The organism is Pseudomonas sp. LBUM1640 (assembly GCF_059716225.1).
The window spans coordinates 689,545-804,887 of sequence record NZ_CP166816.1 but is presented as its reverse complement, the minus strand read 5'-3'; the positions used below and the strand labels follow the sequence as shown (position 1 = coordinate 804,887).

The 115,343-nt window shown below is 61.1% G+C and carries 94 protein-coding genes, 2 tRNA genes and 2 rRNA genes (2 of these 98 only partly in view); 60 read left to right on the top strand and 38 right to left on the bottom strand.

Features of this window, described 5'->3' with window-relative positions:
- The 6 genes from ACA065_RS03450 to aptA form a co-directional block, all read right to left on the bottom strand.
- Nucleotides 1-1,363: ribosomal RNA gene (locus ACA065_RS03450) — 23S ribosomal RNA — on the bottom strand; it reaches 1,529 nt to the left of the window's first position.
- A 238-nt stretch (nt 1,364-1,601) separates the two neighbouring features.
- A tRNA-Ala gene (locus ACA065_RS03445) sits at nt 1,602-1,677 on the bottom strand.
- 10 nt (nt 1,678-1,687) lie between these two features.
- Nucleotides 1,688-1,764: transfer RNA gene (locus ACA065_RS03440), tRNA-Ile, on the bottom strand.
- Nucleotides 1,765-1,886: 122 nt separating this feature from the next.
- Nucleotides 1,887-3,423, bottom strand: a 16S ribosomal RNA gene (locus tag ACA065_RS03435).
- The 16S and 23S rRNA genes sit together here with 2 tRNA genes alongside, the layout of an rRNA operon.
- Nucleotides 3,424-4,051: 628 nt before the next feature.
- Entirely contained in the window at nt 4,052-5,545 is a 1,494-nt protein-coding gene (locus ACA065_RS03430) for a CoA-acylating methylmalonate-semialdehyde dehydrogenase (protein ID WP_497693322.1), read from the bottom strand.
- A 39-nt stretch (nt 5,546-5,584) separates the two neighbouring features.
- The gene (aptA, locus tag ACA065_RS03425) at nt 5,585-6,934 is read right to left on the bottom strand and encodes an omega-aminotransferase AptA (protein ID WP_053254186.1); all 1,350 of its coding nucleotides are present in this window, start codon (nt 6,932-6,934) and stop codon (nt 5,585-5,587) included.
- A 125-nt stretch (nt 6,935-7,059) separates the two neighbouring features.
- On the opposite strand from aptA, the gene ACA065_RS03420 reads away from it, so the two are divergent.
- From ACA065_RS03420 to ACA065_RS03395, 6 genes are all read left to right on the top strand, one after another.
- The gene (locus ACA065_RS03420) at nt 7,060-7,980 is read left to right on the top strand and encodes a LysR family transcriptional regulator (RefSeq protein ID WP_176999469.1); all 921 of its coding nucleotides are present in this window, start codon (nt 7,060-7,062) and stop codon (nt 7,978-7,980) included.
- 88 nt (nt 7,981-8,068) lie between these two features.
- On the top strand, nt 8,069-9,463 hold the full coding sequence (locus ACA065_RS03415; RefSeq protein ID WP_497693321.1) for a uracil-xanthine permease family protein: 1,395 nt from the start codon (nt 8,069-8,071) through the stop codon (nt 9,461-9,463).
- A gap of 87 nt (nt 9,464-9,550) precedes the next feature.
- Nucleotides 9,551-10,210 carry a TetR/AcrR family transcriptional regulator gene (locus ACA065_RS03410; RefSeq protein WP_159954003.1) on the top strand — a complete coding sequence of 220 codons (660 nt, stop codon included), beginning with the start codon at nt 9,551-9,553 and terminating at the stop codon, nt 10,208-10,210.
- A 12-nt stretch (nt 10,211-10,222) separates the two neighbouring features.
- On the top strand, nt 10,223-10,804 hold the full coding sequence (locus ACA065_RS03405; protein WP_497693320.1) for an IMPACT family protein: 582 nt from the start codon (nt 10,223-10,225) through the stop codon (nt 10,802-10,804).
- Nucleotides 10,805-10,860: 56 nt separating this feature from the next.
- On the top strand, nt 10,861-11,547 hold the full coding sequence (locus ACA065_RS03400; protein WP_497693319.1) for an SDR family oxidoreductase: 687 nt from the start codon (nt 10,861-10,863) through the stop codon (nt 11,545-11,547).
- A 270-nt stretch (nt 11,548-11,817) separates the two neighbouring features.
- A complete protein-coding gene (locus tag ACA065_RS03395) occupies nt 11,818-13,176 on the top strand; it encodes an 8-oxoguanine deaminase (RefSeq protein WP_497693318.1) in 1,359 nt (452 codons plus the stop codon).
- A gap of 138 nt (nt 13,177-13,314) precedes the next feature.
- Here ACA065_RS03395 and ACA065_RS03390 read toward each other — a convergent pair whose 3' ends face one another.
- A complete protein-coding gene (locus ACA065_RS03390; protein WP_497693317.1) occupies nt 13,315-14,406 on the bottom strand; it encodes a calcium:cation antiporter in 1,092 nt (363 codons plus the stop codon).
- A gap of 193 nt (nt 14,407-14,599) precedes the next feature.
- Between ACA065_RS03390 and ACA065_RS03385 the strand changes: the two genes are divergently transcribed.
- Nucleotides 14,600-15,553 carry an adenosine deaminase gene (locus ACA065_RS03385; protein WP_017134717.1) on the top strand — a complete coding sequence of 318 codons (954 nt, stop codon included), beginning with the start codon at nt 14,600-14,602 and terminating at the stop codon, nt 15,551-15,553.
- 136 nt (nt 15,554-15,689) lie between these two features.
- Here the strand turns inward: ACA065_RS03385 and ACA065_RS03380 are convergent, their stop codons facing one another.
- The 3 genes from ACA065_RS03380 to vimR all read right to left on the bottom strand — a co-directional run bounded on the left by ACA065_RS03380 (nt 15,690) and on the right by vimR (nt 18,915).
- On the bottom strand, nt 15,690-17,060 hold the full coding sequence (locus tag ACA065_RS03380; protein ID WP_497693316.1) for an MFS transporter: 1,371 nt from the start codon (nt 17,058-17,060) through the stop codon (nt 15,690-15,692).
- 104 nt (nt 17,061-17,164) lie between these two features.
- On the bottom strand, nt 17,165-17,851 hold the full coding sequence (locus ACA065_RS03375; RefSeq protein WP_497693315.1) for an ArsR/SmtB family transcription factor: 687 nt from the start codon (nt 17,849-17,851) through the stop codon (nt 17,165-17,167).
- Nucleotides 17,852-17,985: 134 nt separating this feature from the next.
- On the bottom strand, nt 17,986-18,915 hold the full coding sequence (gene vimR, locus ACA065_RS03370) for a transcription regulator VimR (RefSeq protein WP_497693314.1): 930 nt from the start codon (nt 18,913-18,915) through the stop codon (nt 17,986-17,988).
- A gap of 118 nt (nt 18,916-19,033) precedes the next feature.
- Here vimR and ACA065_RS03365 point away from each other — a divergent pair, with 118 nt between their 5' ends.
- The 3 genes from ACA065_RS03365 (at nt 19,034) to ACA065_RS03355 (ending at nt 20,851) form a co-directional block, all read left to right on the top strand.
- The gene (locus ACA065_RS03365) at nt 19,034-19,327 is read left to right on the top strand and encodes a putative quinol monooxygenase (RefSeq protein ID WP_497693313.1); all 294 of its coding nucleotides are present in this window, start codon (nt 19,034-19,036) and stop codon (nt 19,325-19,327) included.
- 183 nt (nt 19,328-19,510) lie between these two features.
- Nucleotides 19,511-20,524: a zinc-binding alcohol dehydrogenase family protein gene (locus ACA065_RS03360; protein WP_497693312.1), complete on the top strand. Its 1,014-nt coding sequence runs from the start codon at nt 19,511-19,513 to the stop codon at nt 20,522-20,524.
- A gap of 144 nt (nt 20,525-20,668) precedes the next feature.
- Nucleotides 20,669-20,851 carry a hypothetical protein gene (locus ACA065_RS03355; RefSeq protein WP_017134711.1) on the top strand — a complete coding sequence of 61 codons (183 nt, stop codon included), beginning with the start codon at nt 20,669-20,671 and terminating at the stop codon, nt 20,849-20,851.
- Between the two features lie 8 nt (nt 20,852-20,859).
- Here the strand turns inward: ACA065_RS03355 and ACA065_RS03350 are convergent, their stop codons facing one another.
- The gene (locus ACA065_RS03350) at nt 20,860-22,053 is read right to left on the bottom strand and encodes a multidrug effflux MFS transporter (protein WP_497693311.1); all 1,194 of its coding nucleotides are present in this window, start codon (nt 22,051-22,053) and stop codon (nt 20,860-20,862) included.
- An 87-nt stretch (nt 22,054-22,140) separates the two neighbouring features.
- A complete protein-coding gene (locus tag ACA065_RS03345; RefSeq protein WP_497693310.1) occupies nt 22,141-22,338 on the bottom strand; it encodes a heavy-metal-associated domain-containing protein in 198 nt (65 codons plus the stop codon).
- A 147-nt stretch (nt 22,339-22,485) separates the two neighbouring features.
- On the opposite strand from ACA065_RS03345, the gene ACA065_RS03340 reads away from it, so the two are divergent.
- From ACA065_RS03340 to cueR, 3 genes are all read left to right on the top strand, one after another.
- Complete coding sequence (locus ACA065_RS03340; RefSeq protein ID WP_497693309.1) at nt 22,486-22,866, top strand: hypothetical protein; 381 nt, start codon at nt 22,486-22,488, stop codon at nt 22,864-22,866.
- A 66-nt stretch (nt 22,867-22,932) separates the two neighbouring features.
- Nucleotides 22,933-25,134, top strand: coding sequence for a heavy metal translocating P-type ATPase (locus ACA065_RS03335; protein ID WP_497693308.1), 2,202 nt, complete (start codon nt 22,933-22,935; stop codon nt 25,132-25,134).
- Nucleotides 25,131-25,532 carry a Cu(I)-responsive transcriptional regulator gene (cueR, locus tag ACA065_RS03330; protein ID WP_017134706.1) on the top strand — a complete coding sequence of 134 codons (402 nt, stop codon included), beginning with the start codon at nt 25,131-25,133 and terminating at the stop codon, nt 25,530-25,532. Before ACA065_RS03335 ends, cueR begins: the two co-directional genes overlap by 4 nt.
- A gap of 123 nt (nt 25,533-25,655) precedes the next feature.
- On the opposite strand, the gene ACA065_RS03325 is transcribed toward cueR, so the two are convergent.
- Nucleotides 25,656-26,555: a PA4780 family RIO1-like protein kinase gene (locus ACA065_RS03325; protein ID WP_497693307.1), complete on the bottom strand. Its 900-nt coding sequence runs from the start codon at nt 26,553-26,555 to the stop codon at nt 25,656-25,658.
- A 135-nt stretch (nt 26,556-26,690) separates the two neighbouring features.
- Nucleotides 26,691-27,968, bottom strand: a complete 1,278-nt coding sequence (locus ACA065_RS03320; protein WP_497693306.1) for an acetyl-CoA C-acetyltransferase — start codon at nt 27,966-27,968, stop codon at nt 26,691-26,693.
- A 113-nt stretch (nt 27,969-28,081) separates the two neighbouring features.
- On the opposite strand from ACA065_RS03320, the gene ACA065_RS03315 reads away from it, so the two are divergent.
- The 4 genes from ACA065_RS03315 to ACA065_RS03300 all read left to right on the top strand — a co-directional run bounded on the left by ACA065_RS03315 (nt 28,082) and on the right by ACA065_RS03300 (nt 34,097).
- Nucleotides 28,082-29,425, top strand: coding sequence for a 3-oxoacyl-ACP reductase (locus ACA065_RS03315; protein ID WP_497693305.1), 1,344 nt, complete (start codon nt 28,082-28,084; stop codon nt 29,423-29,425).
- Between the two features lie 2 nt (nt 29,426-29,427).
- Nucleotides 29,428-30,276: a MaoC family dehydratase gene (locus ACA065_RS03310; protein ID WP_497693304.1), complete on the top strand. Its 849-nt coding sequence runs from the start codon at nt 29,428-29,430 to the stop codon at nt 30,274-30,276.
- A 300-nt stretch (nt 30,277-30,576) separates the two neighbouring features.
- On the top strand, nt 30,577-32,226 hold the full coding sequence (locus ACA065_RS03305) for a collagen-like triple helix repeat-containing protein (protein WP_497693303.1): 1,650 nt from the start codon (nt 30,577-30,579) through the stop codon (nt 32,224-32,226).
- Between the two features lie 188 nt (nt 32,227-32,414).
- Nucleotides 32,415-34,097 (top strand): ShlB/FhaC/HecB family hemolysin secretion/activation protein, encoded by a 1,683-nt coding sequence (locus ACA065_RS03300; RefSeq protein WP_497693302.1) that lies wholly within the window; start codon nt 32,415-32,417, stop codon nt 34,095-34,097.
- 167 nt (nt 34,098-34,264) lie between these two features.
- Here the strand turns inward: ACA065_RS03300 and ACA065_RS03295 are convergent, their stop codons facing one another.
- The 3 genes from ACA065_RS03295 to ACA065_RS03285 form a co-directional block, all read right to left on the bottom strand.
- Nucleotides 34,265-34,672, bottom strand: a complete 408-nt coding sequence (locus tag ACA065_RS03295) for a response regulator (RefSeq protein ID WP_448653114.1) — start codon at nt 34,670-34,672, stop codon at nt 34,265-34,267.
- Nucleotides 34,673-34,733: 61 nt separating this feature from the next.
- Nucleotides 34,734-34,928 (bottom strand): Flp family type IVb pilin, encoded by a 195-nt coding sequence (locus ACA065_RS03290; RefSeq protein WP_497693301.1) that lies wholly within the window; start codon nt 34,926-34,928, stop codon nt 34,734-34,736.
- 67 nt (nt 34,929-34,995) lie between these two features.
- Nucleotides 34,996-35,190 (bottom strand): Flp family type IVb pilin, encoded by a 195-nt coding sequence (locus ACA065_RS03285; RefSeq protein WP_497693300.1) that lies wholly within the window; start codon nt 35,188-35,190, stop codon nt 34,996-34,998.
- A gap of 332 nt (nt 35,191-35,522) precedes the next feature.
- On the opposite strand from ACA065_RS03285, the gene cpaB reads away from it, so the two are divergent.
- Genes cpaB through ACA065_RS03245 form a run of 8 tightly spaced genes read left to right on the top strand, consistent with a single transcriptional unit; the run spans nt 35,523 to nt 42,935 of the window.
- Nucleotides 35,523-36,449 carry a Flp pilus assembly protein CpaB gene (gene cpaB / locus ACA065_RS03280; protein ID WP_497693299.1) on the top strand — a complete coding sequence of 309 codons (927 nt, stop codon included), beginning with the start codon at nt 35,523-35,525 and terminating at the stop codon, nt 36,447-36,449.
- 15 nt (nt 36,450-36,464) lie between these two features.
- Nucleotides 36,465-37,685: a type II and III secretion system protein family protein gene (locus ACA065_RS03275; RefSeq protein ID WP_497693298.1), complete on the top strand. Its 1,221-nt coding sequence runs from the start codon at nt 36,465-36,467 to the stop codon at nt 37,683-37,685.
- Complete coding sequence (locus ACA065_RS03270; RefSeq protein ID WP_497693297.1) at nt 37,682-38,875, top strand: CpaE/TadZ family protein; 1,194 nt, start codon at nt 37,682-37,684, stop codon at nt 38,873-38,875. Before ACA065_RS03275 ends, ACA065_RS03270 begins: the two co-directional genes overlap by 4 nt.
- Complete coding sequence (locus tag ACA065_RS03265) at nt 38,872-40,140, top strand: TadA family conjugal transfer-associated ATPase (protein ID WP_497693296.1); 1,269 nt, start codon at nt 38,872-38,874, stop codon at nt 40,138-40,140. The genes ACA065_RS03270 and ACA065_RS03265 overlap by 4 nt, the downstream gene beginning before the upstream one ends.
- Before the next feature lie 13 nt (nt 40,141-40,153).
- Nucleotides 40,154-41,035 carry a type II secretion system F family protein gene (locus ACA065_RS03260; RefSeq protein WP_497693295.1) on the top strand — a complete coding sequence of 294 codons (882 nt, stop codon included), beginning with the start codon at nt 40,154-40,156 and terminating at the stop codon, nt 41,033-41,035.
- 1 nt (nt 41,036) lies between these two features.
- Nucleotides 41,037-41,930 (top strand): type II secretion system F family protein, encoded by an 894-nt coding sequence (locus ACA065_RS03255; protein WP_497693294.1) that lies wholly within the window; start codon nt 41,037-41,039, stop codon nt 41,928-41,930.
- A 10-nt stretch (nt 41,931-41,940) separates the two neighbouring features.
- Nucleotides 41,941-42,663, top strand: a complete 723-nt coding sequence (locus ACA065_RS03250) for a tetratricopeptide repeat protein (RefSeq protein ID WP_497693293.1) — start codon at nt 41,941-41,943, stop codon at nt 42,661-42,663.
- A 2-nt stretch (nt 42,664-42,665) separates the two neighbouring features.
- Nucleotides 42,666-42,935 carry a DUF3613 domain-containing protein gene (locus tag ACA065_RS03245; RefSeq protein ID WP_497693292.1) on the top strand — a complete coding sequence of 90 codons (270 nt, stop codon included), beginning with the start codon at nt 42,666-42,668 and terminating at the stop codon, nt 42,933-42,935.
- Between the two features lie 129 nt (nt 42,936-43,064).
- Here ACA065_RS03245 and ACA065_RS03240 read toward each other — a convergent pair whose 3' ends face one another.
- Both ACA065_RS03240 and ACA065_RS03235 read right to left on the bottom strand, forming a co-directional pair.
- Nucleotides 43,065-43,847: a response regulator transcription factor gene (locus tag ACA065_RS03240; RefSeq protein ID WP_497693291.1), complete on the bottom strand. Its 783-nt coding sequence runs from the start codon at nt 43,845-43,847 to the stop codon at nt 43,065-43,067.
- Nucleotides 43,848-43,973: 126 nt separating this feature from the next.
- On the bottom strand, nt 43,974-44,447 hold the full coding sequence (locus tag ACA065_RS03235; RefSeq protein ID WP_497693290.1) for a prepilin peptidase: 474 nt from the start codon (nt 44,445-44,447) through the stop codon (nt 43,974-43,976).
- A 72-nt stretch (nt 44,448-44,519) separates the two neighbouring features.
- Between ACA065_RS03235 and ACA065_RS03230 the strand changes: the two genes are divergently transcribed.
- Both ACA065_RS03230 and ACA065_RS03225 read left to right on the top strand, forming a co-directional pair.
- A complete protein-coding gene (locus tag ACA065_RS03230) occupies nt 44,520-44,957 on the top strand; it encodes a TadE/TadG family type IV pilus assembly protein (protein WP_497693289.1) in 438 nt (145 codons plus the stop codon).
- Nucleotides 44,954-47,686, top strand: coding sequence for an ATP-binding protein (locus ACA065_RS03225; protein WP_497693288.1), 2,733 nt, complete (start codon nt 44,954-44,956; stop codon nt 47,684-47,686). The genes ACA065_RS03230 and ACA065_RS03225 overlap by 4 nt, the downstream gene beginning before the upstream one ends.
- Here ACA065_RS03225 and ACA065_RS03220 read toward each other — a convergent pair.
- From ACA065_RS03220 to pbpC, 6 genes are all read right to left on the bottom strand, one after another.
- Nucleotides 47,683-49,665 (bottom strand): pilus assembly protein TadG-related protein, encoded by a 1,983-nt coding sequence (locus tag ACA065_RS03220; protein WP_497693287.1) that lies wholly within the window; start codon nt 49,663-49,665, stop codon nt 47,683-47,685. The genes ACA065_RS03225 and ACA065_RS03220 overlap by 4 nt on opposite strands.
- A 257-nt stretch (nt 49,666-49,922) precedes the next feature.
- Entirely contained in the window at nt 49,923-50,480 is a 558-nt protein-coding gene (locus ACA065_RS03215) for a DUF4136 domain-containing protein (RefSeq protein ID WP_497693286.1), read from the bottom strand.
- 45 nt (nt 50,481-50,525) lie between these two features.
- Entirely contained in the window at nt 50,526-51,128 is a 603-nt protein-coding gene (locus ACA065_RS03210; protein WP_497693285.1) for a DUF4136 domain-containing protein, read from the bottom strand.
- A gap of 24 nt (nt 51,129-51,152) precedes the next feature.
- Nucleotides 51,153-51,902, bottom strand: a complete 750-nt coding sequence (locus ACA065_RS03205; RefSeq protein WP_497693284.1) for a methyltransferase — start codon at nt 51,900-51,902, stop codon at nt 51,153-51,155.
- Nucleotides 51,895-52,203, bottom strand: coding sequence for a MazG-like family protein (locus ACA065_RS03200; RefSeq protein WP_497693283.1), 309 nt, complete (start codon nt 52,201-52,203; stop codon nt 51,895-51,897). Before ACA065_RS03200 ends, ACA065_RS03205 begins: the two co-directional genes overlap by 8 nt.
- A 232-nt stretch (nt 52,204-52,435) precedes the next feature.
- A complete protein-coding gene (gene pbpC, locus ACA065_RS03195; RefSeq protein ID WP_497695292.1) occupies nt 52,436-54,727 on the bottom strand; it encodes a peptidoglycan glycosyltransferase PbpC in 2,292 nt (763 codons plus the stop codon).
- A gap of 211 nt (nt 54,728-54,938) precedes the next feature.
- Between pbpC and ACA065_RS03190 the strand changes: the two genes are divergently transcribed.
- Nucleotides 54,939-55,229 (top strand): hypothetical protein, encoded by a 291-nt coding sequence (locus ACA065_RS03190; RefSeq protein WP_448653133.1) that lies wholly within the window; start codon nt 54,939-54,941, stop codon nt 55,227-55,229.
- Between the two features lie 76 nt (nt 55,230-55,305).
- Here the strand turns inward: ACA065_RS03190 and ACA065_RS03185 are convergent, their stop codons facing one another.
- Nucleotides 55,306-60,201 carry an alpha-2-macroglobulin family protein gene (locus tag ACA065_RS03185; protein ID WP_497693282.1) on the bottom strand — a complete coding sequence of 1,632 codons (4,896 nt, stop codon included), beginning with the start codon at nt 60,199-60,201 and terminating at the stop codon, nt 55,306-55,308.
- A 298-nt stretch (nt 60,202-60,499) separates the two neighbouring features.
- On the opposite strand from ACA065_RS03185, the gene ACA065_RS03180 reads away from it, so the two are divergent.
- On the top strand, nt 60,500-61,837 hold the full coding sequence (locus ACA065_RS03180; protein ID WP_497693281.1) for an MATE family efflux transporter: 1,338 nt from the start codon (nt 60,500-60,502) through the stop codon (nt 61,835-61,837).
- Here ACA065_RS03180 and ACA065_RS03175 read toward each other — a convergent pair.
- From ACA065_RS03175 to ACA065_RS03155, 5 genes are all read right to left on the bottom strand, one after another.
- On the bottom strand, nt 61,782-62,675 hold the full coding sequence (locus ACA065_RS03175) for an alpha/beta hydrolase (RefSeq protein WP_497693280.1): 894 nt from the start codon (nt 62,673-62,675) through the stop codon (nt 61,782-61,784). The genes ACA065_RS03180 and ACA065_RS03175 overlap by 56 nt on opposite strands.
- A gap of 163 nt (nt 62,676-62,838) precedes the next feature.
- Nucleotides 62,839-64,752, bottom strand: a complete 1,914-nt coding sequence (gene speA, locus ACA065_RS03170; RefSeq protein ID WP_497693279.1) for an arginine decarboxylase — start codon at nt 64,750-64,752, stop codon at nt 62,839-62,841.
- Between the two features lie 143 nt (nt 64,753-64,895).
- Nucleotides 64,896-65,267, bottom strand: a complete 372-nt coding sequence (locus ACA065_RS03165) for a translation initiation factor Sui1 (protein ID WP_497693278.1) — start codon at nt 65,265-65,267, stop codon at nt 64,896-64,898.
- A 182-nt stretch (nt 65,268-65,449) separates the two neighbouring features.
- Complete coding sequence (locus ACA065_RS03160; protein ID WP_497693277.1) at nt 65,450-65,986, bottom strand: NUDIX hydrolase; 537 nt, start codon at nt 65,984-65,986, stop codon at nt 65,450-65,452.
- 3 nt (nt 65,987-65,989) lie between these two features.
- On the bottom strand, nt 65,990-67,057 hold the full coding sequence (locus tag ACA065_RS03155; protein ID WP_497693276.1) for a DUF2333 family protein: 1,068 nt from the start codon (nt 67,055-67,057) through the stop codon (nt 65,990-65,992).
- A 298-nt stretch (nt 67,058-67,355) separates the two neighbouring features.
- Here ACA065_RS03155 and ACA065_RS03150 point away from each other — a divergent pair, with 298 nt between their 5' ends.
- The 13 genes from ACA065_RS03150 (at nt 67,356) to ACA065_RS03090 (ending at nt 84,380) form a co-directional block, all read left to right on the top strand.
- Nucleotides 67,356-69,026: a diguanylate cyclase gene (locus ACA065_RS03150; protein ID WP_497693275.1), complete on the top strand. Its 1,671-nt coding sequence runs from the start codon at nt 67,356-67,358 to the stop codon at nt 69,024-69,026.
- A gap of 1,466 nt (nt 69,027-70,492) precedes the next feature.
- Entirely contained in the window at nt 70,493-71,041 is a 549-nt protein-coding gene (locus ACA065_RS03145; protein WP_497695291.1) for a methyl-accepting chemotaxis protein, read from the top strand.
- Nucleotides 71,042-71,338: 297 nt separating this feature from the next.
- On the top strand, nt 71,339-71,794 hold the full coding sequence (gene aroQ, locus ACA065_RS03140) for a type II 3-dehydroquinate dehydratase (RefSeq protein ID WP_497693274.1): 456 nt from the start codon (nt 71,339-71,341) through the stop codon (nt 71,792-71,794).
- 24 nt (nt 71,795-71,818) lie between these two features.
- Nucleotides 71,819-72,280, top strand: a complete 462-nt coding sequence (accB, locus tag ACA065_RS03135; protein WP_034117521.1) for an acetyl-CoA carboxylase biotin carboxyl carrier protein — start codon at nt 71,819-71,821, stop codon at nt 72,278-72,280.
- Nucleotides 72,281-72,297: 17 nt separating this feature from the next.
- On the top strand, nt 72,298-73,659 hold the full coding sequence (accC, locus tag ACA065_RS03130) for an acetyl-CoA carboxylase biotin carboxylase subunit (protein ID WP_497693273.1): 1,362 nt from the start codon (nt 72,298-72,300) through the stop codon (nt 73,657-73,659).
- A gap of 281 nt (nt 73,660-73,940) precedes the next feature.
- Nucleotides 73,941-74,819, top strand: a complete 879-nt coding sequence (gene prmA, locus ACA065_RS03125; RefSeq protein WP_497693272.1) for a 50S ribosomal protein L11 methyltransferase — start codon at nt 73,941-73,943, stop codon at nt 74,817-74,819.
- A 30-nt stretch (nt 74,820-74,849) separates the two neighbouring features.
- On the top strand, nt 74,850-76,103 hold the full coding sequence (locus ACA065_RS03120) for a DUF3426 domain-containing protein (protein WP_497693271.1): 1,254 nt from the start codon (nt 74,850-74,852) through the stop codon (nt 76,101-76,103).
- Nucleotides 76,104-76,288: 185 nt separating this feature from the next.
- A complete protein-coding gene (gene dusB / locus ACA065_RS03115) occupies nt 76,289-77,302 on the top strand; it encodes a tRNA dihydrouridine synthase DusB (RefSeq protein WP_497693270.1) in 1,014 nt (337 codons plus the stop codon).
- Nucleotides 77,299-77,619: a DNA-binding transcriptional regulator Fis gene (gene fis / locus ACA065_RS03110; RefSeq protein WP_003221275.1), complete on the top strand. Its 321-nt coding sequence runs from the start codon at nt 77,299-77,301 to the stop codon at nt 77,617-77,619. The genes dusB and fis overlap by 4 nt, the downstream gene beginning before the upstream one ends.
- An 81-nt stretch (nt 77,620-77,700) precedes the next feature.
- Nucleotides 77,701-79,308 (top strand): bifunctional phosphoribosylaminoimidazolecarboxamide formyltransferase/IMP cyclohydrolase, encoded by a 1,608-nt coding sequence (purH, locus tag ACA065_RS03105; protein ID WP_497693269.1) that lies wholly within the window; start codon nt 77,701-77,703, stop codon nt 79,306-79,308.
- Between the two features lie 130 nt (nt 79,309-79,438).
- Entirely contained in the window at nt 79,439-80,731 is a 1,293-nt protein-coding gene (purD, locus tag ACA065_RS03100) for a phosphoribosylamine--glycine ligase (protein WP_497693268.1), read from the top strand.
- 117 nt (nt 80,732-80,848) lie between these two features.
- A complete protein-coding gene (locus ACA065_RS03095; RefSeq protein ID WP_497693267.1) occupies nt 80,849-83,620 on the top strand; it encodes a hybrid sensor histidine kinase/response regulator in 2,772 nt (923 codons plus the stop codon).
- Between the two features lie 163 nt (nt 83,621-83,783).
- Entirely contained in the window at nt 83,784-84,380 is a 597-nt protein-coding gene (locus ACA065_RS03090) for a MarC family protein (RefSeq protein ID WP_003217330.1), read from the top strand.
- On the opposite strand, the gene ACA065_RS03085 is transcribed toward ACA065_RS03090, so the two are convergent.
- From ACA065_RS03085 to cobG, 5 genes are all read right to left on the bottom strand, one after another.
- Nucleotides 84,377-85,156: a hypothetical protein gene (locus ACA065_RS03085; protein ID WP_497693266.1), complete on the bottom strand. Its 780-nt coding sequence runs from the start codon at nt 85,154-85,156 to the stop codon at nt 84,377-84,379. The two genes, ACA065_RS03090 and ACA065_RS03085, sit on opposite strands and share 4 nt — an antisense overlap.
- 238 nt (nt 85,157-85,394) lie before the next feature.
- Nucleotides 85,395-87,032 carry a precorrin-3B C(17)-methyltransferase gene (gene cobJ / locus ACA065_RS03080; protein WP_497693265.1) on the bottom strand — a complete coding sequence of 546 codons (1,638 nt, stop codon included), beginning with the start codon at nt 87,030-87,032 and terminating at the stop codon, nt 85,395-85,397.
- Nucleotides 87,032-87,763 carry a precorrin-2 C(20)-methyltransferase gene (locus ACA065_RS03075; protein ID WP_497693264.1) on the bottom strand — a complete coding sequence of 244 codons (732 nt, stop codon included), beginning with the start codon at nt 87,761-87,763 and terminating at the stop codon, nt 87,032-87,034. Before ACA065_RS03075 ends, cobJ begins: the two co-directional genes overlap by 1 nt.
- On the bottom strand, nt 87,763-88,389 hold the full coding sequence (locus tag ACA065_RS03070) for a precorrin-8X methylmutase (RefSeq protein WP_176997058.1): 627 nt from the start codon (nt 88,387-88,389) through the stop codon (nt 87,763-87,765). Before ACA065_RS03070 ends, ACA065_RS03075 begins: the two co-directional genes overlap by 1 nt.
- Nucleotides 88,382-89,728, bottom strand: coding sequence for a precorrin-3B synthase (gene cobG / locus ACA065_RS03065; protein ID WP_497693263.1), 1,347 nt, complete (start codon nt 89,726-89,728; stop codon nt 88,382-88,384). Before cobG ends, ACA065_RS03070 begins: the two co-directional genes overlap by 8 nt.
- Nucleotides 89,729-89,766: 38 nt before the next feature.
- Between cobG and cbiE the strand changes: the two genes are divergently transcribed.
- From cbiE to ACA065_RS03045, 4 genes are all read left to right on the top strand, one after another.
- Nucleotides 89,767-90,972 carry a precorrin-6y C5,15-methyltransferase (decarboxylating) subunit CbiE gene (cbiE, locus tag ACA065_RS03060; RefSeq protein ID WP_497693262.1) on the top strand — a complete coding sequence of 402 codons (1,206 nt, stop codon included), beginning with the start codon at nt 89,767-89,769 and terminating at the stop codon, nt 90,970-90,972.
- Nucleotides 90,969-91,694 (top strand): cobalt-precorrin-6A reductase, encoded by a 726-nt coding sequence (locus ACA065_RS03055; RefSeq protein ID WP_497693261.1) that lies wholly within the window; start codon nt 90,969-90,971, stop codon nt 91,692-91,694. Before cbiE ends, ACA065_RS03055 begins: the two co-directional genes overlap by 4 nt.
- A 127-nt stretch (nt 91,695-91,821) precedes the next feature.
- A complete protein-coding gene (locus ACA065_RS03050; protein WP_497693260.1) occupies nt 91,822-92,100 on the top strand; it encodes a hypothetical protein in 279 nt (92 codons plus the stop codon).
- Complete coding sequence (locus ACA065_RS03045) at nt 92,097-92,585, top strand: PIN domain-containing protein (RefSeq protein WP_497693259.1); 489 nt, start codon at nt 92,097-92,099, stop codon at nt 92,583-92,585. The genes ACA065_RS03050 and ACA065_RS03045 overlap by 4 nt, the downstream gene beginning before the upstream one ends.
- 55 nt (nt 92,586-92,640) lie before the next feature.
- Here the strand turns inward: ACA065_RS03045 and ACA065_RS03040 are convergent, their stop codons facing one another.
- Complete coding sequence (locus tag ACA065_RS03040; RefSeq protein ID WP_497693258.1) at nt 92,641-92,898, bottom strand: DUF6124 family protein; 258 nt, start codon at nt 92,896-92,898, stop codon at nt 92,641-92,643.
- A 586-nt stretch (nt 92,899-93,484) separates the two neighbouring features.
- Between ACA065_RS03040 and ACA065_RS03035 the strand changes: the two genes are divergently transcribed.
- From ACA065_RS03035 to ACA065_RS02995, 9 genes are all read left to right on the top strand, one after another.
- Nucleotides 93,485-93,880, top strand: a complete 396-nt coding sequence (locus tag ACA065_RS03035; protein ID WP_497693257.1) for a DUF2946 domain-containing protein — start codon at nt 93,485-93,487, stop codon at nt 93,878-93,880.
- Nucleotides 93,881-93,926: 46 nt separating this feature from the next.
- Entirely contained in the window at nt 93,927-94,409 is a 483-nt protein-coding gene (locus tag ACA065_RS03030; RefSeq protein WP_497693256.1) for a copper chaperone PCu(A)C, read from the top strand.
- A gap of 64 nt (nt 94,410-94,473) precedes the next feature.
- Complete coding sequence (locus ACA065_RS03025) at nt 94,474-94,836, top strand: DUF2946 domain-containing protein (protein WP_497695290.1); 363 nt, start codon at nt 94,474-94,476, stop codon at nt 94,834-94,836.
- A 93-nt stretch (nt 94,837-94,929) separates the two neighbouring features.
- Nucleotides 94,930-96,990: a TonB-dependent copper receptor gene (locus ACA065_RS03020; RefSeq protein ID WP_497693255.1), complete on the top strand. Its 2,061-nt coding sequence runs from the start codon at nt 94,930-94,932 to the stop codon at nt 96,988-96,990.
- 115 nt (nt 96,991-97,105) lie between these two features.
- Nucleotides 97,106-98,488, top strand: a complete 1,383-nt coding sequence (locus ACA065_RS03015) for a PepSY-associated TM helix domain-containing protein (protein ID WP_497693254.1) — start codon at nt 97,106-97,108, stop codon at nt 98,486-98,488.
- 152 nt (nt 98,489-98,640) lie between these two features.
- Complete coding sequence (locus tag ACA065_RS03010) at nt 98,641-100,749, top strand: TonB-dependent receptor (protein ID WP_497693253.1); 2,109 nt, start codon at nt 98,641-98,643, stop codon at nt 100,747-100,749.
- Nucleotides 100,750-100,930: 181 nt separating this feature from the next.
- Complete coding sequence (locus ACA065_RS03005) at nt 100,931-101,719, top strand: ABC transporter ATP-binding protein (RefSeq protein WP_497693252.1); 789 nt, start codon at nt 100,931-100,933, stop codon at nt 101,717-101,719.
- Nucleotides 101,716-102,663, top strand: a complete 948-nt coding sequence (locus ACA065_RS03000) for an ABC transporter substrate-binding protein (protein WP_497693251.1) — start codon at nt 101,716-101,718, stop codon at nt 102,661-102,663. Before ACA065_RS03005 ends, ACA065_RS03000 begins: the two co-directional genes overlap by 4 nt.
- Entirely contained in the window at nt 102,660-103,670 is a 1,011-nt protein-coding gene (locus ACA065_RS02995) for a FecCD family ABC transporter permease (protein WP_497693250.1), read from the top strand. Before ACA065_RS03000 ends, ACA065_RS02995 begins: the two co-directional genes overlap by 4 nt.
- A 2-nt stretch (nt 103,671-103,672) precedes the next feature.
- Here ACA065_RS02995 and ACA065_RS02990 read toward each other — a convergent pair whose 3' ends face one another.
- The gene (locus ACA065_RS02990) at nt 103,673-109,543 is read right to left on the bottom strand and encodes a DUF4329 domain-containing protein (protein WP_497693249.1); all 5,871 of its coding nucleotides are present in this window, start codon (nt 109,541-109,543) and stop codon (nt 103,673-103,675) included.
- 369 nt (nt 109,544-109,912) lie between these two features.
- On the opposite strand from ACA065_RS02990, the gene urtA reads away from it, so the two are divergent.
- The 5 genes from urtA to urtE all read left to right on the top strand — a co-directional run.
- Complete coding sequence (urtA, locus tag ACA065_RS02985; protein WP_497693248.1) at nt 109,913-111,178, top strand: urea ABC transporter substrate-binding protein; 1,266 nt, start codon at nt 109,913-109,915, stop codon at nt 111,176-111,178.
- 126 nt (nt 111,179-111,304) lie between these two features.
- Nucleotides 111,305-112,807 carry an urea ABC transporter permease subunit UrtB gene (gene urtB / locus ACA065_RS02980; protein WP_497693247.1) on the top strand — a complete coding sequence of 501 codons (1,503 nt, stop codon included), beginning with the start codon at nt 111,305-111,307 and terminating at the stop codon, nt 112,805-112,807.
- Complete coding sequence (gene urtC / locus ACA065_RS02975; protein WP_497693246.1) at nt 112,807-113,886, top strand: urea ABC transporter permease subunit UrtC; 1,080 nt, start codon at nt 112,807-112,809, stop codon at nt 113,884-113,886. The genes urtB and urtC overlap by 1 nt, the downstream gene beginning before the upstream one ends.
- Nucleotides 113,883-114,743: an urea ABC transporter ATP-binding protein UrtD gene (urtD, locus tag ACA065_RS02970; RefSeq protein WP_497693245.1), complete on the top strand. Its 861-nt coding sequence runs from the start codon at nt 113,883-113,885 to the stop codon at nt 114,741-114,743. The genes urtC and urtD overlap by 4 nt, the downstream gene beginning before the upstream one ends.
- Before the next feature lie 137 nt (nt 114,744-114,880).
- Nucleotides 114,881-115,343 carry the 5' portion of an urea ABC transporter ATP-binding subunit UrtE gene (gene urtE, locus ACA065_RS02965; protein WP_497693244.1) on the top strand. The gene runs 236 nt beyond the window's last position, so 463 of the gene's 699 nt are visible here — the first part of the coding sequence; its start codon is at nt 114,881-114,883; its stop codon lies beyond the right edge, outside the window.

The window sequence follows — 115,343 nt, the reverse complement described above, 5'->3', positions numbered from 1 at the left end:
ACTACGCTTTTCAGCCTCGCCTTAGGGACCGACTAACCCTGCGTCGATTAACGTTGCGCAGGAAACCTTGGTCTTTCGGCGTGGGTGTTTTTCACACCCATTGTCGTTACTCATGTCAGCATTCGCACTTCTGATACCTCCAGCAAGCTTCTCAACTCACCTTCACAGGCTTACAGAACGCTCCTCTACCGCATCACTTACGTGATACCCGTAGCTTCGGTGTATGGTTTGAGCCCCGTTACATCTTCCGCGCAGGCCGACTCGACTAGTGAGCTATTACGCTTTCTTTAAAGGGTGGCTGCTTCTAAGCCAACCTCCTAGCTGTCTAAGCCTTCCCACATCGTTTCCCACTTAACCATAACTTTGGGACCTTAGCTGACGGTCTGGGTTGTTTCCCTTTTCACGACGGACGTTAGCACCCGCCGTGTGTCTCCCATGCTCGGCACTTGTAGGTATTCGGAGTTTGCATCGGTTTGGTAAGTCGGGATGACCCCCTAGCCGAAACAGTGCTCTACCCCCTACAGTGATACATGAGGCGCTACCTAAATAGCTTTCGAGGAGAACCAGCTATCTCCGAGCTTGATTAGCCTTTCACTCCGATCCACAGGTCATCCGCTAACTTTTCAACGGTAGTCGGTTCGGTCCTCCAGTTAGTGTTACCCAACCTTCAACCTGCCCATGGATAGATCGCCCGGTTTCGGGTCTATTCCCAGCGACTAGACGCCCTATTAAGACTCGCTTTCGCTACGCCTCCCCTATTCGGTTAAGCTCGCCACTGAAAATAAGTCGCTGACCCATTATACAAAAGGTACGCAGTCACCCAACAAAGTGGGCTCCCACTGCTTGTACGCATACGGTTTCAGGATCTATTTCACTCCCCTCTCCGGGGTTCTTTTCGCCTTTCCCTCACGGTACTAGTTCACTATCGGTCAGTCAGTAGTATTTAGCCTTGGAGGATGGTCCCCCCATATTCAGACAAAGTTTCTCGTGCTCCGTCCTACTCGATTTCATGACTAAGAGATTTTCGCGTACAGGGCTATCACCCACTATGGCCGCACTTTCCAGAGCGTTCCGCTAATCTCAAAGCCACTTAAGGGCTAGTCCCCGTTCGCTCGCCACTACTAAGGGAATCTCGGTTGATTTCTTTTCCTCAGGGTACTTAGATGTTTCAGTTCCCCTGGTTCGCCTCTTACGCCTATGTATTCAGCGTAAGATAACCATCTTATGATGGCTGGGTTCCCCCATTCAGACATCTCCGGATCAAAGTCTGTTTGCCGACTCCCCGAAGCTTTTCGCAGGCTACCACGTCTTTCATCGCCTCTGACTGCCAAGGCATCCACCGTATGCGCTTCTTCACTTGACCATATAACCCCAAGCAATCTGGTTATACTGTGAAGACAACATTCGCCGAAAATTCGATAATACTCAATTACGAGTAACTCACAAATTTTACCTTAGCCTGATCCGTTACCAGTGAAAGTAACGTTCAGTCTATCTTTCTATCACATACCCAAATTTTTAAAGAACGATCTAATCAAAGACTAGAAATCAATATTCACTTCAGAATATTCATTTCTAAACTCTAACAGCAGAAGCAGTTATGGTGGAGCCAAACGGGATCGAACCGTTGACCTCCTGCGTGCAAGGCAGGCGCTCTCCCAGCTGAGCTATGGCCCCATAACAAAATTGGTGGGTCTGGGCAGATTCGAACTGCCGACCTCACCCTTATCAGGGGTGCGCTCTAACCAACTGAGCTACAGACCCAATTTCGAGCGCAACTGATTAGCTAAGAGCTATCAGCTTGGAGCTTAAAGCTGCTTCTATCGTCTTCTTCAATGAATCAAGCAATTCGTGTGGGAACTTATGGAGCAGCTGATGTCGTCGATTAAGGAGGTGATCCAGCCGCAGGTTCCCCTACGGCTACCTTGTTACGACTTCACCCCAGTCATGAATCACACCGTGGTAACCGTCCTCCCGAAGGTTAGACTAGCTACTTCTGGTGCAACCCACTCCCATGGTGTGACGGGCGGTGTGTACAAGGCCCGGGAACGTATTCACCGCGACATTCTGATTCGCGATTACTAGCGATTCCGACTTCACGCAGTCGAGTTGCAGACTGCGATCCGGACTACGATCGGTTTTGTGGGATTAGCTCCACCTCGCGGCTTGGCAACCCTCTGTACCGACCATTGTAGCACGTGTGTAGCCCAGGCCGTAAGGGCCATGATGACTTGACGTCATCCCCACCTTCCTCCGGTTTGTCACCGGCAGTCTCCTTAGAGTGCCCACCATTACGTGCTGGTAACTAAGGACAAGGGTTGCGCTCGTTACGGGACTTAACCCAACATCTCACGACACGAGCTGACGACAGCCATGCAGCACCTGTCTCAATGTTCCCGAAGGCACCAATCTATCTCTAGAAAGTTCATTGGATGTCAAGGCCTGGTAAGGTTCTTCGCGTTGCTTCGAATTAAACCACATGCTCCACCGCTTGTGCGGGCCCCCGTCAATTCATTTGAGTTTTAACCTTGCGGCCGTACTCCCCAGGCGGTCAACTTAATGCGTTAGCTGCGCCACTAAAAGCTCAAGGCTTCCAACGGCTAGTTGACATCGTTTACGGCGTGGACTACCAGGGTATCTAATCCTGTTTGCTCCCCACGCTTTCGCACCTCAGTGTCAGTATTAGTCCAGGTGGTCGCCTTCGCCACTGGTGTTCCTTCCTATATCTACGCATTTCACCGCTACACAGGAAATTCCACCACCCTCTACCATACTCTAGTCAGTCAGTTTTGAATGCAGTTCCCAGGTTGAGCCCGGGGATTTCACATCCAACTTAACAAACCACCTACGCGCGCTTTACGCCCAGTAATTCCGATTAACGCTTGCACCCTCTGTATTACCGCGGCTGCTGGCACAGAGTTAGCCGGTGCTTATTCTGTCGGTAACGTCAAAACAATCACGTATTAGGTAACTGCCCTTCCTCCCAACTTAAAGTGCTTTACAATCCGAAGACCTTCTTCACACACGCGGCATGGCTGGATCAGGCTTTCGCCCATTGTCCAATATTCCCCACTGCTGCCTCCCGTAGGAGTCTGGACCGTGTCTCAGTTCCAGTGTGACTGATCATCCTCTCAGACCAGTTACGGATCGTAGCCTTGGTGAGCCATTACCTCACCAACTAGCTAATCCGACCTAGGCTCATCTGATAGCGCAAGGCCCGAAGGTCCCCTGCTTTCTCCCGTAGGACGTATGCGGTATTAGCGTCCGTTTCCGAACGTTATCCCCCACTACCAGGCAGATTCCTAGGCATTACTCACCCGTCCGCCGCTCTCAAGAGAAGCAAGCTTCTCTCTACCGCTCGACTTGCATGTGTTAGGCCTGCCGCCAGCGTTCAATCTGAGCCATGATCAAACTCTTCAGTTCAAACATCTTTGGGTTTTTAAGAAACCCTAAACTTGGCTCAGCAATCGTTGGTTACATCTTTGATTTCTCGCGGAGTAACTTGTGATGCTGATAATCTTGTTGACTATCAGTCTGACTCCACAAGCACCCACACGAATTGCTTGATTCAGTTGTTAAAGAGCGGTTGGTTAAGATCTTTCGTCTCAACCGAGGCGCGCATTCTACAGCAGCCTCATTTGCTGTCAAGTGATTATTTTCAGAAGTTTTCGAAGATTTCTTCAACAACTTCAACCACTTGCGCTTCCGATCTCTCGTTAGCGGGAGGCGAATTCTACAGCGTTACACGCTGCTGTCAACACCTCTTTTTCTCCGCTTTCGACCGAGAGGATCGAAACGTTAATAGAGCTAAACAACACCGCTCTACCAACTCCCTCTGGGCTTCGATGAACTGAAGCAACTCGCTGTCGAATCTCGCATAACTCTTTGTTTACCAAGGAGTTTTCCGTTTCGACTGCGCCGGAAGTGGGGCGAATTATAGACTTCCAGAATCTGCCGTCAACACCTTTTTTCACATTTCTGTCATATCGGTCAAAAAGCCCCCAGAAACGCGAAAGCCGGCCCCACAGGGCCGGCTTTCAACTACAACGTCTTACAAACTCGGAAAGGCAAACTGCGACGCTTCATGGCTGGCACGCTGCGGCCAACGCTGGGTAATCGCCTTGCGGCGCGTGTAGAAACGCACCCCATCCGGCCCATAAGCATGCAAGTCACCAAACAGCGAACGTTTCCAGCCGCCAAAGCTGTGATACGCCACCGGCACCGGCAACGGAACGTTCACGCCGACCATGCCCACTTCAATCTCGTCGCAGAACAGGCGCGCCGCTTCACCGTCACGGGTAAAGATGCAGGTGCCGTTACCGTACTCGTGATCGTTGATCAGTTGCATCGCCGCTTCCAGGCTGCTCACCCGAACGACACACAGCACCGGCCCGAAGATCTCTTCTTTATAGATACGCATCTCAGGCGTCACACGGTCAAACAGGCTGCCGCCCAGGAAGAACCCCTCTTCATGGCCCGCAATACTCAACCCGCGACCATCCACCACCAGCTCAGCACCCGAAGCCACCCCGTCTTCTATATAGCCACTGACCTTATCCCGCGCCTGGCCCGTCACCAACGGCCCCATATCCAGGCCACACGAAGTGCCGGCACCAATCTTCAGCGCCTTGACCTGCGGCACCAGCTTGGCAATCAACGCATCCGCCACCTGGTCACCCACGCACACCGCCACCGAGATCGCCATGCAACGCTCACCGCAAGAACCATACGCCGCACCCATCAAGGCACTGACTGCATTGTCCAGGTCCGCATCCGGCATCAGCACCGCGTGGTTCTTCGCTCCGCCCAACGCCTGCACGCGTTTACCGCGCTTGGTCGCCTCGCAATAGATGTATTCGGCAATCGGCGTCGAACCTACAAAGCTCAACGCTTTGACTTCCGGCGCTTCGATCAGCGCATCCACCGCGCCCTTGTCGCCGTGCACCACACTCAACACGCCTTTAGGCAGACCGGCTTCCTGCAGCAATTGCGCGATCAGCAGCGTTGAACTTGGATCACGCTCCGAAGGTTTCAGGATGAAACAGTTACCGCAAACAATCGCCAGCGGGTACATCCACAACGGCACCATCGCCGGGAAGTTGAACGGGGTAATACCCGCCACTACGCCCAGCGGCTGGAAATCCGACCATGCATCAATGTTCGGCCCCACGTTACGGCTGTACTCGCCCTTGAGAATCTCCGGCGCCGAGCACGCGTACTCAACGTTCTCGATCCCGCGCTTGAGCTCACCGGCCGCATCTTCCAGCGTCTTGCCATGCTCCTCGCTGATCAACTGCGAGATACGCGCCTCGTTCTGCTCCAGCAACTGCTTGAAACGAAACATCACCTGGGCACGCTTGGCCGGTGGGGTATTACGCCAGGCCGGGAACGCCGCCTTGGCCGAGTCGATAGCGCTTTGAATGGTTTCGCGGCTGGCCAGCGGTACTTGGTGAATCACTTGGCCGGTGGACGGGTTGTACACGTCGGCAGTGCGACCGGACTCACTGACCAACTGGCCATTGATCAAATGTTGGATAAGGCTCATGCAGGGCTCCTGAAAAGTTGTTCTATATAGAAGGAGAAATCAGTCGATTTTGTTCAGCACTTCGCCGACCGCATCGAACAGACGATCCAAGTCCTGCGGCTTGCTGTTGAACGTTGGCCCGAACTGCAGGGTATCGCCGCCAAAGCGCACGTAAAACCCGGCTTTCCACAAGGCCATGCCGGCCTCAAATGGACGCACGATGGCATCACCGTCACGCGGGGCAATCTGGATCGCACCGGCCAGGCCGTAGTTACGAATGTCGATCACGTTCTTGCTGCCCTTCAAACCGTGCAGCGCATTCTCAAAGTGCGGGGCGACTTCGGCGACGCTCTGCACCAGGTTTTCCTTCTGCAACAGGTCCAACGCCGCCAGGCCTGCAGCGCAAGCAACCGGGTGCGCCGAGTAGGTGTAGCCGTGGGGGAATTCCACGGCGTACTCCGGCGTCGCCTGGTTCATGAAGGTCTGATAGATCTCGCTGCTGGCAATCACCGCGCCCATTGGGATGGCGCCGTTGGTGACTTGCTTGGCGATACACATCAGGTCCGGGGTCACACCAAAGCTGTCGGCACCGAACATCGAGCCGGTTCGGCCAAAACCGGTGATCACTTCGTCGAACACCAACAGAATGTTGTGCTGATCGCAAATCTCACGCAGACGCTTGAGGTAACCCTGTGGCGGCACCAGCACGCCAGCGGAGCCGGCCATCGGCTCGACGAATACCGCAGCGATGTTCGACGCGTCGTGCAACTCGATCAGCTTGAGCAGTTCGTCGGCCAAGGCGATACCGCCCTGCTCCGGCATGCCACGGGAAAAGGCATTGCTCGCCAGTAAGGTGTGCGGCAAGTGGTCCACATCCATCAGGCCCTGACCAAACAGCTTACGGTTACCGTTCACGCCACCCAGGCTGGTGCCGGCGATGTTCACACCGTGATAGCCCCGGGCGCGGCCGATCATTTTGGTCTTGGTGGCTTGGCCCTTCAGGCGCCAGTAGGCACGCACCATCTTCACCGCGGTATCAGCACACTCGGAGCCGGAGTCGGTGAAAAACACATGGTTCAGGTTGCCTGGGGTCAGGTCGGTAATCTTTTCCGCCAGCTGGAACGACAACGGATGACCGTATTGGAAGCCTGGGGAGTAGTCCAGGGTGCCCAACTGCTTGGATACGGCTGCCTGAATTTCCTTGCGTGTGTGCCCGGCGCCGCAGGTCCACAGGCCCGACAACGAATCGTACACCTTGCGGCCCTTGTCATCGGTCAACCAGCTGCCTTCGGCGGCCACGATCAGGCGCGGGTCACGCTGGAAGTTACGGTTGGCGGTGTAGGGCATCCAGTGCGCATCCAACTTCAGTTGGCTGGCCAGGGACGAAGGGGCGTTTTCGGGCATGTTCATCAGCAAAACCTCGCAGGGCAAAAGGCAGCGTCGGGATTGAAAAGCGTTGTTGCAGCTAAATTGCCACGGGGATAAAGTCGGTGAAATTCAACTCTTCTAACCTTCAGTCAGGCCTTCACTAAACTATGAGCAGCCGTCGACCCGACCCACTGGCCCAAGTCAGCGACTTCGATATCCGCCTGTTGCGCATCTTTCGCAGCGTGGTGGAATGCGGCGGTTTCTCGGCGGCAGAAACCGTGCTCGGCATCGGCCGCTCGGCCATCAGCCAGCAAATGAGTGACCTGGAACAGCGCCTCGGGTTAAGACTTTGCCAACGCGGACGCGCCGGTTTCTCCCTGACTGAGGAAGGCCGTGAGGTCTACCAATCGGCCTTGCAATTGTTAAGTGCCCTGGAAAGCTTTCGCACTGAGGTCAACGGCCTGCACCAGCATTTGCGCGGCGAGCTGATCATCGGCCTCACCGACAACCTCGTCACCCTGCCGCACATGCGCATTACCCACGCCTTGGCGCAGCTGAAAGAGCGCGGCCCGGACGTGCAGATACAAATCCGTATGATCGCCCCCAACGAAGTCGAGCAAGGCGTACTCGACGGGCGCCTGCACGTCGGCGTGGTGCCCCAGGCCAGCGCCTTGTCCGGCCTGGAGTACCAGCCGCTGTACAGCGAACGCTCGCTGCTTTATTGCGCGGTCGGCCACCCGTTGTTTTATGCCGACGACAAGCAACTGGACGACACCCGCATCGACAGCCAGGACGCCATCGCCCCCACTTTCCGCCTGCCCGCCGAGATCCAGGCCCACTACCAGGCACTCAACTGCACCGCCAGCGCTTCGGACCGTGAAGGCATGGCGTTCCTGATCCTCACCGGCCGCTATATCGGCTACCTGCCCGATCACTACGCCAGCCTGTGGGTGCAACAAGGCCGACTACGCGCGCTGAAACCGACTACACGGTTTTACGATTTAAGCCTCGCATCGGTCACGCGCAAAGGCCGTCGCCCTCATTTGGTGCTGGAAAGCTTTCTCGAGAGCCTGGCGGCAACGCGCTAACTCGGGCCTCTCGCCAAAAGCTGAGCAACTGGACAGTTTTTTGCAAGGAGGCAAGGACCTTGAACCGTCCGCCTCGAGTTTGCCCGCCATGCCCCCAGAATCCTCCAGCCCCAGCGACCTGATCTACGGCCTCAATGACCGACCAAAACCCCTGCCCGCCCTACTGGCCGCACTGCAACATGTGCTGGCCGCCTTCGTCGGCATCATCACGCCACCGTTGATTATCGGTTCCACCCTGGGCCTCACCGCCCATTTGCCCTACTTGATCAGCATGGCGTTGATGGTCTCCGGCGTCGGCACGTTCATTCAGGCACGTAGGCCGTTTGGCATCGGCGCCGGGATGATCTGCCTGCAAGGCACCAGCTTTGCGTTTCTCGGCGCAGTGCTGTCGGCGGGTTTCCTGGTGAAGCAACGCGGTGGCAGCCCGGAAGACATCATGGCGATGATCTTTGGCGTGTGCTTTTTCGGCGCGGCGGTGCAGATCGTGCTGAGCCGCTTTATCGGCCAGCTACGTCGAGTGATCACGCCATTAGTTACCGGGATTGTCATCACCCTGATCGGTATCAGCCTGATCAAAGTCGGCATCACCGACCTCGGTGGCGGGTTCAACGCGCCCGACTTCGGCGCGCCCATCAACCTGGCGCTGGGCGTGTTCGTGGTGCTGACCATCATTCTGCTCAACCGCTCCAACACGCCGTGGGTGCGTCTCTCGGCGATCATCATCGGCCTGGCCCTCGGCAGTCTGGCTGCCTGGTTCAGCGGCAAGCTGGTGCCCCAAGCCCTGCCTGACTTACCCTTGATTAGCGTGCCGATGCCGTTTCGCTTTGGTTTCACTTTCGACTGGAGCGCCTTCCTACCCATCGCGCTGATTTATCTGATCAGCAGTATCGAAACCGTCGGCGACCTCACTGCCAATTGCATGATTGCCCGTCAGCCCATCAGCGGCCCCTCTTATATAAGCCGACTCAAGGGCGGCGTGTTGGGCGATGGCGTGAGTTGCATGATCGCCGCCACCTTCAGCGCCTTTCCCAACACCACCTTCGCGCAGAACAACGGCGTGATTCAGCTCACCGGCGTGGCCAGTCGTTACGTCGGTTTGTACATTGGCGTGCTGCTGTTTTGCCTCGGCTTGTTTCCGCTGATCGGCGCCGTGCTGCAGCAAATCCCCAAACCGGTATTGGGCGGCGCGACCCTGGTGATGTTCGGCAGCGTGGCCGCTGCCGGTGTGCGCATCCTCGCCCAGGCGCCGCTGGACCGACGCAGCATGCTGATCATCGCCACTTCGTTCGGCGTGGGCCTGGGCATTGCCGCCCAACCCGGCCTGTTGCACTTGATGCCGGCCCTGGTGCAAAACCTGTTCGACTCAGCCATCACCAGCGGTGGCCTGACCGCTATCGTGTTGTGCCTGTTATTGCCGGAAGCCAAAGCGACCACTGCTGCCGCAAACCACACGTCGGAAAGCGACACACTGGAACCGCTTTGACGGTTTTATTGCATCGGGACTTGTCTGAGGCTTGAGGGTGGGTTATCTGTGCACACGTCGTCTCTATCGATCAGCACGGAAACCTCCATGAGCCTCGAAGTTCCTGCCCACAGCAACCACGCCGGTAAACCCGCCAGCCGTATTCGGCAAAAGAACGAACAAGCGATTCTCCAGGCTGCTGAAGATGAGTTCGCGCGCCATGGCTACAAAGGCACCAGCATGAACACCATTGCCTCGAGTGCCGGGCTGCCCAAGGCCAACTTGCATTACTACTTCACCAACAAGCTTGGCCTGTATATCGCGGTGCTGAGCAATATCCTCGAACTGTGGGACAGCACCTTCAACGCGCTGACCGCCGAGGATGACCCGGCCGTGGCCCTGACCCGCTACATCCGCACCAAGATGGAGTTTTCCCGGCGCCACCCACAGGCCTCGCGCATCTTCGCCATGGAGATCATCAGTGGCGGCGAATGCCTCACCGAATATTTCAGCCAGGATTACCGCGCCTGGTTCAGCGGCCGCGCGGCAGTGTTCCAAGCCTGGATCGACGCCGGCAAGATGGACCCCATCGACCCCGTGCACCTGATATTCCTGTTGTGGGGCAGCACTCAGCACTACGCCGACTTCGCCACCCAGATCTGCCGCGTCACCGGTCGCACCAAGCTGACCAAACAAGACATGGAAGACGCTGGCACTAACCTGATCCATATCATTCTCAAAGGCTGTGGCATCAAGCCGGCCCAATAAACGAAGCGACTTATGCCTTTCACGCTCACCGGCCTTTGCGAATTTCGTGAAGAAATACGCAAAAGCCGTTTCATCACCCTCGCGGCGCCGATCACCAGCGCGCAAGACGCCCAAGCGTTTTTCGAGCAGCACAGCGACTTCAACGCCACGCACAACTGCTGGGCCTGGAAACTGGCCGACCAGTACCGCAGCAACGACGACGGCGAACCCGGTGGCACGGCCGGGCGCCCGATTCTGGCGGCCATCGAAGCCCAAGGGTTTGACCAAGTCGCGGTGCTGGTGATTCGCTGGTACGGCGGCATCCAACTGGGCACCGGTGGCCTGGCCCGTGCCTACGGCGGCGGCGCAAACAAATGCCTGCAGAATGCCGAACGTATCGAGCTGATCAGCCGCGTACCACTGAGTTGCGCCTGCGGATTCTCCGAGTTGAACCTGGTGAAACTGCGCGTCGCCGAACTCGGCGGGTTGGTGGTGGAGGAAACCTTCACCGCCAATGGCGTGGAGCTGCAACTGGCACTGGGCGAAGCACACATCGACACCCTGCAAACCCAACTCGCCGACCTGAGCCGTGGACGCATCCTGCTGGAGCGCTGAAACTGCTAATGTTGTTCGCTCAATTCCCTGAACCGCGACGTCAAAGGAAGCCCTGCATGCCTACGCCAAAAACTGCACTGATCATCGGCGCCTCCCGCGGGCTAGGCCTTGGCCTGGTCAAGCAATTGCTCCAGGACGGCTGGGACGTGACCGCCACCGTGCGCGACCCGAACAACGCGGATGCCTTGAAAGCCTTAGGCCCGTCACACATCGAGAAGCTCGACATGGACGATCAGCAAGCCGTGATCGCCCTGAACCAGCGCCTCAAGGGCCACACTTTCGACCTGCTGTTCGTCAACGCCGGCGTCAAGGGCCCGGCCAACCAGGAACCTGGCCACGCCACCCTGGCGGAAGTCGGCCAGCTGTTTTTCACCAACGCCGTGGCGCCGATCAACCTGGCCCAGCGTTTTGTCGGGCAGATCCGTAAAGACAGCGGTGTACTGGCCTTCATGAGTTCGGTACTCGGTAGCGTGACCATTCCCGACGGTTCGGACCTGGCGCTGTACAAGGCGAGCAAGGCTGCACTCAACTCCATGACCAACAGCTTCATCACCCAACTCGGCGACCACACACTCACCGTGCTGTCGTTGCACCCGGGCTGGGTGAAGACCGATATGGGCGGTGAAAACGCGCACATTGATGTGGATACCAGCGTGCGCGGCCTGGTGGATCAAGTGAACGCCTATACCGGCAAGGGCGGCCATCACTTCATCGACTACAAAGGCGACACCATCGCCTGGTAATACCCCGGATCAACATGTGGGAGCGGGCTTGCTCGCGAAGACGTCAGCCCAGCAAACATTAATGTTGACTGACCCACCGCTTTCGCGAGCAAGCCCGCTCCCACAAGAGATCAGCGCTCAACTGAACGGCATTGGGGATGCCCCTAGCGCTAGACCAGATTCAGAACTACACGTAATCTACCGACCTCGCCTTAACCGGCGACCCTGGATCAGCAGACAGGGCAACACTGAGCTGGCAAACCTGAACCCATCATTCAGAGGAGCCGGCCAATGCCTGCGACCCGTATCTGGTTAAAAAACCCCCTCGCGATTTTCACTGCCAATGGCCTCGACGGCCGTGGCGGCCTGGTGGTGCAAGACGGTGTGATCACCGAAGTGCTGGGCTGGGGGAAAGAACCCGCCGTGCCTTGCGGGCAAGTGTTCGACGCTCGCGAACACGTGATCCTGCCCGGGTTGATCAACACCCATCACCACTTCTACCAAACCCTGACCCGCGCCTGGGCGCCGGTGGTTAATCAGCCGCTGTTTCCATGGCTGAAAACCCTGTACCCGGTATGGGCGCGGCTGACCCCGGAAAAACTCGCGCTGGCATCCAAAGTCGCCTTGGCGGAATTACTGCTCTCAGGCTGCACCACTGCGGCGGATCACCATTACCTGTTCCCCGAAGGCCTGGAAAATGCCATCGACGTGCAAGTCGACAGCGTGCGCGAACTGGGCATGCGCGCCATGCTCACTCGCGGTTCCATGAGCCTGGGCGAAGCCGATGGCGGCCTGCCGCCGCAACAGACCGTGCAACAAGGCCACGTCATCCTCGAAGACAGCCAGCGCCTGATTCGCGAATACCACCAGCATGGCGACGGCGCGCAAATCCAGATTGCCCTGGCGCCCTGCTCGCCGTTTTCGGTCACCCCGCAAATCATGCAGGCCAGCGCCGAACTCGCCAACAGCCTCGACGTGCGCCTGCACACTCACCTGGCGGAAACCCTCGACGAGGAAGACTTCTGCCTGCAGCGCTTCGGCCTGCGCACCGTCGACTACCTCGACAGCGTCGGCTGGCTCGGCCCGCGTACCTGGCTGGCCCATGGCATTCACTTCAACCCGGATGAAATCGCGCGCCTCGGCGCGGCCGGCACCGGCATCTGCCATTGCCCAAGCTCGAACATGCGCCTGGCGTCCGGTATCTGTCCGACCTTGGACCTGCTCGCTGCCGGCGCGCCGATTGGGCTTGGCGTGGATGGCTCCGCCTCCAACGACGCGTCGAACATGATCCTTGAAACCCGCCAGGCCTTGTATATCCAGCGCCTGCGTTACGGCGCCGAAAAGATCACCCCCGAAGGCGTGCTGGGTTGGGCTACAAAGGGTTCGGCGCAATTGCTCGGGCGTACGGATATTGGCGAATTGGCCGTGGGCAAACAGGCTGATCTGGCGCTGTTCAAACTCGACGAGCTGCGCTTCTCCGGCAGCCATGATCCGATTTCGGCACTGCTGCTGTGCGGTGCCGACCGTGCGGACCGGGTGATGATTGGCGGTAAATGGCGGGTGATTGACGGCCAGGTCGAAGGCCTGGATTTGAAAGGCTTGATTGCCGATCACAGCCAGGCGGCGCGGGAACTGATCAACCGGGCTTAACTGAAGAAACACCTTCGAAAATGTGGGAGCGGGCTTGCTCGCGAAGGCAGTGTGTCAGTCGATTAATAAGCTGACTGCTCCACCGCATTCGCGAGCAAGCCCGCTCCCACATGGGCTCTGTGGTGTGCCTAAATTTGGTTACAACCCAAGCAGCGACAGCATGATAAACGTCGCAAACAACACAAAATGGGTCATCCCTTCGATGGCGTTGGTTTCGCCATCGTTGAGGTTGATCGCGCTGACGATCAGCGTGATCAACACCATCACGGTTTGCACCGGCGTCATCGCCATCTGGAATGGCTGGCCGGTGTAGAGCGCCATGGCTTCCATCACCGGCACGGTCAGGATCACCGTCGACAACGACGCGCCCAGTGCGATGTTTACCACCGACTGCATGCGGTTGGCCAACGCTGCGCGCAATGCCGTCAAAATTTCAGGTGCCGCTGAAATCGCCGCGACCACAATCGCCGTGATCACTGGCGGCGCGCCTGTCCCTTCCAGGCCCAGGTCGAGGGTTTTGGACATCACCTCGGCCAGGGCGCCAATCACGATTACGCCAAACACCAAGGTGGCGATGGAGAACGCCAGGCTGATCGGCGGCTCTTGCCGTTCTTCCGGCTGTTTTTTGCGGCGTTTTTCCGGGTAGCTGTAGCTGAAGAAATAGCTGTGCGGCCCCACCTGCATGCGCAGGAACAGGGTATAGAGCACCACCATCGCGCCGATGGTGAAGGCTGAGTAAATTTTCCAGTCGGCCTCGGGGATAAATTCCGGCACCACCATCGACACCCCCATCGCCGTGAGGATCATCACGCTGTAAGTGCGGGCCGAGTCGTCGTTGTAGGACTGTTCACCATGCTTGATGCCGCCCATCAGTGCGGCCAGGCCGAGGATGCCGTTGATGTCGAGCATCACCGCCGAGTAAATCGTGTCGCGTACCAGGGTCGGCGACGGCTCGTTGCTCATCATGATCGCCAGGATCACCACTTCCACCAGCACGGCGGCGAGGGTCAGGATCATGGTGCCGTAGGGGTCGCCGACTTTTTCCGCGAGCTGCTCGGCGTGGTGGGCCACGCGCATCGAGGCCACGACGATAAAGCCGATCAGCACGATACCGGCCAGCAGCGCCACCATCTGCCCGCTGCGCAGCATCCAGTGCTCCAACGGGTAGGCGGCGATGGCGGCAATCAGCGCCAACAGCATGTATTTTTCTTGCTTGAGGGATGTGAGCATTCCGGGCCTTTTCGTGCAGCAAATCAGTCATTGATGGGGTACAGACTGCACCACGCCGCTAACGTTTCGTTACACCTTAGTTCACGCGCTGCTTGCATGAACAAAACCAATACTCTCCTGCTGGTCAGGTTTTGCCGATTATTTCGGCCATGGCCTGTAGAATGCCGCCATTGCACCTGATGAGAATGTAGACATGTACGATTGGCTCAACGCCCTGCCCAAGGCCGAATTGCACCTGCACCTGGAAGGCTCGCTGGAGCCTGAGTTGCTGTTCGCCCTGGCCGAACGCAACAAAATTGCACTGCCGTGGAACGACGTCGAAACCCTGCGCAAGGCCTACGCCTTCAACAACCTGCAAGAGTTTCTCGACTTGTATTACAAGGGCGCCGATGTGCTGCGCACCTCCCAGGATTTCTACGACCTGACCTGGGCCTACCTGCTGCGCTGCAAAGAACAGAACGTGATCCACACAGAACCGTTCTTCGACCCGCAAACCCATACCGACCGTGGTGTACCGTTCGAAGTGGTGCTTAACGGCATCGCCGCCGCGCTCAAAGACGGCGAGCAGCAACTGGGCATCACCAGCGGTTTGATCCTGAGTTTCCTGCGCCACTTGAGCGAAGCCGAAGCCGAGAAAACCCTCGACCAGGCGCTGCCGTTCCGTGACGCGTTTGTGGCCGTCGGCCTGGACAGCTCGGAAATGGGTCACCCGCCGAGCAAGTTCCAGCGCGTGTTCGACCGTGCTCGTCACGAAGGCTTCCTCACCGTGGCCCACGCCGGCGAAGAAGGCCCGCCGGAGTACATTTGGGAAGCCATCGACCTGCTGAAAATCCAGCGCATCGACCATGGCGTGCGCGCCATTGAAGACGAGCGCTTGATGCAGCGGATCATCGATGAGCAGATCCCGCTGACCGTGTGCCCGCTGTCCAACACCAAGCTGTGCGTATTCGATGACATGGCCCAACATAACATTCTCGACATGCTCGAGCGTGGTGTGAAAGTGACAGTGAATTCGGATGACCCGGCATACTTCGGCGGTTACGTCACCGAGAACTTCCACGCGCTGTACACCTCGCTGGGCATGACCCAGGACCAGGCCAAACGCCTGGCGCAGAACAGCCTGGATGCGCGGTTGGTAAAGCCATAACCCGCGCTCACTGAAGGAATGCAGGCTAAATGTGGGAGCGGGCTTGCCCGCGAATGCGGTGTTTCAGTCGACACATGTATTGACTGACACACCGCATTCGCGAGCAAGCCCGCTCCCACATTGACCTCACTGGCCTTTAGATTTCGGTCAGTTCTTCCAACGTTTTGCCCTTCGTCTCCATCCCAAACACCCACACCACCAGCGCCGCCACCGCAAAACACAGCGCGCCCAAAGCAAACACCCCGCCCTGCCCGGTTATCGGAAACACCAACCCAGTCACCAACGGCCCCAGCAATGAGCCGACCCGACCAATCGCCGAGGCAAACCCGGAACCGGTGGCCCGCGCAGAAGTGGGGTACAGCTCCGGCGTGTAGGTGTACAGCACCGCCCACATGCCAAACAGAAAGAACTGCATCAACAGCCCCGACGTAATCAGCAGCCCCACGTTGCCGCCAAACACAGCGCTCTGCCCATACAGAAACGCCATTACCCCACCGCCCAGCAACGTCACCACGCATACCGGTTTGCGCCCCCAGCGCTCCACCAGCCAGGCCGCCATCAAGAAACCGGGAATCCCGCCCAGTGAAATAATGACTGTGTAGTACACCGACTGTGTCACGGCAAAACCCGACTGCTGCAATAACGCGCTCAGCCAGGAAGTCAGCCCGTAAAACCCGAGCAACGCAAAGAACCACACGCTCCAGATCATCATCGTGCGCTGGCGATACTGTGCCGACCACAACTGCTGAAACGCCGAGAAAAACGTCCCCGGCACGCTCTCAACCCGCGGCAAGGCAATTGGCTCCGGCAAGTCGGCACGCCCCAGTGAGTCACGCACTTTTTGCTCAATGCCCTGCAACACTTTGTCTGCCGCCTCGTGCCGTCCTGCCTGCTCAAGCCAGCGCGGCGACTCCGGGATAAAAAACCGAATCGCCAAGACAAACACCGCCGGCACGGCCAACACCAAGAAGATGTCGCGCCAGCCAATCACCGGCAGCAGCAAATAAGACAGCACCCCCGCCGCCACAAAACCGAGCGGCCAGAAACCATCCATCAAGGCGATATAGCGCCCGCGCCCTTTCGCAGGGATCAACTCCGAGAGCATCGACTGCGCAATGGGGAACTCCATGCCCATGCCGATCCCCAGCAGGATGCGAAACAGTGTCAACGTCTCCACCGTCTGCGCCGTGGAACACAAGTAGCTGGCGATACCCCACAACACGATGCTCCACTGGAACACCGGTTTGCGCCCGAACCGGTCCGCCAGCATCCCGGATAAAGACGCACCGACTACCATGCCGAAAAAACTCGAACTGGCCAGCAACCCAGCCTGGGCGGTGCTCAGGCCGAACTCGGTTTTGATCGAGCCCAATAGAAACGTCATCATCGCCAGGTCCATGGAATCGAAGAAAAACGCCAGGGCGATGATGATAAAGATGACTCGGTGGTAACCGCTGATGGGCAACCGTTCCAACCGCTGCGCTGCGCTATAGCCTTGCATACCCATGCCGCACCCCCTGTGTGAAAAACCCCTCGGCGAGTGTGCGGTATCGTTTTCACCGCTAATTGCTGGATGCGACCTGACTGAAACTCTGAACGACCATTGCCCGCCTACAACGCGGCCAGACGGTTGATTTCCACAAACCCGAGGTCGGTGACCAGCAAGGCCTGGGACTCATTGACCACGCTGATCCAGCCGGACTGCAAAAACAGTTTCAGCAACCCGGCCCCCAATGCACCGCCCAGGTGCGGTTGTTGCTGACTCCAGTCAAAACAGTCGCACGCCAAGGGCGACGCCAGCGCCTGGGTAAAAATGCCCACGCCCGCCAGGTGCCGCGCTCCCGCCAGGGTGACATCGGCGCGCTGTTCATGACGGTCGATCCAGCCGGCTTCCAGCATCCGCAGGTAAAGACCTGCCGCCAACTCACCGCCCAAGTGGCCATGACACAACCGCGCGCGCCGCAATGGCGCCGGCGCCAGCAATGCCGGCGGTAAAACATCCGGCGTGCTGCGCGCGGCACTGGCCATGGTGGTACTGGCCAACGCGTCGATAGCAGCGCTGACATCGGCGGCCGCCATACGAAACACGCGCTTGCCGCGCCGGGCTTCAACCCGCAGCAATCCACCCCCAGTGAGCCGCGACAAATGTGCCACGGCCGATGCCGGCGACAACCCGGCGAGCGTCGCCAGTTCCTCTGAAGACTTGGCCGAACCGTCCATCAAGGCCCAGAGCATGGCGGTGCGCTTGGGCTCGCAGAGCAAGCTGGCGATGTGACTGATGCAAGGTGCTGCTTCCATGTATTCACTCCTTGTAAATCATTTGTCTGCTGCGGTTGGAACCGAAGTATAGGGGGCGCAAACCGCCCGTTCCGCGGCGTCTGACAGCGCGGAGAGGGACAGGATCTGAGTGAAATTTCCTGCTTTGGTGGAGGCTATTGCCCAGCGCTCAATCGCCCTGGCCATTGCGCGGTCAATACCGCACAGCGGGACACGAGCATTTCCCGCAGCAGATTGATCGGTTTGCTCAACTGCGCACGGTGGGCGCACAGCAGATTGAGCGGCGTACGTTCACCGCGCAGCTCCGGCAGGATCAAGCGCAGCCGCCCGGCCAGCACATCGGCGCTCACATCCAGCCAGGATTTGTAGGCAATGCCGACACCCGCCACCGCCCAGCGGCGGACCACATCGGCGTCGTCACTGAAACGGTCGCCACTTACCGTCAGGCTGACCTCGCGCTTGCCATCGTGAAAACTCCAGTGGTCGTGAACGCGACTGCCCAGCATGTACAGCAGGCAATTGTGCTGGGCCAGTTGTTCCAGGTGGCGGGGCTCGCCATGCCGCGCCAGGTAGCTGGGCGCGGCGCACAGCACGCGAATATTGCCTGGGGCGATGGGCAAGGCGATCAGGCTGGAGTCTTCAGGCTCGCCGTAGCGCAGGGCAATATCCACCGGCTGGCGAAACAGGTCAGCGATCCGGTCGCCCAGCAGCAGGCGGATGCTCAGTTGCGGGTATTCAAGCTGGAACTCATCCAGCCACGGCAACAACTGGTTACGCCCGAAGTCCGAAGGTGCCGACAATTGCAGCACGCCGCTGACATGGTCTTGGCCGCTGGCCAATAAGCGCCGCCCTTCGTCCAGCGAACTCAACGCGGCACGGGCATATTCCAGGAAGCCTTCGCCTTCGGCGGTCAACCGCAGGCTGCGGGTGGAGCGCGCCAGCAAACGCGTGCCCAGTTGCTGCTCGATGCGCTTCAACGCGGCGCTGGCCACCGCAGGCGACAGGTCCATAACGCGCGCCGCAGCGGACAAACTGCCCAGGTCCGCGGCCCGTACAAACAACTGCAAATCATCAAAACGCAGCATGCATTCCCGCCGATTATCAAAATTCTATTGAAACAGACTGCTGTTTTAGCGGGTTTTATCTTCCTGGGAAATAGCCAATCATCTGCCCATCCCGTTCATCACGTGTCAGGAGTTGAATATGTCTACTGCCTTTAACGTCATCGCCACGCTGATCGCCAAACCCGGCCAACACACCACCCTCGAAACCCTGCTGCGCGGCCTGCTGGAACCGACCCGTCTTGAAGCCGGTTGCGAGCAGTACGATCTGCACCAGGACCTGCAACACCCTGAGACCTTCTACATGCTCGAACGCTGGAGCGACGACGCGGCGCTGGCCGACCACGACCAGAGCGCGCATATCCAGAGTTTCCGCGCCAAGGCCGCTGATGTGATCGAACACTTCGAACTCAAGCGCCTGAAGTTTCTTGCCTGATAAACCCACTCTTCGCAAAAGCGAGCTTGTTGCGGCGAGCACGCTTGCTTGCGCTGACGTGCGAAGCGCTCCCAAACCGGTATCTACGGTCGCCAGGTTTTGGGGCCGCTTCGCAGCCCAGCGCGAGCAAGCTCCCTCGCCACAGTGGGTCTGAATCACGATTACCTGGTTACCGGAGCCTTTATGAAAGCCATTGCCTACTACAACTCACTGCCGATCACTGACGCAAACGCCCTGCAAGACATCGAACTGCCGGAACCGGTCGCAGGCCCGCGCGACCTGTTGGTGGAAGTCAAAGCCATCTCGGTCAACCCGGTGGACACCAAGGTGCGCCAGAACGTCGCCCCGGAAAATGGCGCCGCCAAGGTGTTGGGTTGGGACGTGGCCGGTGTGGTCAAGGCCGTCGGCAGCGACGTGACGCTGTTCAAGGCCGGGGACAAGGTGTTTTACGCAGGCTCCCTGGTACGCCCGGGCGGTAACAGCGAACTGCACACCGTGGATGAGCGCATCGTCGGGCATATGCCCAAGAGCCTGGGCTTTGCCGAAGCTGCCGCGCTGCCGCTGACTGCCATCACCGCCTGGGAGCTGCTGTTCGAGCGCCTGCAAGTACGTGAAGGTAAAGAAGACGAAGGCCAGAGCCTGCTGATCGTCGGCGCCGCCGGGGGTGTGGGGTCGATCCTGACCCAACTGGCCAACCAACTCACGGCGCTGAAAGTCATCGGCACCGCTTCGCGCCCGCAAACCCAGGAATGGGCCAAGGCACTCGGCGCCGACCTGGTGATCGACCATAGCCAGCCGCTGAGTGAAGCGCTGAAAAACGCCGGCCACCCACACGTGACCCACGTCGCCAGCCTGACCCAGACCGATCATCACCTGGACCAACTGGTGGAAGCCCTGGAACCGCAAGGCAAGCTGGCACTGATCGACGACCCCAAGGCGCTGGATGTGAGCAAGCTCAAGCGCAAGAGCCTGTCGTTGCACTGGGAATTCATGTACACGCGCTCGATGTTCGAAACGCCGGACATGATCGAACAGCACAACCTGCTCAACCGCGTGGCTGAACTGATCGACGCCGGCACGTTGAAAACTACAGTGGGTGAGCACTTCGGTGTGATCAACGCAGAGAACCTGCGCCGTGCCCACGCGCTGCTGGAAAGCGGCAAGGCCAAGGGCAAGATCGTGTTGGAAGGGTTCTGAAAACGTCTGTCAGTGTCGTCCTTTATTCCTGTGAGTAATGGACGACACCGCTAGTCAGAGAGTTGACCTTTGTCATATTTTTGAGCGCATTCGGGTTTATATTGGCCGCCTTTGCCACGATTCTTTTACGTGAGGAAGTCAGCAATGAAGATCCTGATAAGAGCGTTAGCAAAATCCCCAGGCAACAAATGGCAGGTCAGCCTCGACGGCGACGCGTTCACCTTCCGCAGTGAGGCCGAGGCCCGTGCCTTTGCCGACACCCTGCAAGCCCGCATTCAAGCGCCTCACCGCATTCCCCTCAGCCAGCAACGCTCCGCCGCTGGCTGATTGGCACTTCAGACCTGCGCTTGCACGGCCCTCGCCCGTTGCAGGCGCTGGGTCGACATGGCAATCGTCACGGCCAATACACCGCACACGCTGATGACCATCGCCATCGGCATCGCCGTGCCATCGTGCAACACGCCGACCAGCGACGCTGCACCCGCCGCCACGCCAAACTGAATGCAGCCCAGCAGCGCCGACGCGCTACCGGCACGCGCACCCTGGCCGCTCATGGCGCACGCCGAAGTGTTGGGCAAAATGCAGCCCAGGCTTGCGATGCAAATAAACAGTGGCACCAGCAACGGCCATAGCGCCTCGGTGCGCAAGGCGGCAATGCCCAGCAGCGACAACGCCGCCGCTACGTAGACCCATACCGTGCGCGACAGCAAAAACGCCGGGCCACGCTTGGCCAGCAACCGAGCATTGAGCTGTGCCACCAAAATAAAACCAGCGGCGTTGGAGCCGAATAGCCAGCCGTAATGCTCGGCGGGCACGCCGTACAGTTTGATAAATACGAACGGTGAACCAGCGATGTAGGCAAACATGCCGGCAATCGAAATACCGCCGGTCAAGGCGTAGCCGAGGTAAACCCGGTCGGACAACAGCGCGCCGTAGCGGCGCAGTGAACCGGACAACGGCTGGCGCGGCTGATGCGCCGGAAAGGTTTCCGGCAAACCGACTGCCACCGCGATGGCCGCCATCACGCTGAACATCGACAACGCCAGGAAGATCGACTGCCAGCCCCACACCCCGACCATCACCCCACCGGCCAACGGCGCAAGAATCGGCGCCAGGCCGGTCACCAGCATCAGTTGCGAGTAAACCTTGGCGGAGCCCACGGCATCACACTTGTCGCTGACCACCGCACGGGAAATCACCATGCCCGCACAACCGCCGAGGGCTTGCACGAAACGCGCGCCGATCAGCCAGTCCAGGGAAGGCGCATAGGCGCAGGCAAAGGACGCCAGCGTGAACAGGGTCACGCCACTGAGCAGCGGGACGCGCCGGCCAAAGCGATCCGCCAGCGGGCCGTAGATCAATTGGCCGATAGCCAGGCCGCCGAAATACACCGCCAGGGTCAGCTGAATATGTTTTTCGTCGGTGGCAAAAGCCGTGGCCATGGCTGGGAAGCCCGGCAGGTAAAAGTCGATCGCCAACGGCGCGAAAGCGCTCAAGGCGCCCAGGATCAGGATTATGCGCAGGTTCATCAGACACCCAAGTGAGTCGGCAGCCCGACAGTCTAGCTGTGCTTGGGTGTGATGAACATTACGTTAGCTCGCTAACTATCGGAAAACTTACGCGAGCTTGGCGCTGTAGCCTTCTTCGGTGATCAGGCTGATGACCTGCTCGGCAGACAGATTGCTTTCAACACCCACTTCCTTGGCCGCCAGGTTGACGGTGACACTCGCCGCCGGGTCCTGGCTCTGCACCGCCTGGGTCACCGCTCGAACGCAATGGCCGCAGGTCATTCCTTCAACACTGAATACTTGCATGACATAACTCCTTTGATGAGGTTGGGCCCAGTCTCGACCTTGCCACGATGGTAAGGTCAAGCGCCTAAAATGTCGGCCGGGCTGGTATTCAGCCGCCGCCTCGGCCAAGCTTCATGCACTTTAGATATGAACCACGGAGCATTCGCCATGCGCTGGTCGTTTTTTGCCCTTGTCGGCCTGTTGAGCTTGTCTGCCGTTGCGCCCACGGCCAGTGCCGACGAGGACTACGCGGTGCTGATTATTTCCCGCGAACGCCTGGAAGTGCCGACCAATTGCGAGATCGGCCTTTACCTCAATGACCAGCTCGCGGGCCGCCTGTTTCAGGAACAAGCGACCTCGTTCAACTTGCCGGCCGGCAAGGTGTCGCTGCGCCTGAAACTGCTGCCGGGCCAATCCCCGGGTTGCCTGCCTGGCCTGTTGGCGCCATCTGCACAGAACATGAATTTGAAGGCCGGTGACGTACGCAAGGTGCGTATCGCTCAAGGCCCGGACGGCATGTACCTCAAGAACGCTGCATTGGGTTATTAAAGGCCCTTGACCTTCCCCACAGGTCAAGGTTGATCCTAGGGGCAACGTCTCTTGGAGGGCTGCCCCATGAATGGATCTACCACGTTTGACCTGCCTATCAGCGGCATGACCTGCGCCAGCTGTGCCGGCCGTGTCGAGCGCGCGTTGGGCAAAGTGCCGGGGGTGCAAAGCGTCAGCGTCAACCTGGCCAACGAACGCGCGCACATAGAAGTGCAGGGCCAGATGGACCCCGGCATCTTGATCGCCGCGGTCGACAAGGCCGGTTACACCGCCACCCTGCCGCAAAGTGAAACCGTCACCGATGCCAATCAAGCCCAGCGCCTGCACCGCGAGCGCTGGTCGCTGCTGCTGGCAGTTTTGCTGGCGTTGCCGCTGGTGCTGCCGATGCTGGTGCAGCCCTTTGGCCTGCACTGGATGCTCCCGGCCTGGGTGCAGTTCGCCCTGGCCACGCCAGTGCAGTTCATTTTTGGCGCGCGCTTCTATATCGCCGCGTGGAAAGCCGTACGCGCCGGCGCCGGCAACATGGACCTGCTGGTGGCCATCGGCACCAGCGCCGGTTACGGCTTGAGTATCTATGAGTGGCTCACCGCACCTGCGGGCACGATGCCGCACCTGTATTTCGAAGCCTCGGCCGTGGTGATCGCCCTCGTGCTGCTGGGCAAATACCTGGAAAGCCGCGCCAAACGCCAGACTGCCAGCGCCATCCGCGCCCTTGAAGCCTTACGCCCCGAGCGGGCGATTCGCGTGCAGGATGGCCGCGAAGAAGACGTCGCGATCAACGCGCTGAAGCTCGATGACCTGGTGCTGGTCAAACCCGGCGAGCGCTTCCCGGTGGACGGTGAAGTGGTCGACGGGCAAAGCCATGCCGACGAGGCGTTAATCAGCGGCGAAAGCCTGCCGGTGCCGAAACAACCGGGCGATAAGGTCACCGGTGGCGCCATCAACGGTGAAGGCCGCCTGCTGGTGCGCACCCAGGCGCTGGGCGCCGAGAGCGTGCTGGCGCGCATCATTCGTCTGGTAGAAGACGCCCAGGCGGCCAAGGCACCGATCCAGAAACTGGTGGATAAGGTCAGCCAGGTGTTTGTGCCTGCCGTGCTGGTAATCGCCTTGATCACGCTGGTGGGCTGGTGGCTGTACGGCGCGTCGCTGGAAACCGCGATCATCAATGCCGTCGCGGTGCTGGTGATCGCTTGCCCTTGTGCGCTGGGCCTGGCCACACCCACTGCGATCATGGCCGGCACCGGCGTCGCCGCGCGTTACGGCATCTTGATCAAAGACGCCGAAGCCCTGGAGCGCGCCCATGAAGTCAGCGCCGTGGTCTTCGACAAGACTGGCACCCTCACTTCCGGCGCGCCGAAAATTGCGCATTTAGCCGCAGTGGATGGCAATGAAGCCCTGCTGCTGCAACAAGCCGGGGCACTGCAACGCGGTAGCGAACACCCGCTGGCCAAGGCGGTGCTGGATGCCTGCAGCGAGCAAGGGCTGAACGTGGCAGACGTGAGCGCCAGCCAATCGCTGACCGGGCGCGGCATTGCTGGCACACTCGATGGCCGGCAACTCGCGCTGGGCAACCGCCGTATGCTGGAAGAAAACGGTTTGAGCGCCGGTGACCTGGCCCAATCCGCCACGGCCTGGGAAGCCGAAGGCCGCACTTTGTCCTGGCTGATCGAGCAAGGCGCGCAACCGCGCGTGCTGGGGCTGTTCGCCTTTGGTGACACGCTCAAGCCCGGCGCACTGGAGGCCGTGCAACAACTCAAGGCGCAGCACATCAGCAGCCACTTGCTCACCGGCGACAATCGCGGCAGTGCTCGCGTGGTGGCCGAAGCGCTGGGGATCGACGATGTACACGCCGAAGTACTCCCGGCCGACAAAGCCGTCGCCGTCGCCGAGCTGAAAAAAACCGGCGTAGTGGCGATGGTCGGCGACGGCATCAACGACGCCCCGGCCCTGGCGGCTGCCGATATCGGCATCGCCATGGGCGGCGGCACCGACGTGGCGATGCACGCGGCGGGTATCACCCTGATGCGCGGCGACCCGCGCCTGGTGCCTGCGGCCTTGGAGATCAGCCGCAAGACCTACGCCAAAATCCGCCAGAACCTGTTCTGGGCCTTTGTGTATAACTTGATCGGCATTCCCCTGGCGGCGTTCGGCCTGCTCAACCCGGTGTTGGCGGGGGCCGCTATGGCGTTGTCCAGCGTCAGTGTGGTGAGCAATGCGTTACTGTTGAAGACTTGGAAGCCCAAGGATCTGGAGGATCAACGCCCATGAACATCGGCCAAGCCGCCCGCCAGAGCGGGCTGAGCGCGAAGATGATTCGTTACTACGAATCCATCGGCCTGCTCAAAGCGGCGCACCGCACCGACAGCGGCTACCGCGTGTACGGCAGCGACGACTTGCATACGCTGGCGTTTATCAAGCGTTCGCGGGACCTGGGGTTTTCTCTGGAAGAGGTCGGCAAGTTGCTGACCTTATGGCAAGACCGGCAGCGGGCCAGCGCGGATGTAAAAGCCTTGGCGCGCCAGCATATCGAGGAGTTGAATCAGAAAATTCTGGAGCTTGGGCAACTGCGCGATACGTTGCAGGACTTGGTGGAGCACTGCCAGGGTGATCATCGGCCGGATTGCCCGATTCTCAAGGAGTTGGCGTCGGGAAGCTGCTGCGCCTGACGCTTACGATCGTTCCCACGCTCGGGAATGCAGCCAAGGACGCTCCGCGCCCCAAAGCGTGACGCGCAGCGTAACAAGAGGTATCCCACGCGGAGCGTGGGAATGATCACTCCAGCCGTTAGATCACTGCATCCAGGGCGGCGGCGGTGGCTCGTCTGGCACTTTGCTCGGTGGCGCATCATCCGCCGCGCGAATTGCCTGCCGGCGTTCTTCATCCAGCCGTGCCGCTTCAATCTCGCGGATCACACCGCCCACATCCGCCAGTTCTTCCGGCTCATCGAACTCGCCGGTCAATGCGCTGGCCGGGTGCAAGGTGCCGGCTTCATACAACGCCCACATTTCCTTGGCGTACTTGGTCGTCTTCAACTCCGGAGCAAAGCGCCCGAAGTAGGAAGCCATGTTGCCCACATCCCGTTCCAGCATGTTGAACGCGTGGTTGTTGCCCGCCGCATCCACCGCCTGAGGCAGGTCGATAATTACCGGGCCCGTCGGCGTGAGCAGCACGTTGAACTCGGACAAGTCACCGTGCACCAAGCCGGTACACAGCATCAGCACGATCTGGGAAATCAGGAAGGCGTGGTATTCGCGCGCCTGGTCCGGGTCCAGCGTGACGTCATTCAGACGTGGCGCCGCATCGCCGTACTCGTCGGCCACCAGCTCCATCAACAGCACGCCTTCGAGGAAGTCGTACGGCTTGGGCACGCGAACGCCCGCACCAGCCAGACGGAACAATGCCGCTACTTCGGCGTTCTGCCAGGCATCTTCGGTTTCTTTCTTGCCGAATTTGGAGCCCTTGGCCATGGCCCGGGCTTGCCGGCTGTTACGGACCTTACGGCCTTCCTGGTACTCGGACGCCTGACGAAAACTTCGTTTATTCGCCTCCTTGTAAACCTTGGCGCAACGCAATTCGTTGCCGCAGCGCACCACATAAACAGCTGCTTCTTTACCACTCATGAGTGGGCGCAGCACTTCGTCGACCAGACCGTCTTCGATCAGGGGTTCAATGCGTTTAGGAGTCTTCATCAGCTTTTATTGTGGGTCCTTTATTACCAAACACGCGTATGGCACTCGTTATACGGCAATCGGCTCGCCGCGGGGAGAGGCTACCGACCTTTGGCACTTAAGAATGCATCCAATATGCCAATTTATCTGCACAATTCAGCGTTCGATAATCGCCGTTACACCCTGACCGCCAGCGGCACAGATCGAAATCAGCCCACGCCCTTTCCCGGCGGCGTCCAGCAGCTTGGCCAGGTTGGCCACAATCCGCCCGCCTGTAGCCGCAAACGGATGCCCGGCGGCCAGTGAACTGCCCTTGACGTTGAGCCGGCTGCGGTCGATGGCGCCGAGCGGCGCGTCCAGCCCCAGGCGGGTCTTGCAGTATTCGGGGTCTTCCCAGGCCTTCAGCGTGCACAAAACCTGGGCAGCGAAGGCTTCGTGGATCTCGTAGTAATCGAAGTCCTGCAGCGTCAGGCCATTGCGCGCCAGTAAGCGTGGCACCGCGTACACCGGCGCCATCAGCAGGCCTTCGGCGCCGTTGACGAAATCCACCGCCGCCGCTTCGCCATCGCGCAGGTAAGCAAGGATCGGCAAGCCGCGCTCCTGGGCCCAGGCTTCACTGCCCAGCAGCACCAGCGATGCGCCGTCGGTCAGCGGCGTGGAGTTGCCGGCGGTGAGCGTGCCCTTTTCGCTGCGCTCGAACGCAGGCTTAAGGCCGGCAAGTTTTTCCAGGGTCAGGTCGGGGCGCAGGTTGTTGTCGCGGGTCAGGCCGAGGAATGGCGTGAGCAAATCGTTGTGCCAGCCTTCGGCGTAGGACGCGGCCATTTTCTGGTGGCTTTCCAGGGCCAACTGGTCCTGCTCCGCGCGGGGAATCTGCCAGGTCTGCGCCATCAACTCACAGTGCTGGCCCATCGACAGACCGGTGCGCGGTTCGCCGTTGCGCGGCAGCTCCGGCTTCAGATGCTGGGGGCGAAGTTGTAACAGGACTTTTAATTTGTCCGCCATGGATTTGCTGCGGTTGGCTTGCAGCAGGATCTTGCGCAGGCCTTCATTCACGCCGATGGGCGCGTCAGACGTGGTGTCGACGCCACCGGCAATCCCACACTCGATCTGCCCCAGGGCAATTTTATTGGCCACCAGCAGCGCCGCTTCCAACCCGGTGCCGCAGGCCTGCTGAATATCGTAGGCCGGGGTTTGCGGTGAAAGGCGCGAGCCCAGCACGCATTCGCGGGTGAGGTTGAAGTCGCGCGAATGCTTGAGCACCGCACCGGCAGCCACCTCGCCAATGCGCAAGCCGTGCAGGTTGTAGCGTTCGATCAAGCCCTCCAGGGCAGCGGTCAACATCGCCTGGTTACTCGCCGTGGCATACGGGCCGTTGGATCGGGCGAAGGGGATGCGATTACCGCCAATGATCGCTACACGGCGCAATTGAGTCATGGAAAGCTCCCTGATAGTTGTGGGTGGAATCATCAAGCCTAGCCTAGGCTGATCGAACGACTACCGCACCGGGGTGGTCAACCGTTTGAACCCCAGCCTTCGGAGAGCGTTCCATGTCTGACCGTTATATCGACTTCGCCAACTCAAGCCTCGGCCATCGCCTGGTCGCCGCCATTGGCCTGCCGTCACCGGTACGCCTGGAACGCTGGCAGGCTGGCCGCCTGCGCCCGGTGGAAGGTGCGCTGCTGCTGGGCGGCGGCGCATTGGCGGCCAAGGTGCAGGTGTTTGCCCACAAGCTGACCGACGCGATTTACAGCTACGGCGTCGAGTCATCGACGTGGATTCCCGGCCATGGCCCCAAGCTCAAGGCGGTGGTGTTCGATGCCAGCGACTTGCAGCACACCGATCAACTCAAGCAGCTGCGAGAATTCTTTCAACCGCTGCTGAAAAATCTCGATCACAGCGCGCACCTGGTGATTCTCGGCCGAGCGCCGGAAAGTCTCAGCGACCCCTTTGCTGCCAGTGCCCAGCGCGCCCTGGAAGGTTTCAGTCGCTCCTTGGCCAAGGAGCTGCGCAATGGCGGCGTCCTGCAACTGTTGTACGTAGGCGAAGGCGCCGAAGACCAGTTGGAAGGTGCATTGCGGTTTTTCCTGTCGCCCAAGAGCGCCTACATCTCAGGCCAGGTGATTCGCCTGCAAGCCTGCGCCACGCCGGTTGAGGACTGGACGCGGCCGTTGGCCGGGCGCAAGGCGTTGGTCACCGGTGCCGCCCGTGGCATTGGCGCCTCCATCGCCGAAACCCTGGCCCGCGATGGCGCCGAGGTGATCGTGCTGGACGTGCCCCAGGCCAAGGCGGACCTCGAGGCCTTGGCCGCACGCCTGGGCGCCCGCACCGTGGTGCTGGATATTTGCGCCGAAGACGCGGCCACGCAGTTGATCGAACACCTGCCGGACGGCATCGACATCGTGGTGCACAACGCCGGCATCACGCGCGACAAGACCCTGGCCAATATGACCCCGGAATACTGGGACGCGGTGCTGGCGGTCAACCTCAACGCCCCACAGGTGCTGACCAAAGCCCTGCTCGACAGCGGCACCATGCACGACAACGGCCGCGTGGTGCTGCTGGCCTCAATCAGTGGCATCGCCGGTAATCGCGGGCAAACCAACTATGCCGCGAGCAAGGCCGGGCTGATTGGCCTCGCCCAGGCCTGGGCGCCGTTGCTGGGCGAGCGCGGGATCAGCATTAATGCCGTGGCGCCTGGTTTTATTGAAACCCAGATGACTGCGCATATTCCTTTTGCCCTGCGCGAAGCCGGGCGGCGCATGAGTTCACTGGGCCAGGGCGGCTTGCCGCAGGACGTCGCCGAGGCGGTGGCCTGGCTCGGCCAACCGGGTTCCGGCGCGGTCACTGGCCAAGCATTGCGGGTATGTGGGCAAAGCCTGCTGGGAGCGTAAGCATGGATTGGCAGACCTTAGGCAGCACCCCGTTTCTACCACCGCTGTACTGGCGCGCGGCCCTCAAACGCAAGATCACCGGCAGCACCTTGCCTGAACAAGGGTTGCGCTGCCGGGTGAGCGTCAACCCCAGGGCCGTAGCGGCCTATCGCAACGTCTGCGGCTTTGCTGACAGCCCCATCCTGCCAGCCACTTACCCGCATATCCTGGCGTTCGGCCTGCAGATGCAATTGCTGACCGCGAAAAACTTTCCGTTCCCGTTGCTGGGGCTGATTCACCTGAGTAACCGTATCCGTATTCACCGGCCACTGGGCGCCGTGAGTGAGCTGACGGTGGCCGTGCACGCGCAAAACCTCAAGCCGCACGCCAAGGGCGCAACCTTTGATGTGATCACCACGGTTGAAGATTCCCTCGGCCTGCTGTGGGAAGCCGAAAGCCAAATGCTCTGCCGGGGCGTGAAACTCGAAGGCGAGCCGACGGATAACACATTGCCCAGCCCCACGCAGGTCAACGAACTGACGCGCTGGAAAGCCCCCGCCGATATCGGCCGCCGCTATGCCCGGGTGTCCGGCGATTACAACCCGATCCATTTAAGCGCCCTGACCGCCAAGTTATTCGGCTTCCCCCAAGCCATTGCTCATGGGTTGTGGAACAAAGCGCACACCCTCGCAGCACTGGGCGAACACTTGCCCGCCGCCAATATTGAAATCGTGGTCGAGTTCAAGAAGCCGGTCCGCCTGCCCAGCGAAGTTACTTTATTGGCGAGCGCACCCGGCTCCAGTGGCGAGTTGCTGTTAAAGGGCGCCGGCGACATTGAACATATGGTGGGGACGTGGCAACCCATCGCTTAAAAACACTGATTAATTGTATATATACACCCTAAGTTATAGCGGTCCTTATCAGGTCCGCTTTTTTATTTAAGCCATTGATATAAATCAAATACATATCTTGATACATCCTCTCCCCACACCCTTGGTATTAGTCGCTAAGCGCTGCCGGGCACCCCGTATATAAATCGTTAATACCAAGTTGAGCGTTGCCAGAAAAAGTACTTGGGTCTGTTATAGCCACACGGACAAACGAATCGTTACCCCTAGAAGTAACGAGCGTTTGAAACAACCAAGGTTGTACAGGTGCAAGGGAACTCAATCATGAAAACTCAAACTCAAGTAGTGCTATGGAAAGCAAGTACCGCGCTGGCCCTGATCATGGCGATGAGCCTCGGCGGCTGCAGCAGCGGCGGTGGCGGACATCGCAGCAGTGTGGCGGCCTCTTCCCCTGACGCGGGAGCCGGAACCGGTGGCGGTACTGACGGTGGAACCGGTGGTGGCACTGGCGGCGGCACTGGTGGTGGAACCGGTGGCGGTACTGGCGGTGGAACCGGCGGCGGCACTGGCGGCGGAACCGGTGGCGGCACTGGCGGCGGCACCGGTGGTGGTACTGGCGGTGGAACCGGTGGCGGTACTGGCGGCGGTACAGGCGGAGGAACAGGTGGCGGCACTGGCTCGACCACTACGCCGCTGGTCACCGGCCAAATTGCTGGCACCTTGGGCAGCACCGTGGGCAATGTCGGGGCCGCAGTGGGCGACCTGGGTGCAACCTTGACCAACGTACCCATCGTCGGCGTAACCGCTGGCGGCCTGGTCACTGCGACCGGCAATGCGGTTACCAGCATCGGCACCGGTGTCACTTCGGGCCTGGGCTCGCTGGGCACTAACAGCAATTCGTTAGGCATAACGGTGGCAGGCGTAGGTGACGGCGTTGCCGACTTGGGCACCGGCGTATCGAACACCGGCAAAACCCTGGGGACGACCCTGGGTGGTATTCCGGTAGTCGGCGGTTTGACCGGTGGCGTAGGCACTGCAGCCGGTGGCCTGGTAGATAAAGTCGGCCAGACCGTAACCATGCTCGGTGACACCCTTAGCACCGCCAGTACCACTGGCCCGCTGGGTTCGCTGACCAATACCGTAGGCCGCAAAGTGTTGGTGCCTGTGGTTTCTCTGGTGGAAAACACCACCGGCAACCTCGGCAAGGCCACAGGCCTGGGCAACCCGGTCAATGGCCTGCTGGATAAAGTCGGCTCCACCGTTACCGGCCTCGGAGGTCAAGTGGCTGGCGCAGGCGGCACCGGCAACCCTGTCACCAGTATTGTCGGCGGTGCATTGGCTGGCGTGGGTGGCGTGCTCGACAAGTCGGGTGGCTATGTCGCACCAGCGGGCGGTGCTTCGGCGCCAGGCCTGCCTGAACTGGTCGGCGGCCTGGTCGCCAACGTGGGTAACGGCCTGAATGTCGGCAACACCAACGGCACCCTCAGTGCAGCGGGTGTTACCGGCGGCGCACTGGGCAATACGGTTGCCTCCCTCGGCCCCCTTATCGGTGGTAATGGCGTCGCCAACACCGCCGCTACCTCACCGGTGGCAGGCTTGGCCACTAACGTCGGCGCAGCTCTGAACCCTGTGACTTCCGGTGTCGCCAGCCTGACGCAAAACATCGGCACCACCACCGGCATCGGTGCACCGGTCAACGGTTTGGTGACTCAAGTCGGCGGTGCAGTCAGCGGTATCGGCGCCAACCTGACCGCGGCCAATGCCAACCCGATCACTAACACCTTGGGCACCACCGTAACGGCAGTGGGCAACACCGTGGGCTCGGTGGGTGGCTTGGTCACCGGAGGCACCAGCAGCGGTGGCGGCTTGCTCGGTGGCCTGAGCGTCGGCGCCACTGCCTCGGGCAGCGGCAGCGCAAGTACGGGTACAAGCGGCGGCCTGGGCGGTTTGTTGAACGGCCTGACCGGCAAATAATAGAATTGCACCTGGCCGATTAGACGGCCTCCCCTACAGCGCCTACGCTTGGTTGAGACGAGAGACCTTATAAGTCTCTCGTCTTTTTTATGGGGTTTGTTTCAACAAACAATGCCTGGCTCTCCCGAACCGTGTCCCAGAACCCGGCGGGCCAGAAACGCTGCTGCAGTTTGACCATGGAGTGTCCTATGCGCGTGTTGACGCCGTTGTTAGTGCTAACCCTCAGTGCCTACGTCCAGGCCGAGACCCTTCCCAGCTTCCTCAACAGCAACGACACCATTCGCAACCTGCCGGTGCCCAACCTTCCGGCCGACGCCTATCGCCCGGTCACACCCCAGACCCAAGTACCCGAAGCGCCGGCCACCCAGGGCCAGCCGTTGTTGATGGACACCAAGGTCACCATCCGCAAGCTGCAGATCGACGGTGGCACGATCTATCCGCTGGACGAGACCGCCAAGGCCTACGCGCCGTTGATTGGCCATGAGACCAACCTTGCGCAACTGATCGAAGCCACCCGCAGCATCACGCGTCGCTATCAGGATGACGGCTACCTGTTGTCCTACGCGTTCCTGCCGCAGCAGACCTTCGAAAACGGCCTGGTACGCGTGGTACTGGTAGAGGGTTACATCAAGGATTACCAACAAACCGGTGATATTGGTTCGGTGTCAGCCTACGTCGACAAACTGGCGAACAAACTGCTGGCCGAACGTCCGCTCACCCGCAAGACCTTCGAACGCTATACCACGCTCATGGGCCGTATTCCTGGCGTGACGTTGCAGGCCCAAGTGCCGCCGCCAGGCACCACCGATGGCGGCACGCACATGGTCATCCAGGCCACTCGCAAGCCCTTCACCACCAGCATGAGCCTGGTCGACAAAAACCGTGGCGGCACGCAGGCGTTGCTCACCGCCACCAGCAATTCGCAGACATCCATGGGCGAGCAGCTCAACGTCAGCGGCCTGTTCCCACCGGGCGACGACAAAGAACACTACTACCGTGTGGGCTACAGCCAGTTCATCAATGCCGAGGGCACCCAACTGGCGCTGGGCGCCGAGCGTTATCGCGCCGACCCCAGCAGCAACATCCAGCTCGACGGCGGCTTCGAACTCAAGCCGCACCAGTCAATCGACCGCTACACCATTGGCCTCAGCCACCCGCTGATTGCCTCGCCTAACGAATCGTTGACCGTGGGCACGCGCCTGTACGCGGTGGACCAAACCACCCGTTATCAACTGGTGGGCTTCCCCAACCGTTTCGACATCGAAACCAACTTGCGCGCGCTGGCGTTCGAGGGCGACTGGCGCAAGTCCGACACGCGGCAATTGCGCATTCTCAGTGCCGGTTTGTATCAGGGCATCAACGGTTTGGGCGCCACTGCTCGCAGTGATCTGGAGGGCGCAAAACCGGACTTGGACTTCTTCCGCCTGCGCCTGTCCGGCGTGCAAAGCGACAAGTTTTTCGATAACTGGCAGGGCGTGCTGTCGGGTGCATTCTACTGGAGCGATAGCACGCTGCCCGACAGTGAACGCGCGACCTTTGGCGGGCAGAACTTCGGGCGCGGCTACCCGGATGATCAGGGCTCCGGCGACAAGGGCTGGGGGGTGGCGTATGAGGTCAACTACAGCTTCAACCGTGCCGGCGATTGGGTGAAGGTCCTGCAACCCTACGTGGTGCTCGACCGCGCCAAGACCTGGTTCAACGAACTGCCGGTCAAAGGCAATGACATGTCATCGGCCGCTGTAGGCCTGCGCTTTGGCGACAACAAGTACTACAACATTGCCTTGGAAGCGGCCAAGCCGATGTCGGATATCGCGCTGGACAGTTTCAACCGGCGGCCGCGGTATACGCTGAGCTTCAGCTATCAACTCTGAGTATTGGTGGGCGCTGGCTGGTTGTGGTGGGAGGCTTGTTGTGGCGAGGGAGCTTGCTCCCGCTGGGCTGCGAAGCGGTCCTGAAAAATGGGACTGCTGCGCAGTCCAACGGGAGCAAGCGCCCTCGCCACAGGTTGAGCACTCGCCACAAGTAAGCCAAAACCCGCCTACAGGTGAGACTTTCTCAGAGGGAACAGACTGTTGAGGGTGTCGATCAACCGCACCAGGTAGATGGGCTTGCGAAACAGGTCCAGCACCTGCAGGCGCAGCATGTCGCTCACGTCATCCATCTCGGCATGACCCGACATCACGATCACCGGCAAGTGTTGGCGATCGGTGTGTTCGCGCAGGCGCTTGATCAGCGAGATGCCACTTTCCTCGGGCATGCGCAGGTCAGTGATGACCAGCGCGATGTCGGGGTTCAGGGTCAGCTCCTGCAATGCGTAGGTGACGGAGGTGGCGGTAAAACAAACGAAGCCCTCGTTCTCCAGCGACTCCGCCAGTTCTACGAGGGCATCTTCTTCGTCGTCCACCAACAGGATTTGCTGGCGAAAAGGTGCAGATGCAGCATTCATGGGTACTACCTGGCGGCGCCAATCAATAACAAAAGGTACTCAAAGAATGCCGTCTACAAGGTCACGTTGGCGTAATGGCTGTCGTGATTTTTGTAAACAACGCGCTGATCTGAGGCGACAGCGTAGTCCCTGCCGCCAGAATCACCAGCGCTACAATGGCCACCAGAATGAGGTACTCAATCGCCGTGGCGCCGTCTTTACGACGAAAGAGCAGCTGGAGTTGAACGCAAAATTTAATCAACAGATCAAGGATCATAATACTGCTCCTCTGGCGCTTCAGCGCCCGCTAAACAAGGAACTGCACAGTCAGATGCCGCCCGAACTTACGGTGGAGTCACGGCGGTGGTGATTTTAGTGAAGAACGCGGTGATCTGTGGTTTTAACGTAGTGCCAGCTGCCAGTATCACCAACGCTACAATCGCCACGAGAATGAGATATTCAATCGCCGTTGCGCCGTCTTTGCGCTGAAAAAGCAACTGCAGCTGGACGTGAATTCTAATCAACAGGTCGAGGATCATAAGTACTGCTCCTTGAGCGGCCAGGCGCCCTGGCTCGGTGCTGCACAGTAATTGCGATGTGCCATCTGAGCATTGTCAACAAACCTCACCCTCACAACTGTAAGAACGGATTAATCACAAAGTAGTGGGTGCTTTGCAGGCGCCTGAAATCCGTGATTTCAAAGGCTGCTTTCTGACGCCAGGAAGAAATCTTTCTGTCAGTAATGGCATTTCGTCCTAGCTGAACTACCTTCAAATAGCGAAATAGTTAGTCCACTGTTCATAGCAGCCGGGTTGCGTAATTGGCCTGTTCGGAAGACGGGTTGCGGTGCAACAGGAAAGGGAGAGCCGTCATGAACACGCGTCTGAGCATGGTACTGGCCGGTGTGCTTTTGGTCGGCGCGCTGTTTGCCGGTTACTGGGGGCTGGTCCTCAGCCGTGAGCCTGCTCCGGCCCCGCCGCCGCCGCCACAAACCGCTCCTGTCGATAAAGCCGTCGCCGTGGTGGAAGACCAGACCCGCCAACCTGTGGTGGTGCTGGCGCACGATGTTCCGCCCTTTGTCGCCCTGAATGCCGCTGACCTTAGCGTAGAAAAACTGCGCACCGTGCCTGCCGGCAGCATGACAAGTATTGACCAAGCCATCGGCCGCACCCCGTGGCGTGCCCTGCAGGCCGGCACCTGGCTCAACGAAGAAAGCTTCACACCCGGTGGCCCGCTGGCGCGCATGATTCGCCCGGATGAACGCGCCCTGGCCGTCGCCGTTGATGAAGTGATCGGCGCCGCCGGCCAGTTGAGTCCCGGCGACTATGTAGACGTATTGCTCTACCTGCGCCAAGACACCGCCAACCTCGAACAATCTGCCCAAGTCGTCGTCCCCGCCATGCGCCTGCTCAGCGTCGGCGATCAAATGGGCCTGACCAACGACGGCACTCCCGCCTCCCCTCCCGCGATGACCGCTGAAGAAAAAGCTCAACGCCGCGCGCCCTCTCGCACCGTGGTACTGGCGGTGCCCGAGCAACTGCTGAGCCGGTTGATGCTCGCCTCCCAGGCCGGCACCTTGCGCCTGGCCGTACGCAGCAGCGACGAACGCTTGTTGAGCCACTACTGGGCCGGTGAAAGCGATACGCCGGCCAAGCTGCAAAGCGCCAACCGCGACCTCTACCAATTCACACAATTGGCCTTCGCCCAAGCCCCGAAAAAAATCGCCCAGAGCGCGCCGCGCCGCACCGGTGTCGAGGTGATACGCGGCAACCAAGCAACCCAACAAACGCCCGACTGAACAAGGATGCTGTGCATGAGCCGACGTTTCGCACCGGTGTTCACGCTGAAAATCGCCTGTGCCCTGCTGCTGTCGAACCTGTCTGTGGGCCTGGCTGTGGCCGCCACCGGCAACTGCGCCAGCCTGGGCCAATTGCCCGCAGCCCTGTCGGTCGGCGAGGGTCTGCAACAAGAACTGCAGTCGCCGGTGGCAATCACGCGCCTGGCGATTGGCGACCCGAAAATCGCCGACGTCCACCTCAATGGCAATCGCGGTTTTCTGCTCACCGGCGTCGCTTCCGGCACCACCAGCCTGATGGTCTGGACCGCCTGCTCAGCCACACCGCGCCAGAGCATGGTGTTCGTCAAGGGCAAGGCCACGGCCGCCCTGACCAGCCTGTCACTGGCGCCAGCAGACGACCCGTCGCTGCCCAGCCAAGTGCAGACCGACATCCGCTTTGTCGAGGTCAGCCGCACCAAGCTCAAGGAAGCCAGCACCAAAATCCTGGGCATGGGCAAGAACTTTTTCCTCGGCAGCCCCAACCTGTTATTTCCCACGCCCAGCACCTTCAAGCTGCCGGTGAACGCTGACCAATTCAATATCGGCTTTGGCGGCGGGCGTGTCTCGGCGATGATCAACGCCCTGGAAAGCAGCGGTTTTGCCTACACCCTGGCGCGCCCAAGCCTGGTAGCCATGAGCGGGCAAAGTGCAACCTTTTTGGCCGGTGGCGAGATCCCGATCCCGGTGCCCAGCAGCGGCAGTGACACCATTTCCATCGAGTACAAAGAGTTCGGCATTCGCCTGACCCTGACCCCCACCGTGATCGACCGCAACCGGATTTCCCTCAAGGTCGCACCGGAAGTCAGCGAGCTGGACTACACCAACGCCTTGGTGATTCAGAGCATCCAGGTGCCGGCCCTGACCATCCGCCGTACCGACACCACGGTATCGCTCGCCGATGGTGAAAGCTTCGTAATCAGCGGCCTGATCAGCAGCAACAACACTACCAACATCAGCAAGTTTCCGGGCCTGGGTGACATCCCGATCCTGGGTGCGTTCTTTCGCGATTCCTCGGTCAACCGCCAAGACAAAGAACTGCTGATGATCGTCACCCCACACCTGGTGCAGCCGCTGGCCGCCAACGCAAAGCTGCCGTCGTTGCCCGGCGAGAACCTGCGTAACTACGACCCGAATTGGTACCGCCTGTACTTCCTGGAAAACGGCAATTTCGACCGCAGCAATGGGTTGTCCCAATGAGCGATAGCCTGAGCCAGACGTTCCTGGCAATCACCCGTAATACCACCGACCTGGAATGGCTGCAGGGCGCGCTGGCGCCGCTTGGCCAAGTGGTCAGCGCCGACAGTGGCACCCTCGACGAGCTGCTGGCGTTGGTCGACGTAACCTTCGCCAACCTGGTGTTTGTCGGCCTCGACCGCGAGCATGTGGTGGCCCAAAGCGCGTTGATCGAAGGTGCACTGGAAGCCAAGCCGATGCTGGCCATCGTCGCCCTCGGTGACGGCATGGACAACCAATTGGTATTGAATGCGATGCGCGCCGGGGCGCGGGATTTTGTTGCCTACGGTTCACGTTCCAGCGAAGTGGCCGGGCTGGTGCGCCGCTTGAGCAAACGCCTGCCGCCGGTCACGACCAACACGCAACTGGGCGGCCTCACCGTGCTGTACGGCACTCAGAGCAATGCCGACGGTGCGCTGCTCGCCAGTCACCTGGCGCTGGTCGTACAAAAGAGCGGCCAGCAAACCCTGCTGCTGGACCTGGGCCTGCCACGCGGTGACAGCCTGGCGCTGCTGGGGCTGGAGAGTTCGTTCAATTTCGGCGATGCCCTGCGCCACCTGCGGCGGCTGGACGCCACCTTGATCAACAGTGCTTTTACCTCAGCTGAAGACGGCCTGCGCATCCTCGCCTATGCCTCTAACGATGAGCCGCTGGAGCAGACCAGCGCCGCCGAGTTGTACATGCTGCTCAGCGCCTTGCGCCAGCACTTTCAGCACATTGTGGTGAACCTCGCCGGCCAGCCGGACAGCGAAGCGCTGCGCACCTTTGTCAGCCACTGCGACAAGCTGTTGTGGTGCACCGACCAAAGCGTGCTGGACTGCCGTCGCAACCTCGCGGTGCTGAACCAGTGGCGCGAAAAAGGCATGAAGCTTGAACACGCCAAGCTGTTGGTTGATCGCTATATCAAAAGCTGCGCGCCCGACTCAGAAGCCCTGGAAAGAAGCTATGGGCTGGAGGTGATCGCCGTGTTGCCACTGAGCCCGGAGGTGCGCCTGAACGCGAAAAACCAGGGGCAAACGTTGTTCGCCCTGGCGCCGCGAGAACCCCTGACTCACGGTCTGAAAACCCTCGGCGACCGCCTGGCCAAACGCTCGGAAGGCATGAAAAAACCGTCGCACAACTGGCTTGAACGCCTGCTGGGAAGTGGTAAATGAACGGCGAAAAACTCTTCGGCGCGCCCGCTCGCGGCGTCGGTGGCAACACCGACCACGATGGGCTGAAGCTGGTGCTGCATCGCTACATCATCGATGCCATCGAAGAATCCGGGAAGAACTTGCTGGAGGGTTCGAGGCCGCTGCTGGCGCAATTTGTCATCGACAAAGTCGCCGAATACATCAACCGCATGCACTTGGCGATTTCCCGCTATGAGATGGAGCGCCTGGCCGAAGAAATCGTCGACGAGCTGACCGGTTTCGGCCCGCTGGAAGTGCTGCTGCGCGACCCGTCCGTGACCGAGATTCTGGTCAACGGCCCGCACCGGGTGTTTATCGAGCGTGACGGCTTGCTGCACCAAAGTGACCTGCGGTTTATCGACGCGCACCACGTGGAGCGCGTCATGCAACGCATCCTCGCGCCGCTGGGCCGGCGCCTGGACGAGTCCTCGCCAATGGTCGATGCACGCCTGCCCGATGGCAGCCGGGTCAACGCGATCATTCCGCCGATTGCCCTGGACGGCCCGTGCCTGTCGATCCGCAAATTTCGCAAGGACATGCTCAAAAGCAGCGACTTGGTCGCCATGCAGACCATCGACCAGAACATCTTCGATTTCTTTCAGGAAGCGGTGGGCAAGCGCTGCAACATCTTGATCAGCGGCGGCACCGGCACCGGCAAAACCACCCTGCTGAATATCCTCAGCCAGTTGATCAACCCGCATGAACGCCTGGTCACTATCGAAGACGTCGCCGAACTGCAACTGGGCCACCCACACGTCGTACGCCTGGAAACCCGCCCGCCGAATGCCGAGGGCCACGGAGAGGTCAAGGCCAGCGACCTGATCCGCAACGCCCTGCGGATGCGCCCCGACCGCATTATTCTGGGCGAGATCCGTGGCGTGGAAGTGCTCGACGTGCTCACCGCGATGAACACCGGCCACGACGGTTCCATGAGTACGGTGCACGCCAACAACGCCGCCGATGCCTTGCTGCGCCTGGAAACGTTGGTGGGCTTGACTGGCCGCGTGGTGGCGGAAAAAACCCTGCGGCAAATGATCTGCGCCGCCCTGGACGTGGTGATTCAACTGACTCGACTGCCGGACGGCCGTCGCTGCGTCAGTGAAGTGGTCGAAGTGGTGGGTATCCGTGAAGACGTGTACGTGACCAACACCCTATTCCGCCATGACCGGCGTACAGGCTTCGGTTTCCTGCGCGAGGCGATCAACCCGGCCGGTGAAAAACTGCGCCGCGAACCGTTACTGCCTTGAAGGAGACGCAAGCATGACCGGGGCCATCCTGCTGCTCATCTGCCTGATCCTGATCGGCCTGTCGATTCGCTCCTTCCAGAACGGCCTGCGCCGCGCCCAGACCGAGCGCGTGCTGGGCCGCCTTGCCGAAGGCCAGCCGCAACTCGTCGAAGAGAACAGCCAATGGAGCGGCATAGAACGCATGTTCCTGCGCGCAGGCCTGGGCAAACCCAGCGACAACCTCGGTGTGTGGCTGGCAGTTTGGGCCCTGGGCGTGGTGCTGGGGTTGCTGGTTGCCGGTTGGATCGGCCTGGTGGTGATGCTGGTGTTGCCGCCCCTGCTGCTGCGCGTGTACATCGCCTGGCGCTATCAACGGCGCATCAAGCGCATGATCGAACAACTGCCGCAATTGCTCGACCACACCGTGCGTAGCCTCAAGGCCGGGCGCACCCTGGCCGACGCGGTGCTGGGCGGTATCGAGATCACCGAAGACCCGCTGCAACACGCCATGGGCCGCATCCAGCGCAATGTGCAGTTGGGCGTTAGCCTGCCGGAGTCGGCCCACGACTTTGCCGAGTTCTACGAGCGCGACGAGTTTCGCCTGTTCGCGCTGGGGTTGAAGGTGAACCACCGCTATGGCGGCAACGCCAGCGAACTGTTGGAAAACCTGATCAAGATGATCCGCGAGCGCGAGCAAGCCGCCCGCCAGTTGCGCGCCTTGACCGGCGAAACCCGGGTGACCGCCTACGTGCTCACCGCCCTGCCGATCTCGATGATCGGCTACTTTCTGGCCGTGAACCCCGCGTACCTGATGACCATGTGGAACGACGGCACCGGTCGCATCCTGTTGTTCGTGGCGCTGGTCATGCAGCTGTTGGGCTGTTTCACCTTGTGGCGCATGTTGCGGAGCGTATGAGATGGCTATTGCACTGCTGATCAGCGCTGTACTGTTCATCGCCGCCCTGGGGTTGGTGCTGGCCAACCTGATGAAACACCGGCGCGGCCAGCGCCTGGTTGCCCAACGCCTGCAGGGCCAGATGGCCCGCGAACACACGTTCGGCACGCTGATGCGGCAACTGGGCAGCAGCCCGCTCGCGCAACGCTCGGTGAGCCTGGACAACGAAACCCAGATCCTGCTCAACCGGGTCGGCTGGCGTAAAGCCAACCAGCGCTCGATGTTTGCAGCCTTCCAGGTCGGTACGCCGTTGTTGCTGTTGGTCATTACCTTGGTGGCCCAGGGGTTTCTGTTTCCTAACGCAGGCTCGCCGTGGCTGGCGCCTTTGCTGGCGCTGGGCATCGGCTATCTGTTGCCTAAGCGCATCCTCGCCAGGGCCGCCACGGCGCGCCAGCAACGCATCTCCCGCGAGGTGTCGACCTTCATTCCGCTGCTGCGCATCCTGTTCGAGTCCGGCATGGCGGTTGAACAAGCGCTGCGCGTGTTAAGCATTGAAGCGCAACGCTTGCTGCCGGCGCTGACCTTTGAATTGCGCCTGATCCTGACACGGGTCGACTCCGGCCTTGAACTGAGCGAGGAGCTGGGCAAGACCGCCCGCCTGCTGGCCGTGGATGAATTCACCGACACCTGCACCATCCTCCAGCAACTGGTTCAGCAAGGCGGCGGCGCGATGAAATCGTTGCTGTCACTCAAGCAATTGCTCGACGACCGACGCCTCACGCGCATCCAGGAGTTCGTCTCGAAGATGTCGGCAAAAATGTCGGTGGTGATGATGGTGTTTTTGTTTCCCGCCTTGCTGATCGTGCTCGGGGGGCCGGCTTTTATCGGCATCACCCGAGCCTTGAGTAACTTATGAGGAGCGCCCGATGAGAGCCTTGATAGCCGGTTTGAGCCTGTTGCTGCTGGGCGGTTGCGCCACCAATGGCCAAACCCCGTGGGGCGCGTTTACGGGCACCGGCAGCTGCCCCAAACCCAGCTCCGAGCAGGAACTGTCGTTGAACCTGGCCGATGAAATGGCCGGCGACGGCAAGCTGCACGCCAGCCTCGCCAACTTGCAAAGCTTGCCGGCCAACTTGCCCCAGGTACGCCTGCGCCAGGCCAAGGCCTATCGCCTGCTCGGGCGCAGCGAAGCCGAGCCGTTGTACCGCAGCCTGATCGGCACCTGCATGGCCGCCGAAGGCGAACACGGCCTGGGCCAAATCGCCTCGGCCAAGGGCGATAACGGACAAGCCATGGCCCACTTGCAACGCGCGGCCCGACTGGCGCCCACCGACGAAAAAATCCGCAATGACCTGGGCGTGGTGTACCTCAACCAACGGCGCCTGGAAGACGCGCGTTTCGAATTCATGACCGCCATGGAACTCAAGCAGAGCGACCCGCTGGCGGCGGTCAACCTGGTGACGCTGCTGATCTATCAGGACAACTGGAAACAGGCCGCGCAACTGGTCAGCCAGATGGGCTTGAGCCCCGAGCAAGTCACTGAAGCCCAGGCCCGCGCCGAGAAGCTCAAAGGCGCAAGCGCGCCTGTCGCCAAGGCCAAAGACCAGATTGCCACGGTCAGTGATGCTGCAAGCAACCCGAGGAATTGATGATGAAAGTGCCTTATCTCGCAAGCCTGGTAATGCTCGTGTTGCCCCTCAGCGCCATGGCCATAGAGCCCGGCCCCTCGTCGCCGCAGCAGGCGCTCACCGAGCAATGGCTGACGCTGCAGTCCACGGGCAGTGCCGCGTCCAAGACGCCACAGAAAGCCTCGGCAGCCGAGCGCGATAAGGCTCACCAGCGTTTGCTGGACAGCTACAAGTATCCGATTCCGGAGTATTTCGAGCAGAAGGTGGGGGGCAAAACTGAAGGGAGTAATTGATCTATCACTGACACACAGCAGTTCTAATGTGGGAGCGGGCTTGCTCGCGAATGCAGTGTGTCAGTCACCCAATAGGCTGGCTGATACACTGCATTCGCGAGCAAGCCCGCTCCCACATTTGTTGCAAGATCAGTGCGCCGTGACTCGCTGGCGCAAGGCGGAATTATTCGGCGACAACGCCAACGCCAGCTGCGTGCGGTTATGCATGTGTGTCAGGCGCAGCACTTGCGACACGTAGAGCTTCACGGTGTTTTCAGTGATACCCAATTCACAGGCGATTTGGTAGTTGGTCTGCCCTTTCCCCACCAGCCGGGCGACATCCAATTGGCGCGGCGACAACTGGTTGAAGATCGCCGGGATCTCCACTGGCCCGATGTCCTCGCCCGACAGTTCTGCGCCGTCCGGCCCAGGCCGGCTGCTGCGCACTTTGTCGAGGTCTTGGTACAGGTCGTTGATGGACTCGGAAAGGAACTGCAGCTTCTGGTTTAAGTTGCCCAGTTGCAGGTCCTTTTTACGCTCGTGCAACGCCGCTTCCTGGCGCTGCAAGCCTTCGAGCAATTCGTCGAGATTGATCGGCTTCTGGTAGTAGTCCGCGATCCCGGCACGCAGGGCCTTGATCACATCCTGCTTGTCGGCGCGACCGGTCAGCATGATCGCCTCAAAGGCCCGTTGCTTACCGGCGACCTTTTGCAGGGCCTGGACCAACTCGATGCCGTCCATGTCCGGCATATGCAGGTCGCACAGCACCAGGCCGATCTCGGCGTCTTCGCTGAAACGCTTCAAGGCCTGCAGGCTCGATTCACACGGGACACAGCGAAAGCCGCTGCTTTCAAGAAATTCACAGAGCTCTTCCACGATCAGCGGTTGATCATCGACAACGAGCACTTTTACTGCCGAGGTAAGCTTGTTCACGCGCTACTCCATGCATTGCAAGCCAATAGATTGACCATCCCTTTACGACACATATTCCTGTACATCTACGTATTAAACGTAGACGCACTTTCCGACTATGTACATAGCGTTAATACCCCGTGTCGACTAGTGGATCCAAAACCAGCTGACGGCAAATCCCACCAGCAGGAACGGCGCAAACGGTAGTTTTTTTGACGACTCCGGCACCAGATAGCCCATGCGCTGCTTAAGCCCATGACCCATAAGCGGAAGAAGTTTTGGCGCTATTAAAATCCACAGCACATTGGCGACCGTAGCCCCCACGAATGACCACAGCAGGTACTCGCTGTCCGAGGCCAACGCCAACGCCGCGAGCAGCTTTACATCTCCCGCGCCCAGGCGGCCCAGGGCGTAACCCGGCAAGGTCAGCAGCAGCGCCAACATAAACGCCAACAGGCCCTGCCCGGCCGATGCCCCCAGCCAGGTGCTGCCCGTCCACAGCACATACATCAACGCCAACAGGGCAGCGCCCAGCGTCAGGCGATTGGCGAGCAGCCGCTGCCGAACGTCCTGCACCGCACACAGCACCAACCACACCACTACCACTGCACCATGGATCACGTAAAAAACATCCCTTTTTGCCGATTGATTCTATGCTGATATCAAGTAGTAGCCGTTAGGGTAGACGCGGTGATGAGAACAAGCCTCCCGAAGAAGCAAAAAGGCGCGGCAGCGATTGAATTCATTGCTGTGTTCGTGATTTTTTTCGCGGTGTTTTACGGCATGGTCAGCTATAGCCTGCCGCTGCTGCTGCTGCAGTCGTTCAACCAGGCGACCGCCGAAGCCGTGCGCCTGAGTGTGGCGCTGGACCCCAACATGGCCGGCTACCCGGCCGCCGTGCAAAGCACCGCCAAAGCCGCCGTCACCAACCGCTTGGTGTGGATTCCCCCGGCGTACAACTTCAACGCCAGCCAAGTCAGCACCACGTTCGTCGGTGGCCTGCTGTCAGTGCAAATCAACTACCCCACGGCCAATCTGCATGCGGTGATGCCGTTTATTATCCTGCCCGGCATCGGCACCGTGCCGCAGTTGCCGACGACGCTGCAGGCCACTTCGAGCCTGCAGTTTTGACCTCGGGGGACAAACTCTTCGGGCGCCTGCTCGGCCGCAACAGCGCGCTGGCCGTCGACACACCGGCCCCGCCTTGCGCCGGACTGCACGTGTTGCTGGACGCGCAAGGCCGCGTGCTCGACATCAGCGGCACGCTGCGACCACAGCTGGCGCAATACGCTGATTCGCCGGCCCTGCAATCCCTGTTGTGTGCCCACAGCGCGTTGGCGGTTGAGGGCGTCCCTGCCGATTGGCAGCGCCACAGCCTCGACCTGGATTTCCAGGGTGTCGCCGGGCAAGTCCTGCAGACGCGCGGCACGATTGAAGCCCACGATAGCGGCTGGCTACTGCATGCCGTGGATATCGGCGACTTGCTCAGCGGCCGCCACCTTGCCGAGCAGCGTGAACAGAATCAGCAATTGGCCAGCCTGGTGAGTGAGCATCTGCGCGTGTGCAGCCTCAGCCGGCTGCCCGAAGTGTTAAACGAGCAGTTAGCCTGCGTGGCACAACGTTGGCGCATTCCGTGTGTAGCCCTCGCGCTGCTCGATCAGGATGATCAGGGCTGGATAATCTACAGCCAGTACGCCAACCATGACGCGCCGATGTTCTGGCACAACGGGCAGCGCCTTGGCACCTGCCTGGATAGCCTCAACGGCACCACCCCGTTGAGTTTGCAGGCGCCGTACGGGCGTGGGGACCATCCGCGTTTGCACAACGTGTTCGGCAATGCCGATGGTTTTCTGGTGCCGTATCGCGATGGCCAGGGCGTCGCCGCGTGGCTGCTGTGCGGGGCCTACAGCGGCCAACCGCAGATGCGCGACCGCGACTGGCTGAACCTCGCCGCCGCCCTCGCCGCGCCGCTGCTCAGCCGCCTGCGCGAGCAGCGCCATCATCAACAACTGGAGCGCCTGGAAGCCCTGCAAGGCCTGCTGGGCACCGGCTGGTTTGAACTGTTGCCGGCCAGTGGCGAGATCCAACTCGCGCCCCAATTGATGCGCAACCTCGGCCCGGAGCAAGCCACCACCCTACACACCCTGGACACCTGGCTGGAGCTCATCCACCCCGCCGATCGCCAGGAACTGCACAGCCGCCTGCGCGACCTGCAAACCCTCGGCAAGCCCTTGCTCGCCAGCGTGCGCCTCAACCGTGGCGACAACGCCCAGCCGCCGACCTGGTATCGCGTGCAGGGCCAAGTGCTGGGCGTGAGTGAGCAGCGACGCTGGGTCGGTTTCATGCTCGATATCAGCGACATCAAGAACCAGCAGGTACAAGCCGACGCCGCGCACGCCCGCCTGGATAACCTGATTGCCAGCTCGCCGGCGGTGATCTACGTGCAGCGCTACGTAAACGGCGCCCTGCTGCCGGTATTTTTCAGTGACAGCCTGTTGCCGCTGCTGGGCCGCACCCTTGCCGAGTGCAGCCTCGACAGCCTGGTGCAATGGGTGCATCCCGACGACCGCGACCTCTACTTCCAGCGCACGCGCCAACTGCTGCGCGAGGGCAGCGTGCGCAGTCGTTATCGTGTGCAGGATAAACAGGGCGACTACCACTGGCTGCTCGATGAAGCCAAATTGCTGCGCGATGACCTGGGTGTGCCGGTGGAAGCGATTGGCCTGTGGCTGGACGTCACCGACGCGACGCTGGCCGCGCAACAGGTCAAGGACAGCGAAGAGCGTTACCGCATCCTGGTGGAAGACTCCCCGGCGATGATCTGCCGCTACCGCCCGGACCTGACCCTGACCTTCGGCAACACGCCGTTGGCCAACTACCTGGAATGTCGGCCCGCACAGCTGCGTGGGCTGAACCTGGGCAACTGGCTGTCGGCCGAACAGCGGGAGGCGTTTGTGCAGCGCATCGGGCAACTGACGCCGGAGTTCCCGGTGAGCACCGCCGAGATCAGCCTGCAACTGCCCGGGCGCGAACATGCCTGGTGGGTGTGGTCGGACCGTGGCGTGTTCGATGAACACGGCGCGTTGGTCGAGGTGCAAGCGGTGGGCCGCGACAACACCGAAGTGCGCCGTTCCCAACAGCAACTCACGCAAAGCGCGAAAATGGCCACCCTGGGCGAAATGGCCACGGGCCTCGCCCATGAGATCAACCAACCGCTGAACGTGATGCGCATGGCCATCGTCAATGTGCTCAAGCGCCTGGGCAATGGCGACGCGCAGATCGATTACCTCACCGAAAAACTCCAACGCATCGACGCCCAGGTGCAACGGGCGGCGCGGGTGGTGGACCATATGCGCGTGTTCGGCCGCCGTTCGGAGGTCGAGCAGCAACCCTTCGACCCGGCGCAGGCGGTCGAAGGCACCTTGTCGTTGCTCAGCGAAAGCCTGCGCGGCAAAGGTGTGGACCTGCGCCTGACCCAGGCGGACATTCCCGTGCAGGTCAGAGGCTACGTCGACCAGCTCGAACAGGTGCTGATCAACCTGATGGTCAACGCTCGCGATGCCCTGCTCGGCCAGCGCGAAAAAAACCCGGAGCTGCGTCCGTGGATCGCCGTGCACACCGAACACGACAGCCGTCACGTGCGCATCTGGGTCGAGGACAACGGTGGCGGTATCGACCCACGCTTGCTCGAACGGATTTTCGAACCGTTCTTCACCACCAAACCGATTGGCGTGGGCACCGGGTTGGGCCTGTCGGTGAGCTACGGCATTGTGGAAAACATGGGCGGGCGCCTCAGCGTCAGCAATGGCGAATACGGCGCGCGGTTTTGTGTGGAACTGCCCAGGGCCACCGACGCTTAAATCACCAGGTAGGCTTCGCCGGTCTGGCCGCAGGTCAGGTTGGCGCCGACGCTCACATTCGCCAGGCTGATGCCCAGCATGTTCAGCAGGTTGTTGAGGATCGGGTTGAGCAGCGGGGCCAGCAGGTTATCCACTACGGGTGTGACGATGGCGCTGACGCCGCCGATAAGCGCGGCGACAGTAGGCGCCAACATACCCAATGGGTTGCCCCCTGAAGGTCGGAAAGCCGTGATGCTCACACCGTTCAGTGCGGTGGAAACGCCGCTTACCAGGTTGGTAGCCGGCGCCGCTGCCTGATAGGTCGGCGCGAGCCCCACATTCGGTGGTGTGGCGAACGGCGTGGTGCTGGAATACACCAAGTCCTGAGTGCTGTTGCTCCCGGCGATTTTGCTTTGCACCTGGATCGCAATACCACCCGCGCCAAACGGCACGCGGGCGTCACACGAGCCGATGCCAAGGATTTTGTGGCAGGTCTTGGTGCCAATATCGACCAGCGCCATAGGCGCCACTGACATGGGCTGCGTTGACGAAAAAGCATGGGTGATGTTGCCCACATTCAGCGAAGCCAGCGAGGTGGTGGTGTGGGCTGTCATGCTTTTAGTGCCTGCGTTGCCCGTCGGGCAGCTGTAGGCGGTGACATAGCTGCTGGCGCCCCCTGCATCCAGCACAATACTGAGCGGCAAGTTGCCTGGTAACACCAGTAGATCCAACTGCTGGCAGCCGGCACCCAGCAAGCACAAGGTCGAGTTGATCGTGGTCACCAGATTCAGGCTCAGCAGGCCGCTGAGTACCGGTGTCAGTGGGCCCACCAAGTCATTCACTGCCGTCGTCAGCCCCGACAAACTGCCGAGCACCGGCAAGCTGACCGTTACTTGGGCGCGCAACACGGCAGTCCGCACGTAAATACCATTGGGGCCTGACGGGTTGTCCACCGCCAGCGCCGGGTCGCCGATTGCCGACAACTGCGGCGGTTCGATCACTTTGATCTGAGTGGTGATGTTGGCCAGCCCGAGCACGCTCACAGGCAAGGTCGCGGAAGCCGCGCTTTGGTTACTGGACAACTGCACCACGCCTTGGATCAGCTGGAACACCTGCAGATTGGCATTCAGTGCCGCAGACGTTGTGCCGGTTTGCAATTGCAGGATTTTCCCGAGGGTTAGCGGTGTCGAGCTGATCGCGGCGATTTTCAGGCTACCCAACGCTGTCAATACATCCGCCGTCGCACCATTTTTTGTCAACACCGTGATCGCAGCCTGGACCAACTGCGAGGCCGTGACGTTGGTACTGAGCAATTGAGTGTAGTTACCAGCGGTCACGCCCAGGTTGATCGCCAATTGATCGAGGTAGCTGAGCAGGCTGATATTGGTATTGAGCAAGCCGTTCCAACCGGCGACGGTCAGGTTGACGTTGCCGCCAAGGAACGCGCTGAACAGGCCGTTCAAGAGGCTCGCACTGGCGGTATCGACGCTGGCCAAGGTGCTGTTGATGCTCAGTTGGGCCAAGGTCGCCGTGGGCTTGGCCGCCACCGCCGTGGCCGTCAACACGGTGTTGAGGCTGACCGAATTGCCGGAAAATAGTGACCAGATCCCGCCGGCCACGCTGGTGGTCACGGTTTTGCTGGCGACCACTTGGATGGCTGACGACAGCGCGGGGTTTGCGCTGAACGTGCGCTGGCCCGAAGCGCCGGTGGTGACGGAGCCACATTGGGTGACAAGCGTGTTGCCGTTACCCACCACGAAATGATTGCGCGCCACACTTTGCCCGGCAAAAGCCGCCGCACTCAGGCCCGCCAGGCAGGTGCCATTGCGGCTGACGGCCTCCAGCGCCGCGGTGTCTGCCACGCCTTGCAGCTTGCGCTTTTCCAGGTACAAGCGGCCGCTGTCGATCACCAATAAGGTAAAGGCCAATACCACCGCCAATACGCCGGCGGCCATCAAGCCAATGGCGCCGCGCTGCTTGCAATGAAATCGGGGAGACATCGAGCACTCCTGTGCCGGCGAGTCGCCGAGCGCTTACTCTCCTGGGGTGTAATTGAGTGTAGACAAGGCCTGAGGAGTGCGCTGATTCAAGGCTGTAGGAGATCCAATGTGGGAGGGGGCTTGATCGTTCCCACGCTCTGCGTGGGAATGCCGCCCCGGACGCTCCGCGTCCTGACGTTTAAACCTTGCGAGATGTGACGCGGAGCGTCCTCGGATGCGTTCCCACGCGGAGCGTGGGAACGATCATTGGGGGGGGGTTAGTGCGGGGGGTAGTTGGAGAGGATTTTGGTGACGGTGGTGCGGATGGCGTTGCTGCGGTCCTCTGGGTTCGGCGAGCTGGCCATTATTTGCTCGTCGCTGCCGCGCCACACCAGTTTGCCGTCTTTGCCGTCCAGTAAGTCGACCTGGATGGTCGCCACTTTGTAGGTGATATTGCGCGTTTCGTTGTACATCGGCGCGCCCCAGTAGCCGTTCCATGGGCCACCCCAGGCACCGCCGTAGTTGGTGGTGACTTGTTGCTGGCGGTCTTCGACGATCAGGTAGGCCTGCACGTTCAGGTCAGCCTTGGTGCCGGCCGCTGCGGGGCGCAGGCCGCGTTGGTCGAGTTGCTCGCCCACCGTCTGGCGGATGCGTTGCTCGGTGAGGTCACTTTTGATGCGTGGATCATCCGGGCGGTATTGCAGGGCCGGGTCTTTCCAAGCCCAGTTGCGGTAGGCGCCGAAGTCGCGGCTGGCGTCAAAGTCGTGGTTGACCTGATTGCTCTGGCAGCCGCCCAGCACTACAACAACAGCAAGTGCAGCAATGCGACGAAGCATGGTTTTTCTCCAAAAGACGAACTGAGCCTGAGATGAGAATAGCGGCTAACTGGGCGGATAAGCGCTCATGGCCTTCTGCATGGCCTCGCGCAACGCATCAGCCCGTTCGCTCAGGCTGCCTTGGCTGGCGGTTTCGGCGCTGGTGCTCCATACGGGCTGGCGGGTGCGGGCGTCGAACAAGCTGATGCGCGCCACCGCGACCGTCACTTCATAGGTGCGTACCACCGGCACTGTGTTGTACATGCCGTAGCCGTTGCCATAGCGGTTGTAGCCGCCGTAACCGTAGCCATAGTCGTCCTGGACCTGGCGCAAGCGTTTTTCCAGGCGCACGTCGGCGCTTACCAGCAGGTCGGGCGCACGGTTGTCATGCAAAGGGCGCAAGCCGCGCTGGTCGAGGGCGCCGCTGACCGCCTCGGCAATCTGTGCCGAATCGGCCCACGCCGTGCCCGCTGGTAGCTGTCCGTTGAGCCAGGCCCAGTTGCGGTAGGCGCCATAGTCGCGCACCGGCGCCGGGTACGCACTGGCATCAAAAGTGTTGGCCGCCTGCGCGGGCGCCGGTGGCATCGGCGCCGAGGTAGCCACGTAAGGATTGGGGCTGGAGCAGGCGCTCAAACCCACCGATAACAGGATCAAACAGAGACGACGCATTTCGACCTCCGCAGACTGGGCCGCTTAAACCGGACGGCAGATCCAGTGCAAATAACGCCCAAGTCCGGCAAAGCTTGGGTGACGACGATGAGCGAGCTCCATCTCCAACATGTCCTGTAAATCCGCGCGCGCCTGGAATTCCACCGGCATATAGTCGTGGAACACCCGCACGCCGCTTTGGCTTTCGACCTGCCAAAGCCCCTCGAGTTGCGCCGCCAACTCACGCGGGTCGAGCGGCTGTTGCGGGGTAAGGCTCTGCTTCTCGCCGGCCATGTCGTTCTTGCGCATTTTGCGGAAGTGGCCTTTGAGCAGGTTGCGGTAAATCAGCGCATCGCGGTTGTAGAACGCCAGCGACAGCCACCCACCCGGCACCGTGAGCTGGTGCAGCACCGGCAGGATCGCATGGGGTTCGGCCAGCCATTCCAGCACCGCGTGGCACAGTACCAGGTCGTAAGGCTCGGTGAGTTGGCCGAGCAGGTCTTGCCAGGGTGCATGGATAAAGGTCGCGGTCTGCCCGGCGTCGGCAAAACGCTGGCGCGCGCCTTCGAGCATCGGCTCAGCGGGCTCGGCCAGGGTGACTTGGTGGCCACGCTCGGCCAGCCACAGCGACATATGCCCCAGGCCTGCGCCGATATCCAGCACGCGCAACGGGCGGTCCGGCAGGGCTTCGACGAGGTCGGCCTGGAGCACTGCCAGGCGAATGGCGCCTTTGGCACCGCCGTAGATTTTCTCGGCGAAGCGCGTGGCCAGTTGGTCAAAATGACGGTCACTCATGGGCAAACCGCCGCTCGCTGTCGGCCAGCTTGGCGCGTACCACCTCGTTCATGTCCAGGCCCAACTCACTGCACAACAGCAGCAGGTACAGCACGATATCGCCGACTTCCTGCCCGGCGTGGGCGAGTGCGTCGGCGGGTAGCTGACGCGATTGGTCTTCGCTCAGCCATTGGAAGATTTCCACCAGCTCGGACATTTCCACGCTGGCGGCCATGGCCAGGTTTTTCGGGCTGTGGAACTGCTTCCAGTCGTTGTTATCGCGGATGCGGTGCAGGCGTTCGGTGAGGTGTTCGAGGTTCATGCGGGGGCTCCTGAAGGTGTATAGCTTCGGGGGGATCAGGCATGAAGGCAAGTGAATCCCGGCGGGGGTCCTTGAGGTTGCCTTCGGGAGCAAGCCCCCTCCCACATTTGAACGGGGTTGCAGGTCAACATGCGGGGTGTTGCTACAGGCCTCATCGCAGGCAAGCCAGCTCCCACATTGGGTAGGTGTTCGCAAATCGAAGTGTGGGAGCTGGCTTGCCTGCGATGGCCATTTAGTCGATGACGCTGAATTCGAGGCGGGCGGTTTGGCCGGCTTCGTCGAGGACGCTGAGCTGGTAGCGGCCCAGTTGTTCGAAGCTGGCGTTGATGCTGTCCTGGTTGGCGCTGTCACCCAGCGGCGCGCCGTTGAGAAACCACCAGCGTCGGCCGCTGCCGCCCAGCGCGGAGATTTTCAGGCGCAGCGCTTGCTGGCTGGCGGCGGGCAGGCGCAGTTGATCGCCTTCGCGTACACCGACGATGGACAGCGGCGATGAGGCGGCCAGCGCCGGCGGTGGGCAGTCGGGGTCAGCAACTGGGATTCGCGCTTCACGGCGCTCCACCCTGGGCAGCCAGGGTTCCAGCGGCGCCGGCCACAAGGCGATGTCTTTGGCCACGGCGCCTGGGCAATGGGCGTCGACCCGCAAGTCCTTGGCGTTGACCCACACCGTTTCCTTCAACCCCACACTCAACGGCTGATCCAACGCCTGCAAGGTCGGTGGCGTGGTGTTGTCCAGTGTCCAGGCGAAGCGCTGGCGGCGGCAATTGGGGTCACTGCGGCTCATCGGCTGGCCCAGCGGCCAGCAGATTGCCGCCACGCCGACATTGGCGGGCACCGGCTTGACGGGCGCGCTGATCCCGCGCTGGCTGTCGCGGTTGGTCAGTACGTCATGCACCTGCAACATCAACGGCGCCGCCGAGGCCAGGCCGAACTGGCCCGGCACCGGTGTGCCATCAGGTCGGCCGATCCACACGCCGATCAAGTAGCGCGGCCCCACGCCAATCGCCCAGGCATCGCGAAAGCCATAGCTGGTGCCGGTTTTCCAGGCCAGCACCGGCCGCTGCACCAGCTCGGCCCGCGGGTCGCGGTCGGGCCGTGCCTGGCCGCTGAGGATACGCCGCACAATCCAGGCGGACCCTGGCGACAGTAAAGGCCGTTCTCTAAGCGTATCGTCCGGCTGTAATCGGATAGCAGCACTCCTGCCGTCGCGGGCGAAGGCGCTGTAACCGCTGACCAAGTCTTCCAGGCGGCTGCCCGCCCCGCCCAAAATCAACGCCAGGTTCGGTTCGGCCAGCGCCGGCAATGCCAACGGCACGCCGCCGATGCGCATTTGGGCGGCAAACCGCTTTGGCCCATAGGCTTCCAGCAGCTGCACCGCCGGCAAATTCAGCGAACTGGACAGCGCCGTACTCGCCGGCACCGCGCCGCTGAAGCCCATGGAGAAGTTGCCCGGCCGGTAATCGCCATAGCGCCGCGGTACGTCCTGCAACAGCGATTCGGAGTGAATCAGCCCATCGTCCAGGGCCATGCCGTAAAGAAAGGGTTTCAAGGTAGAGCCCGGCGAACGCAGTGCGCTGATCATGTCCACGTGGCCGAAGCGTTTGGCGTCATTGATGTCCACCGAGCCGAGGTACGCGCGCACGGCCATGCTTTCTTCTTCCACCACCAGAATGGCGGCGGACGTGTGTTCCGGCAGCCGCGCGCGCCAGCCGAGCAGCAGGTCTTCAAGACGCCGTTGCAGGGTGGCGTCCAGGGTGGTGCGGATCAGCGGCGGGCTGTCGGGCCGGTTCAGGCGGCGGGCGAGCAAGGGCGCAAGGCTGGGCTCCAGGCGTGGGGCGAGCAGCAGCGGCTCTTCCAAGGCTTCATCGACCGCCGATTGCGGCCACACCTGGAACTCGGCCAGGCGGCGCAACACTTTGTCGCGGGCTTGTTGGGCACGCTGCGGGTGGCGGTCCGGGCGCAGGCGGCTCGGTGCCTGGGGCAGCACGGCGAGCAAGGCGGCTTCGGCGTGGGTCAGTTGGGCTGGAGATTTACCCAAATACGCCCAACTGGCAGCCGCCACGCCTTGCAACGTGCCACCGAATGGCGCGCGGTTCAGGTACAGATTAAGAATCTCGTCCTTGGACAAATGCCATTCCAACTGCGCGGTGCGCCACAGCTGGCGCAGCTTGCCGTGGAAGGTGCGCGAATGCGGGTCGAGCAAGCGCGCCACCTGCATCGACAAGGTGCTGCCGCCCGACACCACCCGCGCGCCGGTCAGGTTCTGCCAGGTCGCCCGCACCAACGCCAGCGGGTTCACACCGGGGTGTTCATAAAACCAGCGGTCCTCGTAGGTGAGCAGCGCATCCAGGTAATACGGCGACACCTCACGGGTTTGCACCGGATAACGCCACACACCATTAGCATCAGCAAACCGCCACAACGGCGTACCATCCTCAGCCAACACCACCCGCGCCAAATCATCCTTAGGCAAAGGCAACGGCCAAACACGATCCGCCAGCCACAACAGCGCAATCACCAACAACACAAAACCCACGCCCACGCGCAGTAAATGTGGGAGCGGGCTTGCTCGCGAAAGCGATTTGTCAGTCACCTCACTCACCTCTGCCCCACCACGCCCACAACTAATCGCAAATTCAACCCCGCAAACCTCTATGCTTCAGGGAACTAGCCACGCCCCATCGCGACAAAAGGCTCAGTGCTGGCAATTTCGTCCACTTATTCATCGAGACACACCTATGCAAGTAGACTTTTTCGGATGGCTGGGTAACACAGTTGGCTTGATCATCCACTACATCGTCGAGTTCTTCAGTGGGCTGTTCAACATGCTGTCCAATGCTGGCGGCAACTTCGTCGAAGGCATGTCCCGGTCACTGGGCATGGACACCTCGATCATCAGCATCATCACCCTGATCATCGGCCTGCTCTTCCTTTACTCGGCCGTTCGCGCCTTCATGCGCGCCTCGATCATCCTCGGCGTGATCTGGCTGATGCTCGGCCTGTGGCTCCTCAGCTGGGTAGTCCACTGACCCACAACCAACAGAGATCCCCTGTGGGAGCAGGCAAGCCAGCTCCCACATTTAGTCCCCATTCCAAGCAAAGACCTCAGCGCCCCTTAATTACCAAATCCGCCGGTGTCTCCCCCACCGCCTGCCAGTTCGGCCGGTACATCGACTCCACCTGCGGCGGCGGCACGCGGTAAGTCCCCGGCGTCACCGCCCGCGCCAGATACAACAGGTGCGTAGTGCCGTAACCATCCAGATTCATCGCCGCCACATACCGATCATCACGGAACTCCTGGTGCTTGAGCGACGCGTTCTGCATTGACTCGCGCCATTCCTTCACTTGGCTGCTGGCGTTTTCCAGGCTGGCCGCGCTTTGCGCCAGGTTCTGGTTTTCCAACTCAAGGCCAGCCGGCAACAAGTCCACCACCAAGGCATCCGGCACGCGCTGCTTGGCGCTGACGGCCAAATGCACCAGCACCAGATCACCGCTATTGAGGTTACGCAGGTTCAACGGCTGGCCGTTCATGCCCAAGTACTCACGGCGGATGCTCAGGTTGTCACCGCCCGGTGCCGGTGGCACTTGCGGGTAGCCCGAGATCGTCAGTTGCTGGTACACCGGCGCCTCGCCCTGATTACTCAAGGTCAGGTCAGAGGACAGCAACTTGCCTTCCAGCTCCAGCGTCGACTGTTGGTTGTTCAACTCATGCACACCGCCGCTGCCATCCAGCAGCACCTTCCAATCAGCCTCAGGCTGCGCAAACCCAAGACGCCCGGCCAGGAACAGCGAATTACGCTCCTGGGTCGAGAGGTACGGGCTGGCGGCCAACTGATCCGACAGCGTGAACAAACGCTCCTCGCGCTTGCCTTTGGCCAGGTCATTTTCCTCGAGCAGCGCCAGGATCATCGCTTGATCGCGCAACGGGCTGCCGTAGTCGGCCAGCCACTCATTGGCATTGCGCTGCGCCGCCAGCCCTGCGAGCAAGGCTTGATCGGCACGCGGCTGGTCGCCCATTTTTTGCAGGGCGATGGACAGCTGCACCAACGGCAAGCCGGAGCGCGCTTCGCTGCGGCGCTCGAAGATACTGCGCAACGCGCCCAATGGCGCCTGCTGACTGCGCGCCAGCACCATGCCGGCGTAGGCCTGCACAGCAAAGCGGGTGTGGTCGGCGTTGTCGCTGTAGTCCACTTCGATCAGGTTGCGCTCCTGCACATACCGCAGCAGGCGCTCGCTGGCTTTTTTCAGCGCCTCAGGCGGCACGGCAAAGCCCTGGTCGCGGGCGCGCAGCAGGAAGTCGGTGACGTAGGCGGTCAGCCAATATTCCTCTTCGCCATCAGCGCCCCACAAACCAAAGCTGCCGTTGTAGCGTTGCATACCCAGCAGGCGCTCAATGCCCAGCTCGATTTTACGTTTGCGTTCGCTGTCCGATTCGCCCTTGACGCCCAGGCGCTTGAGCAACGCAGCGTCGGCATACAGCGACGGATACAGGCCGCTGGCGGTCTGTTCCAAACAACCATAAGGGTAGGCCTTAAGCGCGTTGATCTGCGCACCAAGGTTCAGCGGCGGCCGACTCGACAGGCTCAGCAGCGCTTCACGCCCCGAAGCATCGAACTGATCCAAGCTGCCTGCCGGCAGGCTCCATGGCTGATCCTTGAGCACGGCGCGGTAATGCTTGAGCAATGCCGGGTAGGCCGGGCGTACGCCCAGGGTCCACTCGCGGCTGAACGGCGGCAGGTTTTCACCCGGCAGGTCCAGGCCATTCACAGTGACCTTGACCTTGCCCTGCCCCAAGCCGCCCCAGGCTTTCACCGGGATACGCAAGGTGGTGCGCTGGCCTTGCTTGAGTTCGACGGACTGCGCAACGCTGTTGACCAACTCAAGCTGCCCTTCGGCGCTCAGTTGCACGTCGAGCTTCTGCGCTTTGCCCGACAGGTTGGACAGGTCCAGGGCCAGGGTTGTCTGGTCACCACCGGCCAGGAAGCGCGGCGCCGACAGCTCGGCAATCAGCGGCGCGGCGATGACCGTCTTGCCTTCGACCATGCCATAACGATCATCGCTCCAGGCCTGGGCCATCAAGCGCAGTTCACCGTTGAAATCCGGGATATTGACGCTGACTTCGCCTTCGCCCTGTTCATTCAAAGTGACTGGCGCGCTCTGCAACGCAACGATGTTCACGCTGGTGTCCGGGCGTTTGCCACCCTTGGCCAGCGCCGCATCACCACCAAAAGCCAGGCTGGCCAGACGGCCCTGGCCGGCCTCGATCAACTGGCCGTAGATATCGAATTGGTCCACGCCATAGGCCTTTCGGCCGAACAAGCTGGAGTATGGGTCCGGCGTCGGGTATTCGGTGATATTGAGGATGCCCACGTCCACGGCCGCCAACAGCACATGCACCTGTTTCGGCACGCTGCCATCGGCATTCTTGGCGGCGATCTTCACCGTCAGCGGTTGTTTGGGGCGCATTTTTTCCGGCGCGCTGAGGGTCAGGCCCAGTTTGCGCTGGGTGCGATCCAGTGGCAGGTGCAGCAGGCCCACGGCACGTTTGGGGGTGATATTGGCTTTGCGCTCACCCGGGCGAATCACCAACGCACTGACGTACAGGTCATGGCGCGACCATTTCGGGTCGAGCTTCACCGCGAAGCTTTTGCCCTCGGCCGGCACATCGATTTCCTGCCACCACAGCGGCCCTTCGCTGGACTCCACCAGCAAGTAGCCCTTACCGGCCGCCGGTGGCGTGACCGTGACAGTGGCGGTATCGCCATCGCCGTACGCGGGTTTATCCAGCGCTAGCTTGACTTGGTCCGGGCGCACGGCGCCGCCTTCGGTGTTGTCCTGGGCCTGGTAACCGGCCCAGAAACGCAGGCTGCTGACCAACCCGGTTTGCGGGTCTTCGACCTCGACGCGGTACGGGCCCCACTCCACCTGGAAGCTGACCTTGGCGGTGTCGCCGGCCTTGATGTTCAGGGTCTGTTCGTCGAGGTTGAGGAACTTCTCGTTGAAGTGATAGCTCCAGCCGTCGTTCTCCGAGTAGTTCCAGTAGTAGTCGCGGCGCTCGCGCACCAGGCGCACCTTGAGGTTTTGCGCGGCGAGTTTTTGCCCATCCTGGTTGGCCACCAGCACTTCGAACTCTGCCGGGCCGTCGCCGTTGGTTTCCTTGCCGTCAAACAACCCGCGCAAGCCAGGCAGTTGCTTGGCCGGCCAGATCGGCTGCACCAGACGCCGCGTGATCGGCCGCCCGCCCGACTCTTGCAGGCTGGCTTGCACGATCAGTTGCAGCGGCGATTTGACGTCGGCCCATTTGCTTTCCAGGGTCAACTCTTCCTGGCCCTTGGCGTCGAGTACGCTTTCGTCCAGCTCGAAATCCTGGCTCAGCTCTTCTTCGGTCACAGAGCCGAATTGATAGCCCGGCAGCGATTTGACCGCTTCGCGCAGTGGGCGCACATAAACCTGCCCGCTGACGCGGTTGCCCGACGCCGGCGCACCGTAAAGGTAGCGACCATTGACGTGAATCACCGGGTTATCCGCCGGGCTCAAGGCCGTTTCGCTGCCTTTGAGTTCCAGCGCGAGGCGCTCGGGCAGGAAGTCTTCGACGAGGAATTCATACAGCTGCGGCTTGCCATCGCCCAGGTCGAACACCAATTGCCAGCGCCCGGTCGGCGCCTCACCGGCCAGTTGCAGTTGATATTGATAGAGGCCTGACGCGTCGGCATCCCACACAAACTTGCGGCTGACTTGCTCATCCGGGCGGCGTACCTCGACGCTCACCGGCTGCGGCTTGACGGCGTTGCCATCCTTGTCGCGCAGCAGGGCGTTGAGCAGCACGGTTTCGCCGGGGCGATATAAATCGCGTGGACCAAATACGAAAAATTGCAGCGGGTGCGCCGGTTGGCCGCCGATATCGAACTCGGCCAGGTCCAGCGCGGCACTGTCCAGGCGCAGCATGCTGGTTTGTTCGCCTTGTTTGGCCAACAGCACCTGGGCTTTTTTCGGCAACGGCAACTCAGCGTGGCCGCCTTTCTCGGTCTTGCCCTGGCCCAGCACACGGCCTTCGGCATCCAGCACTTCGAGATCAACGCCATCCAGCGCCTTGCCGCCTTCCAGCGCCTGGGTAAACACATCCAGGCGGTTGGCATAGCGGTGCACCGAAAGGCCGATATCACTCAGGGTGAACAGCGTGGCCGGTTGCGAATAGTTGTAGGTGCCCGAGGCGCGCATCACCGCCAGGTATACGCCCGGCTGTTGCAACTGCTTGAGGCCGGCGATTGGCAGCAACAAGGTTTCGCGGGTATTGCGCGCCGGGTTCAGGTCGAAGCGGCCGCCGTAGACCAGGTCGGCCATCGGCAGCAATTCACGGGACTCGTAACTCTGCAGACTGGTATTGCGCCCCCACTGAGCAAGAAACGACGGCAGGGATTCGGGCTTGATACGGAAGAATTCGACGTCGATCTTGTCGACGTTCAACGCAATCACCGGCAAGCCTTCAGCCAGACGCGTCGGCAGCAAGGTGCCCCGGCTGGCGAACCCAACAGTGGCTTGCAGGTCGCGGGTTTCCAGGCGCGCGCTGTATTCGGCGGCAAGCTTGTTATCGTTGACCGCCTTCACACCGGCGTCGACCGTCAGCACCAGCTTGCGCTGCGGCTCAAGGTGGCGCAGGCGCAACTCCATCAAGTTATCGGAAAGCTCCCAGGCGCCGTCGACCTTGCCGGACTTGCTGTCCACCAAGTGGAGTTTGTCGGCGAACTTCTGCTCGGGGTCCAACGGGATGGAAAAGCTCACCGACAAGGTGCTGGCCCCGTCCAACTGGACTTCGGACACATCCACCACGCTCAACTCACGGCCGGCATAACGCTGCTTGAGCGACGCCACATCCACCGCCGGCTTGGCCGGTTTCGGCGCTGCCGCCACTGTTGGAGCAGGCGGTGCAGCCGGTTTATCGGAAGAATCGCAGGCGCTCAGCAGGGCCAGCGCGCAGGCCAGGAACAGTCCTTTGTTAAGCATGGGGCACTCGTCGTGAGAGGGATCCGAGGGGTGAACTATATATCAGCCCGAGTGGGGCCGATGTGGTGCTGGTCACATTGACCGACGGAGGGTGGTTTGGTTCTTGCCCCTCGTTTATCCCAACCAAATCCCACAGCCATTGAAGATCAAAATGTGGGAGCTGGCTTGCCTGCGATAGCGGTGTGTCAGCTATCACTATTTTGACTGACAGTCCGCCATCGCAAGCAAGCCCGCTCCCACATTGGTTCTGCGGTGCAGTTGGGGCCAAGTTACAATACCGCTCCCCAAAGGAGCCTCCATGACTTCCCTGCTCACCGACTGGCGCCACCGCCCCACCCATCGCCGCGTCTGGGCGCTGGCCGCGCCGATGATCCTGTCCAACATCTCGGTGCCGCTGGTGGCCCTGGTCGACAGCATGGTCATCGGCCACCTGCCCCACGCCCACCAACTGGGTGCCGTGGCCGTCGGTGCCAGCCTGTACACCTTCCTCGCCTGGGCCATGGGCTTCCTGCGCATGGGCTCCACCGGCTTTGCCGCCCAAGCCGCCGGGCGCAATGACGGCGCCGCACTGCGGCAAATCCTGCTGCAAGGGTTGCTGTTGGCACTGGGTTTGGCAATGTTGCTGGGCACCGTCGGCATCCCGTTGAGCCACCTGGCCCTGGAGTGGATGCAGCCTTCGGCCGAACTGAATCAACTGACCCGCGATTTTTTCCACACCCGACTGTTCGGCCTGCCCGCCGCCCTGGCCAGCTATGCTTTGGTCGGCTGGTTCCTCGGCACACAAAACGCACGCGCGCCGTTGGCGATCCTGTTGACCACCAACCTGGTCAATATCGCCTTGAACCTGTGGTTCGTCCTCGGCCTGGAGTGGGGCGTGGTCGGCTCTGCGCGCGCCTCGGTCATCGCCGAATGGACCGGCGCCCTGCTCGGCTTGGCACTGACGCAAAAAGCCCTGCGCGCCTACCCCGGCCACATCGCCTGGGCCGCGTTAAAAGTGTGGGAAAGTTGGCGCCCGTTGCTGGCGGTGAACCGTGACATCTTTATCCGCAGCCTGGCGTTGCAATCGGTATTTTTCATGATCACGGTACAAGGCGCGCGCTTGGGCGACGCCACGGTCGCGGCCAACGCGCTGCTGCTCAACGGCCTGCTGCTGACCGCCCACGCCCTGGACGGTTTGGCGCACGCCGTTGAGGCCCTGTGCGGCCATGCCATTGGCGCCCATGACCGTCAGGCGTTGCGCCGCTCACTGGTGGTCGCCTGCGGCTGGTCGTTGATCGCCAGTGTCGGGTTCGCGCTGTTGTTCACCTTCGCCGGCCACCTGTTTATCGCCATGCAAACCGACATCCCCAGCGTGCGCGAAACCGCCGACATCTACCTGCCCTATCTGGCCGTGCTGCCGTTGATTGCGGTGTGGAGTTACTTGCTCGACGGCCTGTTCATCGGCGCCACCCGCGCGCGTGAAATGCGCAACGGCATGCTGCTCACCGTGGTGCTGCTGCTGCCATTCGCCTGGGCGCTGCAGCAGTACGGCAACCACGGGCTGTGGGTAACCTTCCTGCTGTTCATGGCTCTGCGCAGCCTTACTTTGTGGGCGATTGCCTGGCGCTTGAATCGGCAGAATCAGTGGCTTGGATAAAGGCCGTGACACGGTCCAGCACCGGCGCCAGCCAGCGTAAGGGTCGAGAGATAGCCGCCACCAGTGTCGCGTGGCTGGTCCTGGTGAAGTAAAACGCTTCAACCGGCACGTCCGCTGCGCGCAGTTTTTTTGCCAGCCCACCGGTATTGCGCGTGGGGTTGACCAGCGTGTCGCTCACCGACGCGATCAATAGACTCGGCGGCGCATCGTGGCTGACATGGTTGATCGGCTGGGAATCCGGTGGTGAGTCGGGAAAGAAAAACACCGGCCTCACGTCGGGGTTTTCAATCGGCAGGAAGTCATACGGCCCGGCCAGGCCGATCCAGCCTTTGAGCATCGACGGCGACAAATTCACTTCGTTGAGCCAGCGCGCATCCAGCGCCAGCATCGACGCATTGTAGGCACCGGAGCTGTGGCCCATCAGGTACAGCTGCTTGGGGTCGGCGCCGTAGTCGGCGATGTGTTGATAGGTCCAGGCGACGGCCTTGGCGTTGTCCTGCAGGAACAGTGGGTAACGCACTTGTGGGTAGAGCCGGTAATCGGCAATCACCACCACGATGCCGCGTGAGGCCAGGGCTTCGCCGACAAAACCGTAGTCGTCCTTGGCGCCGCTGTTCCAGCTGCCGCCGTAGAAGAACACCACAACCGGGGCGTTGGGCAAGGCGTTGACGGGGCGGTAGATATCGAGCGTTTGGCGCGGGTCGGCACCGTAGGCAATGGAGGAGGTTTTGGTGAAGGTGCTGGAGGGCGTGAGTGCGTTGAGCACTTTGATGGGGGAGCAGGCCGCCAGGAATGCGGCGAATGCCAGGGTGAAGGCTTGCAGCCATTTGCTCGACATCGTTCAGACCTCACACAGAAGGTACTACCAAACGAAAATCTAAATGTGGGAGCCGGGCTTGCCCGCGATGCAGGCACCGCGATCGACCAAACAGTCCGCGGTGATGCTATCGCAGGCAAGCCAGCTCCCACACAAGCCCGGCTCCACATTAAGAGCCGGGCAGTTACGAAGACAAGTACGAAGACCGCGTCAAACCAAGACGCAGCGCGTCCAGGAACTGCGTGCGCTCACTGGCACTGATCTTGGCGCTCGCGCACTTGTCACGGTAATGCGTCATCAGTTCCTCCGGCGACAAGTGCACGTAGCGCAGCATGTCTTCGATGGTGTCGTGGGTCTCGATACCGGCGCTGTACACCGAACCGTCTTCACGCTGGTAGATGTTCACCGAGTCGGTGTCACCGAACAGGTTGTGCATATCACCGAGAATCTCCTGGTAAGCGCCGACCAGGAAGATGCCCAGCAGGTAGTCTTCACCTTCGTTCAAGGCGTGCACCGGCAAGCTGGTCTCGATGCTCTGCTCGTCGACGTACTGCTTGATCTTGCCGTCGGAGTCGCAGGTCAAATCCTGCAGCACGGCGCGGCGCAGCGGCTCTTCGTTGAGACGGTGCAGCGGCAGGATCGGCAATACCTGGCCGATAGCCCAGGTGTCCGGCAGGCTCTGGAATACCGAGAAGTTGCAGATGTACTTGTCGGCGAGCTTGTCGTTGAGCTCGTCGAGCACTTGGCGGTGCGAGCGTTGACGGGCTTTGAGCGAGTCGTGCAGGCGACGGCACACGGCAAAGTAGCACTGCTCGGCCAGGGCTTTTTCGGCCAGGGTGATCTTGCCGTCAGCGTACTGGGTGGCCACGTCGCTCATGTAGTGCGTGGCGCGCCAGTAGGTTTCGGTGACCATCTCAATGTCGGTCGGGCCCAACAGGTCGACCAGCCACTGCACGGTTTCCGGCAGGTTTTCCTTGTTCTCGATCAGCGGGATTTCGTCGTTGTGTTTCTCGACGTCGGTGACTTGCACCACCAGCATGGCATGGTGGGCGGTCAGGGAACGGCCGCTTTCGGAAAAGATGTTCGGGTGCGGCAGGCTCTGCGCGTCGCAGAATTCCTTGAGCATGCCCACAACCACACCGGCGTAGTCGTCCATGTCGTAGTTGATCGAGCTGGCGTTACGCGAGTGCGTCCCGTCGTAGTCCACGCCCAGGCCACCACCGACGTCAATGTGGTCCACCGGCAGGCCGAGGTTGCGCAGTTCGCCGTAGTAACGAATGGCTTCCTTGAACCCGTGCTGGTAGTCGGCCAGGTTGGCGATCTGCGAACCCATGTGGAAGTGCAGCAGGCGGATGCCCTGGTCGAGGCCGGCGTCGCGGAAGCGCTCGACCACCGACAGCAGTTGCGCCGCCGACAAACCGAACTTGGATTTCTCGCCACCGGTGTCTGCCCATTTGCTCGACGCCAGGGACGACAAGCGCACGCGCAAGCCAACCTGTGGCTTGACCTTGAGGTTGGCCGCCTCTTCGATCACCAGCGCCACTTCGGATTCTTTCTCGATCACGATGAACACATTGTGGCCGAGCTTCTGGCCCATCAGCGCCAGGCGGATGAACTCACGGTCTTTGTAACCGTTGCACACGATGGTGCCGCCCTTCGGTGCCAGGGCCAGCACGGCCAGCAGCTCAGGCTTGGAACCGGCTTCCAGGCCGATGGACACGTCCTGGGTGGCAATGATGTTCTCGATCACCGCTTCCTGCTGGTTCACCTTGATCGGGTACAGCGCGGTGTACTTGCTCTGGTACTCCAGGCGCTCGATGTTGGCGTCGAAGGCACCGGTCAACTGGCGCACGCGGTCTTGCAGGATGTCGGGGAAGCGCACCAGCAGCGGCAAGGACAGGCCGCTTTTACGCAGCTCGTCGACTTGCTCGTACAGGTCGACAGGTGTGCTGTTCGGGCCGTTCGGACGGACTTCAACGCGACCGGCTTCATTGATCGCGAAATACCCGGCCCCCCAATGGCGAATCCCGTAAACACTGCGGCTGTCCGCAACTGTCCATTGGCTGCCATCGTCTTTGCGTGTGCGTCGTACGGACATCGAAGTCCCCTATAAATGAAGGCGAAGGCGCCGCCCCTGGTTTGAGGCTGGCGCAGTCTAAAGAATGAAAATGACGATTTGCCTGTAAGCAGGTAAGACCTCACTCGCAGGACAGAGTTTAGACACAGGTTGGGAAGAGGCTTTCAGCCGCCGGACTTCTTGGCCTTGTACCCGAGCTTGATCAGCTCGGCCAACAGCAACTCGACGTGATCGCCCTGAATCTCGATGACCCCGTCTTTCAACGCGCCACCGGTGCCACAACGTTTTTTCAGCGCAGTGGCCAATTCCTTGAGAGCGTCTTCTGCAAGCGGCGCGCCGGTGATGGTGGTCACCGTCTTGCCGCCACGGCCTTTGCTCTCGCGTCGCACGCGGGCAATACCGTCGCCTTCAGGGATCAGGGTTTGTTTGCAGATGCACGCGTCCACGGGCTGACGACAGTCCGGGCAGTGTCGACCTGCGTCGGTGGAAAATACCAGGCCACCAAGGGCGGCGAAGGATGCGGCTTTTTTGGCCACCGGCAATCCTCTTGGGAGGACAAAGACTGATCGGTGCTCGCCAGGCGCATCACCGACCGCGAAGCCCCACTCAGGCAGGGGCAGCGCTACCGAACCACAAAGGTGGTTCGGGTGAAAAGTCGCGCAGTGTAACGGCAAAAAGCCGACTTGCTAAGGGCCAAATAGCGCCAATTTATGCAACTTTAGCGACGCGAGGCCAGATAGCGCCGCAAGCCCTCTTGAGCGTCCGGGCAGTAAGGTTTTTGCTCAGCTTCCTGTAGGACAATTTCAAGGGGTAAAAAACGCGCTTCCATGACCTCTTCAGGCTGCAGGTGCAACGGGCCGTCCCAGATTGCGGAATAGGATTTGCACCAGAGCCGGCTGTCGCTCTCCTCGAAGTAGAAATGGTCATGCTCGACCAGTTTCACGCCGCGAACCCCGAGTTCTTCTTCCAGCTCACGGGCCGCCGAATCGGCGTAGCTCTCGCCGGCCGCGACCATGCCACCGGCCGCCGTGTCCCAGAAACCCGGATACAAGGCTTTGCTCAGGGTGCGCCGGTGCACACACAGCTCACCGGCTGAATTGAACAGGAAGATAAAGGTGCAACGGCCGATCAGGCCGCGCTTGCGCAGGTCGGACCTGACGAGGTGGCCGAGCAGGTTGTCCTGCTCGTCGACCCAGCAGATCAGTTCAGCATCGGAGGCCACACGGTGTGCGGCCTCCTTTTGAGTAGCGTCCATCAATCACCCCTGGTTGAGGAGCTGACGCAAATCTATAACTGCAGCGTTTGCCCGGGAAATATAGTTGGCCATGACCAACGAGTGGTTGGCGAGGATGCCAAAGCCACTGCCGTTAAGAATCATAGGGCTCCAAACCGGTTCCTGCGAGGCTTCCAGCTCACGAATGATCTGGCGCACGCTGACGGTGGCGTTTTTCTTGGCCAGTACGTCGGCAAAGTCGACTTCGATGGCGCGCAGCAAGTGGGACAAGGCCCACGCCTGGCCACGGGCTTCGTAGAACACGTTGTCGATCTGCATCCATGGCGTTTCCACCACTTCTTCATCGACTTGCGGCACTTCACCCGGCGCCAGGGCTTCGGTTTTCAGTGCGGTGTTCAGCTTGACCCGGCCAACACTGGCCGACAGGCGTTGCGACAATGAACCCAAACGGGTGGCGACATCGCCCAACCAGTTGTTCAGGTTGTCGGCACGCGCATAGAACAGCGCGCCGCGCTGGTTGGGGTCCGACAGGCGCGCTTCGTAGCGGCTCAGGGAATTGATGCCTTCCTGGTATTCCGACTCGCTGGACGGCAGCACCCAGCTCTTGTTGTCAAAGTTGAAACGCGGCTCGGCCTTGGCCAAGTCAGCGTCTTCAGCCGACTGCGACTGGGAGCGTGCGAAGTCTTTACGCAGGGCGCGGGTCAGGTCACGCACCTGCACCAGCACGCCGTATTCCCAGCTCGGCATGTTGTCCATCCACAGGCCTGGCGGGAAACGGTCATTGGAAATGTAGCCACCGGGCTTGTTCAGCAAGGTGCCGACCACGGTCTTGAGGGTTTCGACGGTGGTGTAACCCACCACCATCTGCTTGCCTTCCTTCTCGGCGGCAAGCTGGGCATTCTGCTGGACCGGGAACAGCGCCGGCTCCTCGCTCCAGTACCAACCCAGGGCGCCGGTGACCAACAGGTACAAGCCCAGCACGCTGAGCACGGCTCGGCTCATCACCAGGTTGCGAACGTAGCTACGGTTGGCCGACTTGGGCTCAGGGGCGGGGCCTTTGGCACTGCCTGCGCGGTTTTTCCAGTCCAGCATGGCGATATCCTTTCAATCACTTGAGTTCATGCACGTCATTTGTCCGGGTGCGTTCAAACACTCCGACCACAACCCTACCCCATCGTGCCCATCGGTGCGGGGCTTTTAACCAAAGTGGCGCGCCACAGATGTTCGACTATAAAGCATGCACGCTTTTTACGTAGCGCGACCACAAAGTCAAAAACTGAATACGACAGACTTGTACTTAATTGACGTATGACACTCATGGAGAAGAAAAGAGGTGCTAGCATAGAGCCATCAGTCGACCTCAGCATGCACCCTAACTAGTAGTCAGGATATGACCGAGTCAGAAGACCCCAGCCGTGAGCGTCTCAAGCACCATTTTGCCCAGCGGGTAATTCATCAGGCACGTCAAATTCTTGAGATCTGGCAACGCCTGCAACGCAGCGAATGGTCGAACACCGACTTGTCCGAGCTCAGCGAAGCCAACCTGCGCCTGCTGCGCTTTGCCGAGCGTTTCGAACAGCCGGAGCACGGTCAGCTGGCGCGGCATATTGGCGAATCGCTCAAGGCGGTCGACGAAAATCGCGGCCGCCTGAGCAGCCAGGTCATCACCGAACTCAATCGCCTGATGCAGCGCCTGTCCCGCACCGGCCTGCGCCAGGGTGATCAACTTGAGCAAACCTTCCTGCCGCCGATGCGCAAACCGATCTACGTGATGCTGGCCGATCACGACCGTGCCGAGCGCCTGGCCAAGCAGCTGGAATTCTTTGGCATGAGCGCCCAGCCACTCGACAGTGTGGCGGCGTTTCGCGCCTCCTTGGCCGAGCGCCTGCCCTCGGCGATTGTGATGGACGTGGATTTCTGCGGCCCGGGTTTAGGCCTCACGCTCGCCGCCGAAGCCCAGGAAGGCCTGGAACAAAAGCTGCCGCTGCTGTTTTTCAGCCTGCATGAAACCGACACCCCGACGCGCCTGGCCGCCGTGCGCGCCGGCGGCCAGGAGTTCCTCACCGGCACCCTCGAAGCCTCGAGCCTGCTGGAAAAAATCGAAGTGCTGACCTGCGTCGCGCAGTACGAGCCTTATAAAGTCTTGATCATCGACGACTCGCGTGCCCAGGCGCTGCACACCGAACGCCTGCTCAACAGCGCCGGCATCGTCACGCGCACCTTGATCGAGCCGATCCAGGCCATGGCCGAGCTGGCGGATTTCCAGCCGGACCTGATCATTCTCGACATGTACATGCCCGCCTGCACCGGCACCGAGCTGGCCAAGGTGATTCGCCACAACGACCGTTACGTCAGCGTGCCGATTATCTACCTGTCGGCCGAAGACGACCTGGACAAGCAGCTGGACGCCATGAGCGAAGGCGGCGACGACTTCCTCACCAAGCCGATCAAGCCGCGCCACCTGATCACCACCGTGCGCAACCGCGCCGCCCGCGCGCGCCACCTCAAGGCGCGAATGGTCCGTGACAGCCTGACCGGGCTGTACAACCACACCCACATCCTGCAACTGCTCGAAGACTGCAGCTTCCGCGCGCGCCGCGAGAACAAGCCGTTGAGCTTTGCCATGCTCGACATCGACCACTTCAAGCGGGTCAATGACAGCCACGGCCACCCCATGGGCGACCGCGTGATCAAGAGCCTGGCGCTGTTTCTCAAGCAGCGTTTGCGCAAGACCGACTACATCGGCCGCTACGGCGGTGAAGAATTCGCCATCGTGATGCCCGACACCGACCTGGAATCGGCCTGCAAGGTGCTGGACGAAATCCGCGGGCGCTTTGCCGAAATCCATTACCCGGCCCAACCGCAGGATTTGTGGTGCACCTTCAGCGCCGGGTTGGTGGAGCTGTGCGACGGTTCCGACAGCCTGATGATGGCCGCCCAGGCGGATGAGGCGCTGTACCGCGCCAAGCACGCTGGGCGTAACCGCGTGCAAGCCGCGCGCACGTCAAAGCAAAGTGCCACCTTTTCACCGGAATTCACTGATTCCGTCATAACTTTGTAATGGAAACGCAATAACTTCAGGCACTTATCTTCTGCTGTCGGTTGAAACCACGCATGCGCCTGAAGCTGCTGACCAATCTGAATACCCTTCTTCTGGTGGCCGTATGCCTGGCCCTTGGCGCGACGCTGTGGTGGTCGCAACGGGCGCTGGAACGCCCGTATTTGCTGATGGAACGCTACCTGGGCCTGTCGCAAACCTTTCAGAACCAGGCCGCGCGCAACATCGACGACTACCTGGCCAGCGGCGACGCCCTGCGCTTGAGCGGTGCCGGCCAGAGCCTGGAAAACCTCTTGCAGCATTTGGATGAATTACCGGCTGACCTTGCGCAAAACCTGCGCCCCAGCCTGGTCGACCTGGACACCTTCAGCAAAACCGAGCTGCTCGCCGCCGGCAAGCTGGCTGGCGACCCGCAAGCGTTGTTGCTGCAAGCCGAGCGCGAATTGGGCGCGAACCTGGAGCAATTGAGCCAGTACGCCATGGGCGTCAACTCACCCGACGCTGCACGTTACTTGCCGCCGCTGCTGGCCGCGGCCCAACACCTGGGCAAACTGTCCCTGGCCCGCGACAAGTTGGTGAGCAGCGGGCGCGCGGAATTGGCCGCTGATGTGGAGCGCGAAGTCGCCAGCATCCGCACCCAGGCCGACCTCTTGGCGCAGTTACCGTTGCTGGGCGTAAAGGCCAGCGCCGAAACCAGCACCGATGACTTTTCCGCGATGATGGGCCTGGAAAACAGCGAAAAAGCTGAGGTGCAGGACACCGGCGTCGACCTCAAGCGCGAACTCAACAGCCTGCTGACCCGCTACCCCGCCGAACTCAAACGCACCCGCGACCAAATCCAAACGCGCACCGCGCTGGCCGACAGCACCCACTTGAAAATCGCCGCCGTGCAACACGCCATCGCGGGCCTGGAGCCGGTGGTGCGCGCGCAACATGGCAAGATCCAGGGCGAAGTACGCCTGATGCAAGGCCTGATGATTGGCCTGATCCTGCTGATTGCGCTGCTGATCGACACCCTGCAACGGCGCCTGGCTCGCGTGTTGACCAACCTGGCACCGGCCTTGTCCACGTGGGCCGAAGGCGACTTCAGCCAGCCGATTGCCTTGGGCAAGACCAACCGTGAACTGCACGATATCGAAGCCTCGCTTAACCGTCTGCGCGCTTATTTGGTGGACCTGGTCGGCACCATTCGCGGCAATGCCGAAGAAGTTGCCGGCAGCAGCCGCGCGCTCGCCGAGCTGAGCAGCGGGCTGCACGACGGTGCCGAGCGCCAGGCAGGGGACACCGCGCAGATCCGCGACTCGCTGGGCGAACTGGAGGCGACAATCCAGCAAGTGGCCGGTGATGCCAGCCAGGCGGCCGATGCCAGCCGCAGCGCAGGCGAGGCCGTGGAACAGGGCCAGCGGGTGATCGGCCTGAGCCTGACCGGGTTGCATGCCTTGGTCGGTGAAGTGCAGCAAAACGCGCAGATGATCGAAAAACTCGCCGAGGAGTCCGCCACCATCGGCGGTGTGCTGACGGTGATTCGCGCGATTGCCGACCAGACCAACCTGCTTGCGCTGAACGCTGCCATCGAAGCCGCACGTGCCGGTGAAGCCGGGCGTGGGTTTGCCGTGGTCGCCGATGAGGTGCGCTCGCTGGCCCAACGCACCGCGGGCGCCACCGCCGAAATCCAGAGCCTGATCGCCGGCCTGCAAACCGCCGCCCACCAATCGGTGCAAGGCATGCGCGCCCAGGTCGAACACGCCGAAGCCACCGCCCAGCAAGCCCAGGCGGCGGATGGCGCGCTGGATGAAATTGTCGGGGCGATACAGACGATTTCCGAGACAGCGGTGCGCATCGCCGATGTGACTGCGCAGCAGAGTGGTGCCGTCAGCGAGATTCGCGATAACAGCGAGCGGATTCACCAGTTGGGTGAGGACAATTTGCTGCGAATCGGCCAAGGGCGTCGCCAAGGCGAACACTTGCTGGTGCTGGGTGGCCAGCTCAATACGGCCGTGCAGGCTTTCCGCGTCTGACCCCCGACCTCTGCTTTGATGGAGATCAATTGTGGGAGCTGGCTTGCCTGCGATGGCGGTATGCCTGTGCAAGATGGGCTGCCTGATCCACCGCTATCGCAGGCAAGCCAGCTCCCACATTGGATCCGCGCCGATTTCGGAGCGTATTACCCATGACCGGAATCTGAGCCACGGTCACAAATTTTGCGCAATCCTCGCTAATCGTGCTGCCTACTGCATAGAACTGGACAGTCACAAAGGCTTTGCGGCATAGTCGCCGGGTTCTGCCGTACCTCTATCAATAACAAGGAACAGCCGATGGCGACCTTACTGGTTCTTCACGGACCCAATCTGAACCTGCTTGGCACCCGCGAACCGGGCGTCTACGGGGCAGTGACCCTGGAGCAGATCAACCTGGATCTGGAACGCAGGGCACGTGAAGCCGGCCACCATTTGCTCTACCTGCAAAGCAATGCCGAGTACGAATTGATTGATCGCATCCATGCCGCGCGCAGCGAAGGCGTGGACTTTATCCTGATCAATCCCGCCGCATTTACGCACACAAGTGTTGCATTACGTGACGCGCTGCTGGCGGTGAGCATCCCATTCATCGAAGTGCATTTGTCGAACGTGCACAAACGCGAACCTTTCCGCCATCACTCTTACTTCTCCGACGTAGCGGTAGGAGTGATCTGCGGCCTTGGCGCCAGCGGTTACCGACTGGCCCTGGAGGCCGCCCTGGAACAGCTTGAACAACCGGCCAAGCGCCCCTGACCGACCCTTGGGAGTTGATGATTCATGGATATCCGTAAAGTTAAGAAACTGATCGAACTGCTGGAAGAATCCGGTATCGACGAGCTGGAAATCAAGGAAGGCGAAGAGTCCGTACGGATCAGCCGTCACAGCAAAACCCCGGCTCAACAGTTCTACGCACCGCAAATGCAAGCGCCAGCGCCGGCCGCTGCTGCTCCGGCCGCCGCACCTGCTGCCGCTGCTCCAGCCGCTCCGGCTGCGCCGGTACTGAACGGCTTCGTGGTCAAGTCGCCAATGGTCGGTACGTTCTACCGCACCCCGGCACCCACCTCGCCAGCCTTCGTTGAAGTCGGCAAGACTGTGAAAGTGGGCGACACCATCTGCATCGTTGAAGCGATGAAGATGATGAACCACATCACGGCTGAAAAAGCCGGCGTCATCGAATCCATCCTGGTAGAAAACGGTCAGCCGGTTGAGTACGACCAGCCGCTGTTCACCATCGTTTGAACCGCGGAGCGCCTTCGATGTTGAAACCTGCGAAGAAACTGCAAAAAGTCCTGATCGCCAACCGCGGCGAGATCGCGCTGCGTATCCTGCGCGCCTGTAAGGAAGAGGGCATCAAGACCGTCGCTGTTTACTCGACGGCCGATACCGAATTGATGCACGTGAAACTGGCGGACGAGAGCATTTGCATCGGCCCGCCACTGGCGACCAACTCGTACCTGAAAGTCTCCAACATCATCGCGGCCGCTGAAGTGACCGGCGCTGATGGCATCCACCCAGGCTACGGTTTCCTTGCGGAAAACGCCGATTTCGCCGAACAGGTGGAAAAATCCGGGTTTGCCTTCATTGGCCCGAAAGCCGAAACCATTCGCCTGATGGGCGACAAGGTATCGGCCAAGGACGCCATGATCGCCGCCGGTGTGCCAACCGTTCCAGGTTCCGACGGCCCGCTGCCTGAAGACGAAGAAACCGCTCTGCGCATTGGTCGCGAAGTCGGCTACCCGGTGATCATCAAGGCCGCCGGTGGCGGTGGTGGTCGCGGCATGCGCGTGGTGCACAAGGAAGAAGACCTGATCGAAGCCGCCAAGCAGACTCGCTCCGAAGCGGGCGCCTGGTTCGGCAACCCGATGGTCTACCTGGAGAAGTACCTGACCAACCCACGTCACGTGGAAGTGCAGGTGCTGTCCGACGGCCAAGGCCACGCCATCCACCTGGGCGACCGCGATTGCTCGCTGCAACGTCGTCACCAGAAGGTACTGGAAGAAGCACCGGCACCGGGCCTGGATGAAACCGCGCGCCAGGAAGTTCTGGCTCGTTGCGTCAAGGCCTGCATCGACATCAACTACCGTGGCGCCGGTACGTTCGAGTTTCTTTACGAGAACGGCCGTTTCTACTTCATCGAGATGAACACTCGTGTGCAGGTAGAGCACCCGGTGTCGGAGATGGTTACCGGTATCGACATCGTCAAGGAGATGCTCAGCATCGCCGCAGGCAATGTGTTGTCCTTCACCCAGGACGACGTGAAGATCCACGGCCACTCCCTGGAGTGCCGGATCAACGCCGAAGACCCGAAAACCTTTATCCCAAGCCCTGGCCTGGTCAAGCATTTCCATGCTCCGGGCGGCAACGGCGTTCGCGTCGATTCGCACCTGTACAGCGGCTACAAGGTTCCGTCCAACTACGACTCGCTGATCGGCAAGCTGATCACCTGGGGCGCCACCCGCGACGAGGCCATGGCCCGTATGCGTAACGCCCTGGACGAAATCGTGGTAGACGGCATCAAGACCAACATCCCGTTGCATCGGGATCTGGTTCGCGATGAAGGCTTCTGCGAAGGTGGTGTGAACATTCACTACCTGGAACACAAGCTGGCTAACCAGTAAGTGCTCCACCCAACACAGCCGCCTTCGGGCGGCTTTGTTGTTTGTGGGCCTCCGGTTTCAGGCGGATGTACACAAATCAAAATGTGGGAGCGGGCTTGCTCGCGAATGCGGTGTGTCAGTCAATGCATCTTTAACTGATCTACCGCTTTAGCGAGCAAACCCGCTCCCACATTTGGCCTGCGTTCAGTCAGCACAGTCGTCTTCTTCCCCACGCTCGCGTAAACTTGCGCCCTTTCGCAGCCCCTTCCCGCTGCACACTCATTTTTTCAAAGGTGCCCGCCATGCCTTGGCTGCAAGTCCGTCTCGCCATCAGCCCAGAACAAGCCGAAACCTACGAAGACGCTTTCCTTGAAGTGGGCGCTGTCTCGGTGACCTTTATGGACGCCGAAGACCAACCGATCTTCGAACCCGAGCTCAACACCACCCCGCTGTGGTCGCACACCCACCTGCTGGCCCTGTTCGAAGACGGCACCGATGCCGCCGCCGTGCTGGCCCATATGCAACTGCTCACCGGCAGCCCGCTGCCCGAGCACCACAGCGAAGTGATCGAAGACCAGGACTGGGAACGCAGCTGGATGGACAACTTCCAGCCGATGCGTTTCGGCCAGCGCCTGTGGATCGTGCCGAGCTGGCACGCTGCGCCTGAGCCGGACGCGGTCAACCTGCTGCTCGACCCGGGCCTGGCGTTCGGCACCGGCACCCACCCCACCACCGCACTCTGCCTGGAATGGCTCGACGGCCAGGACCTGACCGACTGCAACGTGCTGGACTTTGGCTGCGGCTCGGGGATCCTGGCAATTGCCGCCCTGCTGCTGGGCGCCAAGGAAGCCGTGGGCACCGACATCGACGTGCAAGCCCTGGAAGCCTCCCGCGATAACGCCGGACGCAACAACATCCCTGAAGGCAAATTCCCACTCTACCTGCCGGAGCAATTGCCCCAGGTGCAGGCCGATGTGCTGGTCGCCAACATCCTCGCCGGGCCGCTGGTATCGCTGGCGCCGCAGCTGTCGAGCCTGGTCAAGCCGGGCGGCCGCCTGGCGCTGTCGGGCATCCTCGCCGAGCAAGGTGAGGACGTGGCAGCGGCCTACGCCAAGGATTTCGAGCTGGACCCGATCGCCAACCGTGATGGCTGGGTACGCATCAGTGGTCGTCGGCGCTAGAATGAGCGCTTGCCTGAATCGGATGGCCGCATGACCGACAGTTTCGTCACCCAGTGCCCACATTGCCAAGCGCGCTTTCGCGTCAGCCACGCTCAATTGAACGTGGCCCGTGGCGTGGTGCGCTGCGGCTCATGCCTGCAAGTGTTCAACGCGGTGCGCCAGTTGCTGGAACAGCGCGCCAACGCGTCGGCGGCAGAACCGGAAATGCCGTCGGCCGCTGAAAAAGCCATTGAGCTCGCGCCTGAGGGGCGACGCGCCATCAGCCAGAAACAGTGGACCGCCGAAGAGCTCGACCTGGACAACCTGGACCTCGACGAAGAGCTGGCCAAGCTTGAGCGCCGCGAGATCCAGCACACTCAGCCGTTGAGCGCGGAGCGCCGGCAGGCCAGCGCTGACCGTCGGCAACCTGACGACGCGCTCAGCGCCACCCGCGGCACCGTCAAGGCCGAGGAAGAAAAATGGGCCGCCAGCCTGTTCAGCGAAACGCCCGAAGAACGCGCCCACGCACCGCAAGACCAGCCGGAACCGGCCAAGGCAGCTGCGACCAAGCAGCGCACCGAGCCTTCCATGTCGTTTCACACCGACGATCTCGACGAAGAGCCGCCACTGCGCCCCGTTCCGAACGATGACGATCTCGACCCGCCATTCACGCCTCTGGCCGCCGCTACCGACGAGCCGGGACCCGGAGAACGCCCTCAACCGCGTCGCAAGCGCCCGCGCCCCGAAGCCAGCGCTCACGACGACGTGCTCCAGGACCTGGAAGACGACCCACTGCATCTTTACGCGCAGAAACGTCCGTCCAGCTGGGGCCGCCGCCTCATTTGGATAATTCTGGTCTTGCTGGCTGCCGCGGGCCTCGCTGGCCAGTACATCGCCTACCAATTCGACGACCTGGCCCGTCAGGACGCCTATCGCCCGTGGTTCCAGCAGTTGTGCCCGACCCTGGGCTGCACCGTGCCATCACGGGTCGATATCGCACATATCAAGAGCAGTAACCTGGTGGTACGCAGCAACCCCGAGTTCGCCGGGGCGCTGGTCGTGGATGCAATCATCTATAACCGTGCCACGTTCACCCAGCCTTTCCCGCTGCTGGAGCTGCGCTTTGCCGACTTGAACGGCAACCTGATTGCCAGTCGTCGCTTCAAACCGGCCGAATACCTCAGTGGCGAGCTGGCCGGGGTGAGCGAAATGCCTTCGCAGACGCCGATCCATATCTCCCTGGATATCCTCGACCCAGGCAATAAAGCCGTGAATTACAGCCTGAGTTTTCACTCGCCCGAGTGAAGCGGCACCCACGCCGAGGTTTGACGGCAGATTATTGACTTGGCGCTGCGCAACCAAACCGGTGGCGATAAAGAAATAACTGTTCAGATTTTATCCAATTCAGCCTTTATCCAGTCATCGAGAGCGGGTATCATGCCAACCCTTTTTCGAACTCTAATGATCCGGCCCCACAACAGGGAAGTCCTATGTCGGCGGTACGCATCGGCCCATATACATTGCAAAACGGCTTGATCCTCGCCCCGATGGCGGGCGTCACCGACCAGCCCTTTCGTCAGCTGTGCAAGCGTTTGGGCGCGGGTCTAGTAGTCTCTGAAATGGTCACCAGCGACATGAGCTTGTGGAACACCCGCAAATCGCGGATGCGCATGATCCACGAAGGTGATCCCGAGCCCCGCTCGGTACAGATCGCCGGTGGGGATGCACAGATGCTGGCGGATGCGGCCCGGGCCAACGTGGAGTTGGGCGCACAGATCATCGACATCAATATGGGCTGCCCGGCCAAGAAGGTCTGCAACAAGGCCGCCGGTTCCGCGCTGTTGAAAGATGAGCAATTGGTAGCCGAGATCCTGCAGGCCGTTGTCGCCGCAGTGGATGTGCCGGTCACCCTGAAGATTCGTACCGGCTGGGACCGGGACAACAAGAACGGCCTGACGGTGGCGAAGATTGCCGAACAGGCAGGCATTACAGCGTTGGCGGTGCATGGCCGCACCCGCGCCGACCTATACACAGGTGTTGCCGAGTACGACACCATTGCCGCGATCAAGCAGGCGGTGTCGATGCCGGTCTTTGCCAATGGCGATATCGACTCAGCCGAGAAAGCCCGGCGCGTGCTGCACGCCACCGGTGCCGATGGCTTGTTGATTGGCCGGGCCGCCCAGGGGCGACCATGGATTTTTCGTGAGATCGAGCATTTTCTGCGTACCGGCGAAGTCTTGCCTGCACCGGAATTGGTCGAGGTGGAACGTATTCTGCTAGAGCATCTGGCTGCCCTGCACATCTTCTATGGAGACGTAATGGGCGTGCGCATTGCTCGCAAGCATGTGGGTTGGTATCTCGCAACCCTGCCGGGCGCCAGGGAGTTTCGCGCCGGGTTCAATCGTTTGGATGAAACGCAAGCACAGGTCACCGCCGTTCGTGAGTTTTTTGCCGAACGAGACAAGAGCCTGAGAGCAGGGGACGCAGAAGGGGTGGCCGCATGACGATGATGACCGAGACTTTAGTGAGTGGAACAGCACCCGTGAGCGACAACGTCAATTTGAAACAGCACCTCAACACGCCGAGCGAAGAAGGCCAGACCCTTCGCGGGAGTGTCGAGAAGGCGCTGCACAATTATTTCGCCCACCTTGAGGGCGCTTCCGTCACGGACGTGTACAACCTGGTGCTCTCCGAAGTCGAGGCGCCCTTGCTCGAAAGCGTGATGAACTACGTCAAGGGCAACCAGACCAAAGCCAGTGAGCTGCTGGGCCTCAACCGTGGCACCTTGCGCAAAAAGCTCAAGCAATACGATTTGCTGTAAGCATTCAATCCAACCAGAAAGGCGCCCGCGTAAAACCGGTCGCCTTTTTTGCTGACTCCTTTGCTTTTGATGGAAATTGAAATGACCGACCAGACTACCCGCCTGCCGATCCGCCGTGCCTTGATCAGTGTTTCCGACAAGACCGGGATCCTCGAATTTGCCCGGAGCTTGCAGCTTCTTGGCGTGGAAATCCTCTCCACGGGCGGGACCTTCAAACTGCTGCAGGACAACGGCGTGGCCGCAGTAGAAGTGGCGGACTACACCGGTTTCGCAGAAATGATGGACGGTCGGGTCAAGACCCTGCACCCAAAAATCCACGGCGGTATTCTCGGCCGTCGCGGTATCGACGACGCCATCATGACCGAGCACGGCATCAAGCCGATCGACCTGGTGGCCGTTAACCTCTACCCGTTCGAAGCCACCATCAACAAGCCAGGCTGCGACCTGCCGACCGCCATCGAAAACATCGATATCGGCGGCCCGACCATGGTTCGCTCGGCAGCCAAAAACCACAAAGACGTGGCCATCGTGGTTAACGCCAGCGACTACGCCAACGTGCTCGAAAGCCTGAAAGCCGGTGGCCTGACCTACGCCCAGCGTTTCGACCTGATGCTCAAGGCGTTCGAACACACCGCCGCCTACGACGGCATGATCGCCAACTACATGGGCACCGTGAACCAGGCCGCCGAAACCCTGAGCACAGAAGGCCGCAGCCAGTTCCCGCGCACCTTCAACAGCCAGTTCACCAAGGCCCAGGAAATGCGCTACGGCGAGAACCCGCACCAGAGCGCGGCGTTCTACGTGGAAGCCAAACCGGCCGAAGTGGGCATCGCCACCGCGACCCAGCTGCAAGGCAAAGAGCTGTCCTACAACAACGTGGCCGACACCGACGCCGCGCTGGAATGCGTGAAGAGCTTCGTCAAGCCAGCCTGCGTGATCGTCAAGCACGCCAACCCGTGCGGCGTGGCCGTGAGCCCGGACGCTGAAGGCGGTATCCGCCAGGCGTACGAATTGGCCTACGCCACCGACACCGAATCCGCGTTCGGCGGCATCATCGCCTTCAACCGTGAGCTGGACGCCGAAACCGCCAAGGCCATCGTCGAGCGTCAGTTCGTCGAAGTGATCATCGCGCCAAGCGTGAGTGAAGAAGCCCGCGCCATCGTTGCGGCCAAAGCCAACGTGCGCCTGCTGGCGTGCGGCGAGTGGTCGGCTGACCGTGCTGCCGCCTGGGACTACAAGCGCGTCAACGGCGGCTTGCTGGTACAGAGCCGCGACATCGGCATGATCGGCAGTGAAGACCTGAAAGTCGTGACCAAACGCGCGCCGACCGAGCAGGAAATCAACGACCTGATCTTCGCCTGGAAAGTCGCCAAGTACGTTAAATCCAACGCCATCGTCTACGCCAAGAACCGCCAGACCATCGGTGTCGGCGCCGGCCAGATGAGCCGCGTGAACTCGGCGCGTATCGCCGCGATCAAGGCTGAGCACGCCGGTTTGCAGGTAGCCGGTTCGGTGATGGCTTCCGACGCATTCTTCCCGTTCCGTGACGGCCTGGACAATGCCGCGAAAGCCGGTGTTACCGCCGTGATTCAGCCGGGCGGTTCGATGCGTGATGCAGAAGTCATCGCCGCAGCCGACGAAGCAGGCATTGCCATGGTCTTCACCGGCATGCGCCACTTCCGCCACTGACAGATCGTTCCCACGCTCTGCGTGGGAATGCCTCTACGGATGCTCTGCGTCCGAGGGACGCGGAGCGTCCGGGCTGCGTTCCCACGCGGAGCGTGGGAACGATCAACTGACAGAATTTGAGGTTTTTGAAATGAATGTTTTGATCATTGGCAGCGGTGGCCGTGAACACGCCCTGGCCTGGAAAGTAGCCCAGGACCCGCGCGTCCAAAAAGTCTTCGTCGCCCCCGGCAACGCCGGCACCGCCATTGAAGCCAAGTGCGAAAACGTCGCCATCGACGTGTTGGCCCTTGAGCAACTGGCGGATTTTGCCGAGAAGAATGTGTCCCTGACCATCGTCGGCCCGGAAGTGCCATTGGTTGCCGGCGTCGTGGACCTGTTCCGCAGCCGCGGCCTGGACTGCTTCGGCCCGACCGCGGGCGCTGCCCAGCTGGAAGGTTCCAAGGCGTTTACCAAGGACTTCCTGGCTCGCCACAAGATTCCGACTGCCGACTACCAGAACTTCACCGAGATCGAGCCGGCCCTGGCTTACTTGCGTGAAAAAGGTGCACCGATCGTCATCAAGGCCGATGGCCTGGCCGCCGGTAAAGGCGTGATCGTGGCGATGACCCTGCAGGAAGCCGAAGACGCCGTGCGCGACATGCTCGCCGGCAACGCATTTGGTAACGCCGGTTCGCGCGTGGTCATCGAGGAATTCCTCGATGGCGAAGAAGCCAGCTTTATCGTGATGGTCGACGGCAAGAACGTCCTGCCGATGGCCACCAGCCAGGACCACAAACGCGTCGGCGACGGCGATAGCGGCCCGAACACCGGCGGCATGGGTGCTTACTCCCCTGCCCCAGTGGTCACCAGCGATGTGCACAAGCGCGTGATGGACCTGGTGATCTGGCCGACCGTGCGCGGCATGGCCGAGGAAGGCAATGTGTACACCGGCTTCCTGTACGCCGGCCTGATGATCGACAAGGCCGGCAACCCGAAAGTCATCGAGTTCAACTGCCGCTTCGGTGACCCGGAAACCCAACCAGTTATGTTGCGTCTGCAGTCGAGCCTGGTGCTGCTGGTGGAAGCCGCCCTTGCTCAAGCGCTGGACAAGGTTGAAGCGCAATGGGACCCGCGCCCGAGCGTCGGCATTGTGCTGGCGGCCGGTGGCTACCCTGGCGACTACGCCAAGGGCGACGTAATTGAAGGCCTCGACACAGCTGCTACGCTGGAAGGCAAGGTGTTCCATGCGGGCACCGCGCTCAAGGATGGCAAAGTTGTAACCGCAGGTGGCCGCGTATTGTGCGCCACTGCAATGGGTGACAGTGTCGACGCTGCGCAACAACAAGCGTACAAACTGGCCGCGAAAATCGACTGGCAAGGCTGCTTCTACCGCACAGACATCGGCTACCGCGCCATTGCCCGTGAACGTGGCGAGAACCAGTAAACAGCTACTCTTACCAGTAGCTATCCGTTCGGTTAGGCAAGGGCCTGTGGCCCTTGCCGTACACATGTAACCCCGCGCATAGTTAACCCGTGCATCAACCTACGAAGGGATTTCGCCGTGCGCTGGCTCAGGATCGCCATAGGCTTCACAGTCAGTCTACTGACCCTGCTCTGCTTGTTCCCGGCCCAGGCCGCCGCGCAAGGCAGTGGCTGGGCGGTATTGCTTGATGAACAGGCCGACCTGCAACTGAGCGACATCCGTTCCGCCCGCTACACCAATCAATTCAGCCCCATCGAACTGGACCGGATCACCGCCGCAGACCCGGACGGTGCGTTGTGGGTGCGCTTCAAGCTGCAACCCGGCAAGCACGAGCAAGTGCTGCGGGTATTTGCCCCGGACCTGTCCCACCTGAGCCTCTATGTACTGGACGGCGACACCCTGGTGGAACAACAAAGCACCGGCACCCGCCAGCCCCAGGCGGAACGCCCACTGCCCAGCAGCGATTTCATGCTGCCGATGCCCCAGAGCCAGAAGCCGCTCGAGGTGTACCTGCGCTTGGTCTCGGAACACGAGCTGCGCCCCTATATCACCCTGGAACCGGCCGTACTGGCCGCCGCCGACCAGAACCAGACGCTGATCTACGGGCTGCTGTTCGGCGTGCTGTTGATGCTGATCCTGCACAACCTCACGCGCTTCGCTTACCACCGCTCGCGTAGCAGCCTATGGCTGGCCGCCTGCGAAGTACTCTTGATGCTCAGCCTTGCGCTGTTGCTCAACCTGGTGGGGCCATGGCTGCCCAACTGGCATGCGATACAGACGCCTGGCGCCTACCTCGCCCTGCTGCTGACCGCGCCGTGCGGGCTGATGTTCGCCTATCGCTTCTTCATGCCGCTGGGCCCACACCCGCTGAACAAACTGCTGATGGCCGATATCCTGTTTATCGTGCTGTGCGGCCTGTTGCTGCTGTTCGTCAACACCTTGCCGCTGAACATCATCACCTATGCACTGGTGGCCCTGGCCGGCCTGAGCATGTTGTTTGTCTCGGCCTATCACTGGCAAAAAGGCTATCGGCCGGCACGCTTGTTCGTGGCGGCGATGGTGGTGTTCAACATCGGCACACTGGTCATCCTGCCTGCCCTGCTCGGCCTGACGCTGGTGGCGCCACAAGGTTTGATCGTGACCCTGCTGGGTTTTATCTGCCTCAGCGGCTTGCTGATGAGCCTGGCCCTGGGCGAGCGTCAGCGCGCGATTGTCGAAGCGCGTTTCAGCCTCAGCCGCGATTTGGCGGCCAGCAACGCCGAGATCGCCGCCAAGGCCGAGTTCCTGGCAAAGATCAGCCACGAGATCCGCACCCCCATGAACGGTGTGCTGGGCATGACCGAGCTGCTGCTGGGCACACCGCTGTCGGTGAAGCAGCGTGACTACGTGCAGACCATCCACAGTGCCGGTAATGAGCTGCTGACGCTGATCAACGAGATCCTCGACATCTCCAAGCTGGAGTCCGGGCAGATCGAGCTGGACGACGTACAGTTCGACCTCAACGCGCTGATCGAAGACTGCCTGAGTATCTTCCGTGCCAAGGCCGAGCAGCAGAACGTCGAGCTGATCAGCTTTATCCAGCCCCAGGTGCCTCGCGTCATCAGTGGCGACCCGACGCGTCTGCGCCAAGCGTTGTTGAGTTTGCTGGAAAATGCCCTGCAAAAGACCGATGAAGGTGAAGTGCTGATCGTTGTCGCCCTCGACGAGCGCAGCACCAAGCCGCGCCTGCGCATTGCCGTGCAAGACAGCGGCCTGCCGATGGAAGCCGCCGAGCGCGATGCGTTGCTGCACAGCGAATTGCACAGCAAGAACTTCCTCTCGGCCACCCGTTTGAGCGGCCACTTGGGCCTGGTGATCGCCCGCCAACTGATCCTGTTGATGAACGGCGAGTTCGGCATCAAGAGCGGCAGCCACCAAGGCAGCACCCTGTGGCTGACCCTGCCGCTGGACCCGGAACGCCTGGAACACCCAACTTCCGACCTCGACGGCCCGCTAAAAGGCGCACGTGTGTTGGTGGTGGACGACAACGACACCTGCCGCAAAGTGCTGGTGCAACAATGCACGGCCTGGGGCCTGAACGTCAGCGCCGTACCTTCCGGCAAAGAAGCCCTGGCGTTGCTGCGCACCAAGGCGCACCTGCGCGATTACTTCGACGTGGTGCTGCTGGACCAGAACATGCCCGGCATGACCGGCATGCAACTGGCGGCGAAGATCAAGGAAGACCCGAGCCTGAACCACGACATCCTGCTGATCATGCTCACAGGCATCAGCAACGCGCCGAGCAAGATCATCGCGCGCAACTGCGGGATCAAGCGCATCCTCGCCAAGCCGGTGGCCGGCTATACGCTGAAGACCACCCTGGCCGACGAACTGACCCAGCGCAGCAAAGGCGTGGTACAGCCGCGCCCGGCCCTCAGCGCCCCGGCTGCGGTGACCGTGCCTGCCGATTTCCGCATCCTGGTGGCCGAAGACAACAGCATCTCCACCAAAGTGATTCGCGGCATGCTCGGCAAGCTCAACCTCAACCCGGATACCGCCAGTAATGGCGAAGAAGCGCTCGAAGCCATGAAGGCCCAGCGTTACGACCTGGTGTTGATGGACTGTGAGATGCCGATCCTCGATGGTTTCTCCGCCACCCAGCAACTGCGCGCTTGGGAGGTCAGCCACCAGCGTATTCGCACACCGGTGGTCGCGCTTACCGCGCACATCCTCTCGGAACATAAAGAGCGCGCACGCCAGGCAGGGATGGATGGGCATATGGCCAAGCCGGTGGAGTTGTCCCAGTTGCGTGAGCTGGTGGAGTTTTGGGTCGCGCAGCGTCAGCAGCGCCCGGAACACGCGCCGTCCTGACCTGAAATACAATCAGAATGTGGGAGCGGGCTTGCTCGCGAATGCGGCGTGTCAGTCAATGCATCTTTAACTGATCCACCGCATTCGCGAGCAAGCCCGCTCCCACATTTGATCTGCGCCGCCTGTTAGACTCACCCCTTCTTTCCACCCGCGAGCCGCCCCCATGCTCCACGTGTTATTCAGCGTTTACCTGAAGATGCTGGTGCTCTACAGCCCGTTCTTTGTGCTGTCCTGCTTTATCAGCCTGACCCGTGGTTATTCGAGCAAGGAACGCCGACGCCTGGCCTGGAAAGTGGCGCTGGCAACGCTGGTGTCGAGCGTGTTGCTCTACCTCTTCGGCCGGGTGATTTTCAGTGTGTTCGGCATCACCGTGGACGCCTTCCGCATCGGCGCCGGCAGTGTGCTGTTCATCTCCGCCCTGGGCATGGCGCAGGGCAAGTCGGCCGTACAGACCGACAACGTGCAGCAGGACGTGACCATCGTGCCGCTGACCATCCCGCTCACGGTTGGCCCCGGCACCATCGGTGCGCTGCTGGTGATGGGCGTCAGCCAACCGCATTGGGATGACAAGATCACCGCCATCCTCAGCATCGCCCTGGCCAGCCTGACGGTGGGCGTGGTGTTGTACCTGTCCAACCGTATTGAACGGATTCTGGGTGACCAGGGCTTGCAGATAGTCAGCCGGTTGATGGGGTTGTTCGTGTGCGCCCTCGCCGCACAAATCATCTTTACCGGCGTGCGCGGCTACCTGGTGCCTTAAATTCGATATTTGGCGACCGCCAATTGCACTTTATCGCCCGCGCTTTCGCGCATCAGCTGGACAGTCTTTTCGTTGACCACCGAAGTATTCAACACCAGGCAGGTCTGCCCGCTGAAGGCCTCAAACGAGGCGCTGTCCCATTCCAGAAACGGCAGGCCCAGCTGTTTACTCACGCCGTGGGAGCTGTAAGTCACCAGCACCATCGTCACTTCACCCTCGGCTTCAGTACAGGACGCCAGGCCGAAATCCCCGCCCTGGTGCACCGTACTGTTGCGCTTGAACAGCTCGAATGAAGCGGGTTGCCGCTTAAGCGCCTCCAGCGCGTCGGCTGCCAGCTTCGGCAGTACGGCAAGCAATGGCCCGGCCAGTGATGTCGACGCCAACATCGCGGCAATCATATTCAGCGCCGCCAACTGCACGGTCAGGCCCTTGCCGCAGTGCGAGACCCGTTCGAAACGGCTGCGTACCGGCAGCCAGCCCAGGCTGACCATCACTTTGATAAATTCGTCGTACCAGACCTGCGTACCACGCTGCACTTTCAACACATCGCTGACATAGCTGCTCGCAAGCAAGTAGCTCTTGCGAACGTATTCGCGGTTGAGGGCGGACATGCCCTCGATAAACGAGATCACCCCGTTGTTCACCACGGCCGCATTGTAATCATCCTCAGTCTCCACCGGCTCAGAAGAAGGCTTTCCCGGTGCCCCTGGCAGCTTGTAGGCGGCAATCAATTTTCGCCTTTTCGCACTGATGATCCTTTTGTGATGTCGCTCCATTTTGCAGTTCTCCACAATCGCCCCACATGGGGTTTACCTCCACACTAGTCGAGTGGCTGGCGGGCTTGCCAGGCGACAAACATCGCTTGGCACGCCCGTCGAAAAAGCGCCACCCAGCAATAACAAGGCGTAACCGTCGGCCTTGCGTATTTCATCGGTAAAAAAAGAAAAAGCTCCGGGCAACGGCAGGTTTTCACCCAGCGTTACTCGGAGCTTTCTTACGGGCGGCAGGCTGTTTTCAGGAGGTGGGCTTGTCGCCATACCAGCGCGGCGTGTACACCCATTCACCGCCACCGGCGCGCGGGAACACGCAGGTGGTGGACGAGCCGATCAGCACCATGGTGCGCATGTCGACCTGCTCGGGCGTCAATTGCCCAAGCGTGGTGACTCGCAGGGTCTGGCCTGGGCGACCGATATCGCGCCCCAGCACCACTGGCGTTTCAGGCGTGCGGTGCAGCGCGACGATTTCCAGCGCGCGCCCCAATTGCCATGGCCGCGAACGCGAGATCGGGTTGTAGAACGCCAGGGCCAGGTCGGCCTGTGACGCCAGGTCCAGGCGCTTTTCGATAATCGACCAGGGTTTGAGATTGTCCGACAGCGACATCACGCAGAAGTCATGGCCCAACGGCGCACCCGCCTGGGCAGCGGTGGCCAGGGAGGCCGAGACGCCCGGCAGAATTTCCAGATCGACTTGGTGCCAGGCCGGGTCAACGGACTCGTGCAAGGCCTCAATCACGGCAGCGGCCATGGCGAACACGCCCGGGTCACCGGACGACACCACCACCACCGAACGGCCCTGCGCGGCCAGCTCAAATGCATGGCGCGCACGCTGCATTTCTTCGCGGTTATCCGTGCAGTGTTGCACCTGATCGTCGCGGAACGGCCCGGCCATGCGCACGTAGGTTTCATAGCCCAGCACATCGGTGCAACGCGCCAGTTCAGCCTTGACCGCCGGCACCATCAACTCGGCGGCACCGGGGCCCAGGCCGATCACCGCCAGGCGACCACGCGGGCGCCCGACATGCGCAAGGTCCAAGGGCTGTTCGGCCACCGTGATGACGATATCGGCGTCCGGCTGGAGGCTGGAAAAGCGCAGCGGCACACCCAATTCCAACGCAGCTTCATGCAGCGAAGCGTCGGCCATCTGCAGGTCGCTGGCCAACAGGCAGGCCAGGGATTGCAGCGCAATGCCCGCGTCGTGCAAAGCCGCACGCACACGTTCAGCCAATTGCGCGCCGGGCTTGCAGGTGACGCACACATTTTTCGGGTAAATCAGCAGTTCATTGGCTGCAGGCACACGCTCGGCGCTGCCCACATGAATTGCCAGGCGTGCCTGCTGATCCTGCAGCAAATTGGCCTGGTCCAGCCAAGGCGCCGCGCCTTCGATACGCACGCTTTCGCCCGCCAGCAGGTCCGAGACAAAACGCTTGCCCAGCTCCAGGTCCGCCAGTTGATAACCCGCAGGCGGATTCAGCAGGCAGGTGCCGAAACGCAGCTCGCCACTGGTGGTGATTGCGGCACTGACGCCCAGTGCAACGGCGATGTCGCGCGCCATCACGTTCACGCCACCGAGGCCGCCGAGCAACGGCACCACGGCGCTGCCGTCTTCGGCCACGGCCAGCACGGCGGGCTCTTCGCCTTTTTCCAGCAGCAGCGGCGCCAGGGTGCGGATCACGATGCCAGCGGCACACAGCGCAATCAGCGGCGTGCCGTGTTGATACAACTGACGCAGGGTTGCGCCGAACTCGGTGTACGTCTGGTCGGCGCCTTCAACCCGCCCGGCCAGGCCATGGATCAGCGCGCCGGGGTAGACCTGCGCAATCTTGCGCGCCGTGGCCAGGCTGCCCTGGCCCAGAATGACAATCGCCGGGCGCATCAACCTTGCCACCTTTCACCTGGCACGATGATCAGCGAGAAATACGGCGAAGACGCCGGATCGACCTGATGCAGCGGCACGATTTTTTGGTTGGCCATGGTCGCGCGCTCCACATACAGCGCACGCTCGGCCAGGCCAAGCTCTTCCAACACCTGGCGCACCTTGGGGAAGTTACGCCCGAGCTTCATGATGACAGCCGCATCGGCATCGGCCAGGCGACGCTTGAGGTCGTCATGGGGTAGCACACCGGACAGCACCGACAGGCTCTGATTGCGATACACCAACGGCGCACCGAGCACCGAGGCGCCGCCAAGCATCGAGCACACGCCAGGGATGACCTGGGCTTCATAGCGCTCGGCGAGGCGGTCGTGCAGGTACATGTAGGAACCGTAGAAGAACGGGTCGCCTTCGCAGATCACCGCCACATCGCGGCCGGCGTCCAAGTGCGCGGCCACGTCCAGGCTGGCCGTGTCGTAGAAGTCGCTGATGACTTGCTCGTAGGACAGCGGCGCCGGCAGCACTTCGGTGGTCACCGGGTACACCAGCGGCATCAGGGTCTGCTGCGCGACCAAGTGGTCTTCAATGATGCCGAAGGCGTTGCCCTTCTTGCCCTTGGCCACAAAATACGCCACCACCGGCGATTCGCGCAGCAGGCGCAGGGCCTTGAGGGTGATCAGTTCCGGGTCGCCGGGGCCCACGCCCAGGCCGATCAAACGTCCGCGTGCCGGCATTATTCGACCTCCGTGGCCAAGGCGTTGACCGCCGCGGCGGCCATCGCACTGCCGCCCAGGCGGCCCTGCATGATCACGAACGGCACACCACGGCTGTCGGCCGCCAGCATCGCCTTGGATTCGGCGGCGCCAACAAAGCCGACCGGGAAGCCCAGAATCAGCGCCGGTTTCGGCGCACCGGCATCGAGCATTTCCAGCAGGTAGAACAACGCGGTCGGCGCGTTGCCAATCACCACCACGCTGCCTTCCAGGTGCGGGCGCCACAGCTCCAGGGCCGCAGCGGAGCGGGTGTTGCCCAGCTCTCGCGCCAACTCGGGCACGCTGTCGTCGCGCAGGGTGCAGATCACTTCGTTGTTGGCCGGCAGGCGCGCGCGGGTCACGCCTTCGGAGACCATTCGCGCATCACACAAAATCGGCGCGCCAGCGGCCAGCGCATCGCGCCCGGCCTTGCCTGCACCTTCGGAGAACTGCAGGCCGTCGATGGCCTCGACCATGCCGCATGCATGAATCACCCGCACCGCGAGTTTTTCCAGGTCGGCCGGGATGCGGTCCAACTTGGCTTCCGCGCGAATAATGGCGAAGGAGTTGCGATAGATCTCCTGACCGTCGCGGATGTAATCAATCATCGGTGTTGCTCCGTGAGCGTGCGCGTAACAGGGCGCCCGCCGCTTCAATGGAAAGAGTGCGCGCGTGCAGCCGGCCGAAACCGGGCTGGGCTGCCTCGCGAAAATAGACGTCGTAGTGGCCGGGGCTCACCGCCAGCAAGGTGACCGGCGCGGTGTGCGCGGCGGCGCAGGAACGCGGGCAGCCGGACACGTGCACCTCAGTGCCGGGTTGCAGCGCGGCCAATTGCAGGGCGTCAGCCTTGGTGTCGGCCAGGCCTTTGCCGCAGCCGCTGGAACCGGTGCAAGCGATCAGGCGTGCCAGGGGCTGATCGACAGAGCACAGAAAGCCAAGTTGCTCTAAATGTTGGGTAACGGCGTCAGGGTTTTGAATGTTGGGCAGTAATACGCCCTGCCAGGGCGTGAAGCGCAACGTGCCGTCGCCAAACTCAGTGGCCAACTGCGCGGCGCCTTTGAGCATCGTTGAATCCAGCCGACCCAGCGGTGCAACGGCGGCGACGTAGAACTGATCTTTTTGACGCTGTGGATAAGTACCTAGATGCAATACAGCCCCACTGGCCGGGCGTTTAAAGCCAGCCACCGGCAGCAGCGGCAGGTTTAGACGGGCCACTAAGTTATCCACAGACAGATGGCGCATGCGGGTTTGCGCTGGCGTCGCCAAGTCGAGAAACAACTCCAGCACTGCGACGACTAACGCATGGCCCTGCTCCAGGGGCACGGCTGCCAATGGCTTATCCAATCCGGGGCAGCCGGCCAAACCGAAGGCCAATAATGTTTCGCCATCGCGCTCAAACGCCGACAGCCACAGGTCGTGGTGATGCTCGAGCATCGCCAGGGCCTCAAAGCCATCCAGTTGCACGGCGAACTTGGCCGACAACTCATGGAAACGTGGATGGTTTTGCAAGGTGACGAGGATTTGCTCGGCCAGCGGGCGGGTGTCGAACAGCATTTGCGGGTCGATACCGGCGCTGGGGCTGAGCATCAGGTTGCGCACATCATCGCTAGCCGCGTTGTTTGGGCCAAGGCCTGCGGCCAGCAGCGCGGCAATCAAGGCCTCCTCCTCGGCGCCAATCCCGCGAATCTGCAGATTGGCGCGGTTAGTGGCCTCGATCACCCCGCCCGCATACGCCTGGGCCGCATCCGCCACGGCAATCGCCTGGGCGGCAGTGATCGACCCACCGGCCAATTTGACCCGACAAATGCCGCCATCCAACGCCTGGACGATACGCAGCAACCCCGGACAAGCCGAGGGGCGCAAGGTATTCACAGCGGGCGTTGGGTTCACGGGGCTACCGGTTGACGGGTAAAGGCGCGGTATTATGCCTGCTTTGTCCGGCGGCATGAAAAGCCTGCCCGTCGGATGTCGTTCAAGGAATTGATATGTCGCCCTGGCTGACGGTTGTAGGCATCGGTGAAGACGGCTTCAAGGGGTTGGGCAGAAATGCCCGGCATGCCCTACTGCGCGCTACCCGGATTATAGGTGGCCAACGCCAGTTGGACCTGTTGCCGGTGTGTATCCGTGGCGAACGCCAGCGGTGGCCGAGCCCGTTTTCACTGGAGCCCGTGCTGGCGCGGCGCGGCGAGCCTGTGTGCGTGCTGGCCAGCGGCGACCCGATGTTCTATGGCGTGGGCGCCAGTTTGGCGCGGCAGGTGCCGGCTGAAGAGTTGCTGATTTTGCCGGCGCCGTCCTCGGTTTCCCTGGCGGCTGCGCGCTTGGGCTGGCCGTTGCAGGACGTGGTGACGTTGTCGGTGGTCGCGCGGCCGCTGGCGGCGCTGAATGCGCATTTGGCCAGTGGCGTGCGGTTGCTGGTGTTGAGTAATGACGGGCGCAGCCCCTCTTTGATTGCCTCGCTATTGGTTGAGTCCGGGTTTGGGGCAAGCCGGTTGACGGTGTTTGAACACCTGGGCGGCGCGGATGAGCAGCGCATCGACGGACAGGCGCAGTCGTGGGAGCACACGTCGGTTGCCGATTTGAATCTGGTCGCCATCGACTGCCTCGCCGATGCCAACACACCGCGCCTGTCGCGCCTCGCCGGCCTGCCCGACTCAGCCTTCAAACACGACGGCCAGTTGACCAAGCGCGACGTACGCGCCATGACCCTCGCCCGCCTCGCGCCCATGCCGGGCGAATTGCTCTGGGATGTGGGCGCGGGCAGCGGCTCTATCGGCATCGAATGGATGCGTGCGCACCCGAGCTGCCGTGCACTGGCGATTGAAGCCGACGCAGGCCGCCAAGGCCTGATCGAATACAACCGCGACGCCCTCGGCGTGCCCGGCCTGCAGCTGATTCGCGGCAAGGCCCCGGACGTATTACACGGTTTGGAAGCGCCGCATGCGATCTTCATCGGCGGCGGCGTCACCCGCGAGGGCGTACTCGACACCTGCTGGCAACACCTGCGCCCCGGTGGCCGGTTGGTGGCGAATGCCGTGACCCTGCAAAGCGAAATGACCCTGATGGCCTGGCGCGCGGAGCACGGCGGCGAGTTGACTCGCATTCATGTGGCGCAGGCCCAGCCGCTGGGTGAGTTCGACACCTGGCGCCAGGCGTTGCCGATCACGTTGCTGGAAGTGGTCAAGCCGTTATGAAACGCATCCTGCTGCTGGGCGGCGTGACTGAAGCCCTGGCCATTGCCCGCACACTGGGCCCGGAGCACATCTATAGCCTGGCGGGCGTTGGCCGCGTACCGACGGACCTCACGTGCCAAGTGCGTGTCGGCGGTTATGGTGGCGTTGAGGGCCTCGCGCAGTTTGTTCGTGATGAACACATCAGCCTGATGCTCGACGCAACCCATCCCTACGCAGCACAGATCAGTCGGAATGCCGCAGAGGCTGCAAGGGTGTGTGGCATTCCTTGCTGGGCGTTGCGCCGTCCGGCGTGGCAACCGCAGGCACGCGATGACTGGCGTGAGGTCAGTGATTGGGCCGAGCTTGTTGAAGCGTTGAGGCCCTTCAAGCGCCCGTTGTTCACACTGGGGCGCGAGCCGTTGCAGCATCTTGATGAGATCCCCGCCGATCAGCTCTGGACGCTGCGCGCGCTGGATGTATATCCCGGCAATGCACGCTGTGAAGTCATCGGTGCGCGTGGGCCGTTTCTGATCGAGGATGAGCGCGAGTTGTTTGAACGGCGTGGGATTGATGTGCTGATCAGCAAGAACAGCGGCAGTGCGGCCACTGAGCCGAAGCTGGAAGTGGCCCGCGAACGTGGGGTGCCGGTGCTGGTGTTGAAGCGTCCGGTGTTGGCTGCTGTGGATCGGGAGCTTTTGTCGCCCGAAGAAACAATCCATTCATTGGCAGATTTCATTCGATAGATCAGGATCATCCGCCAGCCTCTGTCATATCTATTTGTTACCTCAAGGGACGGCGATGAACCAACAACACGAAGTGCTACACTCCAAGAATAATTCAAGCCAGACTCAATTATATTCAGGAGCTGACATGATAGAAGTGAAAGAGGCCGTACAAGTCGCCAAGGCTGCAGCAAACGACTTCCTCGGGCAAGAAACGGAATTGCAAGACCTCATGCTTGAGGAAGTTGAGCTAAACCCAAACAACAAAACATGGGCAATAACACTGGGCTTCAATGTTCCAACCCCTAATAAATATGAACGATTAGGCGCCTCCCTAGCAGGACAACTGTACGCAAGGAAATACAAAACATTTATCATTGATTCAGAGACGGGCGAGTTCCGTTCGATGAAGATTCGCGAAGTATGATAGATGCCTATATCAAGCAATATCGAAGAAAAGGAATCATAGTCGATACCAACCTGCTACTTCTGGCCCTGGTAGGAGGAACGTCCAGCATCTTAGAATTCAAGAGAACGCGCGGCTACACAGATGAAGATTACCGACTTTTGCTCACCGTGATTGATCAGTTCGAAAAGCTTGTTTCCACCCCTCACATTCTCGCAGAAGTCAGCAACCTGACAAATGGACTGTACGGGAGCAAGTTGCACGATTTTTACGCAACATTAAGAAGCTCATTATCAACGATCATCGAGATTCACATACCAGCCTTGGATATAAGTCGCGATTATGAGCTGTCGCCCTACGGCCTTACTGATGTTGGCATTATCGCGTTAGCAAAAGATAACTATCTGGTTTTGACTGATGACCTTAGAGTCGCTGGCTTTGCTCACCAACATTGCGTCGATGTTGTGAATTTCAACCATATACGGGAAGCAAGTTGGGAACGCTAAACCAATAGACGATCACTCCCACGCACGAGCGCAGGAACGATCGGTCATAGGGCTGTTAACTACTCGCGACTGTCGACCGCCTTGCACCTTCGTGCACCCTGTCAGCCAGCAACTGCGCCAGCTCAATCAACTGCGCAACGCCGAGCAATTCCTCTCGTTTCGGGCCGTCCAGGTCAAATGCAAGGTCGCAACTCAGCGCATTGGCCGAGGCGAGTGTTTCGCTGAGGTTGACCAGCAGGTCTTCGGTGTTGATTCCGTCGGCTACGGTGAATAGCCGTACAGGGGGATTCGATGTGAATGATGTTTTAGTCATGGTGACGCTCCGTAAAAATGGATAGAGGCGTCTGGAGATGCGGGCCGCGACGCCCGACCGCTGAGTGTTGAGTTTGCAGTGGTGTACGCAGACTAGAGTTCCACCTTCCTAGGGACAACCTTAAATCCTTGTCGGACGTTTCTGCCCGCCCCCATCCATCGCCGAACACAATCCAAATTGTGGGAGCTGGCTTGCCTGCGATGGCGGTGTGTCAGTTTATGCATTGGTGAATGGCACACCGCATTCGCGAGCAAGCCCGCTCCCACATTTTGAACTCAGTGCATCAGGTATATGTGTGTGTACTCGGTCAAGTGTGGGAGCTGGCTTGTCGGACCGCCGAACCGCTGCGAAGGCATCAACTGGTTATGCCTGATGTACCGAGTTGTCTGCATCGCAGGCAAGCCAGCTCCCACAGCGTTCAGCGTCACGCTGGATGTCGCGACCCATCTGCAAAATTGGCAATCTGTGGTTCCCGACTATCATGAAGGCAACCACTGCGACACCAAACCACACCGCCCTTTTTTACTTATCCCCACCGATCAGGCTAAATACCCACCTGATCGCTTAACCCTACGGATTGTCCGCCATGGCCCGTCAACGCTTTGCAATTGTGTGGATCGCCTGCTTTGCAGTGCTGTTCAACGCCTTTGCCATGCCGATGGCCAGTGCGATGCAACAGTCCCAAGACCCTGTTCAGCAATTGCTGTGGGGCAGTTTCTGTTCCTCCAATGGCGCCAGCCTGAAGACCATTGCCTTGGGCAAGCTGGAGATTCCGGCGCCGCAGCAGGACGACCATTCCACCATGCAGCATTGCTGGTGTTGCTCGGGCTCACCGCCGTTGGTGGCGTTGCCGGGGCATGTGCCGCAGTTGTGGGTGACGCGGTTTGCCGCGGTGCAGAGCCTGCCGCCGCCTTCACTCCAAGCCCCAACCCCGCGCCAGCAATGGCCGAGCCTCAACCCGCGCGCCTCTCCAACGGTCTGATTTCTTCGCAAGTGAACTGCGTTTAGAACCGTTCTGGAGAACTGCCATGCTCAAATCTTCCCTGCTTCTGGCTGCGTTGTTGCTGCCGGTGTTCAGTGCTGCCAATGCCGAAGACTACAAGGCCGGCGATCTGCGGGTCAGCGATCCCTGGTCTCAGGAGTTGCCGCCGAATGCGCCGACCGTCGCGGCGTACTTTGTGATTCATAACACCGGGGAAACGCCGGACCGCCTGCTCAGTGTTGAAACGCCGGTGGCGGACAAGGCCGAGCTGCATGAGCATGTGATGCAGGGCGATCTGATGAAAATGCAGCAAGTGGACAACGTTGCCGTACCGGCCAAGGGTGATTTGACCTTCGCGCCAATGGCTTATCACGTGATGCTGCTGGGCCTTAAGGACCGCAGCCTGTTGGCCGATGGCAAGCAATTCCCACTGACCCTGACCTTCGAAAAAGCCGGCAAGGTGCAAGTGGAAGTCTCGGTACAGAAAACGCCGCCAGCAGCTGGCCACGAGCATAAACACGCTCAATAGGCCAACTTAAATGGGCGCCTCTCGCGCCAGGCTATCCGCACACCGCCGCAGGCCCATGAGCCTGATGCGCGGCAGTTGGATCAGCCTGTTCGCCATGCTGATGATCTTTATCGGTCCGCTGATTTCCCAAGCGATGCCGATGGATCATCACGCCGGTATGTCGATGGAAATGTCCATGGACATGCCCAGCTGCCATGGCGACCCAGCGCAACACAGCAAAACGCCGGACGAACACCACGCCCTCTGGGAAAAATGCGGCTATTGCAGCCTGCTCTTCAGTTGCCCGGCCCTGCCCGGCAGCGTGTCCTACGTCACCCTCGGCACCCCGCCACCGGCCAATGCCATTACCCCCGCCACCCGCCTTGGCCATGCCCAGCAGAGCATCTTCCCCGGCGCCCGCAGCCGCGCTCCGCCCATCGCTTCGTAAGCACTTCACATCCTTACTTCACACCGGCCGACTTTAGACAGACCGCCGCAGGCTGCTGGCCGTGTTGTTTACGAACGATTGATGGAATTTTTCATGTCCAGGTTTTCTGCTGACACCCGTTTGGGACGTACCCCCGTTTTCGCTGTTCTGTGTGGCGCATTGTTGGTGCCACAGGTTCACGCGGATGATCATGAGCTGAGCCCCACGGTGATCACCGCGATTGCCCCCAGCTCGCCGCTGACCGTCATCACCAACCCGAAAGACCCACGCCAACCGGTGCCCGCCAGTGATGGTGGCGACTACCTCAAGACCATCCCCGGCTTCGCCTTGGTGCGCAACGGCGGCACCAATGGCGACCCGGTACTGCGCGGCATGTTCGGCTCGCGCCTGAATATCCTCACCAATGGCGGCATGATGCTCGGCGCCTGCCCAGGCCGCATGGACGCGCCGACCTCGTATATTTCACCGGAAACCTACGACAAGCTCACCGTGATCAAAGGCCCGCAAACCGTGCTGTGGGGGCCAGGCGCGTCGGCCGGCACCATCCTGTTCGACCGCGAGCCCGAGCAGTTCGGCGAGTTGGGCACACGGGTCAATGCCAGCGTGCTGGCCGGCTCCAACGGGCGTTTCGACAAGGTCATCGATGCCGCCGCTGGTGGGCCGTTGGGCTACGTGCGAGTGATCGGCAACCAGGCGCATGCCGATGACTACAAGGACGGCAACAACGATACGGTCGCCTCGCGCTACGACAAATGGAACGGCGACGTCGCCGTCGGTTTTACCCCGGACGCCGACACCCTGCTGGAACTGACCGCTGGGCGCGGCGACGGTGAAGCGCGTTACGCCGGGCGTGGCATGGACGGTTCGCAGTTCCTGCGCGAAAGCCTTGGGTTGCGCTTCGAAAAATCCAATATCGGCGAGGTGCTGGATAAGGTCGAGGCCCAGGTCTATTACAACTATGCCGACCATGTGATGGACAACTACAGCCTGCGCACGCCGTCAGGCACCGGGATGATGGCCGGCCCCATGGCCTCCAACGTCGACCGCCGCACCCTCGGCGCGCGGATCAAGGCGACCTGGCGCTGGGCCGATGTGCAGTTGATCAGCGGCCTGGATGCGCAGACCAACGAGCACCGCCAGCGCAGCAGCATGGGCATCGACACCTACAAAGACCTGCCGCGCAACAAGGACGCCAATTTCCACAATTACGGCGTGTTCGGCGAGCTGACCTGGTACGCCGCCGACCGTGATCGCCTGATCACCGGCGCGCGCCTGGACCGTGCCTCGGCTAAGGATTTTCGGCAACGCACGGGCTCAGGCATGATGTCCCGCCCCAACCCGACCGCCGACGACACCCGCGCCGACACCCTGCCGTCGGGCTTTATGCGTTATGAACACGACCTGGCCGACAGCCCGACCACCGTCTACGCCGGGCTGGGCCACGCCGAACGCTTCCCGGATTACTGGGAGCTGTTTTCCCCCAACACCGGCGCCGTCGGTTCGGTGAATGCCTTCGATGGCGTGAAGCCGGAAAAGACCACCCAGCTCGACTTCGGCGCGCAATACAAAACCGCTGACGTGGAAGCCTGGGCCTCAGCTTATGTCGGCCAGGTGCGCGACTTCATCCTGTTCGACTACAAGCCCGGCATGATGGGCACCACCTCCCAGGCGCGCAACATTGATGCACGGATCATGGGTGGTGAATTGGGCGCGGCGTACAAGCTGACGCGCAACTGGAAGGCCGACGCCAGCCTTGCCTACGCCTGGGGCAAGAACACCAGCGACGGCAAGGCACTGCCGCAAATGCCGCCGCTGGACGCACGCTTCGGCCTGACCTACAGCGAAGACGACTGGAGCGCCGGTGCCTTGTGGCGTGTGGTCGCGGCGCAAAACCGTATCGACCAGAACAAGGGCAACGTGGTCGGCAAGGACTTCGACAAGAGCGGCGGCTTTGGCGTGTTCTCGCTGAACGCGGCGTACCGCATCAATAAAAATTTCAAGGTCAGCACCGGCGTCGACAACCTGTTCGGCAAGGCTTACGCCGAGCACTTGAACCTGGCCGGTAACGCAGGTTTCGGTTACCCGGCCAGCGACCCGCAAGCCATCAAGGAGCCAGGGCGCACGCTCTGGACCAAGGTGGACATGAGCTTCTAAAAGCATCACGGGCAGCCCTCTCCCACAGTTGAAATACATTCCCCTGTGGGAGCTGGCTTGCCTGCGATAGCGGTGTAATCAACACAAAAAATTCAAAGCCTTGCGGAGCCTAATGATGACCACTCAAAAAGTTTCCTTCTACAACCTGGCCTGGCGCTGGCACTTCTACGCCGGGCTCTTCGTCGCCCCTTTCATGGTGCTGCTGGCCCTCACCGGCATCATCTACCTGTTCAAACCCCAGCTCGACCCGCTGATGTATGGCGACCTGCTCAAGGTGCAAAGCGCCGAGCACGCATTGAGCGCCGATGAGCAATTGCAACGCGCCCAGGCAGCGTTCCCCCAAGGCAAAATCAGCAAATATTTGCCGCCTGCCGACGCCACCAGCAGTGCGCAATTCGTGATGCATAACAACGGCCGCGAAGTGACGGTATTTGTCGATCCGTACCGCGGCACGGTGCTCGGCGAACAGGATGCCAAATACAACCTGCAAGCCATCGCCCGCGCACTCCATGGCGAGCTGATGATCGGCACCGTCGGCGACCGCCTGGTGGAACTCGCCGCCGGTTGGGGCGTGATGCTGGTAGCGTCTGGTGTGTACCTGTGGTGGCCGCGCGGCAAGTCGTCGGCCGGGGTGTTGTGGCCACGGTTCAACACACGTGGCCGGGTGTTCTGGCGCGACATGCACGCGGTCGCCGGTTTCTGGGGCGCGGCATTTTTGCTGGTGATGCTGCTCAGCGGCATGACCTGGACCGGCTTGTGGGGCAAGCAATATGCCGAGCTGTGGAATCGGTTTCCGGCCGCGATGTGGAACAACGTGCCGCAGTCTGACCAACAGGCCCGCGTGCTTAATACCGCCAGCCAACAGACCGTGCCCTGGGCCATGGAAAACACGCCGATGCCCATGTCCGGCGACCACGCCGAACACATGAACCACGGCGCCACGCACTCAGACCCGGCTGCGCCCACGTTGCGCCTGCAGCAAGTGGTCGACCTGGCCACCGCACGCAAGGTCGAGCCCGGCTACAGCATCACCTTCCCCACCACCGCCGAAGGCGTGTTCACCGTCGCGGTTTTCGCCAACGACCCCCGCAACGACGCCACCCTGCACGTGGACCAATACACCGGCAAGGTGCTCACCGATGTGCGCTGGGAGCACTACAACACCGTCGCAAGGGCCACCGAAACCGGCGTGATGTTGCATGAGGGCAAGATGTTTGGCTGGGTGAACCAGCTGATCGTGCTGCTGATCTGCCTGATGATTCTGCTCAGCGCCGTCAGTGGCGTGGTGATCTGGTGGAAGCGTCGGCCGACCGGTGGGCTGGGTGTACCGCCGTTGCGCCATGACCTGCCGAAATGGAAAACCGCGATGGTGATCATGCTCGCGCTGGCGATCATTTTCCCTTTGGTCGGTGCGTCGTTGATCGTGGTGTGGGCATTGGATCGCCTGGTGTTGGCGCGCTTTTTCAACAGACGTGAATCTGCCTCAGGTTCTGCATGAAGCAGGCGAGATGCCCAAGACAGAGCCCTTCTGTAGTCTTGCGCGACTTTTGTCTCGCAGCCAATAAGTGTTAACTTATAACACTTTCTGCGTTATCGTTGCTCGCCGCGCCCTGCGGTGAGCACACCCTTCGAGAAGTGATTGATCGACCGATGAACAAGTACCTCGCGTCCGGCTTGTGCCTGCTCGCCCTGCAGAACAGCGCCCAGGCCCTCACCCTGCCCGCCAGCCCCGTGACCGCGCCCGCCGTGGATGACGAACGTGTCGACCTGAACACCCCGACCACCGCCGGCTCGCGCCTGAACCTTACGGCCCTGCAAACTCCCGGCAGTGTCGAGAGCCAAACCGGCGAGAAGATCCGCGAACGCGGCGACGCCAGCGTGCAGGACGCTATCTCCCGCGCTACCGGCATCAGCCGCACCGGCACGCCGGGCGACGGCGGCACCTCGTTGCAAGCACGCGGGTTTACCGGGCAGAGTTCGGTACTGCAACTGTACGACGGCCAGCGCATGTTCGACGGCGCCGGCACATCCACCTTCCCGGTGGACACTTGGTCGGTCGAGCGCGTCGACGTGCTGCGTGGCCCGGCCTCGGTGATGTACGGCCAGGGCGCCACCGGCGCTGTGATCAACACCATCGCGAAGAAGCCGTTTGAAGGCGAGATCGAAAACCACATCCGCCTCGGCTACGGTTCCTATGACCGCCAGCAACAAGCCCTGGACAGCGGCGGCTCGCTGACCGACACGCTGAGCTACCGCCTGAACGTCAACCGCCTGCGCAGCAACGGTTTCATCCAGCGGGGTGACTCGGCCAGCGACTTCGTCAGCGGCGCCCTGCGCTGGCAGCCTGCCGAGAACTTGAGCTTCACCCTGGCCCACGACTACGGCGATCAGACCCCACAGAATTATTACGGCACGCCGTTGATCAACGGCCAGTTGCACAAAAGCCTGCGCGACAAGAACTACAACGTCAGCGACGACAAACAACACTACAACGACCAGTGGACGCGCCTGACCAGCGAGTGGCAGATCAATGACAACGTCACCGCCACCAACGAGCTGTCGTACCTGAAAAACCAGCGCCGCTGGCAGAACGCCGAGAGCTACAACTATGTGGGCGGCGGGCTCGTACGCCAGAGCTACCTGGGCATCAAGCACAACCAGGAGCAAATCGGCGACCGCCAGACCTTCACCTTCAAGCACACGTTGTTCGGCCTCGACAGCCAGACGGTGACAGGCGTCGAGTACAACCGCATTCGTTTCCGCCTGGCCAGCAACGCGCCCTTCGAAGACCTGCCCGGCGGCGGCCAGCCGGTGGATATCAACCACCCCGTGCCGCAACCGTTTGAAAGTGCCAGCCCGTTTATTGCGCAGTCGGTCACCACCACCAAACAGCTCGCCGCCTTCGCCGAAAACCGCCTGCAATTGACCGATAAACTGTCGCTGATCACCGGCGCACGGCGCGACTATCTGCACATCGACAGCAATGATCTGACAATAGAAAACCAAGACTCCGACAAGACCCTCACCGGCAATAACTGGAAAGCCGGCCTGGTCTATGCGATCACCCCGGACACTTCGGTCTACGGCCAATACGCCACCAGCACCGACGGCGTCGGCAGCCTGATCAGCTTGAGCCCGAGTCAGCAGCAGTTCGGTTTGTCCACCGCCAAGCAGGCCGAAGTCGGCATCAAGCAGGCGTTCTGGGACTCGCGTGGCGAGTGGACGTTGGCGGCGTATCACATCGTCAAAAAGAAATTGTTGGTGAGCATTCCCGGCACGACGCTCAAGGAACAAGTCGGCCAGCAATCCTCCAACGGCCTGGAAGCCAGCCTCGACCTGCAACTGCCGAACGCCTGGCAGCTGCAAGCCAACGCCGCCATCGTGCGGGCGCAGTACGATGACTTCTCTGAAGTGGTCAACAACCAGGCGGTTTCCCGCAATGGCAACCGCCCGGTAGACGTGCCTGACCGTACCGCCAACCTGTGGCTGAGCAAGGCTGTGACCGACGATGTGCGTGCCGGTGCCGGCGCGCGTTATGTCAGCGCGCGGTATGCCGATACGGCCAACACCCGCGAAGTGCCGAGCTACACCGTGGTCGACGCCAGCGTGTCGTGGAAGGCGATGCGCAATACCACCTTGGGCCTGCAACTGAATAACCTGTTCAACCGCACTTACGCCGTCAGCCAGTACAACAACGGCCAGCAGTGGATTTTGGGTGAACCACGCTCGTTCTTCGTCACGGCGGACTACACCTTTTAACGGATACACCATGGAACCCTGTGGGAGCGGGCTTGCTGTGGCGAGCAAGCTTGCTTGCGCTGGGGTGCGAAGCGCCCCCAAAAAAGCCGGCTCCAGCTTCGCTGTCGAACGGGAGCAAGCTCCCTCGCCACAGCAAGCCCGCTCCCACATTGTTTGATCTGCGCTGACCTTGAGAACATGAATGACCTCACTCACCCTCACCCAGCTTGAATGGACCCCACCGGGCCACGACCACTGCAATCACCGGTTCCAACTGCGTGACGCCAGCTTGCAGGTCGGTGAGGGGGAATTTGTCGGGTTGATCGGCCCCAATGGCAGCGGCAAGACCAGCCTGTTGCGCTGCGCCTATCGCTTCACTAAACCGGAACACGGTGACGTGCAGCTCGAACACCAGAACGTGTGGAAGCAAAGCGCCAAGTGGTGCGCGCAACGCATCGCCGTGGTACTGCAGGAGTTTCCCGACGCCTTCGGTTTACGCGTGGATGAAGTGGTCGCCATGGGCCGCACGCCCCACAAGGGTTTGTTCGATGGCGACACGCTGCACGACCGGCAGCTGATCCGAGAGGCATTGGCTTCGGTCGGCATGCAAGGCTTCGAAGACCATGCGTTCGCGACCCTCTCGGGCGGTGAAAAACAGCGTGTCATCCTTGCCCGTGCCCTGGCCCAGCAACCACAGCTGCTGATCCTCGACGAGCCGACCAACCATCTCGACCCACGCTATCAGCTGGAGCTGCTGCGGCTGGTCAAGCGCCTGAACATCGGCACCCTGGCGAGCATCCACGACCTGAACCTGGCGGCCGCATTCTGTGATCGCCTGTACGTGATCAACCACGGGCGCATCGTCGCCAGCGGCACGCCTCACGAAGTACTCACGGCCGAGCTGCTGCGCGAAGTGTTCGCCGTCGAAGCCCTGATCGACACTCACCCTTTGTCCGGCTACCCCCGAATCACCTGGATAACTCAACCATGATCCTGCGCGTCCTGCTGTCTCTCGCCCTGTTGTCCGGCACTGCTCACGCATTCGCCGAGGCGACCCATTACCCGGTGACCATCAAAAGCTGCAACCGCGACGTGACCTTCCAGGAAGCGCCGAAACATGCGGTCAGCCACGACATCAACATGACCCAGATGATGCTTGCCCTGGGCCTCAAGCCACACATGGCCGGCTACAGCGGCGTCACCGGCTGGAAGTCAGTGACCCCGCACATGGCCCACCTTCTCGACGGCCTGCCTGAACTGGCCAGCAAGTACCCGTCGGTGGAAACCCTGCTCAATGCCAACGTGGATTTCTTCTTTGCCGGCTGGGACTACGGCATGCGCGTGGGCGGTGACCTTACGCCGCAAACCCTGCAACCGTTGGGCATCAACGTGTATGAGCTGACCGAGTCGTGCGCGTTTGTGATGAAACGCCCCGCCGCGACCCTGGAAGACACCTATAACGACCTGCGCAACCTGGGCAAGATCTTCGATGTGCAGGACCGCGCCAACGCCTTGATTGCGCAGATGCAGGCGCAAGTCGCCGAGGTGCAAAAAGACCTGCCCGCCGACAAGCCGCGGGTGTTTCTGTACGACAGCGGCGAAGACCGCGCCATGACCTCCGGCCGCCTGGGCATGCCACAGGCGCTGATCGAGGCGGCCGGCGGGCGCAATATCCTTGATGACATCGACGCCAGCTGGACCCGCGTCAACTGGGAAACCGTGGTGGAGCGCAACCCGCAGGTGATTGTGATCGTCGACTACAGCGAAATCACTGCCGAGCAAAAAGAGCAGTTCCTGCTCAACAACCCAGCCCTGCAATCGGTGGACGCCGTCAAGAATCAGCGCTTTATCGTGATCCCGTATGTGCAGGCCACACCGGGCATCGACAACGTGCTGGCGGTGGAAACCCTGGCCAAGGGGTTTCACGGCGAATGATCAACCGTCGCTACGCCGTATTGCTGGTCGCCCTGGGCGCTTTGCTGCTGGTCTCTTGTGTGATCTCGCTGGGGTTCGGCTCGGCGCGGGTGCCGGTGGAGGTGGTGTGGCGGATTTTGCTGAACAAGGCGTTCGGCATCGGTGCGGTGAACTGGAGCACGGGCCAGGAACATATCGTCTGGCTGATCCGCGTGCCGCGCATGTTGCTCGGCGCGTTGGTGGGCGCCGGGCTGGCGTTGATCGGCGCGGTGTTGCAGGCAGTAACGCGCAACCCGCTGGCCGACCCGCACCTGCTCGGGGTGACGTCCGGCGCCACCCTTGGCGCCGTGATCGTGGTGTTGCATGTGGGTGAAATCATCGGCCTGCTGACCCTGCCCATCGCCGCGTTTATCGGCGCGCTGTTGAGCATGCTGGTGGTGCTGGCGGTGGCCAGTCGCAACGGCCGCCTGGAAAGTGATCGCCTGCTGTTGTGCGGCGTGGCCGTGTCATTCGTGATGATGGCGGTGGCCAATCTACTGCTGTTCATGGGCGACCACCGCGCCGCGTCGGCGGTGATGTTCTGGATGCTCGGCGGCCTGGGTCTCGCCCGTTGGGAACTGTTGGCGATTCCCGCCGCGACCGTGCTGCTGGGGTTGTTGTTGCTGCTGGGCATGGCGCGGCCGCTGAATGCGTTGATGGCCGGCGAGCAGACCGCCGTGACCCTGGGCCTGAACGCGCGCAACGTGCGGCTCAAGGTGTTCCTCGTCGCGTCGCTGATGACCGGCGTGCTGGTGTCGATCAGCGGCTCCATCGGCTTTGTCGGGCTGATGGTGCCGCATATTGCCCGGCGCTTGGTCGGCGCCGAGCATCGCCGATTGCTGCCCGTGTGCGTGCTGCTGGGCAGTGTGTTCCTGGTGTGGGTCGATGTCGCGGCACGCACATTGATCGCCCCCGAAGACCTGCCCATTGGCGTGGCGACGGCGGCGATTGGCGGGTTATTTTTTATCGGCCTGATGCGCAAGCGCTGAGATCAGAGCTCATCCTTGTCCCGCGCATACCAGAACCCGTCGACGTCCATTTCGCCCTGTAGATCGCCGGCTTTCCACTCTTCACCCAGTAAGCCCGGACGTCTCCAGAAAGCGTCGGGGACCAGCACTGACAAGCTGCCCAGGTTGCGCAATTGACTGACCAGCACACTGGGGTCTGGCGCCTGCCCCGGCTCAAGCAGCCGAGTTTCAGCCGCGGTGAACGCCGGCACGTACTTGAGCAGTGCACCGCCCCGGCAGGACAGGTAACAACTCATTGCGTCGGGCGCATTGCTCTTGACCTGCGCCAGGTAGTCACGCAGGTCATCCTTGGAGACGAAATTACCCAACAGATCCTTGTCAATCTGCTCAAAGCTCGACGTCGAAGGTATCGCCTTGTAAAACGCCTGCACGGCGGCAATTTTGTAGGTGCCCAGCACATTGTAGGAAGGCACGTCGAAGCCGGCATGATCGATCCAGAACAACAGCGCCAGGGTACTTGTAGTACCCGTGCCCTGCTCTTCCACCGGTTCGATCGCGACATACCCAGGCGTTGGCCCTGGAACCAGTACCGCACCCAAGTACTGCTTGCCCCTGTAAGGTGCCACCAAGCCTTGGGCATAGCGGGCTGCATCATCGGGGTAAAAGAACAAGGGCCCGCAAAACGAATGAAGGTGCGGGTCGAAGGCAAACACATGGGGCGCCTTTTTCGGTAGCCAAACGTCAGTGACCCGCTCTTTCCTGCCCCAGACTTCACTGGTGCCCCGAATGTACAGTTCCCCCACCCCCGCGAGGCGACGCACATACTCGCGCACCTTCAACGTGCCTTGGAGCAATTGCGTGTGGTCCAGATGCGCCTTGTTCGTCCAGTCGAACAGCGGTGACGTCTTGGGAAACACATACTTGAGCAGCGCACCGTCACTGCACAGCAAATACAGCGGCACGACACTGCCGTTACGCGCATAACGGGTGAATTGCAGTGCCTTGGCGATGTAGGACGGCGGGAAAAAACTGTGTGCCATTTCATCGTCCGCCGAGGCGACGGCAGCAGTCGAACCACAGAGGTACAGGCCATCGAGCACATAGCCCTGGGGCAACTGGCCGTCGACAAAAACCTGTTTCAAATCAGCGAGGTTTTCTCTGACGAGCGCCAGGGTCGCCATGTACAGCGGCTTGTTCACCGACTTGAGTACATAACCGAAGGCCACATCGGTTTGCGGCGTCCACATGCGCTGGGCGTAACGAACGGCATCGTACGCCTGGGTGAAGATCGGGCTGCAGGGCGCGTCGCCGAATACGTGGCGAATCTCACCGGGATTGAGTTGTGTTTGATAGGCCACAAAACCCGCCGTGATCGTCCTGGGTTCTCCCCATACGCTGTCGCCCTTCACCACACGCAACTCACCGGCCTTCGCCGCCTCAATGATGAACGCCTGGGGCGAAAGCGCCCCGCTGCGCATCTGCTGTTCGACACTGTTGTCGCCGTAATCGCCCTTGATCGCGTTCAAGGGTACCAGGCGATTCTTGAACAGCGACTCCTCGGCAGAGTCCGACATTTTGTAACTGAGAATCGAGCCATTGGAGCCGAACACATATTCTTGCTTGATCGGGCTCTGACCGTGGAACAACTCGGACAACACCGTACTCGGCGGCATGGTTTGGTAGAGGGCTTTCTGAGTGGCAGACAGCAGCAGCGATACCTCTTGGTCCAGCAAAGAACGATAGCGCGCGATGATCGTACTGCCACCAGGATAAAGCCCCGCCGCAATCACCTGATCCGGGTAAATCCAGTTCAGTGCGAACCCCTGCGGCGGAAGCGCCAGTGGCTCAGTCGAGGCGTACAGCCCGTTGGGCAGCCTCAGAATCACCCCGCCATAAGCACGCCGCCAACCGTTGTTCACCATGCCCGAAGCGTAACGGGCCGCGTCATCGCGGTTGGCGAAAGAGGGGCTTAAACGCCGCGGCGCCAAGGTTGCATAGCCGACCCAGGTCTTGTCGACCGACCCGGTTTTATCCCAGCACTGGCTAGTACGGATCACCTGCAGCTGCCCCTTCACCGCCCACTCCTTGACGAAGTCCACGGGGTTTTTCTGGCCCGAGTTCAACTGGTCTTGTGCCAGAATCAACAACCTGTCTGCCAGGCCCGAACTTCTCATGTCAGCCGGTGCAGTCAAATACCGCAACAGCGCACCATCGAGGGTTGAGAAGTAAATCGACAGGGGGTTCCTGCCATTCCGGTTGGCGGCATGCAGGGAGGCGTACAACACGCCCGGCGTGACGAAATACAGCGTCAGCCAGGCGTTCGAAGCATTCAGCCCTGCCGGTGACCATTGCTGTGAGCGAAATAGCCCGTGCAACACAAAACCATCAGGCAGCCGGTAAGTGTTCTCGTCTGCCCGTTCAAACACACTGTCAAGATCAAACAGGCTGTGCCAAGCGGCAACGCCCACGACTTCGCTCGCAATGTACTGCTCCTTATCCTTATGTTTGAGAATGAAGGCAAAGTAGGCCTGCTCAGGAAAGTGCCGCCCGTGCACGCGCCCATGCAGGTTACGGGCAGCCTCATCGGCGCTGTCGAACAAGGCACCGTAGGTGCTGTAGTCGGGGGGGCCGAACTTCGGGGCGTAGACATAGTTGGGGGACCAGTCGTTATAGACCACCGAGCGTTGCCCCCATAACGGGTTGCCCTGGATGATTCTGAAGTCCCCCGCCTCGGCCAGGCGCCGAACCCAATCGGCAGGCCGGATCCGCCCGTCGTCGAGGCGCTTGCCGAGGCTGTCGCCACCGGCCAGCGGGCCAATATTAGCCAGCAGCAACTGTTCCTGGGGCGAGTTGCTTGGGGTGTATTCCAACAAGCAATCTTGAGCCCCCGACAGGTAGGCCACCCGCCCGGCCGTAATGACCGAGTACATTTCATCGTCGGCAAACACTTGCAGGTTGAGTTGCGCCTCATCCAGCGTCCATTTTCGCTGGGCGACCCACGCCGGGTCGACCGTCGACAGGGCCGTATGGGAACCGTAGCGACCATGCAACACGTAAGGTTCCGGGGGGATCAACGGACCCCGGCCATCACGTGGAAAAAACAGCGTAAAAGCGAAGGGGTTATCAAAACTTGCCATGGGCTCAGTGATGACAAAACGGCCGTCTTCGCCCTTGAGTATGTAACCGCCGTAGGTGCGGGACCGCCAGTTGCCAATTTGCTCGTGGGCATACACTGCGGCATCGCGCGCCGAGAGAAACGAACGGCTTAATACCGCCTTGTAAGGCGTCTTCAGCAGGTTGGCGCTGTTATCCACCCGGCCAACTGTTCGCCATAAGCCTGCGGCCTTGACCACCGACAGTTCGGTCGCGGCAACCACCCGGCGCACATAATCACGAGGGCTTAGCGTGCCGGCGACCAAGGCCGCCTGGGCACCGTTATCGTCAAGTTCACCCTCGCGTTGGGGCCTGACCAGCTCGGAGGTGGGCGTGGCCTCGGGCACTTTGAGTTTCAACAGGGCGCCATCTGAGGCCTGCATGTACAGGCTCAACCCACGAACCGGGTTCTGGATGTCCAGGGTTGCCCGCGCCTGGCGGGTCGCAGCGACTATCTGCGCCGGCGTAAAGAAGGTACTGGCCAGCCATTGTTCCAGCGCTGCGATCTCGTCCTTCTCGTACCAGCTATTGAAATAAATAGCCTCCAGCCGGTAGTTGGAAGGCAATCGAAGCTTGCCGCCGGTGCGTTCAGGGAACACGTTGTTGGGCGAAAACACGGGCTGGCGTTTGGGCAGCGCCAACGTCGCGACGTAGGCGTCCTCGCTGGTGTGCTTGAGGACAAACCCCATAGCACCCGCACCGGCTGCGCCAGGCGACAAAAGCGCGCCCATGACGGCAGTGTCCGCAGTGGGGAACACCGGGGTGAAAAAGGGTTGTTGCTGCACAGCACTGCTGGTGGTCACCGGCGTGTTGATTCGCCAGCCTTTTTTAACCCGCCCGTAAACGCCGCCCCACACCCTATGCGCGATCAGCACCCATAACTCACCGATCTGCGCCAAGTTCCAGATAGGGTTCTCGAAATCGCTTTTGGCCTCAACCGTGCCGTCCCGCACTTGCTGGGCAAAGGTGTTCTCCGCCGCCGAGCCACTGCTGACGTATTTGAGCAGCACATTATCCGGCCCGGAGAAATAGTGGGCCTTGGCGAATGCCCTGTTCTTGAAGCTGAAGAGCTGGTCCGGCATGGAGTAGAAATTGTTGAACAGCACCACTTGGTCGGCCGTGAAGCTGGGGAACATGCGTTGGATTTGTGCGGCGTCCGCAGGATGGGAGTGATAGAACGCCTCGGCGGTGTAGTCATCAGGGGCGATGAAGTTACCCTCACTGTCCTTGCCCAACAGGATCCCGTGATCGAAGCTATTGCGCTGGTCAGGCACCGGGTGGGTGGCGTAGTAGCGATTAGCGCGCTTGAGAATAACACCGCCATACTCGACATCGCGGCGCTCGCCGATAGCCTCGTGTGCCCAACGGGCCGCGTCGTCCGCCTGAATAAAGGCCGGGCTGACAGCGGGCACGGGAATCTTCGAAAATGGCCGCCAGCCGGGTGTCACCAGGCCGACCGTGTCCCATATATTACTGGCTTTCACCACCGTCAACTCCCCGGCCGCAGCCACCTGCAAGACGAGCGCCCGAGTCAACAGCGCCCCCGACTGCAAGGCAGCCTGAATGCCGTTGTCGCTTACATCTCCGGTGGTTGTACGGCTGAACAGCGCCGTTTCCGCCGCAGAGCCTGAAAATTGATAGCGCAGGATCGACTCGTCGCGCATGCGGATGTACAACGACGCGCCAAGGGTGGATTGAGCGCCCTGCGAATACTGACGAAATTGAGCGATATGTATGGCCAGCTCCATCGGGCTGATAAAGCTCTTATACAGCCATGGCTCCCGGTCAGGGTATTGGCTAGGCAAGGGCCTGGCGTGGAAATAGAGACCATGAAGGTTCAGCCCGGCAGGGAACAAAGGCAGTTGTTTACTATCGACGCCGGTGAGTTCCGGCTGCGCCGCGACAAACACATTCTTCAGGTCATGCTTGAGTAATAGCACCCGTTGCCGGGTGTTAGGGTTGCGTTGGACGCGTGAACGGGCATACGACAGTGCCTCCTCAACACTGGCATACACCGGCCCGCAAGACAGTGGCATCGGCGGCGCGACGAAAGGTTGGTAGGGCTGCCAATCAACCGGAACATCGCCTGTCGAACCGCCCCAGTCCGGGCTGGACTGCACAAAGGTCAAGCGCCCCACCGAAGCCAGTTTCTTGTAAACGCCTTCCACCGTTCCGTCATGAGCATGGGGCGAGGACCATGGCCCGTTGGTGTCCAGCCAATGCACAAACCCTGCTTCGGCGGGGGAGTCACTCGGTTGGTAGCGCATCAGTGTGCCATCCGGCCCAGAGAGATAAGCCTGGGTAAAACGCGCACGGTCCTGATGGTTGATAAGGATATCCGGCGTGGAATAAAAACTCATGAACGCCTTCATTTGCTGCAGCGTCCACGTGGGGTACGTTTTTTTGACCCAATCCAACGAGCCGGGATGGGAATGCAGGCTTGCCACAATCTGGTAGCCCTCGGGGTTCATAAACTCGCCGTCTGCACGCTCGCGGTCCAGCAACCGGTTCCAGTTAAACTTGGTGGGCTCGCCGGCGACCGGCTCGCTGGCCACGTACAGGTCATCGCTCAAACGCCGCAAAATAACGCTGGCGTATTCCACATCGCGCCGGGTGCCAATGCGCTCGTGGATATAACGCGCGGCGTCGTCCTCGCTGATAAAGGCAGGGCTGAGCTGCCCAAGCTTCGTGAGGCCGCGCGCGGGGGCCGCACGTTTGTCACGCGGTGAAGATTCGTTCATGAGAGCACCTTGAGAAAATCAAAATAGGGTGACCATCCTGGAATATCACTGCGCGTTGCTTGCGTTGCATATGTGCCCCCGTCGCCCTTTTTGAGAAGCACCACAGAGTGGGCGACAGGTTATGGCACGCCATACCAAGGCCCTCTGCTGGAACATTCCTACCCAACCCTTGCACTGGCGATCCAACCCCGCGCCCTTTTTGAGGGCTTGCCGTGCACAGGGCCGCCATTACGGCGCCAAGTTGGTGCGCGCCAGCGCAACCTTCGCCGGCCAGCCCCTGCGGATGCTCGCGTTAGGTGCAGCAGGCACAGCCTTTGCAAAGTCCTGTGTATCTGCCACACAAAAATATCGGTTTACGGAGATCGCACCATGCAGCGTCGTAGCTTGATCAAGGCTTTTACTTTGTCGGCATCCATTCTCGCCATGGGGTTGACCTGGACCGTGCAGGCCGCCGAGACCATCAAGGTCGGCATCCTGCACTCGTTGTCCGGGACCATGGCGATCTCCGAAACCTCGCTCAAAGACATGGCGCTGATGACCATCGACGAGATCAACGCCAAGGGCGGCGTCAACGGCAAGATGCTCGAACCGGTGGTTGTCGACCCGGCGTCGAACTGGCCGCTGTTCGCCGAAAAAGGTCGCCAGCTGCTGACCCAGGACAAGGTCGCCGTGGTGTTCGGCTGCTGGACTTCGGTGTCGCGTAAATCGGTATTGCCGGTGTTTGAAGAGCTCAACGGTTTGCTGTTCTACCCGGTGCAATACGAAGGCGAAGAGATGTCGCCGAACGTGTTCTATACCGGTGCAGCGCCGAACCAACAGGCGATCCCGGCGGTGGAATACCTGATGAGCGAAGAAGGCGGCAGCGCCAAGCGCTTCTTCCTGCTCGGCACCGACTACGTGTACCCGCGCACCACCAACAAGATTTTGCGCTCGTTCCTGCACTCCAAAGGCGTAGCGGATAAAGATATCGAAGAGGTCTACACCCCGTTCGGCCACGCCGACTACCAGACCATCGTCGCCAACATCAAGAAATTCTCGGCTGGCGGCAAGACGGCGGTGATCTCCACCGTAAATGGCGACTCCAACGTGCCGTTCTACAAAGAGCTGGCCAACCAGGGTTTGAAGGCCACCGACGTACCGGTGGTGGCGTTCTCCGTGGGTGAAGAAGAACTGCGCGGCATCGACACCAAGCCGCTGGTGGGCAACCTGGCCGCCTGGAACTACTTCCAGTCGGTGGAGAACCCGGTGAACAAGAAATTCGTCGCCGATTGGAAGGCTTACGCCAAGGCGCACAACCTGCCAGGCGCGGATAAAGCCGTGACCAACGACCCGATGGAAGCCACCTACGTCGGCATCCATATGTGGGCGCAGGCGGTTGAGAAAGCCAAGTCCACCGACGTCGACAAGGTGCGCGAAGCCATGGCCGGGCAGACCTTCGCGGCGCCGTCGGGCTTCACCCTGACCATGGACAAGACCAACCACCACCTGCACAAGCCGGTGATGATCGGTGAAATCCAATCGGACGGGCAGTTCTCGGTGGTGTGGCAGACCGAAAAACCGATCCGCGCCCAGCCGTGGAGCCCGTACATCCCTGGCAATGACAAGAAGCCGGATTACGCCGTCAAGAGCAACTGATCCGCTGATCGTTCCCACGCTCCGCGTGGGAATGCATCCCGTGACGCTCTGCGTCACAACGCGGACGCAGAGCGTCCAAGGCGGCATTCCCACGCAGAGCGTGGGAACGATCTACAGGAAAATCTTATGCCCACTGCCCTTTACCGCTTCATCCTCGCCGCCTTGCTGTTGCTGCCCTTCGCCGCACACGCCAGCGACGCCGAAGACTTCCTCGCCGCCAACCCGGTGCAACAAGCCAAGCTGCTCCAGGAGTGGGCCGCCCAGCCCGACCCGGCGCGCATCGAGCTGGTGGACGCCCTGCAACAAGGCCAGATCACGGTCAACGGCGAAACCAAAACCGTACGCCTGAACAACCGCTTGCGTGGCCTGATCGACAACCTACAAGCCAGCCAGCAACTGCTCGCCGCCGACCCCAAGGTGCGCCTGGCAGCGGCGCAAACCCTGCAAAAAACCGCTGTACCTGCGCAGCTCAAATTCCTCGACCAGCAAGTCGCCGCCGAAACCAACGAAGACGTGCACACCGCCCTCAGCCTGGCCTTGGCCAACCTGCAACTGGTCGACACCGACCCCGTCGTACGCCTCGCCGCCGTGCGTTTGTTGGGCGGCACCGGCGACCCGCTGGCCCGCACGCGCCTTGAGGCATTACTCGCGCCGGGGGTCGAAACCGACGCCGCCGTGCACACTGCGGCCGAGACCAGCCTGGCCCAGGTCAAACGCAAACTGATGGTCGGCGAGATCCTCGGCCAGGCCTTCAGTGGCATGTCCTTGGGTTCGATTCTGCTGCTCGCGGCGTTGGGCCTGGCGATCACCTTCGGCCTGCTCGGCGTGATCAACATGGCCCACGGCGAGATGCTGATGCTCGGCGCCTACTCCACTTACGTAGTGCAACTGATGATGCAGCGCTACGTGCCTGCGGCCATCGAGTTCTACCCGCTGATTGCGCTGCCGGTGGCGTTTTTTGTCACCGCCGTCATCGGCATGGCCCTGGAGCGCACGGTCATTCGTCACCTCTACGGCCGCCCATTGGAAACCCTGCTGGCCACCTGGGGCATCAGCTTGATGCTGATCCAGTTGGTGCGCCTGGTGTTCGGCGCACAGAACGTCGAAGTCGCCAACCCCGAATGGCTGTCCGGCGGCATTCAGGTGCTGCCCAACCTGGTGCTGCCGTACAACCGCATCGCGATCATCGTCTTCGCGCTGTGCGTGGTCGTGCTGACCTGGCTGCTGCTGAACAAAACCCGACTGGGGCTCAACGTGCGCGCCGTCACCCAGAACCGCAACATGGCCGCCTGCTGTGGCGTGCCCACCGGGCGCGTGGACATGCTCGCCTTTGGCCTCGGCTCCGGCATCGCCGGGCTGGGTGGCGTGGCGCTGAGCCAGATCGGCAACGTCGGCCCGGACCTGGGCCAGAGCTACATCATCGACTCGTTCCTGGTGGTGGTGCTCGGCGGTGTCGGCCAGTTGGCCGGTAGCGTGATGGCTGCCTTCGGGCTGGGCATCGCCAACAAAATTCTCGAACCGCAGATCGGCGCTGTGCTCGGCAAGATCCTGATCCTCGCGCTGATCATTCTGTTTATCCAGAAACGCCCGCAAGGACTCTTCGCACTGAAAGGACGGGTGATCGACTGATGAACCAGCCATTGATGCTTACGGCCACGCAAAAGGCCGGCCCCAAGGTGACGATTGCGGTCGGCGCGGTGATCCTGATCCTGCTGCTGGCACTGCCGTTGTGCTCGCTGCTGTCGCCGGAGAACCCGCTGCACGTGTCGGCCTACACCCTGACGCTGGTGGGCAAGATCCTCTGCTACGCCATTGTCGCCCTGGCCCTGGACCTGGTGTGGGGCTATGCGGGCATGCTGTCCCTCGGCCACGGCTTGTTTTTTGCCTTGGGCGGTTATGCGATGGGCATGTACCTGATGCGCCAGGCCTCCGGGGATGAACTGCCGGCGTTCATGACCTTCTTGTCGTGGACTGAGTTGCCTTGGTATTGGATCGGCACCCAACACTTCCTCTGGGCCATGTGCCTGGTGGTGCTGGCGCCGGGTTTGCTGGCGCTGGTGTTCGGCTTCTTCGCCTTTCGTTCACGGATCAAGGGCGTGTATTTCTCGATCATGACCCAGGCCCTGACCTTTGCCGGGATGCTGCTGTTTTTCCGCAACGAGACCGGGTTTGGCGGCAATAACGGCTTCACCAACTTCCGCAGCATCCTGGGCTTTGGGATTACCGAGCCGGGCACGCGGGCGGTGTTGTTCTTTGCCACCGTGGTGTTGCTGGTCGCGAGTTTGTACACCGGCTGGCGCCTGGCGCAGAGCAAGTTCGGCCGCGTGCTGACGGCACTGCGCGATGCCGAAAACCGCCTGATGTTCTGCGGCTACGACCCGCGTGGCTTCAAGTTGTTTGTGTGGGTGTTGAGCGCGGTGTTGTGTGGCTTGGCCGGCGCGTTGTACGTGCCGCAAGTGGGCATCATCAACCCCAGCGAAATGTCGCCGACCAACTCCATCGAAGCCGCCGTGTGGGTGGCCCTGGGCGGGCGCGGCACACTGATCGGCCCGCTGCTGGGCGCCGGTGTGGTGAACGGCATGAAGAGCTGGTTCACCGTGGCGTTCCCGGAATACTGGCTGTTCTTTCTCGGGGCGCTGTTCATCATCGTCACCCTGTATTTGCCCAAGGGTGTGATCGGCCTGTTGAGAAAACGGGGTGAACAATGAGAGTTACAGCGACGGCGGAATTTATGCTCGAACCTATTCTTGAACCGAATAAAGACGCGGGCAGCAGCCGCGATGCGATCGGCCTCGGCCAGGCTGCCGGCAAGGGCCTCAATACCCGCCACGGCACCATCCTGACCCTGGAAGACATCAGCGTCAGCTTCGATGGTTTCAAGGCGCTTAACGACCTGAACCTGTACATCGGCGTAGGCGAATTGCGCTGCATCATCGGCCCCAACGGCGCAGGCAAGACCACGCTGATGGACGTGATCACCGGCAAGACTCGCCCCAGCCACGGCAAGGCCTGGTTCGGCGAAACCCTGGACCTCACCAGCATGAGCGAAGTGCAGATCGCCCAGGCAGGCATCGGCCGCAAGTTCCAGAAACCCACGGTGTTCGAAGCCCTGAGCGTGTTCGAAAACCTGGAGCTGGCGCAGAAAACCGACAAGTCCGTGTGGGCCAGCCTGCGCGCACGCTTGAGCGGCGAGCAGAAAGACCGCATCGATGAAGTGCTCGACACCATCCGCCTGACCGCCTCGGTACAACGCCCGGCCGGGCTGTTGTCCCACGGGCAAAAGCAGTTCCTGGAAATCGGCATGCTGCTGATGCAAGACCCGCAACTGTTGCTGTTGGACGAACCCGTGGCAGGCATGACCGACGCCGAAACCGAGTTCACCGCCGAACTGTTCAAGCGCCTGGCGGGCAAGCACTCGCTGATGGTGGTGGAGCACGACATGGGCTTTGTCGGCTCGATTGCCGATCACGTCACCGTATTGCACCAGGGCAGCGTGCTGGCCGAAGGGTCGCTGGAACAGGTGCAGGAAAATGAGCGGGTGATCGAGGTTTACCTCGGTCGCTGACGCAGAGCGCGCTGATCGTTCCCACGCTCCGCGTGGGAATGCATACCGTGACGCTCCGCGTCACAAAGCGGACGCAGAGCGTCCAGGGCGGCATTCCCACGCAGAGCGTGGGAACGATCATTAAGGAGAATTTGAACATGCTGCAAGTCGACAAGCTGCACCAGTACTACGGCGGCAGCCACATTCTGCGCGGGCTGTCCTTTGACGTTAAGGTCGGCGAAGTCACCTGCCTGCTCGGCCGTAACGGCGTGGGCAAGACCACCCTGCTCAAGTGCCTGATGGGTTTGCTGCCGGCCAAAGAAGGCGCGGTGAACTGGGAAGGCAAGGCCATCACCGGGTTCAAGCCGCACCAGCGTGTGCACGCCGGCATCGCCTATGTGCCTCAGGGGCGCGAGATTTTTGGTCGGTTGACGGTAGAAGAGAACCTGTTGATGGGTCTTTCGCGTTTTCCAGGCGCCGAAGCCAAGGAAGTGCCGGCGTTTATCTATGAATTGTTCCCGGTGCTGCTGCAGATGAAGCACCGGCGCGGCGGGGATTTATCGGGCGGCCAGCAGCAACAGCTGGCAATCGGTCGCGCCTTGGCCAGCCGCCCGCGCCTGT

What these genes read in the sequence shown, in the direction of transcription:
- ACA065_RS03430 (WP_497693322.1), bottom strand. Translation starts at nt 5,545, where the DNA reads ATGAGCCTTATCCAACATTTGATCAATGGCCAGTTGGTCAGTGAGTCC.
- aptA (WP_053254186.1), bottom strand. Translation starts at nt 6,934, where the DNA reads ATGAACATGCCCGAAAACGCCCCTTCGTCCCTGGCCAGCCAACTGAAG.
- ACA065_RS03420 (WP_176999469.1), top strand. Translation starts at nt 7,060, where the DNA reads ATGAGCAGCCGTCGACCCGACCCACTGGCCCAAGTCAGCGACTTCGAT.
- ACA065_RS03415 (WP_497693321.1), top strand. Translation starts at nt 8,069, where the DNA reads ATGCCCCCAGAATCCTCCAGCCCCAGCGACCTGATCTACGGCCTCAAT.
- ACA065_RS03410 (WP_159954003.1), top strand. Translation starts at nt 9,551, where the DNA reads ATGAGCCTCGAAGTTCCTGCCCACAGCAACCACGCCGGTAAACCCGCC.
- ACA065_RS03405 (WP_497693320.1), top strand. Translation starts at nt 10,223, where the DNA reads ATGCCTTTCACGCTCACCGGCCTTTGCGAATTTCGTGAAGAAATACGC.
- ACA065_RS03400 (WP_497693319.1), top strand. Translation starts at nt 10,861, where the DNA reads ATGCCTACGCCAAAAACTGCACTGATCATCGGCGCCTCCCGCGGGCTA.
- ACA065_RS03395 (WP_497693318.1), top strand. Translation starts at nt 11,818, where the DNA reads ATGCCTGCGACCCGTATCTGGTTAAAAAACCCCCTCGCGATTTTCACT.
- ACA065_RS03390 (WP_497693317.1), bottom strand. Translation starts at nt 14,406, where the DNA reads ATGCTCACATCCCTCAAGCAAGAAAAATACATGCTGTTGGCGCTGATT.
- ACA065_RS03385 (WP_017134717.1), top strand. Translation starts at nt 14,600, where the DNA reads ATGTACGATTGGCTCAACGCCCTGCCCAAGGCCGAATTGCACCTGCAC.
- ACA065_RS03380 (WP_497693316.1), bottom strand. Translation starts at nt 17,060, where the DNA reads ATGGGTATGCAAGGCTATAGCGCAGCGCAGCGGTTGGAACGGTTGCCC.
- ACA065_RS03375 (WP_497693315.1), bottom strand. Translation starts at nt 17,851, where the DNA reads ATGGAAGCAGCACCTTGCATCAGTCACATCGCCAGCTTGCTCTGCGAG.
- vimR (WP_497693314.1), bottom strand. Translation starts at nt 18,915, where the DNA reads ATGCTGCGTTTTGATGATTTGCAGTTGTTTGTACGGGCCGCGGACCTG.
- ACA065_RS03365 (WP_497693313.1), top strand. Translation starts at nt 19,034, where the DNA reads ATGTCTACTGCCTTTAACGTCATCGCCACGCTGATCGCCAAACCCGGC.
- ACA065_RS03360 (WP_497693312.1), top strand. Translation starts at nt 19,511, where the DNA reads ATGAAAGCCATTGCCTACTACAACTCACTGCCGATCACTGACGCAAAC.
- ACA065_RS03355 (WP_017134711.1), top strand. Translation starts at nt 20,669, where the DNA reads ATGAAGATCCTGATAAGAGCGTTAGCAAAATCCCCAGGCAACAAATGG.
- ACA065_RS03350 (WP_497693311.1), bottom strand. Translation starts at nt 22,053, where the DNA reads ATGAACCTGCGCATAATCCTGATCCTGGGCGCCTTGAGCGCTTTCGCG.
- ACA065_RS03345 (WP_497693310.1), bottom strand. Translation starts at nt 22,338, where the DNA reads ATGCAAGTATTCAGTGTTGAAGGAATGACCTGCGGCCATTGCGTTCGA.
- ACA065_RS03340 (WP_497693309.1), top strand. Translation starts at nt 22,486, where the DNA reads ATGCGCTGGTCGTTTTTTGCCCTTGTCGGCCTGTTGAGCTTGTCTGCC.
- ACA065_RS03335 (WP_497693308.1), top strand. Translation starts at nt 22,933, where the DNA reads ATGAATGGATCTACCACGTTTGACCTGCCTATCAGCGGCATGACCTGC.
- cueR (WP_017134706.1), top strand. Translation starts at nt 25,131, where the DNA reads ATGAACATCGGCCAAGCCGCCCGCCAGAGCGGGCTGAGCGCGAAGATG.
- ACA065_RS03325 (WP_497693307.1), bottom strand. Translation starts at nt 26,555, where the DNA reads ATGAAGACTCCTAAACGCATTGAACCCCTGATCGAAGACGGTCTGGTC.
- ACA065_RS03320 (WP_497693306.1), bottom strand. Translation starts at nt 27,968, where the DNA reads ATGACTCAATTGCGCCGTGTAGCGATCATTGGCGGTAATCGCATCCCC.
- ACA065_RS03315 (WP_497693305.1), top strand. Translation starts at nt 28,082, where the DNA reads ATGTCTGACCGTTATATCGACTTCGCCAACTCAAGCCTCGGCCATCGC.
- ACA065_RS03310 (WP_497693304.1), top strand. Translation starts at nt 29,428, where the DNA reads ATGGATTGGCAGACCTTAGGCAGCACCCCGTTTCTACCACCGCTGTAC.
- ACA065_RS03305 (WP_497693303.1), top strand. Translation starts at nt 30,577, where the DNA reads ATGAAAACTCAAACTCAAGTAGTGCTATGGAAAGCAAGTACCGCGCTG.
- ACA065_RS03300 (WP_497693302.1), top strand. Translation starts at nt 32,415, where the DNA reads ATGCGCGTGTTGACGCCGTTGTTAGTGCTAACCCTCAGTGCCTACGTC.
- ACA065_RS03295 (WP_448653114.1), bottom strand. Translation starts at nt 34,672, where the DNA reads ATGAATGCTGCATCTGCACCTTTTCGCCAGCAAATCCTGTTGGTGGAC.
- ACA065_RS03290 (WP_497693301.1), bottom strand. Translation starts at nt 34,928, where the DNA reads ATGATCCTTGATCTGTTGATTAAATTTTGCGTTCAACTCCAGCTGCTC.
- ACA065_RS03285 (WP_497693300.1), bottom strand. Translation starts at nt 35,190, where the DNA reads ATGATCCTCGACCTGTTGATTAGAATTCACGTCCAGCTGCAGTTGCTT.
- cpaB (WP_497693299.1), top strand. Translation starts at nt 35,523, where the DNA reads ATGAACACGCGTCTGAGCATGGTACTGGCCGGTGTGCTTTTGGTCGGC.
- ACA065_RS03275 (WP_497693298.1), top strand. Translation starts at nt 36,465, where the DNA reads ATGAGCCGACGTTTCGCACCGGTGTTCACGCTGAAAATCGCCTGTGCC.
- ACA065_RS03270 (WP_497693297.1), top strand. Translation starts at nt 37,682, where the DNA reads ATGAGCGATAGCCTGAGCCAGACGTTCCTGGCAATCACCCGTAATACC.
- ACA065_RS03265 (WP_497693296.1), top strand. Translation starts at nt 38,872, where the DNA reads ATGAACGGCGAAAAACTCTTCGGCGCGCCCGCTCGCGGCGTCGGTGGC.
- ACA065_RS03260 (WP_497693295.1), top strand. Translation starts at nt 40,154, where the DNA reads ATGACCGGGGCCATCCTGCTGCTCATCTGCCTGATCCTGATCGGCCTG.
- ACA065_RS03255 (WP_497693294.1), top strand. Translation starts at nt 41,037, where the DNA reads ATGGCTATTGCACTGCTGATCAGCGCTGTACTGTTCATCGCCGCCCTG.
- ACA065_RS03250 (WP_497693293.1), top strand. Translation starts at nt 41,941, where the DNA reads ATGAGAGCCTTGATAGCCGGTTTGAGCCTGTTGCTGCTGGGCGGTTGC.
- ACA065_RS03245 (WP_497693292.1), top strand. Translation starts at nt 42,666, where the DNA reads ATGAAAGTGCCTTATCTCGCAAGCCTGGTAATGCTCGTGTTGCCCCTC.
- ACA065_RS03230 (WP_497693289.1), top strand. Translation starts at nt 44,520, where the DNA reads ATGAGAACAAGCCTCCCGAAGAAGCAAAAAGGCGCGGCAGCGATTGAA.
- ACA065_RS03220 (WP_497693287.1), bottom strand. Translation starts at nt 49,665, where the DNA reads ATGTCTCCCCGATTTCATTGCAAGCAGCGCGGCGCCATTGGCTTGATG.
- ACA065_RS03215 (WP_497693286.1), bottom strand. Translation starts at nt 50,480, where the DNA reads ATGCTTCGTCGCATTGCTGCACTTGCTGTTGTTGTAGTGCTGGGCGGC.
- ACA065_RS03210 (WP_497693285.1), bottom strand. Translation starts at nt 51,128, where the DNA reads ATGCGTCGTCTCTGTTTGATCCTGTTATCGGTGGGTTTGAGCGCCTGC.
- ACA065_RS03205 (WP_497693284.1), bottom strand. Translation starts at nt 51,902, where the DNA reads ATGAGTGACCGTCATTTTGACCAACTGGCCACGCGCTTCGCCGAGAAA.
- ACA065_RS03200 (WP_497693283.1), bottom strand. Translation starts at nt 52,203, where the DNA reads ATGAACCTCGAACACCTCACCGAACGCCTGCACCGCATCCGCGATAAC.
- ACA065_RS03190 (WP_448653133.1), top strand. Translation starts at nt 54,939, where the DNA reads ATGCAAGTAGACTTTTTCGGATGGCTGGGTAACACAGTTGGCTTGATC.
- ACA065_RS03185 (WP_497693282.1), bottom strand. Translation starts at nt 60,201, where the DNA reads ATGCTTAACAAAGGACTGTTCCTGGCCTGCGCGCTGGCCCTGCTGAGC.
- ACA065_RS03180 (WP_497693281.1), top strand. Translation starts at nt 60,500, where the DNA reads ATGACTTCCCTGCTCACCGACTGGCGCCACCGCCCCACCCATCGCCGC.
- ACA065_RS03175 (WP_497693280.1), bottom strand. Translation starts at nt 62,675, where the DNA reads ATGTCGAGCAAATGGCTGCAAGCCTTCACCCTGGCATTCGCCGCATTC.
- speA (WP_497693279.1), bottom strand. Translation starts at nt 64,752, where the DNA reads ATGTCCGTACGACGCACACGCAAAGACGATGGCAGCCAATGGACAGTT.
- ACA065_RS03160 (WP_497693277.1), bottom strand. Translation starts at nt 65,986, where the DNA reads ATGGACGCTACTCAAAAGGAGGCCGCACACCGTGTGGCCTCCGATGCT.
- ACA065_RS03155 (WP_497693276.1), bottom strand. Translation starts at nt 67,057, where the DNA reads ATGCTGGACTGGAAAAACCGCGCAGGCAGTGCCAAAGGCCCCGCCCCT.
- ACA065_RS03150 (WP_497693275.1), top strand. Translation starts at nt 67,356, where the DNA reads ATGACCGAGTCAGAAGACCCCAGCCGTGAGCGTCTCAAGCACCATTTT.
- ACA065_RS03145 (WP_497695291.1), top strand. Translation starts at nt 70,493, where the DNA reads ATGATCGAAAAACTCGCCGAGGAGTCCGCCACCATCGGCGGTGTGCTG.
- aroQ (WP_497693274.1), top strand. Translation starts at nt 71,339, where the DNA reads ATGGCGACCTTACTGGTTCTTCACGGACCCAATCTGAACCTGCTTGGC.
- accB (WP_034117521.1), top strand. Translation starts at nt 71,819, where the DNA reads ATGGATATCCGTAAAGTTAAGAAACTGATCGAACTGCTGGAAGAATCC.
- accC (WP_497693273.1), top strand. Translation starts at nt 72,298, where the DNA reads ATGTTGAAACCTGCGAAGAAACTGCAAAAAGTCCTGATCGCCAACCGC.
- prmA (WP_497693272.1), top strand. Translation starts at nt 73,941, where the DNA reads ATGCCTTGGCTGCAAGTCCGTCTCGCCATCAGCCCAGAACAAGCCGAA.
- ACA065_RS03120 (WP_497693271.1), top strand. Translation starts at nt 74,850, where the DNA reads ATGACCGACAGTTTCGTCACCCAGTGCCCACATTGCCAAGCGCGCTTT.
- dusB (WP_497693270.1), top strand. Translation starts at nt 76,289, where the DNA reads ATGTCGGCGGTACGCATCGGCCCATATACATTGCAAAACGGCTTGATC.
- fis (WP_003221275.1), top strand. Translation starts at nt 77,299, where the DNA reads ATGACGATGATGACCGAGACTTTAGTGAGTGGAACAGCACCCGTGAGC.
- purH (WP_497693269.1), top strand. Translation starts at nt 77,701, where the DNA reads ATGACCGACCAGACTACCCGCCTGCCGATCCGCCGTGCCTTGATCAGT.
- purD (WP_497693268.1), top strand. Translation starts at nt 79,439, where the DNA reads ATGAATGTTTTGATCATTGGCAGCGGTGGCCGTGAACACGCCCTGGCC.
- ACA065_RS03090 (WP_003217330.1), top strand. Translation starts at nt 83,784, where the DNA reads ATGCTCCACGTGTTATTCAGCGTTTACCTGAAGATGCTGGTGCTCTAC.
- ACA065_RS03085 (WP_497693266.1), bottom strand. Translation starts at nt 85,156, where the DNA reads ATGGAGCGACATCACAAAAGGATCATCAGTGCGAAAAGGCGAAAATTG.
- cobJ (WP_497693265.1), bottom strand. Translation starts at nt 87,032, where the DNA reads ATGCGCCCGGCGATTGTCATTCTGGGCCAGGGCAGCCTGGCCACGGCG.
- ACA065_RS03075 (WP_497693264.1), bottom strand. Translation starts at nt 87,763, where the DNA reads ATGCCGGCACGCGGACGTTTGATCGGCCTGGGCGTGGGCCCCGGCGAC.
- ACA065_RS03070 (WP_176997058.1), bottom strand. Translation starts at nt 88,389, where the DNA reads ATGATTGATTACATCCGCGACGGTCAGGAGATCTATCGCAACTCCTTC.
- cobG (WP_497693263.1), bottom strand. Translation starts at nt 89,728, where the DNA reads ATGCCGCCGGACAAAGCAGGCATAATACCGCGCCTTTACCCGTCAACC.
- cbiE (WP_497693262.1), top strand. Translation starts at nt 89,767, where the DNA reads ATGTCGCCCTGGCTGACGGTTGTAGGCATCGGTGAAGACGGCTTCAAG.
- ACA065_RS03055 (WP_497693261.1), top strand. Translation starts at nt 90,969, where the DNA reads ATGAAACGCATCCTGCTGCTGGGCGGCGTGACTGAAGCCCTGGCCATT.
- ACA065_RS03050 (WP_497693260.1), top strand. Translation starts at nt 91,822, where the DNA reads ATGATAGAAGTGAAAGAGGCCGTACAAGTCGCCAAGGCTGCAGCAAAC.
- ACA065_RS03045 (WP_497693259.1), top strand. Translation starts at nt 92,097, where the DNA reads ATGATAGATGCCTATATCAAGCAATATCGAAGAAAAGGAATCATAGTC.
- ACA065_RS03040 (WP_497693258.1), bottom strand. Translation starts at nt 92,898, where the DNA reads ATGACTAAAACATCATTCACATCGAATCCCCCTGTACGGCTATTCACC.
- ACA065_RS03035 (WP_497693257.1), top strand. Translation starts at nt 93,485, where the DNA reads ATGGCCCGTCAACGCTTTGCAATTGTGTGGATCGCCTGCTTTGCAGTG.
- ACA065_RS03030 (WP_497693256.1), top strand. Translation starts at nt 93,927, where the DNA reads ATGCTCAAATCTTCCCTGCTTCTGGCTGCGTTGTTGCTGCCGGTGTTC.
- ACA065_RS03025 (WP_497695290.1), top strand. Translation starts at nt 94,474, where the DNA reads ATGCGCGGCAGTTGGATCAGCCTGTTCGCCATGCTGATGATCTTTATC.
- ACA065_RS03020 (WP_497693255.1), top strand. Translation starts at nt 94,930, where the DNA reads ATGTCCAGGTTTTCTGCTGACACCCGTTTGGGACGTACCCCCGTTTTC.
- ACA065_RS03015 (WP_497693254.1), top strand. Translation starts at nt 97,106, where the DNA reads ATGACCACTCAAAAAGTTTCCTTCTACAACCTGGCCTGGCGCTGGCAC.
- ACA065_RS03010 (WP_497693253.1), top strand. Translation starts at nt 98,641, where the DNA reads ATGAACAAGTACCTCGCGTCCGGCTTGTGCCTGCTCGCCCTGCAGAAC.
- ACA065_RS03005 (WP_497693252.1), top strand. Translation starts at nt 100,931, where the DNA reads ATGACCTCACTCACCCTCACCCAGCTTGAATGGACCCCACCGGGCCAC.
- ACA065_RS03000 (WP_497693251.1), top strand. Translation starts at nt 101,716, where the DNA reads ATGATCCTGCGCGTCCTGCTGTCTCTCGCCCTGTTGTCCGGCACTGCT.
- ACA065_RS02995 (WP_497693250.1), top strand. Translation starts at nt 102,660, where the DNA reads ATGATCAACCGTCGCTACGCCGTATTGCTGGTCGCCCTGGGCGCTTTG.
- ACA065_RS02990 (WP_497693249.1), bottom strand. Translation starts at nt 109,543, where the DNA reads ATGAACGAATCTTCACCGCGTGACAAACGTGCGGCCCCCGCGCGCGGC.
- urtA (WP_497693248.1), top strand. Translation starts at nt 109,913, where the DNA reads ATGCAGCGTCGTAGCTTGATCAAGGCTTTTACTTTGTCGGCATCCATT.
- urtB (WP_497693247.1), top strand. Translation starts at nt 111,305, where the DNA reads ATGCCCACTGCCCTTTACCGCTTCATCCTCGCCGCCTTGCTGTTGCTG.
- urtC (WP_497693246.1), top strand. Translation starts at nt 112,807, where the DNA reads ATGAACCAGCCATTGATGCTTACGGCCACGCAAAAGGCCGGCCCCAAG.
- urtD (WP_497693245.1), top strand. Translation starts at nt 113,883, where the DNA reads ATGAGAGTTACAGCGACGGCGGAATTTATGCTCGAACCTATTCTTGAA.